This window comes from Enterococcus gallinarum NBRC 100675 (assembly GCF_001544275.1).
Lineage (GTDB): Bacteria > Bacillota > Bacilli > Lactobacillales > Enterococcaceae > Enterococcus_D > Enterococcus_D gallinarum.
On sequence record NZ_BCQE01000004.1, the window covers coordinates 57,672 to 173,014 of the forward strand.

Genomic DNA, 115,343 nt, shown 5'->3' on the forward strand with positions numbered 1-115,343 from the left:
GTTTTTGCATCTCACTGACGATAAAGCGAGCTTCATCTCGTTCACTGTCACCGCGATAGTAAGTGATTTTTTCACCGGTTCTATTTTCAGTCCACAAATTTTTGTCTGGACGGTTGCGGTTGTTTTTGATGACTTGATTCGCAGCATTCAAAATCGTCTGAGTTGAGCGGTAATTTTGTTCCAACAAAATTACTGCTGTATCGGGATAATCTTTTTCAAAGTCTAAAATATTTTGCATGTTGGCACCTCGCCAACCATAGATACTTTGATCTGCATCCCCTACGACACAAAGATTTTTGAAGCGAGCCGCTAATAAATTAACAAGAGTATATTGGGCGTGATTCGTATCTTGGTATTCATCCACATGGATATAGTGAAATTTTCGTTGATAGAACTGCAACGCATCTTCATTTTCCTTAAATAAGCGAATGGTATTCATGATCAAATCATCAAAATCCATGCACTGATTGTTTCGTAATTCCTTTTGATACAATGCATAACAACGGCCTACGATCTGTTCAAACAAGCTCCCTTGTTGATTTTCATAATCTGCCGGTGTCAACAATTCATTTTTGGCATTGGAGATCGCTCCTAAAATGGAACGTGGATCATATTTTTTTGGATCGATATTTAACTCTTTTAAGACTCGTTTCATCAAAGTGTTTTGTTCAGAAGTATCAATGATCGTAAAGTTTCTAGAGTAACCGATCTGATCAACATCTCTTCGTAAAATCCGGACACACATCGAGTGAAATGTAGAGACCCAAACATCTTCTCCCCCAGATCCAAGAAGCTGATTCACCCGTTCTTTCATTTCTCTAGCCGCCTTATTCGTAAAGGTAATGGCTAGAATATTCCAAGGATTGACATTTTTTTCTTCAATCAAATAAGCAATCCGATGGGTTAAGACCCGCGTTTTGCCACTACCGGCTCCGGCCATTAACAACAGAGGTCCTTCTGTATGCATCACGGCCTCTTTTTGCCGGGGATTCATATTCGCAAGTAATTCATTTTTGGATGACATGGTTTTAACCATCCTTTCTTTCTCAATCCATTCAATTATAGCATTATCCGATTGTAGGGAAAACCGAACGCCTTGAAAAGTTACTAAATTTTTCTTTTTTGTCCTTCAAAAAAATTCCTTGTTATCTATTCAAAAAAGGGCTAAATTAAATAAGGAAAGTGAGGAGTTTGATGAAGAAACATGAAATCCATTATTTAGATACAACCCGCCTGGCCTTTATAGGCAAAGGAATCTTGGTAGGAGCATTTGTGGGGATCGTGGTTAGTTTGTTTCGCCTGGCGATTGAATGGATAGGCGAAAAAGTTGCTGCTGTCTATCGACACCTTGCTGATCATCCAGATCAGATCATACTGTGGGTAATTCTCTCTATCATCACTGCAATTATTGTGATCCTTTTAGTAAAATCAGAACCTCAAATCAAAGGCAGCGGTATTCCTCAAGTTGAAGGGAAGTTAAGTGGCGAGATCGATTATAATTGGTTCTCTGTCCTTTGGAAAAAGTTTATCGGGGGCATTTTATCCGTCGGATCGGGTCTTTTTTTGGGGCGGGAAGGTCCTTCGATTCAACTAGGTGCTGCTGTCGGACAAGGTTTAAGTCAGTTCTTCAAGGCCCCAAAGTCAGAAGAAAAAATATTGATTTCCAGTGGTGCCAGTGCAGGATTGTCGGCGGCTTTCAATGCACCGATTGCCGGTTTGCTGTTCATTTTAGAAGAGATCCACCATTCCTTTTCACCTCTTGTATGGCTGACATCTTTTGCTTCAGTGATTACCGCTAACTTTGTCTCTTTAAATTTTTTTGGATTGAAACCTGTCCTTTACCAAGGAAAGATCAATGACTTGCCTTTGAAATATTACGGTGCTTTAGTCATCTTAGGGATCTTACTAGGGATCTTAGGACGATTTTACCAGTGGACATTGCTGTCTTTGCCTAAATGGTATGGAAAACTACCCATTTCCTCTGACTGGTATGGATTGATTCCTTTTGTGTTGATTATTCCAATTGGTCTATTTTTACCAGACTATTTAGGCGGCGGGAATCAAATTATCTTGACTTTAGGAGAAACCGGGGCTCCCCTGTTGTTTTTGGTCATGTTGCTGATTTTGCGTTACTGTTTTTCCATGATTTCATATGGAGCTGGACTGCCTGGGGGGATTTTCCTACCGATCTTAACATTAGGTGCGCTGATTGGTGCGATCTTTGGTACTTTCTTGGCACAGTCGATCGGTCTGGATCCTATTTATATCAAGAATTTCGTGATCGTAGCAATGGCTGGTTATTTTACAGCGATTGGTAAGGCTCCTTTAACTGCTATTATTTTAGTAACAGAGATGGTTGGATCAATCAATCACCTGATGCCGTTAGGACTAGTTAGTTTAGTAGCTTATATCGTGGTCGATGGTCTTGGTGGTCATCCTATTTATGAGTCTCTCCTTGAAAAGATGCATAAAGAACCCGCTGTGAATATCCGAGGAACTAAAACAGTGATCGAGTATCCGGTAACCGCAGAAAGTTCATTTGATGGGATGGCCGTTCGTGACTTTCCTTGGCCAGAAAACATGTTGCTGATTTCCATTCGTCGTGGCGAAAATGAAATTTTGACCCGTGGAGATACGATCATGAAAGTTGGTGATGCACTTTTGATCTTAACGGATTCGAATAGTGTTTCGGAAGTGAAGAAAAAAATCAGCTATTTAGCTGATGGCCCTCTGACTTAAACATTGGCTGCCAAATTGTCATCAACATCCTCCTGTCTCTATTTGTCGATCAGAAAAAAATCGAAGGAGCAAAGCTACAGACACATGTTCTGCAGCTTTGCTCCTTCTTTTATTGCCATACAATCGCTGTCGTATATTATTGCCAAACTGTTCTTTCTAAAATTAGCTTCTAGAATCAGCTATAGTATTTTTCCACCAAACGTTCATCCACATAAATGGAAACTTGACCGTCATTGACTGGGAAAATTCCTTTACCTGTTTCGTCTAAGACAACTTTTGCTTCATTATTTTTCAAAATATCTACGTAAGTTTCACCACCATGAATGGCGCTGATGGTCATTTCTTTCTCAGCACCTTGGGCATTCGTCATGACCACGGCCAAGCCAGACAGTTCGTGCTCATAATCTCCTGTCAGTACCCAACCGATACAATTTGGGTCATCGAAATAATCAACTTGATTGCCAAAGGAGATTTTCTCACGCAATTTCAGGAGATTTTCCAAATCTTCCCCAACTGGTTCAATACCTTGTTCAGGAATACCAAATAGATCCCCCCAGAAAACAACTGGTACTCCAGCTTTTCGCAACAAGATCAACGCATAGGCATGCACTTTGAACCAGCCATCTACCCATGACTGTAAACTCTGACCGACTTGCGTATCATGATTATCAACAAAAGTCACAGCGTAGTCTTCTCGAGAAGCAGTCAATGTACCTGCAAAGATTTGACTCATATCGTACGCACCATTCGAATGAGATGCTTCATAGAAATTGTAATGCAGTGGCACATCGAACAGATGGATCAGATTTCCGGAAGAATCTAAATACTCTTCTAGTTTCGGCAGATCACCCGACCAATATTCTCCCACCACAAATAAATCTTTGCCTTTTTCTTCCCGACGATTCAAAAGCCAATTAACATAATAATTAAATTCAATATGTTTGACAGCATCTAGACGATAGCCATCCACATTCGTTAACTCTTGATACCATTTGCCCCATTTATCCAGCTGTTCGATGGTTTCTGGATTCTCCATATCCAAATCACAGCCCATTAGATAATCATAGTTGCCCATCTCATCATCTACTTGATCTTCCCACCCTTTTTGGGCAAAGTTAAACAAGGCATGATCGTTGGTTCGGTCATCATAATCAACGCCAGAAAAATTTTTCCAAGTCCAGACATAGTCATTGTATTTCCCTTTTCTTCCAGGGAAAGTGAACTTCGTCCAAGCTTCGATCTCTTCTTCATCACTTATCGGCTTATTGCGATTGTCCCAACTGTATTTGACTGCTGGTGCCGTTTCTTTTTCATCGGCCCCTATCAAATGATTGAATACAATATCTGCGTAAACCTCCAACCCTTGATCTTGCAATGCTTTAATTGCTTCAAGATATTCATCTTTGGTTCCGTACTTGGTTGGTATTGATCCCTTTTGATCAAATTCTCCAAGATCGTAGTAGTCGTAGACACCATAGCCAACATCTTCGACACCCGCTGTACCTTTATATGCAGGAGGCAACCATACCGCCGTAAACCCATAATCTTTAAGCTCACTACTCATTTCTTTCAATCTATTCCAATGTTGACTGTCTGCAGGCAAGTCCCATTCGAAGCCTTGCAATATCACTTCATTCTTCATATAATTCCCCCCTTAAAATAATTAAGCCAAAGAATAGCCATTCTTGTCAAACATTAACCCATTTCGATCCTTTTTTGAATGATTTGCCGACCGTTTTTGACCGTTTAAGAATGTATTACCCTTACATTTTGACTGATTTTAACCGATTATGATTGATTATGACTGTTTTATGTGCTATCATAACAATTGAAGAGGTGATGTAAATGCTTACAGAAGAGCGTCATCAAAGGATTTTAGCCCTTTTAGAAGAAACGGATATCGTGAAAGTCAGCGAATTGATCCATCAATTACAAGCATCTGAGTCCACTATCCGTCGCGATTTACAAGAACTTGAAGCACAGGGAGTTTTGGTCCGAATCCATGGAGGAGCCAAAAAGATCCAGCACCTTGGATTTGAACCCAATATGAAAGAAAAAACGCAAAAGTTCCAAGTAGAGAAACAAAAAATTGCCCAATATGCCGTCTCATTGATCAAAAAGGATGAGGTCATTTACTTGGATGCTGGAACCACAACTTTAGAAATGATCCCTTTCTTGTCATCGATCTCAAATGTGAAGGTTGTAACCAACTCTGTCAAACATGCGGCATTACTGATCGATCAAGGAATCGAGACATTGATTTTGGGAGGAACGATCAAAATCAGTACGAACGCTGTCTTGGGGAGCGGTGCCAGTGAGCAATTGCGAAAACTGCGCTTCAATCGCTGTTTTATTGGAATGAATGGTGCCCATGTAGATGCAGGATTTACGACTCCAGATCCTGAAGAAGCAATGATCAAAAAAATCGCGCTTGAAAATAGTCAAAAAGCTTATGTATTACTGGATCATTCTAAATTTCAACAAACTACTTTTGCTCAAGTTGCTGCCATTGAAGACGCAGAGATTATCACAGACTTCTGTCCGAAAAACTATGCGGCTAAATTTCGAACACAAACAACTATTATGGAGGTATCCGAATGATTTATACTGTCACACTCAACCCATCAATTGACTATATTGTCCACGTCGAAGACTTGCAATTGGGCGAACTTAATCGAATGAAGCAAGACTTTAAACTTCCTGGCGGCAAAGGAATCAATGTTTCCCGTATTTTACAGCGGATCCAGATCCCTTCCACTGCACTTGGATTTATTGGCGGATTCACTGGACGTTTCATTGAAGACTGGCTAATCAACGAAAGAATCACGACCGATTTCACACAAGTCTCTGCCGATACAAGGATCAATATTAAATTAAAATCTGGCGAAGAAACTGAAATCAACGGATTAGGGCCTACAATCTCAAAGGATGAAAGTCAGCAATTGAAAGACAAACTGTCTTCTCTTACCAAGGAAGATATCGTCATTTTTTCTGGTAGCAAACCGAATGGACTGACGGCTGACTACTATCAAGAGTTGATCGCCATCATCAAAGAAGCTGGAGCCGAGTTCGTCATTGACACAACGGGTCCAGAGTTGTTCGCAGCATTACCCGACCAACCGTTGCTGATCAAACCCAACAATCATGAATTAGCGGAATTGTATCAAACAACATTCCACTCCTTCGAAGATATTTTACCTTATGGACAAAAATTAATCGCCGATGGCGCCAAGAATGTCATTGTCTCCCTTGGCGGCGACGGAGCCATTTTCTTTACTGGAAACGAAATCTACCGCTCGAATGTTCTGAAGCGTCCACTGAAAAACTCTGTTGGAGCTGGCGACTCAATGATTGCTGGTTTTATCGGACAATATACAGCAACAAAAAATGCACTGGAAGCCTTTAAATGGGGAGTTGCTTGCGGCAGCGCTACTGCTTTTTCAGATGATTTAGCCACATCAGCATTTATTCAAGAATTATTGCCAGAAGTTGTTATTGAAAAGATACTTTGACTTAACATAAGGAGGATAAACAATGAAAATCAACGATTTACTCTTAAAAGATGCCATGATCATGGACCTTCAAGCAACGGATAAAAAAGGTGCGATTGACGAAATGGTTGCCAAACTTTATGAAGTTGGCCGCATTTCAGATATTGCTGTCTACAAAGAAGGGATTCTGGCTCGCGAAGCCCAAACATCAACCGGTCTTGGCGACGGTATCGCAATGCCTCATGCGAAAAATCAAGCAGTCAATGAAGCGACTGTTTTATTTGCTAAAAGTAAAACCGGTGTGGATTATGAGGCACTGGATGGTCAACCTACTTACCTCTTCTTCATGATTGCTGCTCCTGAAGGGGCTAATGATACCCATTTACAAGCCTTAGCTGCTCTTTCCCGCTTGTTGATTGATCCAGAATTTGTTGAGAAATTAAAGAAAGCACCAACTGCGGATGCAGTCCAACAACTATTTGCTGAAGCAGAAGTACAAAAAGAAGAACAGACAGATGTCACAACTACAGAATCAGTGAGTGATCGCCCGTATATCGTTGCTGTTACAGCCTGTCCAACGGGAATTGCTCATACTTACATGGCTGAAGATGCACTAAAGAAAAAAGCCAAAGAATTAGGCGTAGAAATCAAAGTTGAAACGAATGGTTCGGAAGGCATCAAAAATCGATTAACAGAAGAGGATATTGCACGAGCAGCTGGCGTCATTGTCGCTGCTGATAAAAAAGTCGAGATGGATCGTTTCAACGGCAAACATCTAGTGAATCGTCCTGTTAGTGACGGGATTCGTAAGACGGAACAACTGATCAATGAAGCTTTAAGCGGTGATGCTTCTGTCTTTCACAGTAGCGGACAAACAGTTGCAGAAGAATCTTCTGCTGATGGTACGTTTGGTCAACGAATTTATAAAGATTTGATGAATGGTGTTTCCCATATGTTGCCATTCGTTATTGCGGGCGGAATCATGATCGCTATTTCCTTTATGGTCGATCAATTCATGGGTGTTCCGCAAGACGCTTTAAATCAATTAGGTAGTTATAATCAACAAGCTGCTTGGTTCAATCAAATCGGTAATGCCGCTTTCGGATTCATGTTACCTGTCTTGGCTGGATTCATTGCATCGAGTATCAGTGATCGCCCAGGTTTGATCGTTGGTTTTGCTGCTGGCGCATTGGCAAACAGTGGTGGTGCAGGATTCCTTGGTGCACTGATTGGTGGATTTTTAGCAGGATATGTCATCAAATTCTTGCGCAATCTCTTCAAAGGTTTACCTAAGTCATTAGACGGAATCAAAACGATTCTCTTTTACCCTGTTTTTGGTTTGTTGATTACTGGGTTCCTCATGCTAATGATCAATGTCCCAATGAAAGCGATCAATGACGGCTTAAACAGCTTTTTGACAGGATTGAGTGGAACAAATGCCGCTTTACTAGGTGCTCTGTTGGCAGCTATGATGGCAGCCGATCTAGGTGGTCCAATCAACAAAGCTGCCTATGTGTTCGGTACAGCAACACTTGCCACAACAGTTGCCGAAGGTGGTAGTGTCGTAATGGCCTCAGTCATGGCTGGTGGAATGGTGCCGCCATTGGCAATCTTTATCGCAACAGTTTTATTCAAAAATAAATTCACTAAAGATCAAAAAGAAGCAGGTTTGACGAATATCGTGATGGGCTTATCTTTTGTTACTGAAGGTGCGATTCCTTTTGCAGCAGCTGATCCTCTTCGGGCCATTCCAAGTTTCGTGATTGGTTCTGCTTTAACTGGTGCCCTAGTCGGTGCATTCAATATTCAATTGATGGCTCCTCACGGCGGGATCTTTGTAGTCCTTTTACTATCAAAACCATTATTATTCCTATTGTTCATATTAATTGGTGCGATCGTTTCAGGAATCATCTTCGGGTTGTTAAAAAAAGAAGTAACTACCGCTTAATACGTGTTGTGTGAAACAACTAGCGTCTCCTATGCAAAAAACTCCAGTGTGTTTGAAACACACTGGAGTTTTTTTGCGAGGATCATTCAACTTTCTTGTCTTCGCTATTTTATGCGCTATTTATTTCCGGAAATGGATTGGTGTTCAGCTAAGCGTTCCATATTCATAAAGTAGACCCGCAAGCGATGGGTTTCTTTTTTTAGATTGACCCAGGTATATTTTTTGCTGCGATGCAAAAAACCAAAGCGAACATCTGACATACGATCTTTCAATTCGTCGATAGGTATATCTGTCATCGCCTCTTGCGGTAAATAGAACTGCAAACAGACGGTGTATTCTTCAAAATGTTCCGTAGTGTAATCCGCCTCTAAATGACTGCGAATATAAAATTCATAAGCATCTAAGCCATTATCGAGCGTTAACTGGGGTTTTAAGACAATGTAATCCATCATCCGCATGCCTTCTTGGTCAATCCAAGGGAAATAAGCCTGTGCATTCAACAATCCCCTCACCCGACGTTCTTGGTAAATCTCACGAACTAAATCAAAGTTCCGAGTGATAAAATGGGTCGCTTTGCGTTTGACTGTGGGCTGTAAACGATCATTTTGATATTGGATCGTTTGGATCAACTGATGGCCAAACGCGTATTCAATAAACGGTTCTCGCAAAATCCCTACTCCGTTATCCCAAGTAAGTTGATCCACGCCGATTTGGTCCCGAAACAAACGTTGATAAGAAAGGTTGGCAGGATGATCCCATTGAAACGGATCACGGTAAAGCTCCACCATGACAACCCCTTCCTCCATCGTTTGGATTTGTTCTACTTGTTGGGCATCTTTGATAATCACTAACGGCAACACTCGCTCATAGTACTCTGAGAAATACATGCGCCAACAGGAAGTTAAACAAAATCCATTATAAAAAACATCATAGCCGGCAAATTGATTGCAATCGATCACGATTTCTTTGGCATGGTTTTTTCGCTTTGGTAATTCAGCGATTTCTTCTGGTTTCTGAAAGTTATAGCGTTTCTCTACACTTTCGACATTATGATTGAGGAATTCATCATAAGCTCGAATATAACTAAAGAGACCGCCTTGTTCCATTGTGGTCTTTATATAACTCAGTAATAGTTCTCGCGATCCCTGAAAAACATCAAATGTAAAAAGATGTCGTTGCAGTACGGCTTCTTGGACAACGTGTATACTGGATTCATTTTGTCCATCGGTTAAAATCAGTTCAAAATTGACCTCATCAATACTTCCCTCCAGCAATGAGCGTACTCCAGCGATATCATAGGAATGGATTTCCTTTTGATTTAAATAGTAGCTGGTGGGGGTAAAGGAAAGACGGACCAAAGCGAACCAGTTGGCTATTTGTTCACGCATCACGTTATCTGAGAGTTGTGCCGATTGAATAAAGGCATAGATTTTCTTCGTTTTGATCATCTTTCTCACCTCTTTATGTACTTCTTATTTTATTATAGTAAAGGGATTCATGATTGAACACTATTTCGCTTACTTTTCAGATGAAAAACTTTGGTTTTCATGGTAAACTAGAGGCGCTTGGAGGTGGGAATATGGGATTAAAATTCCAACGTGAAGATTCTCTTGATAAAATGTTCGATGAGTTTGCTATTCTTCCCGACAATGACAAAAAAGAAAACAAACCCGACATCGAACGCTTCTTGAATGCGCAAGAAGATAAAGAAGAAACTGAAAAAAATACGGATCTTAAAAAACAAACAAAAAAAACATCTTAATCGATGTTTTTTTGTTTGCACAGAATTTTTCTGATAAAAGATGTTCCGGAGCAAACTTTCTCCGTTTATTTTCTAGTCCTGAGAGATTGCCCCATTCATCTTACATCTTATCTATTATTGCTTGATGGCCGCTTCTATCGCTTGCCAAGCTTCTTCTTTCCCTTGTTTAGTGATGGAAGAAAAAAGAATGAAGGTGTCTGCTGGATCAAATTCCAGTGCTTTTTTGATCACACTTTCATGCTTGTTCCATTTTCCGCGAGGAATCTTGTCTGCTTTTGTGGCCACCACGATTACTGGAATCTCATAATATTTCAAAAACTGATACATTTGAATATCTTCCTGAGAAGGCGCATGGCGCAGATCCACTAGTGAAACCACTGCCCGCAGCTGCTGTCTCTCTGCAAGATACGTCTCGATCATCTTCCCCCACTTTGCCCGCTCCGTTTTTGAAACTTTTGCATAGCCATATCCTGGCACATCCACAAAATGCAAGGTATTTTCAATCAAGTAAAAATTCAATGTTTGGGTCTTACCAGGTTTTGAAGACGTTCGCGCTAAATTTTTTCGATTAATCAATGTATTGATAAAGGAAGACTTCCCAACATTGGAACGACCCGCTAACGCGATTTCCGGTAAATGCGTATCCGGATATTGTGCCGGTGAAACAGCACTGATCACAATTTCTGCATCATGTACTTTCATCTGCTCGCTCCCTTCTAATAAAATCTCATATGCTTTCAGAAAGAAAGTCGGATAGTTTGATGACTATCCGACTTACTAAAATCAAACTGCTTTTTTTGTTTCTTCATTATAAATGATTGTCGGCTCACCGATTTCTTTGGCTGCATCTTCGGTAATGATGACTTTCTCAATCGACTCATCAGAAGGAACATTGAACATCACGTCCATCATGATATTTTCGATAATCGAACGTAAACCACGAGCACCCGTATTGCGTTCGATCGCTTTATCCGCAATCGCGCGTAGCGCAGCTGGTTCAAACTCAAGCTCAGTATCGTCTAATGCTAACAGTTTTTGGTATTGTTTGACTAGCGCATTTTTCGGCTCTGTCAAAATACGGACCAAGTCATCGGTCGTCAATTTGTCTAAAGCTGCCATAACCGGCAAACGGCCAATAAATTCTGGGATCAAGCCGAATTTCAACAAGTCTTCAGGAATGATATGTTGCATGATGCTTTCATCTTCTGAGAACCGTTTGTTGTTCGTTCCAAAACCGATCGTTTTTTCACCCATCCGGTTTTTAACGATGGTATCAATCCCGTCAAATGCACCACCAACGATGAATAAAATATTCGTCGTATCGATTTGAATCATTTCTTGATGAGGATGCTTCCGTCCACCTTGAGGCGGTACACTTGCTTGTGTCCCTTCCAAGATCTTCAGCAACGCTTGTTGCACCCCTTCACCCGATACATCTCGCGTGATCGAAACATTTTCGCTTTTACGAGCGATTTTGTCGATTTCATCAATATAAATGATACCCTTTTCTGCCATTTCAACGTTATAGTCCGCTGCTTGCAGAAGTTTCAGCAAAATATTTTCTACATCTTCTCCGACATATCCAGCTTCCGTCAAGCTGGTGGCATCGGCGATAGCAAATGGCACATTCAATGAACGGGCCAATGTTTGAGCAAGGAACGTCTTCCCAGAACCAGTTGGTCCAATTAGACAAATATTGCTTTTTTGCAACTCAACGTCTTCTGCGGTCGGCTCAACGTTCACTCGTTTGTAATGATTGTAAACCGCTACAGCAAGTGTCTTTTTCGCACGATCTTGTCCGATGACGTAATCATTTAATATATGCAGCAATTCTTGTGGTTTAGGTACCTCGGTAAATTCACGAATTGCTTCTTCGTAGAACTCTTCGTCAATGATCTCCTTGCACAAGTCGATACATTCATTACATATGTATACACCAGGACCGGCAACGATCTTCTTTACTTCCTCTTGCGTCTTCCCGCAAAAAGAACAACGAACAGCGTCATTTCCATTTGTGTTGTCGTACATACTGTTCACCCCTTGATAAATTTCTAACCTGTAAAGGAGTGGAATTGGTTTTACTATCTTTACAGTCTTTAATCATCTTATCATAACTCATTTGAAAGAAAAAGCTATTTCTCATGGCCGTTACGTTTTCTTAGCAATTGACCACGTCCACAAAATAAGGCAAGATCCTCCTGCTCAAAAAGACAAAGTAAGCAAAAAACGATCCTATGAAATATACACACCATTGCTTTTTGATCAATCAAAAAGGGCAAACATCGGAAAAGACGTTTGCCGCTCTTTTGATGAAAATTAAGCTTCTTTCGCCGTACCAGTTACGATTTCAACGGCTTTCTTCATTGTGATGTCATGTTTCAACATATCTTCTGTCAAGACGCGTTTGATTTGATCAACAGGCATGTTGTAAGCTTCTGAAAGCTCTTGAATTTCTTTTTCGATGTCTTCTTCAGTTGCTTCCAAACCTTCTGCTTTTGCGATTGCTTCAATCACAAGGTTAGTTTTCACACGAGTTTCTGCTTCGCCTTCAAATTGTTGATGCAAGTCAGCTTCCGTTGAACCAGTCAATTGATAGTACATTTCTGGTGAAATTCCTTGACGTTGCATGTTGTTCAAGAACTCATCCATTGAGCGGTGAACTTCGTCATGGACCATTGAATGTGGTAATTCAACGATTTCCGCGTTTTCCACTGCTTGGCGAATCGCTGCTTCATCTTTTGCATCTTCAGCAGCTTTTTCTTTTGTTTCTGTCAATTCTTTGCGGTATTTTTCTTTTAGTTCAGCAAGTGTTTCAACGCTATCATCAACATCTTTCGCAAATTCATCATCTAATTCAGGCAATTCTTTTGCTTTGACTTCGTGAACAGTTACTTTAAAGACCGCATCTTTACCTGCTAGATCTTCTGCTTGATAATCTTCAGGGAAAGTGACGTTGACTTCTTTGCTTTCGCCAGCTTTCACTCCTACTAATTGATCTTCAAAACCTGGGATGAAAGAGTTAGAACCCAATTCTAATGAGTAGTTTTCGCCTTTGCCGCCTTCAAATGTTTCTTCACCTAAGAAACCTTCAAAGTCGATAACGACTGTATCGCCATTTTCAGCAGCTTCGTCTTCTTTGATGACTAACTCAGCTTGTGCTTCTTGTTCACGTTTGATGCGAGCATCTACGTCTTCTTCTGTTACTTCACGATCTTGTTTTTCAACAGTCAACTCTTTGTAATCACCAAGTTTAACTTCTGGTTTCACAGTCACTTCTGCTTTGATCACCCAGTCTTGACCTTTTTCCATACTGTCAACATCGATTTTTGGTTGTGATACTGGATCAATACCAGCTTCTTTAACTGCTGCTTCATAAGCTTCTGGCAAGACAGCATTCAATGCATCTTCATACAATGCTTCTTCTCCGTACATACGGTTAAACACTTGGCGAGATACTTTTCCTTTACGGAAGCCAGGTACGTTTAAGTTGCCTTTCACTTTATTAAATGCAGTCGTCAAGCCTTTTTGAATTTCAGCTTGCTCGATCGAAAATGTCAATACACCATCATTGGTGCCTGTTTTTTCCCATTTTGCAGTCATTTATTTCCCTCCGAATAACAATTATATTTTACATATGAAATAGTTTCATGCATACCTTTAAATAGTACACTAACGTTCTTTAATTGTAAACATTTTACCTAGAAACTTCTCGTTTTTTTCTTGAGTGATCTGCTTTCAGAATTAGAAAGAACCCAAAATCTTTCGTAATCTTGTTTTCTTACGTTGGATCTCCTCGTCGATTATTTGTGGTTCGCTTTTTGAAAAAAGATCTTGATACTCATCGATATAGCTTTGTACCCAGCGATCAATCTCTTGTGATTCTGGCAAGAACGGATAGCTTAAAGCAAAATGATCATTCAACTCTTCTAAAATGCCTTCCGCTAAGGTTGGATTTTCTTGCCCAATTCGTTCATTCACAGCTTGTCGCATTTGGCTGAGAACTGGCACTTCCCTCAATAAAGATAACTGATTGGGAATGATCTGCCGTTGATTCCCCATGTAGTCTTTCAATTCAAACTGCTGTGAACTTTCTAAACGGACAAGCTCTTCTACTAGTTTTGGTAACAAAAAAGGATTCGTTAACTGAGGAAGCAGCTCCGTCATCAACGATACAAACTGATTCTTTGTGAGTCCTTGGGAAAAAATATGCCATGTGTGCCCGCTAACTGGTTGGTTGCTACTGTCCATTGCAAGCAATGACTGTTTTTTTCCTAAAAAATCTTCCAAACCAAGTATTTGTTGAACTTCTTCTACTTTATCCAATTCTTTCACTAAATTTTCGCTTACCGCTTCAGAGATCACCGGAAATTCCTCTGCGAGTCTTATCCATTTTCTCGCTCGCAAGTATTGACCATCAAGAATCAACAAATGACCAATTTGAACAAAACCATTTGGATCTTGTAGGTATTCATCCAAGAAATCATCTGCCACTTCCAACGCTTTTGCAAAATCAGCCAGTTGCTGTAAGCACTTAACGAGAGATTGATTGATCTCAAAAGAAGAATGCTCAGTATAAATTTTCTGGTAATCATGGTAGGCCTTCAGATAATCTTTTGCCTGGTATGCTTTTTCTGCTGAATGACGCAAGCGATCTTCAGGTTTTGGAAACTGGATCGTGTCTCCCATATCTCATTCTCCTTTGTCTGTAATCGATCTGCAATCGCACTTCCGCTTGCATGGTGCAATCTTCTGGTAGCAAGACCGCTTTTCAACGGTCAGTCTTCCTTTGCCTCAAATAGAGACTGACCGCTCATTACGTTATTGTCTATTCTTGTTACATATTGGCATTTGCCTGTTTATTGAATGCTTTAATCAAATTGATAGTAACCACACTGGTCTCAGAAAAATAATCTCCGGCATGCTGCTTTTCTTTAGTAAAAATCACCGGCAAATAGCCGCAATAAAAGAAAGGATTGAATTGCAAAACGTAGCGCATACACAGTTCTCTTGTCAGAACTGTTTTCCAACTCAAATCAGCTTCTGTAAATGATACGACCCGAATACCGAAAATCATCTTACCTACCGTTTGCCCCTGATTGAACTTTGTTAATAAAACAAAATAGCCCAAGTAGATGGCCAACGAGAGTAACTGGTAGAGTCCAAAAGGATGCCCGCTACTTGACCAACCACCTAAGTGATAGATCGTATCCAGAGTAATTCCTGTAATAGCTCCGATACAAAGTACATCTACGAGATAAGCAAATAGCCGAATCCAAAACCCCGCAAAAAAGTAATCTGGAAAATCATTCACTCGTCTGCGTTCTTTCTGTTTGTCTTCTATCCCCTCATACCGTTGCCATTCTTTTTGACGCTGGCCAATCTCTTCCTCGCTAAATTCTTTTCTTTTAAACGAGCCCAATACTTGTTGATAGAAATCATCTGGATGATTCGTCGCAGCGGCCTCTTGATTTGGGGTATCCACACCTAGATGTGCTTCTTGATTCGCCTGCTCTGTAGAAATTCCAGAGGTTGACTCTAGATTTTCCAGAGTTACGTTTTCTGCTCCCTGTTCAACAGGTTGTTGTTCGATTCGTGGCTCTTTCGTTTCTTTTTCAGGCATAGTTATTCACCTCCATAATAATAAAGAGGTTTCGGCGCATCCATCGTACCTAGGCTTTCCACTACTTGCAAAAGACGACTAGACTCAGATGCCTTCAACCCTTGAAACTCTGCCAGTTTTGAACCCAGCCATGTAGAAGCGAACCCTGTGGAACCGACACCATATTCAAAAATTTCTGCATCCTCTAACCCTTGATCTGCTTCTAATGCAGCAAAGGCGTCCTCAGGAAACCCAATTTCGTCAACTAACCCGTTCTCCACTGCTTGTTGACCATCATAAATCCGTCCGTCAGCAATTTTTCTAACAGCTTCTTCTGACATGCCTCGTCCTTCAGCTACAATGGAAACAAAGCGTCCGTATGCATTATCCACGTAAGTTTGCAGAACTTTCTTGTCCTCATCGGTAGCGGCTCTTGTAGAGGAACCCATATCTTTCAAGGCACCACTTTTATAGGTGCTATCTTCGATCCCTAATTTATCCAATAAACCTGAATAATTCAATCCAGACATAATAACTCCGATAGAACCTGTCACGGTTTCATCTGTGGCAAAGATTTTGTCCGCTCCCGCTGAGACATAATAACCACCGCTAGCTGCGGTGTTCTTCATACTGACATAGACAGGAATTCCAATTTCTTTGATCTTTTTCATTTCACGAGCAATCTCTGCACTTTCGTAAACTCCGCCCCCAGGCGAATTCACTTCAAATAGAATCCCTTTGATCGTTGGGTCCTCTTGCGCGGCACGTAGTTCTTCAAGAAATAATTGATGATCATATCCTTCTGTTGAGAACAATCCACCACCTGAAGTATTCGCAATCGTCCCTTCCAAAGTCAAGCGAAGGATGCGGTTATTGGTATCTCCAGCCGCTATTTGATGTTCCTCCAATTCGTTGCTTCCATATAAAAGAGCATTCAATCCGTCCAGAGACGACTCTTCATTTTCTGGCGGAGCCATCAAAGCAAAAACACCTGAGCACACAAATAATCCAATTGCAATCGCAACAGCCACCCATCTTCTCTTATTCATTTTTCCACTCCTTTTTAATAGCGGTTCTCAATCACGATTACCGCTTCAACTAGTCCGCTTGCATCGAATTTTTCGCTTTTTTCTTTCAATGCGTAGCCGCCGAAATATTCTTTAGTTAATTCATCTTGCACTCGAAACGCTTGTGCTTCTTGAACAGAAATCGCACCCGGAAGAATTTCCTGCAGGCTGTCCCAACCAGTGTCTAACATGATTTTTGTATCATCATTGACATTTTCTTGTTTCTCTAATCTTTCCACTATTTCTTTTAACTCGGAAAACGTCATACATTGTACAGCTTCTGACATCTTCATCCCTCACTTTCTTCTGTCATTGTATCGAAATTAAAAAAAAAAGGATAGTCAAAAACGACAATTCCAATTTTACGAATTGGATCATCCGCAATTCTCCTTCTTTAAATCTCCATTACAGAACAAATATTGCCTCTAATAACATCTATACCAATTATTTTTTTTAGCTTTTTCTCTTGACTAACGTCCTTATAAATATTATGATAATGCATGTATTTCTACAAAATAATTTCAGGAGGATAGATAGACCAATAGGAATAGCGCCAGATCTGTTCAACAGATGACGAGGAAAGAGTTTATCGAAATTTTCGGCGGGTAACTCTAGGGACTGCACTCTATAAGCAAGAACAAAACCTCATCGTGAGATGAAAACAAACCTCTTGCTACGCAGGTAGAAATACATAATGAATCGTAAATAAGTAGTGGAAAGTAGGATTTGTCATTATGTGTGGAATCGTAGGAATTGTAGGAAAATCAAATGCTGAACAGGTCATTTTGAATGGTTTGGAACGTTTAGAATATCGTGGGTATGACTCAGCAGGTTTATATGTTGCTGATCGTACTTCTGGCCACTTAGTCAAAGCACAAGGACGTATCAAAAACTTGGAAGACAAAGTCACACCAGAAGTAACAGGAACGATCGGTATCGGACACACTCGCTGGGCAACTCATGGTAAACCATCAGAAAAAAATGCCCACCCTCATACTTCTTCCAACCAAGAATTAGTACTGGTTCATAACGGAGTAATTGAGAATTTTGAAGAATTGCATCAAAACTATTTAAGTGATCATCACTTCGAAGGACAGACAGATACAGAGATTGTCGTCCACTTGATCGAAGTATTGAAAAAAGACCGTTCGACCAAAGAAGCGTTCAAAAAGGCGCTCTCATTAATTCGTGGTTCATATGCCTTTGCATTAGTTGATAAAAATGACCCTGAAACCATCTATGTAGCAAAAAATAAAAGTCCGTTATTGATTGGGCTTGGAGATGGGTTTAACGTTATTTGTAGTGATGCATTGGCTATGTTGGATCAGACTACCCATTTCGTTGAAATTGAAGACGGTGAAATGGTAACTGTGACGGCAGAAACGATTAAAATCGAAGATCTAAAAGGAAATCTTGTTTATCGCGAGTCTTATGAAGCACAACTTGATTTAACAGACATCGAAAAAGGAACGTATCCTTACTATATGCTGAAAGAAATCGATGAGCAGCCAGCTGTGATGCGTCGTCTTGTTCAAGAGTATCAAGGCACAGGAGAAGTGACGATCGATGACGCATTAAAGGATCAAATGATTGCAAGCGACCGCATCTACATCGTTGCTTGTGGAACCAGTAATCACGCTGGTTGGGCCGCAAAAGCGATTCTAGAATCTCTGACACAGATTCCTGTTGAAGTACATTTATCAAGTGAATTCGGCTATAACATGCCTCTACTGTCTGCAAAACCTTTCTTTATTTTTCTATCGCAAAGTGGAGAAACAGCCGACAGCCGACAAGTCTTGGTAAAAATCAATCAAATGAATTTGCCTAGTCTGACTATTACAAACGTAGCGGGCTCGACTCTTTCTCGTGAGGCTGATCATACGTTGTTACTTCATGCCGGCCCTGAAATCGCCGTAGCTTCTACCAAGGCCTACACTGCTCAAATCGCTGTGTTAACCTTATTAGCAAAAGCAATTGGTGACGCTAAAGGTATTTCTGCGGCACAGGACTTCGATGTTTTTCATGAATTAAGTATCGTTGCTTCTGCTATGGAAACATTAGTCGACGAAAAAGCGGTCATCAGTCAATTAGCAGAAGAGTATTTGTCTGTCAGCCGCAATGCTTTTTATATTGGTCGAAGCAATGACTATTATGTTTCCATGGAAGCTGCATTAAAGCTGAAAGAAATTTCTTATGTCCAAGCAGAAGGATTTGCAGCTGGAGAATTGAAACATGGAACCATCGCACTGATCGAAGAAGGAACCCCAGTTATCGGAATCATCACTGAAGAAGTGACCGGCTCCCATACGAGAGGAAATTTGAAAGAAGTTGAGTCTCGCGGCGCCCATACTTTAGTCATCGTCAGCCAAGAACTAGCAAAAGCGACGGATCACATTGTTTTGCCTTCTGTCCATCCATTGGTTACTAGTTTAGTTGCCGTGATTCCTGCGCAACTGTTGGCTTACTTTGCAACATTGCAAAGAGGGTATGACGTGGATAAGCCTCGAAATTTAGCTAAATCAGTGACTGTCGAATAAAACTTTTAAAAGTTTTTAGGCAGAAAAACGAGCTGTGACAATTGTCTTGTCGCAGCTCGTTTTTTTCGTACAACCAATTAAAAGCAATTTTTTAAACAAGATGAAACTGCTTGGAACTGCCTTTTTGATCATCCTTTCTTTTCTCGTCCCACATTTTTTTAAAAGTCTTTTAAGTAATGCACAAAACAGCAAGCAGCATTCATCCCAGATTCAGTGCACCTCTGTTGATCAACATAGGGAAAATGGATCATTTCTTTACACACCACGTGCCATTTATGATGATTATCCCTACTATCGTCAGTAAAATAGTTGCAACGAATAAAATATTCCCCATTAATGACCAGCGATCACTAAAAAGTAATGAAAGCAGGATGAAAGCACCCAGAACCAACATACCGATGCCATTCGCTACATACAAACGATCTAAATCATACTGTGCTTTTTTTTCTTCAGAAGCCATATTGTATCCAGCAATCAATTGCCATCCATGTCTGCTTAAAAATAGGATGCCTGTAATAAAAAACAAACCTGCGACTACCCATCCTGTTGTATTTCCCATCACACATTCATCCTCTCTACACATCTGTCTAACGTTTAGATCCATTCAACCAATCGGTTTCTTGCGCTTTATACAGTGAGTATACCACATGAAAATCATTATTTGGATTATCATTATATTTTAACAACATAAAAAAACCAACGAAAGTCGTTTTCGTTGGTTTTTGATTTCATTTATTCCGCACCGATTTCTTCCCGTACGACAGCTGCGATTTTATCGACATAGTAATCTACTTTTTCTGTTGTTGGTGCCTCAGCCATCACGCGCAATAATGGTTCTGTTCCAGAAGGACGTACTAAGATTCTACCTTCCCCATTCATTTCTGCTTCTGTTTCTTCGACGATTTTTCGGATTGCCGGTACATCCATCGCGCCGTTTTTATCTGTCACACGAATATTAACTAATTTTTGCGGATAGATCGTAACTTCCCCTGCCAGCTCAGAAAGTTTTTTTCCAGTCTGCTTCATGATATTCAATAACTGGATACCAGACAGCATTCCATCCCCTGTCGTATTGAAGTCCAAGAAGATCATGTGTCCGGACTGTTCCCCGCCAAAGTTGTAGTCATTTTTGCGCATTTCTTCTACAACGTAGCGGTCACCCACTTGAGTAATCACATCTTTCAAACCAATGGCTTCAACAGCTTTATGAAACCCTAAATTGCTCATCACAGTTGTAACAATGGTATCTTGTTTCAAACGTTTTTGTTCAGCTAAGTATTTTGCACAAATGTACATGATCTTATCGCCGTCAACAATATTACCTTGTTCATCAATAGCGATCACCCGATCACCGTCTCCATCAAAGGCTAGTCCAACATCGGCCCCTTTTTCGACAACGAACTCTGCTAATTTCTCAGGATGAGTGGAACCAACTCCATCATTGATGTTCAAACCATTCGGCGAAGTCCCCATGGTATAAAAATCAGTTTCTAAGTCTGCAAACAACCGATTGACACTTGTAGCAGTCGCCCCATTGGCTGCATCTACACAGACGGTGATGCCCTCTAGATCACCCGGGATCGTTTGACGGAGAAATTGAGAATACTTCAAAAGACCTTCTGGAAATTCATCAACGGTTCCTAAACCTTCAGCTGACGGCCGTGGTAACGTATCTTCTGCAGCATCTAATAAAGCTTCGATCTCCGCTTCTTGTTCGTCTACCAATTTGAAGCCATCATTACCGAAGAATTTAATTCCGTTGTCTTGTGCTGGATTATGTGATGCTGAGATCATTACTCCAGCGCTAGCTTTTTGGACACGTGTCAGATAAGCCACACCTGGCGTTGAGATGACGCCTAGTTGAAATACTTCGATTCCCACAGATAGCAAACCAGCGATCAGTGCATTTTCTAATAACTGACCAGAGATTCGAGTGTCTCGCCCAACTAAGACGCGAGGTCGACGATCGTCTGTTTCGTGTTGACTCAATACATATCCGCCATAGCGGCCAAGTTTAAATGCTAATTCTGGTGTAAGTTCCTTATTTGCTTCTCCACGAACACCATCTGTACCAAAATATTTTCCCATAATGTATTACCCTCTCTTATTCTTTACTCTCATCTGAAGTTGTAACAGTTGTTTCGCTTTCTGAATCACGGTTTTCTTCACTAGATGGTCCACTAGTTTCATCTGATCGAGATTCGGCAGATGACTCGTTGCCAGTTTGACCATTCGTTTCCGTTGATTGGAAAACAGGTGTCACTTGGATCGTCACTACTTTAGGATCAATCGTCACACCATCTGGTGCTGGCACTTCAACAGTTCGCTCAACAGTTGAGGTGATTCTTGAAATATCGATTGGTACGCCAATTTGATCTAATGTATCTAAAATAGACTGGCTACCAGAAATCGTTCCGCTGATTGCACTCATTCTATAGATAAAATGGGAGATGCCGTTAGGAACTGTTCCTTGCTGGGTGACGAATAATTCCACTTGTTTCGTCGGGGCTTCTAATGTTACCGCCACGTTAACTGTTTCGGGATCTGGCAAAATTGCTAGTGCATTTTTAGCGGTATCCCACGCTTGTATCGTTCCTTTGACTGTTGAAGAGGTCGTTCCGATCTCATTAGGATCAATGACAGCCACCACACGATCGATATCATTTAAAGTGCGATCACCCGTTGTGATCACTACTTTCTGAGGATCTGCCTCTAGAGAAGCGATAGAATATCCTTCTTTTAGATCTGTGCCCGATATAACTGGTTCAACAGTAAATGTTTTTGTTACTTTCTTTTCAATAGTCACTGTGATGGTCTTTGGCTCGATTTCAGCCGTCACACCCGAACTCAAATTCTGAACTTCTAAAGGAACTTCATGCGTTCCTTCCCCTAATTCAGAGAGATCCGCCATCACGCGAAAGTTTCGCGTCTCATCATTTTTTTCTGCATTCAACTGGATACGATTTCGACTTTTCAAGGTGACATTCACGGTGGTTTCATACCCTTGGATAAAATAGCTATCTGTATCATACGTCGTTTGGATGGGAACATTGCTAAGATGTTCTTCATAACCACTAGTAGAGCCGGAAAGATTGACTTGCAGTGTGGAACCACTAGCAATAAAAAACAACACCAAACTAAAGAACAGCGCTAGTATACCATAAAAAATATTTCGTTGGCGTTCTTTCTTAATCATTTTCTTCCCCCTTTGTTCACACCGTCAAGGAAAGATTGCAGTAGATTACGTTTTGCTGTTTTTTCTTCAGGCACAAGCTCTCGATTCAAAATATCCAAGTATTGTTCTCGAGATAACCCAGATAACAATTGGTTGTTCATAGTGATACTGACATCCCCAGTTTCTTCCGACACAACGATCGTCAAAGCATCACTGACTTCTGACACACCCACTGCCGCCCGATGCCTAGTCCCGAATTCTTTAGGAATCAACAAGCTTTCTGAAAGGGGCAGATACGCACTCGAAACCGCAATTTTGCCGTCTCGTATAATGACCGCTCCGTCGTGCAAAGGTGTGTTGGGAATAAAAATATTGATCAATAATTCTCCGGTAATATCGGCATCCAATGCAATCCCAGTTTCGACATACTCTTCCAAACCGGTAGTTCGCTCAATTGTAATCAAGGCACCTATTTTGCGTTTCGCCATATACTGGATCGCTTTATCTAAAGATTGGACCATCACTTCGTCTTCGTGCTTTTCAGACTTAGAGGTCTTGAACAGCGAACTCCGACCTAAATGTTCCAAACCTCTCCGGATTTCTGGTTGAAAAATGACGATAGCAGCGATCACCCCATAGGTGATTACTTGATCCATCAGCCACGAGAGAGTTCTCAAGCCAATCAAACCAGCTAAAAAACGTAAAACGATAAATAGCCCGACCCCTTTGAATAGCTGGATCGCCTTGGTCCCTCTGACTAACTGAATCAATTTGTAGACCACATACCAGACAACTAAAACATCCAAAACATTGATTAAAAATGAAAGGGAAAATATATTAAATGAGAAAAGTTCTCTCCAATAATCAAAATTAAAAAAATCACTGAAATTCATCGACATAAACAGCCTTCCTTTATTCTTAAGACTTCAAATAATAGTATAACATAGGACTTCTTTTAACACGTTGAAAAAAGCAAATTTATCTCATTTTTTCCAGAAAAAATTCTCACTTTTTTCTGGACTCTCGATTATTGGATAACACGGTTGATCTTTACGTAATGGAGCTTCAAAAAAACAGCTCTGCCAGATACTGGCTAGAGCTGTGACACTTGCCTATTCTGATTTTTTTCTCCGCTCTGCTCTGGCAACTCTTCTTGCCGCGCGAGCTGCTTCGACTTCAGGATCAGAGACTGATCTACGCTGTTTAGTTCTAACAGATTCTCCTTGTTTTTCCACCAATTGAGGTTCTGCTTCAGACAATGGCTCTTTTTCTAATTTTGCTCGAATCTTTTCTTCTTGCCCAGCAAGACGCGCATAATTATAGAAACGGTTTTTCGCATCAAAGACTGTTTTTGTGAATAATGCACTTGCGGCACTTGGGTTAGCTGCATCTAAGGCTGAAAAACGAACCTGTGTTTTCATAAACGTTGGCATCAACGAAAAATCAGGTTTTTTATAGTCCAATGTCAGCGCTGGTTTGCCTTTATCAACCATTAATGGGTTGTAGCGGTACAGTGACCAATAACCGGAAGCGACTGCTTCTTTTGCTTCTTTGATGGATTGTCTCATGCCACCTGCTAATCCATGGGTGATACATGGTGTATAAGCAATGATCAGAGATGGTCCAGGGAATTTCTCCGCTTCTTCGAAAGCTTTGATCGTCTGCATTTGATTGGCTCCGGAAGCAATTTGCGCCACATATACATGACCATATGTCATAGCCATCATCCCTAAATCTTTTTTCGACACATATTTCCCACTAGCTGCAAACTTAGCAATCGCTGAAGTCGGTGTTGCTTTAGAGACTTGCCCGCCAGTATTTGAGTAGACTTCATTATCTAAAACTAGAATATTTACATCCGCGCCTGAGGCCAAGACATGATCGATTCCGCCAAATCCAATATCGTAAGCCCAACCATCGCCGCCAATCATCCATTGACTTGGCTTAACAAACAAGTCGCTGTCATCGAGAATTGCTTGCAAACTTGGCTGTTGATGAATTTCTTGTTGTAAAGCAGCCTGTAATTTTGCCGCCCGTTGTTGGCTTCCTGCACTTTCTTCCCGATGATCGATCCAGTCTTGCATAATCACTTGTAGATCTACCGGAACAGTGACTAAGGCTGCCTGCATTTTTGCTGCTAAGGCTGCTCTTCGTGTTTGATTTGCTAGAAACATCCCATAACCAAATTCGGCATTGTCTTCAAATAGTGAATTGGACCATGCCGGTCCTTGTCCTTGGTCGTTGGTCGTATAAGGAGACACCGGAGCAGCGCCGCCCCAAATCGATGAGCAGCCAGTGGCATTTGCAATCATCATGCGGTCCCCGAACATTTGAGTCAACAGTTTGACATACGGAGTTTCGCCACATCCTGCACAGGCTCCTGAAAATTCTAGAAGCGGTTTATTGAATTGGGTGCCCATTACGGTCCCCGGTTTTGCCGGGTTCTCTTTCTGACGTAGTGTCATAGCAAAGGCCCAATTCATTGCTTGCTCTTTTTGGCTTTCATAGGAGCGCATGACCAAAGCTTTGTCCTTTGCGGGACACGCTTCAACGCAAAGCCCGCAACCAGTACAATCTTCGATTGAAACTTGGATTCGATACTTCTGACCATCTTTTCCTCGCATTTCTCGAACAATAAACCCTTCTGGTGCCTCTGTCAGCTCATCTTCATCCACTAAGAAAGGTCGAATCGCTGCATGTGGACAAACAAATGCACATTCATTGCACATCGTACAACGGTCGGATAACCATTCTGGTACTTCTAAAGCAATCCCTCGTTTTTCCACTGCAGTGGTCCCTAGAGGCATCGCTCCTTCCGTCATTTGATTCCGAACGAGCGTCCCCACGGACAATTGATTTCCTTCTTGTCGATTGATTGGCTCAACGATCTCCCGAACATAACGGGATGTTGCAGTTGATTTCCGTTCAGGTACATCAATGAAGGCCCATTCAGCTGGCACTTGAATCTCGCAAAGCAATTCAATGGTCCGATCAATCGCTAAATAGTTTTTTTCGACAATTTCCATGGACTTATGTCCGTAATTCTTTAATACCTCCGCTTTTAAAATCGGCAGAACCTCATCGAAAGGCATAATATCAGACAAATAGAAAAAGGCAGTTTCCATTGCCGTGTTGATGCGTCTGCCCAGCCCAGTCTCCATTGCTAATTGCATGGCATTGATGGTATAAAAACGGATGTCATTTTCTGCAATGTAACGCTTGATGTGTTTGGGAAGACTAGTTGCAATTTGTTGCTCATTCCAGGTGGTATTTAGTAGGAAGGTACCGCCTTTTTTTAGCCCCTTCAGCAAATCATATGTATGCAGATACGCAGGGGTATGGCATGCGACAAAGTCAGCATGCTCGATCAAATAAGTCGAGCGGATCGGTGTGTCTCCGAAACGCAAATGGGAGACTGTTAATCCTCCTGATTTTTTGGAATCATAATAAAAATACCCTTGAACATACTTATCTGTGTGATCGCCAATAATTTTGATCGCTGATTTATTGGCACCCACGGTTCCATCGGAGCCAAATCCCCAAAATTTCGCCTGAAATGTATTGGGATTGGTCAAGTCCAAAGTAGCTTCCGTGTTCAACGAGAGATGGGTAACATCATCCATGATCCCAATCGTAAACCGTCTTTTTTGCTCGCTTTTTGGTTTCGTCAGTTCTTCGTATACAGCAACGATTTGATCTGGCGTTACATCTTTTGAACCCAATCCATAGCGACCACCAATGACAGCTGGCCGGATCGCTGCATCATAAAGGGCACTTTGGACATCTAAAAGCAGAGACTCGCCGTTTGCTCCCGGCTCCTTGCTACGGTCTAAAACGGCAATTGCTTTGACCGTTGATGGAAGTTTTTCCAAAAAGACTTCTAATGGAAATGGTCGATACAAATGAATCGTCAAGACCCCGACTTTTCTTCCTTGTTTGAGCAAATGATCCACCGTCTGTTGTACAGTCTGAGCAGAAGAACCCATTGTTACAATTACTTCTTCCGCATCAGCACAGCCATAATAATCGACCAAATCATAGTTGGTTCCGCGCAAATCATTAATGGCTTTCATGTATTTGCGAACTGTTGCCGGTAACGCATCGTAATGGGCATTGACCGTTTCTCGCTGTTGAAAATGAATATCAGGGTTTTGATTCGTTCCGCTAATCGTTGGATGGTTTGGATTCATTGCCTTTTCGCGAAAAGCTGCTAATTTTTCTTGATCGATCAATTGAGCCAATTCACTGTATTCAAGTACATCAATCTTCTGAATCTCATGGCTGGTTCGAAAACCATCAAAGAAATTCAGAAAGGGAATTCCACTTTCAATCGCCGCTAAATGAGCCACAGGTGCAAGATCCATAACTTCTTGAACACTGCTTTCCGCCAACATCGCAAAGCCTGTTTGGCGCGCCGCCATCACGTCTGTATGGTCACCAAAAATATTCAATGCATTCGTAGTGACTGCTCGGCTGGCAACGTGAAATACGCCAGGCAAACGTTCTCCCGCGATTTTGTACATATTTGGAATCATCAACAGCAATCCTTGCGAAGCTGTATAAGTCGTCGTTAAAGCCCCAGTCTTTAATGAACCATGTACTACACCAGCTGCTCCTGCTTCTGATTGCATTTCAACCACTTTAACTGGTTGTCCAAAAATATTTTTCTTTCCGCTGGCAGACCATTGATCTACCAATTCCGCCATTGTTGAACTAGGGGTAATAGGATAGATTGCGGCTAATTCTGTAAAAGCATAAGAAATATAGGCTGCCGCTGTATTTCCGTCCATTGTTTTTTTCTTGCGCATCTCTCTAACTTCCTTTATCTTCCATTTTGAGCATTCTCACACAATCCATTATAGCTGAAAAATCTACATGAATAAATACTGCAAATCAAAATAGCAGCGATTTAGTGAAAGAGCAAACGATACAGTTTCTATCGAATCTAAGTTTTTTTCACAAATTTCATTTGGTTGTTTCCCTTTTCTTTCTTGTTGAAATTCTGTTAAACTTAAAAAAAAAGGAGGATGAAACATGGATATTTCAATTATCAAAGCTGAAGAAACAAATACGACCACTGGAATCAAGATTGGTGATGAAAATGCTAAGCCGATCATTGAATTCATGAACCTTCGTTGTCCTTATTGCCGCAAATGGTTTGAAGAGTCATTGCCGATCCTAACCGAAGCTGTTGCTGCGGGAAAAATTCAACGAGTGATCAAATTATTCGATAAAGAAAAAGAGTCTCTTCAACGGGGAAATGTGATGCATCGGTTTGTAGCAACGGATAATCCTGCTCAAACGATCGCAGATATTACCAAAATCTATCAAACACAAGATCAATGGGGACATTTAACTTTAGAGGGGGTTGCAGAATTTGCGCAAAACCAACTAGGATTAACCGAACATAACCATTCCACGTATGCTGGTGAAATCGTGGAAGAAGCCCGAAAAGCAAATATTCAATTTGTGCCGACCGTTATCGTAGGCAGTCACATTTTTGATGAATCAATCTCAGCGGATGAGTTGACACAATTGATCAACGAATAAAAACCTGTGCCACAGTTCTAACAGCAACTCACTCTTGAAGGATTCTCGACTCGCACGAGCGGTCCAACGAAGCTAAAACTACTTGACACTTAGCCGTTTTAACTTCATTCTATCTCTTCAACTGTTGTCTTGTTATGACCTGTGGCACAGGTTAGTTTAACTGACTTTATCTCGTAAACGATCCGCAAATTCATTGATTTTACGGATTCGATGGTTGATGCCTGATTTGGAGATCGCTCCAGAAGGAATCATCTCTCCTAACTCCTTTAAGCTGACTTCAGGATGTTCCAATCGCAATTCTGCAATTTCCTGCAGCTTCTCTGGAAGAGCTCCCAGTCCCACCCGTTGTTGAATAAATTCAATATTGTCAATCTGTTTGGAAGCTGCATCGATGGTCTTGTTCATATTTGCTGTTTCACAGTTCACCAAACGATTGACTGAATTGCGCATATCGCGGACAATCCGAACATCTTCAAACTTGAGCATCGAATTGGTGGCGCCGATCAATGTGAGAAAATCGGCAATTTTTTCTGCTCCCTTTAAATAAGAAATAAAGCCATTTCGCCGTTCAAGGGATCGCGCATTCAATCCATAATAGTTCAACATATCGCAGATATCTTGATTGTGCTCTTCATAGATCGAATAGATTTCCAAATGATAGCGACTAGTCTCTGGATTGTTGACTGAACCTGATGCCATAAACGCCCCCCGTAAATAGGAACGCATTTTTTGGGCATTCCCCATAATTTCATCCGATACATGACTATGAAACATCAATCCATCCATAATATCCAAATCCAACAATACACGTTTGGTCTCTTGTTTTAAGCGAACGATGTAAACATTGTTCTTTTTCAACTTCATTTTTCTGCGAACCAACAGCTCGCTTCGGACATTGTAGTGATCTTTCAATAAGGAATAAATCCGCCGAGCAATGGCTGCATTTTCTGTTTGCACATTGAGAACGAACTGCTGGTTATTAATACTTAGCGATCCATTCATTCGTATCAAAGCAGCTAATTCCGCTTTTGCATGTTCCCGATGTACTTCTAGTGATGTCAGTTCCTTTTTGACTTCTGCTGCAAAGGACATGGCGTCGCCTCCTTTCTAGATTTTGGCACCGTAGACGATCCGCAGTAATTCATCGATTACTTTATCACCGTCATGAAAGACACCGCCATCACGTAACTCTAAGAAATCCGCTGAAACCACGCGACAACTTTCATTCCGCAGTCCTTGGAAATCATGTTTCACTTGGACAAGGTATTCATCGTAGATTTCTGGATCCATATAGCCTTCTGGGACCTTCTCTGTATTGACTAACACGGTATCAATAAAAGACTTCCCTAAATGTTGATGCAAAACCCGAACATGATCTGCATCAGTAAAGTGTTCTGTTTCCCCTTTTTGTGTCATGATATTGCAGATGTAAACAGTCTCCGCTGCCGTTTCTAGCAACGCCTGTCCGATCTCACTGATCATCAAATTCGGTAAGATACTCGTAAACAAGCTCCCCGGTCCCAATACGATCATATCAGCTTCCAATATCGACGTCACAACTTTACGGGCAGCTTTGGGTTCATTTTCGTCATCTTGATTCCGCACAAACACGTGATCGATGGTTTTACGATCCAAGGCAATTTTGGATTCTCCCACTGCTTCTGTCCCGTCTTTAAAAACAGCGTGCAAAATCAAAGGTTGGTCAGAAGAGGGATAGACATGGCCATCAATGTGCATGATTTTTGAAAGTATCTGGATTGCTTCATAGGTACTGTTGCGCATTTCCGCAATGGCGGCAATGATCAAATTACCTAAGGCATGGTTTGCAAGAAATTTGTCTTCTTTCTTGAACCGATACTGAAAAATATCATTATAGAGTTGCGGCATATCTGACAAAGCAGCCAACACATTGCGCAAATCACCTGGAGGCGAAATAGAGGAAACTAGGTTGCGGATTTCACCACTGCTGCCGCCATCATCTGCGACCGTCACAATTGCTGTGATATCAACACCTTGATTCCGCAAACTTTTTAAAATGACCGGCAGGCCAGTTCCGCCCCCAATGACAACGATCTTAGGTTTACGGATTCGATAGGTTTTCATTTTCATGATCGATTCACCGTCTCTTTGCGTTTGTCTTTGTCGCGATGGGTCACATTGACTTTGTAATTTTTTGCTAAAGCAGCGCTGATCCGTTCAGATAAAGCGACCGAACGATGTTGTCCGCCCGTACAACCAATTGCGACCGTCAAACTGCTTTTTCCTTCTTTGATATACCCAGGCATTATAGTTTCAAGCAATGTCTCAAATTGCTGATAAAACTCTTCAGTTTCTGGAAAAGACATGACATAGTCATATACGGTTTCATCTTTTCCCGTTAGCGGACGCAATTCAGGAATATAATGTGGGTTTGGTAAGAATCGCACGTCCATCACGATATCCGCATCGATAGGCAATCCGTATTTAAAGCCAAAAGAAACAACTTCCACCCGAAATCCATGTTCATGGGAAGAACGAAATTCTTGATTAATCTTTTCTCGCAGCTGTCTTGGTGTTAAAGTTGTCGTGTCAATCACGATATTCGCTTTTGTCTTCAAGTCTTCCAGGATCGCGCGCTCTTTACGGATCCCTTCCGTTATTAAGCCGTCCATCGCAAGGGGATGGGCTCTGCGTGTCTCTTTATAACGAGAAACCAACTCATTGTCTGTAGCATCTAAGAACAATATTTTCGTATCGATGAATCGAGTATTCTCGATATCGATCAGCATGCTTTGGATTTCTTCAAAAAAGGAACGCGAACGCAAATCGACGACCAATGCAATTTTGGTCACTTTCCCTGACTCTTTGATCAATTCCCAGAATTTAGGAATTAAACTGGGAGGCATGTTGTCAATACAAAAATAGCCCATGTCCTCAAAACTTTGAATAGCAACGGTTTTTCCTGCTCCACTCATACCAGTGATGATCACTAGTTCTAAATTATCTACTTCTGTCATCGTAAAACTCCTTCCTCACTCATTAACAGTATATCATGCCGGGCGTATCATTTAAACACTACCGCACAAAAAAAGCATCAACATGAGAGTTGACTCCCATGTCAATGCCTCGCTCAATTTCGATAAGTTAACGCTTTTTCAATTGTTCGATCGACTAAAATCGATTGCGCATCGACTACCGGATAAGGATTATTTTCCGTGAACTCTTCCATCAATGAAAGTTCGGTACAGCCTAGAACGGCTTTCTCACAACCAATTTTATGCGTTACTTCTTCTAAGATCTCAAAATAAAGATCTTGGTCTAATGTATCAGATTCTTTGATCCGATCATAAATCAATGTATTTACTTTTTGTTGTAATTGCGGCTCAGGCAAGTAGACATCAAAGCCACAAGCACGTAACTCAGCTTCATAAATCCCAGCCTTGATACTACCTTCTGTTCCTAAAAAGGCCACTTTCCCGGTAACACCTTCTTTTTTCAAAGATTTAGCAGCTTCCCGCGGCATGTGAAGCAGCGGAATCGGTGTGGCTTCTTGCAACTGATCAAAGAAATAATGCGCAGTATTACATGTCAGCACAATAAAATTTGGCTGTAATAAGTTCTGTTTAGCGATATCATCAAGCAAATAAGGAACAGGATCTTCTAAATCGTTGTTCAAGATATACGCAGTGCGATCTGGCACTGTCGCATGATTGAATAACACATAGTTCAAATAATCTTGGTCTTTATGAGCAACGGTTCGACGGTTCAAGATTCGTACAAAACTTTCAGTCGCCATCGTTCCCATTCCACCTAAGATACTGAAGAAGTTTTCCATAGACTAGCCTTCTTTCGAATGGAAATGCAGTTTAAATCGTTTGTTGTAAAGATAGAACATTCTTTTTAGTAGAATCCAACGTTTGATGGAGAGATCTTTGTCATAAAAAACGGTAGTCCCCCAGCGATTTTCGGCTAACAGTTTTTTAGCCCGTTCTTTTTCTTCATTTTCATTGGCATAATCCAAAAAGATGTTTTTCGGTACACCCAACCAAAGCTTCGCTGTTGGAGCGTCTGCTTTCCCATAAACAGTTTCTTGGAAAGGCACATCAAATACTAAGTCCTCTGTCAGAAATTTAGCAAGATTCAATCCACTCAATGTGATGAAAAAGCTACTTCTCCCCTGACGAAGATTGATTTCAAATAATTTGTATTGCCCATCTCGGCTATCATATTTCAAATCAAAATTGGCAAAGCCAACATATTGAATTTGTTTTAAGAACGTCGAAATCATTTGATAGATTTGTTGGTTTTCATCCGGCAGAATAACCACGTAATTGCCGACTGCTCCAGGAGTTGGATCTTCTAAAAGTGGATGACCCAATGCCATCACTCGTACATTATGGTCTTTGTCAACATAGGCATTCAGCACACGCATATTGCTGTCATCCCCTGGAATAAAATCTTGCACGATCATCTCGTAATTATAGCCAGCTTGATAAATCCGCTCAACAATCTTATCGAACTCGGCACGATCTTCAATAATAAATGCTTTTTTCCGTCCCTCGAAATCAACGGATAACCAAGCGACACTATTTGCCGGTTTCAATGCCACGGGAAACTCAAATGGCAGTTCTTGAGTAAAGCGGCCATCCTCTAATAGATCTGGTGTCAAAATAAAAGTTTTTGGATAAGGTAAGCCGAACTCTTCACACACTTCATAGAAACTCACTTTATTGATCAATCGTTTCAACAAAGAATAATCATTCGCAATAAATGTGTAATATGACGCTAAATCTGCTTTATGTTTTGCTAACAATTCAGCATAACCGTCCCCGCAAGGAATCAACAAATAAGTCATAGAGGGATCGTTATAAGTGGTTTTTGCCAAATCAATCAATGTATCTAAAAAACCAGGATCATGATCAAATCCTGCTACTTGATTGACCTTGACGATTTTGCTATAGCGGGTGGGGGCAAGCTGTGTCCCAGCATAAGCAATTGACTGGATGCCATATGCTTCGTGAAAGGCTCTTGCCATACCATAGACATTCATATCGCTTCCTAACAAAATAGGAACGAATTTTTCCGGATTCATAAAACCACTCTCTCTTTTGCATATATAAATTTAGATTTTTACCTATTTACTTTGTTACAACAGACCTATAATACCATAAAGAAAAAAGCAATCAAAGTATGTACCTCTGATTGCCTTCCTCTTCTTTGAACGGATAGAACTTATAGGTCGTTTATTCTGTTACGAATAGACATTTACCTATTGCTATTTTAACAAATAAACGGTGCATTACAAGAGTTATTTGAGAATTTGCAGAATTATTACAGTAAATATTAAATTTTGCTAAAATCCCCTTTATCTCCGCCTTTATCCTACCTCTCTCATAAGACTTTCTTGAGGTATTTTCCAGTATAGCTTTCAGGAACTGCTGCAATCTCTTCAGGTGTACCAGTTGCAAGGATCGTTCCTCCGCCCTCGCCGCCTTCTGGACCTAAATCAATCACATGATCTGCTGATTTGATCACATCAAGATTATGCTCGATCACTAGAACTGTATTCCCTGCATCAACAAAACGCTCCAAGACTTTCAATAAACGAGCAATATCATCCGTATGCAAACCAGTTGTAGGTTCATCTAGTATATAGAAGCTTTTTCCGTGAGAATTTTTGTGGAGTTCACTGGCAAGTTTCATTCGCTGTGCTTCCCCACCTGATAAAGTAGTTGCCGGTTGCCCCATTGTGACATACCCTAAACCTACATCAACAATCGTTTGTAATTTTCGATGGATCTTAGGAATATGTTTGAAGAATTCGACAGCATCTTCGACTGTCATGTCAAGGATCTCTGCTATATTCTTCCCTTTGTAATGCACTTCGAGGGTTTCTGAATTGTATCGTTTGCCATGACAAACTTCACAAGGAACATACACATCGGGCAAGAAATGCATCTCGATCTTAATGATTCCATCCCCTTTACATGCCTCACAACGTCCGCCGCGGACATTAAAACTAAAGCGTCCTTTTTTATAACCACGCACTTTTGCTTCATTGGTTTTTGCAAACAAGTCACGAATGTCGTCAAAAACACTTGTATAAGTTGCCGGATTACTTCGAGGGGTTCGCCCGATGGGACTTTGGTCAATGTCGATTAGCTTTTCGATTGCTTCATATCCGGTTAGTTTCTTATATTTTCCCGGTTTGTTCGAATTGCGGTTGATTTTTTGTGCTAAAGCTTTTTTCAAAATTTCATTCACCAATGTTGATTTTCCCGAACCAGATACCCCAGTCACAGCAATAAACTTTCCAAGAGGGAAATCAACGCTGACATTTTTCAAGTTGTTCTCAGCTGCTCCAGTCAAGCGAATGGACTGTCCATTTCCCGCTCGACGTTCTGCCGGCGTTGGAATCTCCCGTTTTCCTGAAAGATATTGTCCAGTCAGCGAATGTTCATTAGCCGCAACTTCCTCTGGGGTCCCTGCTGCAACAATCTCACCGCCAGCATGGCCAGCTCCCGGACCCACATCAATCAAATAATCGGCAGAACGCATGGTGTCTTCATCATGTTCGACCACAATCAATGTATTGCCAAGATCTCTCATTTTACGCAATGAATCCAATAAGCGGTCATTGTCTCTCTGATGGAGACCGATCGAAGGTTCATCCAAGATATAAAGCACACCAGAAAGATTGGAACCAATTTGTGTCGCTAAGCGAATACGTTGAGCTTCGCCCCCAGACAAAGTGCCAGACGCACGGCTTAAGGTCAAGTAATCCAATCCCACATTGCGCAAAAAACTTAACCGGTCATCGACTTCTTTGACGATCGGTTTTGCAATCATCTTTTCTTGTTCGGAAAGAGTTAGTTTTTCGACAAATGATAACGCATGATTGATTGCCATCTCACTAAGTTCACCAATATGCTTGCCATTCACTTTGACGGATAATGCTTGCGGGTTTAGCCGGTAGCCATGACAGGTTTTACAGGTCAATTCTGTCATGTACAGACGCATTTGTTCCCGGGTGAAATCACTATTGGTTTCATGATAGCGACGTTTGATATTAGGAAGAATTCCTTCAAAGGGTACTTCAACGTCCCGTACACCGCCAAAATCATTTTCATAATGAAAATGGAACATTTCGCCATTGGAACCATTCAAAATAATTGCTTGGTGTTCTTCTGGCAAATCTTCAAAAGGCGTGTCCATGTCAATATTGAATTCCAAGCAAGCTTGTTCCAGCATTTGTGGATAATATTGTGAACTGATGGGATTCCAAGGAACGATCGCACCTTCACGCAACGTTTTGCTAGTATCAGGAATCACTAGATCAGTATCAACTTCTAATTTTACCCCTAATCCATCACAATCCGGACAAGCCCCAAAAGGTGCATTGAAAGAAAACAAACGTGGTTCTAACTCGCCTACTGTGAATCCGCAATAAGGACAAGAATAATGTTCACTAAACAACATTTCTTCTTGACCAATCACATCTACTACAGCATAGCCATCTGCCAAACGCAATGCGGCTTCAAAAGAATCAAACAATCGTGAACGAATCCCCTCTTTCACAACGATCCGGTCAATCACGATGGCGATGTCGTGTTTTTTATTTTTTTCCAGTTCAGGTGCTTCAGAAACATCATAGATTTCACCGTCTACTCGAATCCTCACATACCCTTCTCGTTGAATCATTTCGAAAACTTTTTTGTGCTGCCCTTTCTTTTGATAAACGATCGGCGCCAACAACTGGATCTTTGTCCGATCTGGCAATGCCAGCACTTCGTCGACCATTTGTTCCACTGATTGACTAGTGATCTCAATATGATCATTCGGGCAGATAGGGTGTCCAATACGGGCATACAACAGACGCAAGTAGTCATTGATCTCAGTCACCGTACCGACCGTTGAGCGAGGATTCTTACTCGTCGTTTTCTGATCAATGGAGATCGCTGGACTCAGTCCATCGATACTATCCACATCTGGCTTGTCCATTTGTCCTAGAAATTGTCGTGCATATGCAGACAAGCTTTCCACATACCGCCGCTGTCCTTCTGCATAAAGGGTATCAAACGCCAAGGAGCTCTTTCCTGAACCAGATAAACCGGTCACAACAACCAGTTTATCTCTAGGAATCGTCACATCAATGTTCTTTAAATTGTGTGCGCGAGCGCCATGGATTACGATTTTATCATTTGCCATTCTCTTGTCTCCTTTTACTCAGCTGCTTTCAATTCCAAGATCGTGTCTCGTAAAGTAGCTGCAGTTTCAAAGTCTAATGCTTTTGCGGCATCTTTCATTTCTTTTTCCAGTTTCAATAAGAGGGTTGCTTTCTCTTCACGAGTCATGTCTTCATACGAAGTGGTTGTATAATCGCCTGACTCTTCCGCGACTTTCGTAATAGCGATCAAATCGCGAATTTCCTTAATGATCGTTTTTGGTTCGATGCCATGCTCTTTATTATACGCCTCTTGGATACTGCGGCGGCGACTTGTTTCATCAATCGCTCGCTGCATAGAGTCAGTCATTTTATCCGCATACATGATCACTTTACCATCAGAATTCCGAGCAGCTCGACCAATTGTTTGGACCAAAGAACGCTCACTCCGTAAGAATCCTTCTTTGTCTGCATCTAAGATCGCTACAAGAGAAACTTCAGGAACGTCGATCCCTTCTCGAAGCAGATTGATACCGACTAATACATCAAATTCACCAAGCCGCAAATCGCGAATGATTTCTGTCCGCTCAAGTGTCTTGATATCACTGTGAAGATACTTGACTTTGATCCCCAATTCTTTGAAATAATCGGTGAGATCCTCCGCCATTTTTTTCGTCAATGTGGTGACAAAGACCCGCTGATCTTTTTCTACCCGTTCATTGATTTCTCCTACTAGGTCATCGATTTGCCCCATGATTGGGCGAACCTCTACTACTGGATCCAATAATCCTGTTGGACGAATGATCTGTTGGATAACGGTATCTGTTTGTTCATGTTCGTAAGGTCCCGGCGTTGCTGAGACATAAACGATTTGATTCACATGTTTTTCAAATTCTTCTAAACGTAACGGTCGGTTATCTAAAGCAGAAGGCAAACGGAAGCCATAATCCACTAACATTTGTTTGCGGGCACGGTCGCCGTTATACATCCCACGAATCTGGGGCATCGTTACGTGAGACTCGTCGATCACAATCAGGAAATCATCAGGAAAGAAGTCCAGCAACGTATAAGGTGGTTCGCCTTCTTTACGCCCATCCATGTGTCGTGAATAGTTTTCGATCCCGGATGTATAGCCCATTTCCCGCAACATTTCAATATCATAATTGGTGCGTTGCTCTAAACGTTGTGCTTCCAATAATTTGTTCTCACTTCGAAGAACAGCTAATCGATCTTCGAGTTCTTTTTGTATCGAAGCGATAGCATGTTCCATATGGTCTTCGTTGGTCACGAAGTGAGTAGCTGGGAAAATAGAAACGTGTTCTGTTTCCCCTAAAATCTCCCCAGTCAACGCATCCACTTCTCGAATCCGATCGATCTCATCGCCAAAAAACTCAATGCGTAATGCCCGCTCGTCCCGCGATGCCGGAAAAATTTCTACCACATCTCCTCGAACACGAAAGCGGCCCCGTTGGAAATCGATATCATTGCGTTCAAATTGTATGTCGATCATTTCTTTCAATAGTTGATCTCGCGGTTTTTCCATTCCTACTCGTAAAGAAACCACTTGCTTGGCATATTCGATTGGTGAACCCAAACCAAAAATACAAGAGACTGAAGCAACCACGATCACATCGTTGCGTTCCAGTAATGAACTGGTCGCCGAGTGCCGCAGCTTGTCGATCTCATCATTGATACTTGAATCTTTCTCAATGTACGTATCACTGGAAGGTACATATGCTTCTGGTTGATAATAGTCATAATAGCTGACAAAATATTCTACTGCATTATTAGGAAAGAATTCCTTGAACTCACCGTATAATTGACCCGCCAATGTTTTGTTGTGTGCGATAATCAGTGTTGGCTTATTGACCTCTTTGATCAAGTTTGAAACAGTATAGGTTTTCCCTGTTCCAGTTGCCCCCAACAAAATCTGCGCCTTCTTGCCCCCAACGACGCCATCGACCAGTTGATGGATGGCTTCTGGCTGATCCCCTGCCGGCTGATATTTTGAGATTAATTCAAATTCATGGGAAGTCGTTCTTTCGATCATCTTCATTCCCCCTGTATTTATATTTGCGAAGCGTCCATGAAACAAAAAGAAAGCTGACGCTTTTCCATAGAATAGTATACCATAGCGAACATACTTTCGCCATCTTTTGTACTTTTTATTCTGCTAGTTTAACTTTACTTAAGATGTCAGTTTTTCTAACACTCCATGTCAGAAATAGCGCTGTTTTTTGCAAATATTGACCGAAAGACTTGTGTGTTTTTACAAAAATACCTATAATCTAAAAATACGTTAAAATCAAAAGGGGGAATTTTCTTGAAAAGAAAATATATGTTTTATGCACTGTTTTCAGTGATTTTCTGCTTTTTCGCTTTTGCGAACAAGCCAGTCAGTGCAGCAGAAACAACGTATAAAATCGGAACAGACCTGACATTTGCTCCTTTCGAATTTCAAAACGAAAAAAATGAGTATGTAGGGATCGACATTGATCTGTTAAATGCTATTGCTGAACATCAAGGCTTTGCTGTTGATTTGCGCCCATTAGGCTTTGATTCCTCGTTACAGGGCGTCCAATCGAATCAACTTGATGGGATGATCGCTGGGATGAGTATTACAGACGAGCGGAAAGAAACCTTTGATTTTTCAGATCCTTACTTCGACAGTGGGATTCAGATGGCTGTCGCAAAAGACAACCAAGATATCAAATCTTACGCTGATTTGAAAGATAAAACAGTTGGCGCTAAAGTTGGTACCGAGAGTGCTCGTTTTCTAGAGACCAATCAAAAAAAATATGGCTACTCTATCAAAAACTATGATGATGCTAGCGGGCTTTATGGTGCCGTTCGCAATGGAACAGTTGCTGCCATCTTTGATGATTATCCAGTCTTAGGTTATGCGATCAGTAATGGTGAAGCTATGAAACTTGTGGGTGAGCCTGAAAAAGGGGCATCTTACGGGTTCGCAGTCAAAAAAGGCCAAAATCCTGAATTACTGGCTAAATTCAATGCTGGTCTAAAAGAGTTGAAATCCAGTGGTAAATACGACGAAATCGTCGCTACTTATATTGCTTCATCAGAAAGCACTTCTGATTCTCCAAGTGAAATGGTTAAAGTTGAGCCGAAAAAAGACGTCTATCGAATCTCAAGTGACTCTGCATTCGCTCCTTTCGAGTTTCAAAATGAAGACAATGAATATGTCGGAATCGATGTTGATCTCTTAACTAGAGCGGCGGAAATGCAAGGATTCAACATTGAGTTTAATTTCATTGGTTTCTCAGGAGCGCTACAAGCGTTAGATGGGAATCAAGCGGATGGTATGATTGCTGGGATGAGTATCAATGATGAACGCAAAAAAGCGTATGACTTCTCAGACTCCTACTTTGAAAGTGGTATTCAAATTGCGGTCAAAGAAGGAAACGATAGTATCAAGTCTTATGAAGATTTAGAAGGAAAAACAGTTGGTGCTAAAGTTGGTACCGAGAGTGCAGACTTCTTGATTGAAAATGAAGACAAATACGGCTATACCATTAAGTATTATGACGCAGCTGATCAACTTTATGCTGCAGTCAGTGGCGGTCAGATCGACGCCATGATGGATGATTACCCAGTCATTGGCTACGCCATCAGTCAAGGACAAAAATTAAGTACGCCGATTGAAAAAGAAGTGGGCGGACAATACGGGTTTGCCGTCAAAAAAGGCCAAAATCCTGAATTGATCCAAATGTTCAATGAAGCGTTAAAAGAAATGAAACGAACTGGCGAATACGATGAAATCGTCGGCCGTTATATCAAAGACGGTTCGGCTACCGAAAAGAAAGCCGATGAATCAACAATTGCTGGTTTAATCAAAAACAATTACAAAGTTTTGCTAAAAGGTTTATGGAATACCCTGCTGCTTGCATTGATCTCCTTTGCTTTAGCGTTGATCATTGGGATCATCTTGGGACTCTTCAGCGTGTCCCCAATCCGGGCTTTACGTATCTTCGCCGGTATCTATGTCGATATTATTCGCGGGATACCAATGATGGTGTTAGCTTTCTTCATTTTCTTTGGACTTTCGGATGCAATTGGGATTACAATCCCCGACTTTGCTGCAGGAGTCATCACTTTGACACTGAACGCTAGTGCGTATATCGCAGAAATCGTTCGCGGAGGGATCAAGGCTGTTCCTGTAGGCCAAATGGAAGCTTCCCGCAGTTTGGGATTGACCTATACCCGAACCATGCAAAAAATCATTTTGCCGCAAGCCATCAAGATCATGATCCCATCTTTCGTCAATCAATTCGTTATCTCGCTGAAAGATACGACAATCATTTCGGTTATTGGTGTTGTGGAGCTGTTGCAAACTGGTAAGATCATTGTTGCAAGAACCACACAAAGTACCTATGTTTATCTAATCGTTGCTGTCATGTATCTAATTGTTATCACAGCCTTAACAAAACTTGCTAAAGTTTTAGAAAAGAAGGTGAAATAAATGAAGGAAAAAATCTTAGTCGAAAATCTTGTGAAAAAATATGGGGATAACACTGTTTTAAATGATATCAATGTCTCGATCCAAGAAGGCGAAGTCGTTTGTGTCATCGGTCCTTCTGGCTCAGGAAAATCTACTTTCCTACGTTGCTTAAATCGTTTAGAAGAACCTACTAGTGGTGATATCATTATCGATGGTGCTCATCTAATGGATAAAAACACCAATATCAATGCCGTCCGTCAACACATTGGCATGGTTTTTCAACATTTCAATCTGTTTCCTCATCTTTCTGTACTAGAGAATATTATCTTAGCACCGATGGATTTAAAAAAGATGTCCCGTAAGGAAGCTGAATCAAAAGCCATTCAATTGTTAGATACAGTGGGTTTGGCTGACAAAAAAGACATGTATCCAGACAATCTATCTGGTGGTCAAAAACAACGGGTAGCCATCGCCCGTGCATTAGCTATGAATCCTGATGTTATGTTGTTTGATGAACCAACATCTGCGTTGGACCCTGAAATGGTCGGCGACGTTTTGAATGTTATGAAAAAATTGGCAAAACAAGGCATGACGATGGTTATCGTTACCCATGAGATGGGTTTTGCTAAAGAAGTAGCCAATCGCGTGATGTTTATCGATGGTGGAAATTTCCTCGAAGACGGAACACCAGAACAAATTTTCACCAGTCCGAAAAACGAACGGACCAAAGACTTTTTAGACAAAGTCTTGAATATCTAAACAAAATCCGCAGAAAACTTGGACGTTTTCTGCGGATTTTGTTATTTATCTGACATTTTAGTTTCTCGTTGCTGCTTTTTGTGCTGTGTTTCTGAAGCGATTCGTTTCTGCTTTTCACCAAAATAAACTTTTGTATCGATTGGATTGGCTTTGTTGAATCCCCCAGCACCAGTATTCATCATTTGCCCCCAGCCTTTCAGCGGATCTTTTCCTTGTTTCCGCAATTCAGCGTTCTTTTTACGCAATTCTTGCTTCTTCGCTTCTTTCTTTTGCTGCCGCTGCTCCTTTATTTCCTTAAAAAAACTCATCCCATACCCTCCTTTGATCAATAAAGAATTGTTCCAATGACTAGTAATAACAAAACAACAACTGGATACATCAATTCTCTGATCCAGTGTTTTTCTTTCCAAGCTAGATACAGCAAACCACCAATGATCAGCAATAAAATGGTCGGTTCAAACATTAAGCCAATCAAATTACCTGAATAGGTTCTGGTTGTCAGTTGATCACTCCCTGTGCTTAACCTAAAAGAACTGAAACGAAAAAGAATGAAACGACTGAAAACATAACAAGACAAAAACACCAACGAATACCCTTTTGCAAACCAACGAAATAGTTTGCTAAATGGAATTTTTTTCAACAATACTCATTCTCCTTCCGTGATTACATCTTGGACCATGATATCTGAGAGCTGCTGCAGCTGGACTCTCATGACAAGCGACCGATTCTCCGTTAACCATCGGGCTAATTCAGTGCAAGAGGCCGATACATGAACGGCACTTACTTTCACACCATTGTCTTTGACATAATCTAGAATGTCGCCGAAATCATAGAAATTGATTTGATTGGTTAGATCATTGGTAAAATGGAGATTGTCAGGACTATCCCAGCCTAGATTCCCAAAAGTCGGATAATATTTTTCCAAAAAGACCAGTCCTTGCGTGACGCTTTCCGTTACTTGCCGATCATAATCATTTCCTGTTGTCTGACGAACCATTTCATCTGAATAACCAAAAATATTGCCTGAATGATAATCAATACTATAATGTTGAACAGACAAATCAGCCAGTTTTTCCCTTAACTCACTAGGAATTTGAGCATTTTTTAAAGTAATAGAAATTTCAGCCTGCTTGTACTCGCCGAGTGAACGTAAATAGGCGAGAAAGGATTCATAGGTCGAAACCGCATTGCCTGGCTCATAAAGTGTTGCAGAGGGAGCAAATGCGGTCAGCGTATCACTGGAAACAATTGTCTGAACTGCCTGATCAAAAATATAGCGATTTTCGACTGTGTACGCGACAGTTTTCTGATTTCCTAAACGAGAAATGACCGGATAAACGTCCTCTTTCCCCAAAAATGCAAGCAGAGATTGCCGATTGATAGGATCGTAATGGAGGTTTCGCTGTCCCATCTCATACCAATAGTAGCGGTACTTCTCTAACGTATCATTCTTGAGTGCATCTTCCGAATAAGGAGCATTCATCGCCGAAGGAATCGATTGATAATCCTCGCGGTCATTCCCCGTTGCACGATAATAGGCTAATGGTAAAAAGTAGCATAAAACAAGTACCACCATCCCCCAAAACAACACGCTATAGATCATTTGGAGTACCATGCTTTTCTTTGTACGATCCACTGATTTTTGTAATCGCTGGTACTGTTTTTTATCCATGTGACCACCTGCTTTTCACTTGTTTTCTCGCTTGAAAAACACGAGATTTCACTGTACTTAACGTTAGATTTAATATTTCTGCTATTTCTTGATAGCTATAACCGCGAATCGCCAATATCAAAGGATGTCTTAATTTGTTAGGTAATTGATTCACATGACGGAGCGCTTCTTCTTTTTCAAGACTATCTTGGTCTTCGATAGGAATCTCCTGCATCAAAGTATCGACTTCTTCCGCTACCAAAAGATACCGCTTACGACGGTAAAAATCATATAGTGTAAACTTAGCAATCGTAAAGAGCCATCTCTCAAAGTCATCTGGCTTTGTCTTTGGCAAAGCCAAAAAAACTTTAATAAATACATCTTGCGTTAAATCCTCTGCTTGGTACTCATCACCCACTCTTTTTTGAAAGTAGTGCTGAATTTTCTCGTAATAGATCTGATAAATCTCCTCCAACACTACCCCTCCTTACTTATATAGACGAGTGAACAACAAAAAAGTTGCAAAAAAATATTATAGTAAGAATAGTATATCACTGTTACTTACGTATCCAGAAGGTTCTTTCTACGTAACAAAACAAAAAAAGCTGTAAACCACACTGAAATGTTTCGTGTGGCTTACAGCTTTTTTAGAATGGATTTAAGCAAAGACTGTTGACCAGTTCTCCCGTTCGGCTAAAAACTCCCTTGCCAATTGTTGGGCGCCTTCTAAGGTATGGTTGGCTGCCCAGCCGCATTGGACTTCGTTACTAGCTGGAACTTCTGTCGCTTTCAACACATCTTCCATCGTTTTTTCTAACACAGTTAAAATTTCATCATAATCTTCATGATTTAAAACCGTTAGATAAAATCCCGTTTGACAGCCCATCGGAGACCAGTCAACAATGTAATCGGCATGATTACGAATCAATTCTGCGGTCAAGTGCTCTAATGAGTGGAGGCTAGCCATCTCCATATGTGCTTGATTCGGTTGTTTCAATCGAACATCATATTTGATAATCGTATCCTCTGTTCCTTGTTTTTTGTCAGCGACCCGTACATAAGGTGCCTTGACTTTCGTATGATCTAGATTAAAGCTTTCCACGTTCATTTTCATTCTTTTTCTCCTCTCGCTTCGACGAGCCAAACAAAAGCATTGATTTGTTTAAAGCGACTGGTAAAACCATTGGCTCGAAAATAGGTTTCAATATCTGGTATCAAGGGGTAGTATTCTCGTTGCAGATCCGCTGCTAGTCGTAAGTGATTGGCTTTTATTGCCTCCCTTAGGATACTTTCTTTATGGTCAAGGGATAAGAACATCGTATCCCCTAGAATGACTTTTCCGCCTTCAGAAAGCAGCGCTTTATATCTTTTGATCACTCGCTGTTTCTCTGTTTCATTCAAGTGATGAAAGACATAACTAGAAACGATCGTATCGATTGAAAAATCGATCTGAGGAAATCGTTCCATATCTCCATCAATGAAAGTTACCTGTGACAACTCCGGCTTTGCCTCAGCTACTTGACGCATCGCAGCCGATGGCTCGATCGCGAACACTGTTTTCTTTCTGCGGATCAACTCCAACGTCAAATTTCCCGTACCACTACCAAATTCTATCACAGAATCTCCTGCTTTTTCAGCAATATCTGCTAACAATTCTGAATAATGAAGAAAAACCTCCCGATATTCTTCATCCTTCCCTTTAACGGTCTCGTCATATTGCTTGGCCCACTCAGAAAAAATCGGAATGAATTCACGCCCCATCTTCCAGCACCCTTTCTAATCCTTGCTTTAAGTCCGTCCATAAATCGGCAGCGTCTTCAATACCGATAGACAAACGGATCAAGCCATCTTTGATTCCCGCTTTTTCTCTGATTGAAGGTGGAATTGAAGCATGCGTCATGACCGCAGGAACTTCAACTAAACTTTCAACGCCACCTAAACTTTCAGCTAGTGTAAAAATAGTTAGCGATTCAACAAACGCAGCTACTCGGTTTTCGGCTTTTAATTCAAATGAAATCATCCCGCTAAAACCAGACATTTGTTTTTTGGCGATCTCATGTCCTTTATGGCTTGATAACCCCGGATAATAGACGTTAGCTACAGCCGCATGTTCTTGAAGCAACGTGGCGATTTTTTGTGCATTGGCTTGATGGGCTTCCATCCTCAAAGCCAATGTTTTGATGCTCCGCTGAACTAGCCAGCTGTCATGAGGCCCTAATACACCACCTATAGCATTTTGGAGAAATCCGATTTGCTCAGCCAGTTCCGCTTGATTGGTTACGACTAACCCAGCAACGACATCACTATGGCCCCCCAGATATTTCGTTGCACTATGAATGACAATATCAGCACCTAATGCCAGTGGACGCTGAAAATAAGGTGTCGCAAATGTATTATCAACGATGGTCAAGAGATCCTTTTTCTTAGCAATCGTGGCAACTTGTTGAATATCTGTGATTTTCAACAAAGGATTAGTAGGCGTCTCCAGAAAGATTCCTCTTGTTTCTGGCCGAATCGCTGCGGCAATCCGCTGAATCGCTTGGGGATCATCAGTCTTGACCAATGTATACGTCAGTCCATTTTTTTTGAAGATTTTCTGAAGCAGTCGAAAGGTGCCTCCATAGACATCATCTCCCAACAAAATATGGTCTCCGGACTGAAATAAAGAAAAAATAGTATGGGTTGCTGCTAAACCTGAAGCAAAAGCAAACCCACGTATGCCTTCTTCCAGTTCAGCAATCAGTTCTTCTAATGCAAACCGTGTAGGATTGCCCGAACGAGAGTACTCATATTGTTTTGGCTGTCCCACAGCTACTTGCTTGTAGGTAGACGTTTGATAGATAGGTACACTGACAGCACCCGTTTCTTGATCTTGACTGATCCCAGCGTGAATCAATTTTGTGCGAAATTCCATGTTTATGCCTCCTCTAGTTGACCATAAATATTTTTTGACAAGTAGCGATCTCCACTATCAGGAAAGATAGTGACGATCGTGCTTCCCTTTGGCAGTCGCTTGCTTTCTCGGATAGCGGCTGCAAATGCTGCACCACTGGAACTGCCTACCAATAGACCATGACGAGCTGCCAGCAACCGGGTATAATAAAATCCCTCTGGATCACTGATAGTCTCAATGCTGTCTGGCATAAGATTCTTAAAAAAGAGCGGCCTCTCTTCAACGCCTATCCCTTCGATCGCATGTTCGTGAGCAGGTCCACCATTCAAGATAGAACCCTCTGGTTCCACAGCAATCAAACGTATAGTAGAATCTATCGACTTTAAGTACGCGCCTGTCCCGGCGAAAGTCCCACCACTCCCCACTCCTGCTATAAAACTGTCAATTTTCCCAGGAATTTCTTGAACGATTTCCGGACCTAGTGTTCGATAATAAGCAGCCGGATTTTGTTCATTTTCAAACTGTAGCGACAAAAAAGAGTTTGGCAATTGATCAGCAAGAAATTTGGCTTTCCTGATTGCTCCTTGCATGCCTTCTTGACTAGGTGAGTGAATGATTCGTGCTCCTAAGGCTTTAATTAGTTGTTGCTTTTCTTGACTGAATGTATCTGGAATCACAAAAAGCATGTCTAATCCATATGCCAAACCGGCTAAAGCTAAGCCAATCCCAGTATTGCCAGCGGTGGGTTCAATCACGGTTGTGTCTTTCGTTATTCTTCCAGCAGCAACAGCTTCCGAGATCAAATAACTGCCTAATCGGTCTTTGATACTACCTCCTGGGTTTAAGTATTCTAATTTCGCATAGATTCGGCTTTGGCTTTCTCCGCCGTAGTCAGTGGCTAAAAACTGAAAAATCGGTGTCTTACCAATTAATTCTTTAATATCTGATACGATCATGGGCAACCTTCTTTTCAATGAAATTTTTGTTGTCAGTCCGCTAAAGTGCTGCAGCAAATCAGAGGCACTGCGTTTTACAATTGGTCATTCCTAGGTGATCACCTGCTTAAAAAGGCATGATCTGTCTTTGTTTACAGATCTTTGCAAGGTAAATCAAAGCAAACAAAAAGAGGCACTGACTATTCAATCAGTACCTCTTAGAGAATGACTCTGGGACTCTTTCACAACGAAAGAGACTCTTAGAGTGATTTATCCAGATGAGAGAACGATTAATAGGCATGACAAATCAGTATGCTGCTTTTTAGCACCATACAACAACAACATACCAATGCAAAGTTGTTGTTTGTCATGTCTACGTCCCCTCCTTTTTAAGCTTGTAAACAAAATAGCATGGGAAAAAATAGAAGTCAATCTTTTTTTCTTTGTGAAAATTTTTTGGTGACATATGCATCGACAGCCTTAAACGCATTTGCTACCTCTTCTGCCGTGATCTTAAAGGGCATTCGATGGATCGTTTCATTAGGGATAGTGGCTTGAATACCGATCGCCAGTAATTCCTGATCGTTAAGTGAGTCCATCTGCATTTCTGCTAGCTTTGTTGGTAACCCCAGTGCTTGATATAACCAAATATAACGATCCAACTCGTTTGTATCTTGTTCCAACAGCAATTGCATCAACGTCGTATAAGCAATTTTTTCTCCGTGAGAAAGTTGGTGGAACTTCCCAGTAACGGCTGTCAACCCATTATGGATCGCATGAGCTGCTGCTAGTCCGCCACTTTCAAATCCTAGTCCGCTCAAAAGTGTATTCGCCTCCACTACTTGATCAAAAGCGGCTGTTACCTGTTGCTGTTGATTGGCCTTATAGGCAGCCACCCCATTGGCAAACAGCACTGCTTCACATTTCTCAGCAATTGCCAGAGCTGCTAAAGTCGGTCGGCCTCCTACGAGATTCTGAGCGCCGCTTTTAGCTACTGCTCTGGCTTCAACATACGTCGCCAATCCATCAGCGATGCCGAAAGTTAATAATTTTGCAGGTGCCTTGGCTAACAGAGTTGTATCAACCAAGACCAGTTCTGGATTCTTCGGATAATAACCATACTGTTCAAACTTTCCTTCTTCCGAATAAAGAACCGAGATGGAGGAGGTAGGGGCATCTGTTGAGGCAACTGTTGGTACGACAGCAACCGCTTTCTTCAATTGATGGGCCACTGCTTTTCCGGTATCGATCACCTTTCCCCCACCAAGAGCAACAACTGCTGTCACTTCTGCTCTTTCTGCTTCTTTTGCAATACGTCTGATTTCTGCATTGGAGGATTCACCGCTGAAATTTGCTAAGGTTACTTCGATTCCTTGATGGGCTAAATCTTTTGCCAGTTCTTCGCCAGCAATCCTCCAAACAAATGGATCGGTTATTAGTAATAGTTTATCTCCTAATGAGCTAATATAGTGCAAGCCTTTTTTTAATACGTTTTCTCCTTGAATGTAGCGCTGCGGACTAACAAATATTTTTTCCATGGACTCTCCTTCTTTCAGTATTTAAACTAACTCCCAATATTGTTAAAAAATTCACAAATACTAGTAAAAGCGCAGCCTGAAAAAGTGTTTTCTTCAGGCTCCGCTTATTATTTTTTCTTGCCACCAAAGGCATCTTTCATTTTATCAAAAAATCCTTCAGGTTGTTGCTCATTGGTTACATGGCCGCTTGCTTTTGCATAGGCCCGTAACGCTTCTTTTTGTTCTTCATTCAAATTCTTTGGTGTGATCAACTTAACTTTGACTTGTTGGTCGCCATTGCCATTGCCGCGTAATTTTGGTGCTCCTTTGCCTCTTAGACGGAAATTCGTGCCCGTCTGGGTACCAGCAGGAATCTTCAATTTGACATTTCCGTGAACAGTCGGAACGTTGACCTCGTCACCTAAAGCTGCTTGAACAAAGTTCAATGGTAATTCGTAATAAATTTCGGATCCATCACGATCAAAGATATCACTTTCCTCAACACGGAAAACGACATACAGGTCTCCATAAGGTCCACCATTGCTGCCAGCTTCTCCTTGACCGGATAGGCGCATTTGTTGGCCATCTTCCACGCCAGCGGGTACATTGACTTTGACGCTATGTTTTTTCTTTTCGTGTCCTGTTCCATGACAAGTCGTACAAGGCTCTTTGATTTCTTTCCCTGTACCGTGACATACATCACAGGTTTGACGACTCATGACACGACCAAGAGGTGTTTGACGTTCCACATTGATCGTACCTGAGCCATGACATTTATGACAGGTCTCAGGTTGTGTTCCTGGTTTTGCACCATTACCGCCACAAGTATGACAGGTTTCTTCGCGGTTATACTGGATATTTTTTTCCACACCAAAAATCGCTTCTTCGAAAGAAAGATCGACAGCATATTGCAAATCAGCTCCTTGTCGCGGAGCATTTGGATTTGCCGTTCTGCCACCGCCGCCAAAGAATGATTCAAAGATGTCTTCAAATCCACCAAAGCCGCCACCGGAGAATCCCCCACCGTTAAAGCCGCCAAAGCCGCCGCCATAACCACCACCGTAGTTCGGATCAGTTCCCGCGTGACCATATTGATCATAGGCAGCTCGTTTTTGAGGATCGCTCAGTATTTCGTATGCTTCAGAAATTTCTTTGAATTTTGCTTCTGCATCAGGTTCTTTATTGATGTCTGGATGATACTTTTTGGAAAGCTTCCGATATGCTTTTTTTATTTCGTCATCCGAAGCCCCTTTTTGTAGACCTAAGACCTCATAATAATCTCTTTTGTCTGCCATTGGCTTCCCTCCACTATTTTCTTGCGTCCCTCGTATTTTAGCATATAATTTGCTTCAGAAAAATACGTTTCAGAAATTCATAAGAAAAAGCCAAAGTGGTGACTTTGGCTTTTTCACAAACAGCGATTATTTATCGTCGCCGTCTACTTCTTCAAAATCGGCGTCTACCACATCGTCTGCGCCGCCTTGTGCAGCTTCTGGATTTTCTTGTGCTTGTTGTTGTGCAGCTTGCTCATACAACTTCACTGTCAAGTTTTGTACGATTTCGTTTAATGCATCGCGTTTTGTTTTCATTTCTTCGATATTGTTTGCATCGACAGCAGCTTTCAACTCATCACGAGCTTCTTCCGCTTTCTTCACTTCATCGGCATCTACTTTGCCTTCAAGTTCTTTCAATGTTTTGTCAACAGTGAAGAGTAATGCGTCAACATCATTACGTAAATCAACTTCTTCTTTACGTTGTTTGTCTGCTTCCGCATTTGCTTCCGCATCTTTAACCATCCGTTCAATTTCTTCATCGGTTAGACCTGAAGAAGATTTGATCGTGATTTTTTGTTCTTTTTGAGTTCCTAAATCTTTTGCAGATACATTTACGATACCATTTTTATCAATATCAAATGTTACTTCGATTTGTGGAATTCCTCGAGGTGCTGGTGGAATTTCCGTTAATTGGAATCTTCCTAATGTCTTGTTGTCAGCAGCCATTGGACGTTCACCTTGTAGGACATGGATGTCTACAGCAGGTTGATTGTCTGCAGCTGTTGAGAAAACTTGTGATTTGCTTGTTGGGATCGTTGTATTGCGATCGATCAACTTCGTAAAGACGCCGCCCATTGTTTCGATACCCAATGATAATGGTGTGACATCAAGTAAAACGACATCTTTCACATCACCAGTGATCACGCCACCTTGAATCGCAGCACCCATTGCCACTACTTCATCTGGGTTCACTGATTTGTTTGGTTCTTTATTGGTTTCTTTGCGAACTGCTTCGACAACTGCAGGAATCCGAGTTGATCCACCGACTAAGATCACTTCATCGATTTCAGATTGTGAAAGACCAGCATCTTTTAGCGCTTGACGTACAGGAACTTTTGTCCGTTCGACTAAATCAGCGGTTAATTCATCAAATTTTGCCCGTGTCAATGTCATTTCTAAGTGCAATGGACCAGCATCGCCAGCTGTAATAAATGGCAAGCTGATTTGTGTGCTTGTCACACCTGAAAGGTCTTTTTTCGCTTTTTCAGCAGCGTCTTTCAGACGTTGCAATGCCATTTTGTCTTTACCTAAATCAATTCCATTTTCTTTTTTGAATTCTGCAACCATGTGATCGATGATCTTGTTATCAAAGTCATCTCCACCTAGATTGTTGTCCCCAGCAGTAGACAACACATCGAATACGCCATCCCCTAATTCAAGGATCGATACGTCAAATGTACCCCCACCAAGGTCGAAGACTAAGATTTTTTCGTCTTTGTCTGTTTTGTCTAATCCATAAGCTAAAGCTGCTGCCGTTGGTTCGTTGACGATTCGTTCTACTTCTAATCCGGCAATTTTACCAGCATCTTTTGTTGCTTGACGTTGTGCATCATTGAAGTAAGCAGGAACAGTGATAACTGCTTTGTCTACTTTTTCTCCTAGATAATCTTCAGCAAATCCTTTGATATATTGTAGGACCATTGCAGAGATTTCTTGAGGAGTGTATGATTTCCCTTCAACTTCTACTTTATAGCCAGCTTCACCCATATGACGTTTGATTGATGAAATCGTGTTAGGGTTCGTAACTGCTTGACGTTTAGCAACTTCCCCTACTTGGATCTCGCCGTTTTTAAATGAAACAACAGATGGTGTTGTACGATTTCCTTCTGGATTGGTGATGATTTTTGCTTCGCCGCCTTCTAGGACAGCAACAGCTGAATTAGTTGTACCTAAGTCAATACCGATAATTTTACTCATAAGTAATACGCTCCTTTTCATTCATCGTTCTTTTTTATTTATTGTGCTACGATAACCATACTTGCACGCAAGACACGATCATGCAGCTTATAGCCTTTTTGCAATACTGTGACGATCGTATCCGCAGGCACATCTTCTGTCGCGGGCACGGTTTGTACCGCTTGATGAAGATTTGGATCAAAAGTTTCTCCTTCAGCAGGAATTTCTTCGATTCCTTCTTCTTTCAACGCTTGACGCAAACTTTCCAGCACCATTTCGACCCCTTTTTTCAAGTTAGCCGCTTGGTCTTCTTCAACATTTGCTGCCATTGCCCGTTCCAAATTATCGATCGCTGGCAATAATTTTTTGCCCAAATCTTGCGAACGATATTTTTGTAGCAATTCGCGTTCATTGCGGTTTCTTGCTGTAATATTGGCGATTTCGGCCCGCGCTCGCAAAAATTGATCTTCCAGTTCATTGTTCTTTTCTTTTAAACTGTCGATCTCGCTTTTTTCTACTTCTGTTTCTGATAGACCAGCTGCATCGATCGCTTCTTCTGACGGTTCTGTCAGAGGCTCCTCAGTCGTTTCAAGATCTTTTTCTAACTGTTCTTCTTTTTCTGACACTTGCTACCATCCCTTCTATAATTCACTTATTTGATCATTCACTGTTTGCATCTAGTGTGCGATAGTAATCAGCCAATGTCATTGCTAATTCTCGACGAAAGACATCCATCAGTCCAAACATTCGCGAATAAGGCATACTAGAAGGACCTAATAAAGCAATCGTCCCTTGGCCATGACCTTCGATGTCATAGCTTGCTTGAATCAAACTCATATTTTGGAGTAATTCATTTCCTAGTTCCTGACCAATGCGGATCTGAATAGCAGAATCTCTCGGTGCCAATAATTGTGTAAGTTCCTCTGCGTTTTTCATGAAAGAGTACATCGACTTGAACTGACGAACATCTTGACTTGGTTCAAAATCTAATAGATTCATCCGTCCGCCAACGTAGATTTTCTCTTCAAAGAGGTGACTCAGCATATCATCGAATAAATCAATGATTCCTTCTGTCGTTTGAAAGTACTTGTGCAAAATCATCGGAATCTCTGTTCGCAATCGATGATAGACCGTCATTAGCGGTTCACCCACTAATTTTTCATTGATGATCCGAACCATCTTTTCTAAATCGCTACTATCCATTGATGAAGGTAATGAGAAAATTTGATTTTCAACATTGCCTTTATCCGTAACAATGATAGCAATGATTTGCCGAGCATTCAACGGAACGATCCGAAAGCCAGTCAATTTCCGCTCTTTTACATCCGGTCCTAACGATAAGGCTGTATAACTCGTAAGATTGGATAAGATCGTAGCCGATTGCTGAATGATTTCATTGATTTCATGAAATTCTTTTCCAAAAGAATGGCGAATCGCTTTGATCTCATTTTGATTGACTTTTGATGGTTTTAATAAGTGATCAACGTAATAGCGGTAGCCGGCCATTGAAGGAACACGTCCAGAAGAGGAATGTGTCTTCAACAAGAGACCCGCTTCTTCTAAGGCCTTCATCTCATTGCGGATGGTAGCCGAACTTGCTTCAACCCCATCCTCCATCAATCGTTTGGAGCCCGTAGGCTGACCAGTATCCGTATAATTTTGGATGATGAGGTGTAAAATAGTTTGTTGTCGTTGTGTCAACATCTTATCCACTCCTCCGTTAGCACTCTTTCACATTAAGTGCTAACACGATTATAAATATACCATATTCCCTACGAATGTCAAGAATTTGATACAGATTTTTAGCACTCTTATAGTTAAAGTGCTAACTCGCTTCATTGCCCATTTACCAAAAAAAGAAGACCGAAAACAGCTCGATCTTCTTGGTTATTCTTAACTTAATAAAAATTTTTCAAATACATCATTGCCGATAAACATCCCAGACTTTGTTAAATAAACGCGGTCTTCTTCTGAGACTAGCCAACCCTTTTTAGAAAGTTCTTCAACGACATTGCCATAGATCGAATCAAAAGAACAGGCAAATTTATCTGCAAAGGCTGTTTTCGATACACCTTGTTTCTTCCGTAATCCAAGAAACATTTCTTCTTCCATTTGATTGCTGGTCGTTAACGATTCTGTTTCATGGATCGGCAGTTGGTCTTCCCTCAATGGACGCAGATAGTGCTGGATCGGTCCAAAGTTTTTGTATCTCGTCTGTCCGATATAACCACTCGCTCCGGCGCCAAATCCGTAATAGTGTTCATTATTCCAATAAACAAGATTGTGCTTAGACTCATATCCTGGCCGGGCAAAATTACTGATCTCATATTGTGATAAGCCAGCTTTAGCCATTGCAGCGATGGCTTCTTCAAACATTTGCGTCTCAGATTCCTGAGAAGGCAACTCCATTTTTCCTTGCCTTACCCAATTCATGAACATCGTTTTGTTCTCTAAAATCAGTGAATACATAGCATAGTGAGGCAAACCTAAATCAATCGCTCGTGTTAGCGTATCTCGAAAACTTTCCATCGTTTGTCCAGGTAAAGCATAAATCAGATCGATCGTAATATTTTGAAAATCGTGTTTATCTAACAACTGAATCGTTTGGTAGACATCGTCTGCCGTGTGCTTGCGGCCAATTTTCTTTAACAAGCGGTTGTCAAAAGTCTGCACCCCCATCGACAACCGATCAATGCCCAGATTTTTCAAAACTAGCAATTTATCTTCCGTTAAATCCCCAGGATTGGCCTCTACCGTAAATTCTTTGGTCGTTTGCGTGGGCAGTAATTCATGTACGCCCGTAATCAGACGGTCTAGTTGCGCAGCCGAAAGGGAAGTCGGCGTTCCGCCGCCAATATAAATCGTCTCACAAGTAGTGATTGGTTGTTTGCTCACCGTTAGAGCGATTTCTTTCAGCAAACAGTCGATGTATTCATCAACCGGTTGCCCTTCTAAAAAAACTTTATTAAAGTCACAGTAATAGCAAATATGTTCACAGAATGGGATGTGAATATAGGCAGAAAGCTTGCTTCCTGTGTATTTGGTTGAATCTTTCATTTGTTTTCGTTCTCCTTACGTCGAAAAGTCGTACCGATTTTCGACCACTCTTTACACGGTGATCACAAAGCTGACCTTCAGCATTAAGTCTGAATCTGCAAAAATATTAAAACTATTTCACAGATTCCTCCTTAATTGCTCAGGTCATAACGCTTTGCTTACAACCTCTCTTATACGCATACTAAACGTATTTAGCAAACAAATCCACTAAAAAATCCAAAAAAGGTGAACATAAAACTAATGATCTTCCACGAGAACACCGAGCAAATGTTGGTGCCAGTATTCTCATGGCAAATAATCAAGCGCTTCCTTACGCATTAAAAAAAGGCAGAAATTTTGACGAAGTAGCCAACTACTTTTTCATTAGTAAAGCAGCCCTACGAAAAAGAATCCTCCAGTACTTAGAATTGACTGGAGGGTATACTTCTGAAGAAGCGTATAGGTTATTTAAAAAATAATTCTATAGAAACAAACTACCGATACTTCATTGTTAACATAAAAATTAGCTCTATAGATTATATTTCAAAGATTTTTAACACTTGCCGTTGTAGAATTAAACTTTCAAATAAATAGCCTTTATTTATTTTTTCTGCTAGTTAGCTATCAATTAACTAGAAAAAATTATAATGGAAATTTATTTTGTAAGTAATCATAATCACTTATTGGTAGATAGGGTTTGAGTACAATAAAAAATTTTTCCATATCTTCAATTAATTCTTTATTGCTCAATTCACTAAAGATTCTAACCATGCCTTCTATAAAACTAGGATTTATAATAATATAGCTTTTTTTTAGTAAAATTCGAATCATTTCTATTAATGATTTAAACTGCCATTCTACGTACTCATTTAATTGATAGATATAAGCAAATTCATATTCTTTCATCTTAACCTTTTTACTAATAGAGGCTTCCTGAAGCAAGTTAGTAAATTTTGAGGCAATAGTTTTCTTACTCTCCCCTAACTTTAATAAGAAAAAGGAGGCAGTTTGTTCTACAAATACTTCATTTTTTAAAAAGTACTCAATCCAATCTATTACCACTCTTTCTTTGTCAAAATGTTCATTTTCAAATAGTATTCTTAAAAATGAATGATTTATTTGTTTTTTATAGTTTATATTTTTATCAAATGTAATTTGGTTATTAGTTGGACAGATTTTATATAACATTATGGATATAATATTATTCATACAAAAATTATCCGAAAACTCTTCATTTTCTAATAACGAAACAGCAGTCTCAGCAAACAAATCCATTATTTCTTCTTCCCTTGAAACATATCTATGGCAATATCCAATAAACATATTTTGTGTCGGAAATACAGTAGAATTTTTCATATAATAATTGATATTTCTTCCTATTAAATATTCTCTATATGGCATCTGTAACAAATTTATTTCATTTAAAAATGTTTTCACATAATATTCTAATATATCTTCATTAATTTCTTCAATAATACTATAATACTTTCCTAAATCTGTATTTATAAAATCATTCAATTCTATAAACTTTGACTTATCTTTATTTAGAAAAATACTTTTTGTGCTTAATAAATGTGGCTTAATATCTTCAAATAATACACGAAAAATCATATTGTCTTTATCTGATATTCTTTTTACTAAAGCTTGTAAAATTTGTTTCTCTTCATAAGAAATTTTTTTTGTGTCTTTGAGTTCCAGTTTCTCAACAAATAATTCTGCAATTCTTGTATCAATATACTTATTTTCCATAGCAGTATCAATCATAGACACAATAGATGGTGTTAATTTGGAAAGTAGCACTGGTTTATTTATTAATTTTTCTAGAAATTTTTCGTTATAACTTGCATTCTCTTTCCAATTTTCTAATGTATTTAAATTTCTAATTATTTCTTTGTTCTGACCTTCTATGCTTTGTTCCTTCAAAAAGTTTCCCTCAACTTTATTATTGCTCCAGTCAGGAATCTTATCTAATAAGTCTACTAATATTTCAACCTGATAATCATTTGTTAGTGGCGAAACAGGAACAAATGGAAAAGTTTGTACCCATCCTCCATTAATAGGTCCTATCCCATCGATATATTTTTCTTTCGTTTTTAATCCATGTTTTTTTACATATCTGTTCATTTCTTCCCCATAAAGCTTATACTTAAGATCTATGAATCCATTCAATCTATCTATTAATTCTTCAGAAAGACTTTCTTCATCTAAATCCACGTTTACGAATATTCTCTGAATAATTTTGATTTCAAGAAATCCATCGGGATACTCATTACTCCCTTCAATTCGTAAAGTACCATCATTAATAATTTTTGTTAGTAATTTCACTGGGGTATATTCTAATAAAAATGAAAAATCATGGACCATCCAATTATCACTTTGTTCTTTAACAGCCTCAACTAGAATGTTAAAACTTTCTCTTGTAAAATCAAAAATCAAATTATCTTCTTCTACAAAAAAAAGAGATTTTTCTTCCCTAATAGATTCAACTAAGTGAGCACATCTGAAAAAGTCATCCTTTATTCTGTGGTTTAAAAACTCTAAGGATATAAAAGGTTTTAAATAGGTAAGGTACTGCTGAATTCTTTCGCGGTCATTCATTTTCACTGTCATTTTATCTACTATTGAAATAACATCTTTCTCTACAGAATAATTCCAAGTTTTAATATTCTTAATCTTTTCATAAATAATGACTTTAGTTTCTTCTTCTATATCTTCAAATCTTGTATTTATTACATTCCACAAATTACCAAAAACAGCTGAATTACAAATATAATCTTCCAAAAATAAATTAGATTTTGATAAATATTTAAGTACTATATTTAACTGCGTAGAATCATATTTTTTATATTCAAGAAATATTGAATCTAAAATATAGAAATTACCTATTTTTAAAGTCCCATTCACTCTTTTAATAAATACCTTTTCATCAATCATTAAAAAGTCAGTTCCTTTCTTAACTCCTCTGGATCGGCAGGAGCACTCTCTCTTAGCTCATGAAATCTTTCACCAATTTTCTTTATAAAAACTGGGAGGTCACTAAATTCAGTTCCAAACCAAATAATCTCAACATTATGTTCAATTTTGTAGTATTTTTCAATAATGTTCTTCTTTCTCTGGTTAACTGGATCACTAGGATTTAATTGATCTAATTTCATAAGAGCGTATGAAGTTAAATTACTAAACTCCTCTAAGTTTTTAAGTAAAGATAAAATCTCATCTTCCTCCATGCTACAACCTATAAAAAGAAAGACCGGAGAATTTTTATCTTTTAATAATTGCGAAATTTTATTATAATTTTCTCCTAAGAAATAGGCATTAGAGTAGGATTTTGCTGAACTTACAAAAAATTCCGGGTTACAATCAATATCCGGTACACCATGAATATGAATTATACTGTTTTGTTCAACAGCTCCATTGATTTCAGTAATATTTCGAATTTTAATTGGAGTTTTTGAAATAGAACGTTCATAGCTTTTTTCAATCTGATCATCATAGTTAGTTGTTATAAAAATAGGCTCAAATTTAACTAATTCATCTAAAATCTCATTTTTTGCAATAGTAGGTTCGATTTCAGTAAAAAGTTTTCTCTCAAAGTCAAGCACATGTCTGTTGTAGAGCTCCAATGTTTTTTTACTGTCATGTGCCTCACAATAATCTTTTAATATAAAGTTTACTAAATCAACTTTACGCTTGTTAGATACAGGCATATGATGCAACGACTCTAAAAAAAGAGTATCATTCATATCGACAGTATTTCTATTTGTTTCTGGTTCCGCAACTAATTCATCTAAGTGATATCTCCAATAATCTATAAGTTGTTTTACATACTGATTCCAATCAGGATAACCCTGAGCGATTGAAACTCCTGCCCCGATGAAGCACACAAATGAAAGTTCATTTTTTGCCTCAACTAACCTAGATACTAGGACTTCTTCCTTTTGCTTACTATTATAACTAGTTATATTTGTATCTTCGTCCATAATACCCTCCCGAACAAATCTATTCATTTTTTCTTCTTCATTATATATCAAATCTTCTAATATTTATTCTTAAAATCAAAAAGTTTAAATCTATAATTTCTAACCTATACTAATTAACAGAAAACACAACTTTGGACTATAAAAACAAAGATACTAGCTTATAACTACTAGCATCCTCGTACATTCATTACTATTTTTCAGTTTACATAATGCACATTTTGCTAAGTACTAATTGTATTCAAAGAGAGAAACAATATCTTTAGTTACTAATGAAAACGTATTAGTAATAAGGTGAATGCAAGTGTAAAAAAATCCTAGATACACATAAAACTTAAATCCCATTAAATAACATTCTGTTTTCAGATAGTCAGATCTTGATATACTTTTCCCAATGTTTTGTCGTACTATTTTTTTATTCTCCATAAAAAGCTAATACCTAAACTAAAATATAACATACTTAAGAAACATAAACTTATTCAAACCGCTAAATATATCAAATTATCCTTCCTTCATCCTTCTCAATATGTACTGTCAAAGGTTTATGTCCATTTGTCGTTTTTTCCATCCCCCCTATCCAAACCTTCTGCAATAATTCCACCAGCTGATGTCCTTACTAGCGCTAGTGCAATTTCAATTGCAGCTAAAGCTTTACCTCGTACTGTCGTTATACCAATTTAAGCAACAATGACATTTTCTGCGACTCGAGCTATGTTTCGTTTATTGTTTCTAATTATTGCCTTAACAGTAATAGCACTAGCATTCGCAAGACCCAAACCCAGTACGATTAAACCAGCGTCTATTACTCCGGCAACAAAACCAGTTGCATTCCACCAATTCTTTCCTACACCACGCAATCTTGGGCTAAAACCAGTTAATGTCAGATAGTCATTTACTGCTTGTGCAATTCTCAACTCATCGTCATGAGTCACAATCAACTCGCCGTTCTCATCAAAGATTGGTTGCACATCTTTATATTCATCTTTGATTTTTTCAAGTGCTAGTTGAGATTTTTGCTGTTCTTCTAGATACAAAAATGACGGATCTATAGCACCCAAATTTTCTGTGGAAGTTGTATCATTTTTCTGCAGTTCAAGTGCTGAAGCCACCATACTTCCCTAGAAAGAAAAACAGATGAAACACTTAGTACAGCTACTGCATAAACACCAATCTTCATTTTAGAACTTTTCTTTGTCATTATATATCCTCCAAAACTTTATGATTTGTCTTTAAAAGACAAATTCAATGTAATCTAATAACATAGTTATTATTCATAATTGTCATAAAAAGTTGTTTTGGATTCATAAACGTCAAATCTTCTTACAGAAAAAGAATTGATGAATACAGACAAATATTTGGAGATTATTTCCATCAACAAAATAAAAAAAGTCATATACATATTTCCGATATGACTTCAGCAACCAATTATTTTTTATCCAACTCTACTAACTTTCGCTGCTTACGATTCGCTTAGTCCGCTACATATTTCATCACCGTTTTAAACTCTTTAGCGGTAGCGTTTTCGGATAAGTCAGCAATACTTTTATGATATTTTTTTACGATTTGCTGTACTTGTTCTTTTTCAGTCATATAAATTCTCCCCCGATTCCTCTGAAGTATATCGTACTGGTAGTACTAAACGAATATTATCTGCCGCATAATACACTTCAGAAACATTATTTTGGTAGTCTTTGATCATGATATGAAGAACGACTTCAGGGTGTCTTTCCTTTATTTTTTCAATATTTTCTCTAGACTTGAAGAATGCGTTGATAAAAATTTTCTTTGGTACATGAAGTCCCTCAGCGACTTCACGTTTTCGAGTAAAATCCCAAGCAGTTTGTGGATCTTGATAAACATAAAAAATCGTCACACGAAAATTATTTTTCAACGCTCTAAGGATATTTTTTTCAGCATTAAGAATAGCAAAAGTATATTTATTATACGATATTTTTAAAAAAGAGATAGTGATAAATCTAATTCTTATAGTAGAGTCACAGTAATAGCAAATATGTTCACAGAATGGGATGTGAATATAGGCAGAAGTACTGGTGGGAAGTGTATTGATTGGAATCTTATTCATGGTTTGCATTTTTTTATTCCTTTCATAGATCAAATCGACATTCAACTGCATAAATACGACTCACTGCAAATGAACCTGATCCGAGGTATATCCGCTCCCCATTCTATCATAAGTAAGAATATCTCGAAATGACTCTGTTTAAAAAGCAGTAAGAGACAGATCTCACTGCTATCTGTTAATAAGAATACAATCGCATGCGCAAAATTTTAAAATCTTCACCGATAAATGGGAAATAGGCTTCATCCCCATTCAGGCGAAGATTTGTCAGCCATTGCCCATCTTGTAGAATCCCCTCTTCTAAAGAAAGGATACCTACCGGATTAGAACCCTGCTGCGCTTGCAGATCCAATGCGAAATTAGCACCGGTGAGATAGTAATATTCTTTGTGTTTAATGATCAGACCTGCGGAATTGATCATTTTGTCTCGAGAAAATAATTTGATTGCCCAACGATCCTGTCCATTTTCATACACAACTTGGTTCTGAGCCCCTTCTTTTTTAAATGAGAAGATATGAGCTTCCTGATCTTGCAACAGAGGCTCAAGGGCGGCAATGATTCGATACCCTTGGTTTAAATGAGGCAGTGTATCGGAAGAATCAAAGGCGTCTTTCGCTAAACCTAACTGGGATAAAAAGCGGTAATCCTGACTAGTATCATCCGTTAGAAGATCTTCGATACCAAAAGGCGAATAGCCGATTGCTCCTTGACCAAAAGCATAAAATAGATTCGAAATATATCTTTTGTCAATTCGAGTTTCCGGAATTAACAACGGCTGATCATTCCCATATTCCGCGATGATCGGTTTGATTTCTTCTTCGTAAATATCTGGTGCAATAAAATCCAACTGCGAGGCAATATCTTTCCAAACTTGCCAAGTGGTGGATACAGCGCCACCACTGGGATATTCTCCCGGCCGCTTGCCTGGCTTTTTGAGCCATACATTCGTAAATAACGGCAACGCTAAACGTTTTCTTGCAATCTTTGCATAGTCTTGGATTGCTGCGGCATAATGATATGCCATAAACACTTCATCCCCAAAGGGTACTTCTGACCATTGTTTAGCTCCGGGATAGAGGTTTCTGATTTCTTGCGGCAACGCCATCTGATAGACTTTTTCTGCTGCTAACGAATGATCACGACTAGTGCCAAGACTACCAATCTCATTTTCAATCTGCACCATTCTGATGAAGGCCCGCAAAGGATGGCTTCCCAAATAGTCGCAGATGGCGGCAAAGGCTGATTGAGCCTGTGCTATCACATCTTTACATAGCGGACTATAACTATTCATCTTGTTTCCGGCGCTATCCTCTATGCGAAAATATTTGGGATCCGTTTTGATCCATTCAGGAACATACGTGGATAAGCCATTCTTCCAAAGGCCAAACCACAAAAAAATCACATCGATTTTCTTCTCAGCGGCATTTTCCAAATGGGAATCAATTAATGAAAAATCAAACTGATTAGGCTGTGGTTCAATCAGCTCCCAATAAATAGGTATCAAAAGGGTATTGATCGCAACTTTGTCAATCTTATCCCATACTTTTTCCTCCATGTAAGCGATAGATGAAGCAGTGGAGTTATGGACTTCTCCTCCTAGTATCAATTTTTGAGAATGCTGTCGTTGTTTCATCATTGTCCTCCTTTTTTTCTCAGACAGATAGTCAAGTGTCGATCGACTATCCCTCCCATGTAGTTGCAAGCGTTTTTAGTCGTAATTCCATTATAGGAATCTTCTAAAATAAGTTATACTAAAAAAAGAGAATTCATACTAAAAAACAGAAATGAGGTTTTTGATGAATCGAGCAGCACTAGAATCAATTGTGAAAAAACTCTACGATAAATATTTGATTCCTTTATTTATCTTCGATGAAAAACAGCAAGTGGTGATTCCTCGTAATTCCTTCATAACTGATAAACAAGTAGCGGAACATTTTTTCCTTACCAGCCAATCGAATGAATTGGATGTGGTGACGTTTTTTGAAGAAGGTGACTTTTTTTTCAGCAGCTTTACTTGTGTTCTACCAGATTCTTCAATTGGCAATGTGCTGATTGGACCTTGCGGGATATTAGGTACTAATAAAAGAGCATTTCCTTTTCAGGGATATGATTACATTGCTGGGGTGCATTACTCGAAAGAAAGTCGAGAATCTTTTGTCGCTTTCGTTGAATTGTTTTACACGATTCTAAAAGGAGCCATCCCTGATGCCAACAAGTTTCGTTGGAGCGTTCCAGAGAAACAAGCAAATTCCAATACGTCCACCCTATTAGAAGAAAATCTTTATCAACGACGGTTAGAGGACCCGTATTTGGACTCCTTTGAATTTGAGAAACGTTACGTAGAGGCTGTACGCCGAAATCAACCTGAAAAAATTCTTTGGCTATTCCATAAAATGAGCAGCACCTACAGCGTCGAACTAGCAAACAACAAGCTAGAAAGTTTGAAATACAAGTATTCAGGCTTGATTACCATTCTAACTCGGGTCAGTATCAATGAAGGCGTTCCGGTGAGTCAAGCCTATGGGTTATCCGATACACTACTCCAAAAACTACAAAATATTTATGACGTTCAGGAATGTTTGACCCATATTCAGGAAAGTACTTATCATTTCATGAGATTGATCCATGCATTTCCTACCCAGAAAAGTTTTTTGATCAGAAGTCTCATCAATTACATCGATACGCATATTTACGATAAAATTACCTTAAACGATTTGGCTGAATTTACTGAAAAACACCCTACCCATCTGAGCACAGAATTCAAAAAACATGTAGGGCAAACGATCCACACCTATATCAATCAGCAAAAGATAGCGGAAGCAAAGCATTTGTTATTGTTTACTGATTATAGCTATAAAGAAATAGCCGCATTGCTTCATTTTTCGAATCAAAGCCACTTTATCCAAGTATTCAAGCAATTTGAGATCATTTCTCCTAAAGAATATCGAAAAAACTATTTCTCAAGTGTCTTTTGCTCAACTGATAGTTGATGGATCAACTTATAAACTCTCTCTAAATAAGATTTTTAACCGTTTTTTTTCTGCCCTCGATAAAAAAGGAGTGGATTTCTCCACTCCTTAAAAGACTCATGTTTTGGGGGAACTACTGCTCACAGTAATTTTTTTGCTAACAACGACTTATTTAACTAGGTCTGACCTTAGCATGCTATAGTTAGAAAAAAAGCTCTTCAGGCTTACGTATCCTATCATTGAATAAACATCCGCAAGAGCGAAATCAGATAACGAATCAATCGATAGATCAAAAACAAGAAAAACAGATTACCTAAAATAAAGCGGAAGCCATTTCCAATGGAGGCACGAAACGAGCGGAAACTAAAGTAACGGGACCATTTGCTAAAAGCAGTTTGTCCATTTCTTCTAATACGATAGGCTTCATCATAAGTGTTCTCCAACATATCATAGTAAAAGATAAAAAGAGGTTGTTTAGGGAAAAATGCTTTTTTGAATCCTGCCATCAACGTATACTTTTTATTAGCAGACGGAAAATTCCGATTGCCGTTTTTCTTGATTCGCACTTGCTGCCCGTTTTTATTTTTGGCAGCATAATAATCTTCAAATTCTACAATTTGATAAATGATCGGTTCGCTATTTTCTTGTTCAAATTCAGCAATTATTTGATCGACTTCTTGCCAACGTAGATAAAGCCAAACAAACAATACGAGCAAAACAGCAATCAAAAACAAATTTAGTAGAAATCCCTCTTGGATCAGCGCTAGATAGGCACAAATAATCAAAAGAGCGATTCCAACAACAATCATTCTTCGTTGGAAATAACTGCGATACATTTGTTCAAAAGATCGCCGATAATAGGCAAAGTCATCTTTTACAAAATTCATCATCGTCCCACTTTCTGAAAGGATCATTTTGTTCAATTTATCAATATCTCTTGAAAATGTCAATTTATCTCTAGAGTGATCGTTTTTTATTTAAATAGAATCATTTCTCTTGACTTCCTATAGGCTACTCGGGTTAAATTAATAGATAGGAAAACGCTTTTAAAAAAATAGAAAGTTGGGAAACTATGAGTCTACTGAATGAAACATTCACACTGAAGAATCAAATTAAAATACCTAAGATCGGATTGGGTACTTGGCAGTCCTCTCCAGAAGATGCTTATCATGCAACAAAATTTGCTCTTGAAAACGGCTATCGTCATGTGGATACTGCTGCTGCCTATAAAAACGAAGCGGCTGTGGGCAAAGCCCTCCGCGATTCTGGTGTTCCTCGAGAAGAGATATTCGTTACGACAAAAATTCCTGCTGAACTGAAGTCTTATCAAGAAGCTGTCGATAGCATCAAACGCTCAATGGCAGAGCTTGACACTGAGTATATCGATCTTGTTTTGATCCATGCTCCACGACCTTGGAAAATCATGAGGGATAATCCGGAGCAAAAAAAATATTTCGAAGAAAATATTGATGTCTGGAAAGCACTGGAAGAAGCGTATCAAAGTGGTTTGATCAAAACGATTGGTGTTTCCAATTTTGACCAAGATGACCTACAAAATATTTTTGACCATTGCGATGTGAAACCAATGGTCAATCAAATCATTTATCACATTGGAAAAACAAATGAAGAGTTGTTGCAATTCTGTAAAGACAACGACATTTTAGTGGAAGGTTATTCACCAATCGCGACTGGTCGCTTGCTAGATAATGCCGACATCAAGAAAATTGCCGAGAACTATCAACGCTCGATTCCTCAATTATCTATTCGTTATCTATTGCAAAAGGACATTTTACCATTGCCAAAATCCGTTCATGAAGAATATATTTTGGATAATGCAAAAGTTGATTTTACCATTTCCGATGAAGATATGGCCTTTTTGGATCAACTCTAAACGCCCCTAACGCAAAAAATCGCTCACCTGCAAAATTATCAACTTGCAGGTGAGCATTTTTATGGTTGTTTTAGACTAATTGTTCAAAGGTTCCCCAGACTTTTACGTCTTTTTTATCGACCATCACTTTTCCTTTAGCGATCACCGTTTCAACATCTAGCGTATCCTTATTCAATAGACAAAGGTCGGCATCCATTCCAGGAGCGATGCGGCCTTTTTGAGCCAACTTCAAAATCTTTGCTGGATTAGAAGTAATTGCTCGCAGTGCGATCTCCAAAGGAATGTCTTCTACTTGGACAGCTTCTTTGATTCCTACCATTAAAGCTCGGGAACTGCCTACCCCAAGTCCAATGAATTGATTGTTTTCATCAAAGTAAGGCAGGCTTCCTTGACCATCCGATGTCATGGTGAATTGATCCAATCCGATACCTTCATCTAACAAACGTTTTAGCCCTTTACTAAAGCGAACTTCATCATCTTCTCTTTCCCAAAAATCTGGATCTTCACTGGCAGTAAAATCGATGGTGCCCCCCATTTTCGCAAAAGCGATACTTGCTTCAAACAACTCACTTGTCCGATTTGCATGAGTCGGTAAAAATTGACTAATAGGGATCTCAGTCTCCTCCACTGTTCGTAGCAAGAGTTCGTATTGTCGCTTGCCACCACCTAAGTGCACATTGATGATCCCCGCTTTTCCTGAGAGCATGCCCCCTACTCGAGCATCTGCTACAGCACGAGTAAATTCTTCAAAACTAGGTTGTGACGAACGGTGATCTGAGACCGCAATTTCACCAATGCCAATCACTTTGTCGATCGTCAAAAAGTCCTTGATCAATGAATCCGTCACTGGATCAAGAGGCAATCGATACGAACCATCATAGACATAAGTCGAGATTCCTTCCGCTTCTAAACCTTTGGCTTTACTGATCAATGCCACCATGTCACGCCCAACACCATCGGTTCCTAAACAGCCGACAACCGTTGTGACTCCAGCAGTTGTCAGCTGGCTAAGGGTTACTTCAGGCGTTCGGTTCTGGTAGCCCCCTTCCCCGCCACCACCTAAGATATGGAAATGGCAATCGATGAATCCGGGTGTCGCAATCAATGAAGAACCATCGATTTCTTCAATAGTTAGTTGATCAAAGCCGCCACTGATTTGATCTTCGATGGCAACAATTTTGTCATTGATCACTAAAATATCTTTTTTTCCTAAATATTCTGGTGCATAAACTTCCGCTTGACGAATAAGCTTCATTCTCGCAGCTCCTCTCTTATTGCAGACCAATCGCTACAGCGATAAAGATAAAGATCGTACCTAACACAAACAGAAATCCTTGCATTTTAATTTGGAACTTCGCCCATTTTGCCCATTCGATTCGGGCAACGCCAAGCACACCGATCAAGCTGGCAGATACTGGAGTGAATGCATCCATGAATCCGGAACCTAATTGATAAGCTAAAACGGCGATCTGTCTGGAGACACCCACAAGATCAGCTAATGGCGCCATGATCGGCATTGTCAATGCTGCTTGACCTGAGTTCGAAGTAACAACTAAATTGAATAAGCTTTGGAAAATATACATGAACCAAGCACCGATAAAGGCTGGCACACCGCTTAGCAATCCGCCGATGCTGTGTAGGATCGTATTCAACGCTGAAGGCACATTGGCATCGGAACCACCTAGAACAAGCAGGATTCCTTTTGCCATCCCAACAACAATCGCTGTTCCGGCCAAATCAGCTGCACCTGATTGAAAAGCACTTGCTACATCGTTCAAGCCCATGTCTTCTAACTTGAAGATCACAGCAATCAGACCTGCACCTAAGCCCATCACAAAGAATTGTGAAGCAATTTCTGGAATATAGTACCCTTTTTGTGTCACTCCCCAGACGATCCAAATCAAAACTGCCAGCATTTCAAGCAAAATCAGTTTATGCCCCAAAAGAAACGGCTTGTTTTCATCAGATGTCTTCTGGATATGGTCGCGGAAGTAGGCATCCGATTTGTAAGTCAATGATTTCTCTGGATTCTTACGAATACGTTCTGCATACACCATCAAATATGCAGCTGATAAGCCAGTAATGACTACCCACATGATAATTCGGAAAGTTGCCCCTGAAAGAACTGGGATGCCCGCGATCCCTTGCGCAACCGCCACACTAAACGGACTCATCCAAGAAGTTGCATTCCCGATTTGCGAGGCCACATAGGTGACCGTTACCGCCACGATCGAATCATACCCAAGTGCGATCACAAATGGCACCATGACCATAGAAAAAGGAATTACTTCTTCCGCCATCCCAAAAGTTGCTCCTCCAAATGAAAAAGCAAAGAATAAAAGCGGTAAAGCCAATCGTTCTAATCCTCGTGTCTTACTGATAAAGGCAAAAATCCCAGCATCAATCGCTCCGGTCTTCATAATGATCCCAAATGCGCCACCGACTACTAAGATCAACGCAGCGATCCCCACAGCGGAACCATACTTATCTCCCGAAACCAATCCTTCAAACACAAAGTTCAAGAAACCAAAACCGCCAAAATCGTCTGTTCCCCAAACCTTTGCAGTCTTATGAAGTTTTTCTGATGTATCGTAGATTTTATCTCCATATAACTCATAAAGAACATCATCCGTTAGGGAGAGCTCATCGAGCTTTTCTTGATCAAGTTTCGACTCCCCATCATCTAGCACACTTTGTAGTGCTGCTTGATCGACACCCAATTCTTCTAGCTCTGCTGGATTTTCTTCTAAATTCTCTAACTGCTCGAAGACAAAATCGGTATTAAGCGGATACGCATAACGGAATGAATCTTGTTTCAAAACCGTTCGCGTGCTCACCTCACCATTTGCATCAACATATTCAATCTCTTCCGTACTGAATTTTCCGGCAGGAATCAGAAACGTCAATACCCATGCTACCAGCACTACGCCAAAAATGATCACATACGTGTGTGGCGTTTTCATTTTTGTTAAATCTTTTTTCTTTTTCACCAATTCTCTCCCTTTCACTTTATACATTGACTGCATAAATTATCATTTTCCATCTTTTTTAGTATAGCTGAATTTTGCCCTTTACTCATTGGGAAACCATTAGAATTTGTTGTAAATTCCAGCGAAATAATCTAGGAGAATACTGATGTACCAAACAAGTAATAGACAATAAAAAGTCTTCAAGACAGTAAAATATCTTGAAGACTTTTAGCTGATGCATCTTCTATTTATTCACACGTTTTGCGATCATTGGTAAAATCAGTCCAATCAAGATAAAGATGATCGGTGTGATGATATTCAATGACAATTGGAACAACCAAGCTTTTGGATCAGCAGCATAATCTAATTTTGGTACCATCCCTAAGATACAAGCAAATGCTGTAAATAAGAAACACCATAAACCAATACCAAAACCTAGTTTTGTATTTTTAACAAACTTATAATCTGATGAGAATCGATGTGCTTGTTTATTGATCAGCATGAAGGCTACAAACACCCATAAGTAACGTAATGGCATCACAACTGAATTCAAGTTCAACAACCAGCGATACAATTCAGTCATATTTCCGATACCTAACGCAGGAATGATGATCAAGATGCTGACTAAGATCCCTGTCATGATATATCCATTGATTGGTGTACCTTTTTTGTTTAATTTTGCCAAACCATTTGGTACAAATTCTGGATCTGCATCAGAAAGCAAAATTTTCAACGGCGCATCAATAGAAAATGCTAATGCTGAAATTTGCGCTAATGCATTGGCGATCGAATAAAGAATCACAAATGTATTGCCAATCCCATAGAAATTGCCAAGACGTTGGAATGCTTCATAAGCGCCATTTACCATCAAATCTTCAGGAATATTGTTTGCATCGAACAGCATCCCCATTGCGATTGATCCTAGTAACGCACATAAAGCGACCATTCCAGCTAAAAAGATCATTCCTTTAGGAAATTCTTTGGCAGGGTTTTTCGTGTTGTTGACGTAAGGCGAAATTTTTTCACAGCCACCTACCGCAAACACCAGCATCGAAATCGTCGTTAAGTAAGTAAAATCGAATTTAGGAATATAAGTTGAAACAGTTGTCATATTTGGTGTTGCTACTTGAGCCCCAGTCATCGCTGGTGCTGTTACTGCTAAAATAATAAATAAGATCGACATGACAAACATCGCTGTTCCGGCAATATTACCGATCATCTTCAATGTAGTCAATCCTTTAGATGCGATCCATAAAAAGAAAAGAAAAATAGCTAAACAAATTAATGAGACTTCCATTGATCCGACAGTCGATACGAAAGAGCCGTTCCCTTTAAATAACCAACTCAATGACACCAGGATCCCTTGTGGTTTTTGTGCGAGATAAGGGACGTGAACGACCCAGTAAGTCCAAGCAGCGAAAAAGGCCAAGCGTTTGGTTGAAGTTTCTTTGATCCAAGAGGATACCCCACCGCTTGATTCCTTGAACGTTGATCCTAGTTGACCTACACTCAATGCGTAGGGAACAAAGTATAATGCCATGATCAAGATCCAAGATACAACAACAGTCAATCCCTGTTGTGCATAGTTGTTCACTACATTTCCGAGTCCCCAAACAGAGACAAACGCCATTAGCGCAATATTATACCAGCGCAATTGTTTCTCGTTCATTACTTTCTCCTTTAAACATATAATTTCAGTGATCGAACCGAATTCTCGAATGATCATGATTTCCATGTATCGAGCAAAGTTTATTTGTAAGTCGAATGAGCTGTCCACAACGCTTTTTCACTTCTAACGAACTTCTCGATAACGGTCATTAACATTGACCAGAAATTGAATAGAATATCGCTTTTTTTGACCATCCATTTTGTTTCAGTCATCACCTCATTTTAGAATAAACCCCAAAATTATTTTGGTCAAGAGAAAATAATAACAATTTTCATCGTTTTTTAACAATGAGTTAAGCGATATATAAATAACGAGATAAAAACCCTTATTCAGATTAAAAATAACTTCTATTGCGTTCCGTTCGCTTACTGGAAATTAGCAACTAAACAAATGTTTTTAGAAAAAAAGATAAAACAGAATTTTGGGATTTTTCAGACTTTTCACTATTAATAATTAGAAAAATAATTTTATTCAAGCAAGATATCCCCTTACACTACTCTTCCCGCTAAACAAAGCGAACAGTAATAGAAAAAAACTAACTTATATTTTGTCTAAACTCCAATAAAAACGATAACATTCGTCATAAAACTATTTTAACTATCATTTAAAATAACAAAAAATCTTAATTAGATCAGTTTGATTGACACTTTCCGATCCTCTTAAGATTTTTTACGAGTACTAAAGGTAGCTCTTATTTATTCGAAGTATTTCCTGGTATCAATCTCGTCTTGTTGCAGTTGTTCAATCAAGGCTTCTGCGCCACTAAAAGCAACTTGATCTCTCAAAAAGTGGTGCCAGCGAATCGCAACAGTCTCTCCATAGATATCTTGATGGAAATCTAAAATATAGATCTCCACTGTTAATTGTCGGCCTTGGCCAAAGGTATCATTATGACCAATCGATCCCATAGACGGATACCAGCGATCACCTACTTTAAGCTCGGTAACATAGACGCCTTCTTTTGGCAGGCGCACTGTACTCTTGACTTTAATATTCGCTGTCGGAAAGCCAAGTTCGCGTCCTCTGGCATCGCCATGTACGACAGTTCCTTCAAACTCATAAGGATACCCTAACAGTCGATTGGCTTCCGTCATTTCTCCGTTCTGTAAAGCGGCGCGGATTCTTGTTGAGCTGACTTTCTCACCTGTCAAAGTTTCCTTGGGAACGGTAATCACTTCAAAACGGCCTTGGGCATAAGAAGGTAAAAGAGCCATGTTTGCTGTCTCTTTCTTACCATAGGTATAATCGAATCCAGCCACGACCACTTCCGCATGTAAACCTACCATGTATTGATCGACAAAGACTTGCGGCGCTAAATTTGCAAAAGCTGAAGTGAAATCAACTTCGTAAAGATAGTCGACTCCTAAATCAGCCATATGGGCTTCTTTTTGTGATAAGCTGGTTAGATATTGCATTGCCTCAGGATCCACTTTTTGAAAGACAATGGATGGATGCTGGTTGAATGTCATCAATGCCAGTTTCAATCCTTTTTCTTTTGCTGCTGCTTTTCCTGTTTCAATAACTTTTTGATGACCTAGATGCACACCGTCAAAAAAGCCTAGAACCAAAACGACAGATTCTGATGGAATGACATCTTTATTATATGGATGACGTAACTCGATAATTTCCATTCTTACTCTCCTATTTCTGTACGAATAACTTTCGCAGGTTTTAATAGCCCCTGTTTCCTTTGATGCGGCATATAGATACTAACGACTTTATCTTGATAAAACAATGCCACAGGTGATGCAGGAGGTTCTTGAAGACCAAAACTATGATATGGCAAGGGCATGCCATTCTTGACATTCTGCCACAACTTCTCATCAATCGCAATTTTGGGAAACCCGCTTACCCCATATTCAATGGGCTGCAGCAACTCATTGATTCGCCCTGACTCCATTGCTTCACGAACTTCTGCAAGCGTAACAGATTGATCTTTGGTAAAGCCGCCGCTTGCTAAACGAGTCAAGTCAGACATATGAGAAGCTACTCCCAAAGCAGCACCCGTATCGACGGCTAACGTACGGATATACGTTCCTTTCCCACAGCTTACTTGAAACCGCCATGATTGGGTGCCACTTGTCTCATCAAAGATTGGATCGCTGATCCGCTCAAATGAATGAATCAAAGCTTGCCGTTTTGGACGCTGGACTTCTTCATTTGCCCGGGCATATTCATACAAACGTTTCCCATTGACTTTAACTGCGGAATACATTGGCGGAATTTGGGTAATTTCACCAGTCAAACTTGCCATTGCACGATCGACTTCTGCTGTAGTAAAAGGTTTTGTTAAAGGCGTCCTTTCAACGACTTCACCCGAACGGTCTTCGGTCGTTGTGGAAAAGCCTAGCGTGATCTCTCCTGTATATATCTTTCCGGAATCCACCAAGTATTCCACGACTTTGGTTCCTTTGCCAATGCAGATCGGCAATACACCGTCTACATCAGGATCTAGGGTTCCACTGTGTCCGACTTTTTTTGTATGTAAAATTTTTCGTAGTTTAAAGACACAGTCGTGACTGGTTTGACCACGTTCTTTCCATAATGGCAAAATTCCATCCATAGTATCCCTCCGCTTCTTTTTCAACTTGACCATTATACCATATTCTAAAAAAACTTAGTATGGTCTTAAAGTCTTTCAGAATGATATTCGTTCATGATACACTTATAATATAAGGAGGTGCCACATGATTGTATTCGTTTGTTCATTGATTGGTTTCATACTTTTTTTATATTTGGTTCAACGTGGTACGCTGCAACAACAAGAGGAGGCACTGGCTTTATTTGTTATCAAGAGCCGAACACCTGCTTTAACACGGATGATGCTCTTTTTTACAAATTTCGGTAAAGCATTGCCCACGATCATCTTATTGTTATTGCTTTATGTTTTTCCAGCTACACAAACTATCCTAGCGCCAAAAACAGCAGCGAGTGTCTTACTTGTCTCTGCATTTGCTTATCTGATTAAACGGATCGTCCGCAGAGAACGACCAAACGATCATCGGTTAGTCGAAGAAAAAGACCACAGCTTCCCTAGTGCCCATGCTGCTACTTCTGCCGCACTTTATGGAACTGTAGCGATGAATATGGCTTTTCTTTTGCCACCTGCTGTTCTGCCCATGAGCATTCTTGCGGTCCTACTCAGTTTTATGATTGGGTTCAGTCGCGTTTATTTAGGGATCCATTTTTTGACAGATGTTATCGGTGGGTGGTTTTTAGGATTAGCAGTTGCTGCATTGATCACCATTTTGTTATGATTTTTGGCCTTGCGCAGTATCTGCTTGATCATTGTAGAATAGCCTCACCTCTCAGTAATAAAAAAAGGCCGCATATACGCGGCCTTTTTTTATGTGATTCTTTATTCGCCTTTATGCAAATCGCGAATCATTTCATCGATTTTATTTCCATGTTGAACAGATTCATCTAGTTCAAATTGCAACTCCGGAACTTTATATAATGACAGTGCCTGTCCCAATTCACGACGGACTAACCCTGTTGCTTTCTCTAATCCGGCTTGTGCTTTTTGCTTTTCAGATGCAAGATCACTCAAAGTGCTGTAGAAAATCGTTGCTTGCTGCAAGTCCCCTGTCACGCGAACATCTGTGATGGTAACCTCTTGAACACGAGGATCACGGACTTTCTTACGAAGTATTTGATTCACTTCTTTTAAGATTTCTTGGGCAACTCTACGGTCACGATAATTAGCCATTCAAAAAACCTCCCTGATAACTAGTGTCTTAATTCATTGGTACTTCTTCCATTACGTAGCCTTCAATCACATCGTCTACTTTGACATCATTGAATTTCTCGATCATGGCACCACATTCAAAGCCTAGTTTTACTTCTTTCACGTCATCTTTGAAACGTTTCAAACTAGCTAATTTTCCTTCATAGATCACGATGCCGTCACGGATTACCCGCACACCGCTGTCACGGCGAATGCTGCCTTCCGTTACATAACAACCGGCGATCGTACCAACTTTAGAAACTTTGTAAGTTTCACGAACGATCATTTGACCAGTGATTTTTTCCTCAAATTCAGGATCAAGCATCCCTTTCATCGCTGTTTCGATTTCTTCGATAGCTTTGTAAATGATTCGGTGTAAACGAATATCGACTTCTTCGGCTTCGGCTTGTTGTTTAGCTTGCGGAGTTGGCCGCACATTGAAACCAATAATGATTGCGTTACTTGCTGCTGCAAGTGTCACGTCACTTTCATTGACTGCTCCAACTGCTGAATGGACAATATTGACCCGAACGCCTTCTACATCGATTTTCTTCAATGAAGCACCCAACGCTTCAGCAGAACCTTGAACATCCGCTTTAATGATTACATTGACTTCTTTTAATTCGCCTTCTTTTAGGCTTTCAAACAGATTGTCAAGCGTTACCCGGCTGCTGGAAGCGCGTTGTTCCATCACGGCGCGTTTCGCGCGTTCTTCCCCTGCTGCACGAGCTGTCTTTTCGTCTTCAAATGTAACGAAACGATCACCAGCTTGCGGCACATCATTCAATCCGGTAATTTCAACCGGTGTAGCTGGTCCCGCTGTTTTGTCCCGACGGCCTAAATCGTTGGTCATCACACGAACTCGACCGAATGTGTTCCCGACAACGATAGGATCACCTACATGTAACGTTCCTTGCTGTACCAATAAGGTAGCAACCGGACCTTTTCCTTTATCCAGACGAGCTTCGATCACTGTACCGATCGCCCGTTGTGTTGGATCTGCTTTCAAGTCTTCTACTTCAGCAACAAGTAAAATCATTTCCAGCAATTCTTCAATATTTTGACCAAATTTAGCAGAGATTTCTACAAAGATGGTATCGCCACCCCATGCTTCTGGAATCAATTCATATTCACTTAATTCTTGCATTACATGTTGCGGGTTCGCACCTGGTTTATCGATTTTGTTAACCGCAACGATGATTGGTACTTTTGCTGCTTTAGCATGGTTGATTGCTTCGACAGTTTGTGGCATTACACCGTCATCTGCTGCTACAACTAAAATCGTAATATCAGTGATACTTGCTCCCCGTGCCCGCATACTTGTAAAGGCCGCGTGTCCAGGAGTATCCAAGAAAGTAATTGGTTTGCCATCGATATCGATTTGATAAGCACCGATATGCTGCGTGATCCCACCAGCTTCTCCGCTTGTCACGCGAGAATGGCGCAATGTGTCTAATAACGTTGTTTTCCCGTGGTCAACGTGTCCCATGATGGTAACTACCGGCGGACGAGAAACAAGATTTTCTTGGTTTTGTTCTTCTGGTTCAAAGAATTTATCGATATCCGCGATGTCGATTTGAACTTTTTCTTGTGGTTCAATGCCGTAATCAGTTGCTAACAATTCGATCGTATCTTTATCCAATGGTTGGTTCTGATTGACCATAACTCCCATCATGAACAATTTCTTGATGATCTCAGCTGGCTCACGATAGATTTTTTTCGCGATATCCGCTACATTCATGCCTTCTGTATATTCCAACACTTCTGGTAATTCACGGAATTTACGTGCAGGAACTGGCGGTTTTTGTGATTGTTGCTGACGGCCTTTTTTCCCTTTTTTGTTAAATTTGTTGCGGTTGTTGTTATTGAAATTATTGTTGCGTCCGTTGTAGTTTGACTTACCACGGTTTTGATTTCCACCGCGATTTTGGTTATCACCAGCTGGACGGTTTTGTGTTCCTTGACTGCTAGTCCCTTGGTTTGGACGACTTTGTTGTCCTTGGGCTGGGCGATTTTGACTTTGATTTCCTTGGTTCGGACGATTTTGCTGTCCCTGAGCTGGGCGATTTTGTTGCCCTTGACCGCTAGGACGGTTTTGTTGTCCGGGTTTGTTGCTTGATTGATTCGTTGGACGGTTTTGCTGTCCTTGCCGATTGTTTGTGGTTTGATTATTTGGACGATTTTGTTGTCCTTGTGTTCTATTTTGGTTCGTTGGACGATTTTGTTGTCCTTGATTGTTGCGATTTTCTTGGTTATTCACTCGATTTTGACTTCCTTGGTTATTTGGTCGATTACTTCCTTGATTTGTTGATCCGTTGTTTTGACTTGTTGGGCGGTTGGGTTGTCCTTGACCATTAGGACGAGAATTCGTCGTATTCCGCTGCCCTTGATTATTGTGTCGGTTCTGGAAGTTAGGATTATTTCTCTGCGTTTTAAATTTCTTTTGCTCTTGTTTTTCCGGCTGGTTGGCTGGTTTCTGATTTGCGGGAGTTGGTTTTGCTGATGATCGATCATTTGGATTGCCGCCTAATGACTGCCGCAATTTTTGCGCCTCTCCATCTGAGATCGCGCCCATGTGATTTTTCACATCAAAGCCTAAAGATTGTGCTTTTTCAACAACCTCTTTGCTCGATTTGTTCCATTCTTTTGCAAGTTCATAAATTCTTTTTTTTCCCATGCAATCACCTTCCTAACCTAATATTAATTCCTGCACCTTCTTTGCAAATCCTGCATCTAGAATGCCCACCACCATTCGCGGTTTGCCAATGGCTGAACTGATTTCATCGGCAGAAAATGTATCTAGGAGCGGAATTTCATAATAAGAACTTTTGTCCTTTATTTTCTTTTGTGTATTTTTACCAGCGTCACTAGCGACAAGTACGAGAGCTGCTCGTTGTTGACGAATCTCTTTTAACGTCATCTCTTCGCCAGTGATCAATTTCCCAGCACGCATGGCTAGTCCTAACATATTCAATGCTTTTTGTTTATTCATTTGCAAATAACTCTCTTCGGGCTTTTTGATGCGTCACATAGTCTAAGAGTTCTTGATAAAATTCATCTGACAATTTCGTCTCTAATACTCTATCCAAGATCCGCTTATCCCAAGCTAATTGCGCTTCCTCTGGTTCGATAGCGATGTACGCTCCTCGACCCGGCATCTTGCCGGATGGATCGATCGCAACGGTTCCTTCTTTCGAACGGGTGATGCGCAGCATTTCTTTTTTGGGAATCATTTCCCCTGAAACAACAGATTTTCGTAAAGGAATTTTTCGTTTTTTCATCGCGATCTCTCCTTGACTTATTTTTCGTCAAAATCCATGTTTTCGTAATCGTCTGCCGTCATATCTGAAGCAATGATCATTTCGTCGTGAGACTCATTGTCTTCGACATTGCTTTCTTGACTTTCAACAGCCTCGCCTTCATCGATATAGGCGCCTTCTTCTAATTTTGCATAAAATTCTTCCATGTCTGACTCCGATTTGATATCGATCTTAAAGCCAGTCAATTTCGCAGCCAAACGGGCATTTTGTCCGCGTTTACCAATGGCAAGCGATAGCTGATAATCAGGTACGACTACCGTACAAGCTTTCGGATTATCCACATCAAAAATAACATCAGTCACTTCTGCTGGATTCAATGCATTTGCAATAAATACCGCTGGATCATCATTCCACTCAACGATATCCATGTTCTCACCTTTTAATTCATTAACGATTGCTTGAACCCGTTGTCCTTTTGGACCAACACAAGTTCCGACAGGATCGACATTGGCATCAAATGAGCGCACAGCTACTTTAGAACGGTCTCCTGCTTCTCTGGCAATGCTGACGATTTCAACTGTACCATCATAAACTTCCGGTACTTCTTGTTCAAATAAACGGCGTAATAAATCAGGATGACTACGGCTTACAAAAACTTGAGGCCCTTTCGAAGTATTTTCGACCCGAGAAACAAATACTTTGATCCGATCGTGAGGTTGATAGAATTCATTTGGCATTTGATCTTGTTTTGATAATACTGCTTCGATTTTTCCAAGGTTCACATAGATATAGCGATTGTCTTGACGTTCAACGATCCCTTGCAGGATATCTTTTTCATAGGCACTGAATTCATTGTAGATGATTGTCCGTTCTGCCTCGCGCACCCGTTGCAAAATGACCTGTTTTGCTGTTTGAGCAGCTATCCGGCCAAAATCTTTCGGGGTCACTTCGAAACGGATCTTATCGCCAATCTCGTAAGCAGGATTGATCGTCATGGCTTCTTTCAAAGACACTTCCAATTGAGAGTCCATTACTTCTTCGGTCACTTCTTTGACTGCATAAACGTGAATATTGCCTTTTTTCTGGTCAAATTCAACTTCTACATTTTGCGCTTGACCATAATGACGTTTGTACGCTGACACTAACGCGGCTTCCAATGCGTCAATGACGATCTCTTTTGAAATGCCTTTTTCTGCTTCCAATGCATCAAGTGCATTTAACATTTCTTTACTCATGATTCTTCCATTCCTCCGTGTTTAAAATTGGATTGCTAAACGAGCTTTGGCAATATTTTTCCGTTCGATCGTTAGTTCTTTTTCTCTTGTTTTGATTCGAATCTTAATGACTAGTTGTTCTTCATCAAAGGACTGCAAAAAGCCTTCAAATTGCTTTTCGCCTTCCACCGGCTGATACAAGGAAAGATGGATATACTCTCCAACTGCACGGTGATAGTCCTCTTCTTTTTTGAGGGGGCGTTCAGCACCAGGCGAGGATACCTCTAAGAAATAGGCTTGTGGGATCGGATCTGGATCACAGGCATCCAATTTATCACTCAGTTGTTCACTGACAAAGGCACATTCTTCAATATCGATTCCGCCCTCTTTGTCAATAAACACCCTTAGAAACCAGCTTTTTCCTTCCTTAACAAATTCTACCTCAACTAATTCAAAATTTTGCGCTTCCAGAATGGGGGTCACAATTGTTGTGACAGTTTCCACCACTGTACTCACACGACATCGCCTCCTTTATTTCTCAACGAAACGAACTTCATTCCATTAAAAAGAGTGAGCGAAAAAACCGCTCACTCACTCTAAGTATCATTACTATGTAAATATAACATAGTTTACTAACAAATTCAAGTATCCTAGCATTTTGTGGCTTTTTCTGAAAATTTTCCATCTAATTTCTTAAAATTTCTGCCCCCAGAATACTTCCTTGTTCCCTATATCTCAAAATGGACAGCTGTCTTTCTAGATTCAAGCAATGAAGGCGACAAGCTTCGCGATGACTTGTGGAAGCAAAGCCTTCGGATCAAAATCCATCGGCGCTTGATCAGGAAAAAAGTGCCACATGCGGTAGCCATAAACGCCCAGAACAGCAATCATCAGTCCAAGCCAAAAGTAGCGATTTTGATTGATACGCTGAACCATGGGCTTTTTCCAGAAAATGACAAGTAACACTAGCAAAGGAGCGAGCCAAAAAAGTGGATGAAAATAAAAAGCGCCTGGTATGTCACCTTCAAAAAGATGCAAATAGGCGCGAGTCATTCCACATCCAGGGCAAGGAACCCCCGTCAGCAGTTTAAACGGACACATTAATAATCGGTCCAATCATCAGTGTCTTGAGTAACTGATTGGCTTGCAGAATCTGCAGACTCCCACACTTGATTCATATCCGATTGTAAAATGGCCATATTGATAATGTCCAAACCAAAAATCGCTAAGACAACAAACAACACTTTATTATCATTTATACGTGGAAATTTCGTTTTTTCCTGTGCAGTGATAAAAATGTCCGCGATTCGATACCACCAATAAATTTGGTACAACCCGCAAGTAATGATCGTCAACAACACAGACATGCCTGGGGTAAGGCGATAATCTTCACTATATTCTGTCAAATCTTGCGTGGTTTGGTATAACCAGAAAAGTGAATAGATGCCGCAAGTAATAATAGTTAGTAAAATCACCATTAAAATGGACTTTTTCTTGGATTGATAATTTTGATACATCGGTTACTCCTTCTAAAAGATTGAATCTTTTTACTTTTCTTCCAATTATACACCAATCCAAAAAAGTGGAAAGTCCTTTTAAAGGAAATTTATTTCAATAATAATGAAAAAAAAGGATGTAATCTAAGCTTTTTAATAAACGAAACCTCTGAGGGACATTGGGGATGCTGTTAATCTCCAACTAGTCTCCAGTAATAACGCCAGCTGGAGAAACACCTTTTTTCCACTGTCATTCGGATAGTCTCATTTTTTGCTTCTATTACAATCCTTTTATTACAACCCTTTTAATTCATTTATACGCGACTATAATTTTTTACTTCTGCTGCCATTGCATCAACAAAGATATTTAGTTCTTCAACGTTCGTTTCTTTGCTGCCATAACGACGAATATTGACAGTTGCATCTTTGACTTCTTGATCTCCGACAACTAACTGATAAGGAATTTTTTGCATTTGTGATGCGCGAATTTTGTAGCCCATTTTTTCATTGCGATCGTCCACTTCCACACGTAAACCTTGTGATTGAAGACGTTCTTTGATCTCATAAGCATAATCGCTGTGTGCATCGACTGAAACAGGAATGATCGTTGCTTGGATCGGTGCCAACCAAGTTGGAAATGCACCTTTGTAAACTTCTGTTAAGTAGGCAACGAAACGTTCCATTGTTGAAACGATCCCGCGATGGATCACGACTGGACGATGTGTATTTTCGCCATCTTCACCAACATAAGTTAAGTCGAAACGTTCTGGTAATAAGAAATCTAATTGGATCGTGGAAAGCGTTTCTTCCATACCCAAAGCAGTTTTTACTTGAACGTCTAATTTTGGACCATAGAACGCTGCTTCCCCTTCTGCTTCGAAATAATCCAAATTCAATTCATCCATCGCTGCTTTCAGCATGGTTTGGGCATTTTCCCACATCGCATCATCATCGAAGTATTTATCTTTGTTTTCTGGATCACGATAGCTCAAACGGAAGCGGTAATCTGTTACATTGAAATCTTTATAGACTTCAACCATCAAATCCAAAGTACGTTTGAATTCATCTTTGATTTGATCAGGACGAACAAATGTATGTCCATCATTTAGAGTCATTTCCCGAACCCGTTGCAACCCAGAAAGAGCGCCAGATTTTTCGTAACGGTGCATCATCCCTAATTCAGCGATACGAATCGGCAATTCACGATAAGAGTGAATATCATTTTTGTAGACCATCATATGATGCGGACAATTCATCGGACGAAGAACAAGCATTTCGCCATCTCCCATGTCCATTGGCGGAAACATATCTTCATGATAATGATCCCAGTGTCCAGAAGTCTTGTAAAGATCAACATTTGCCATGATTGGTGTATAAACGTGTTGGTAACCTAAACTTACTTCTTTGTCCACGATGTAACGTTCAATTGTACGACGAATGGTTGCACCTTTTGGCAACCAAAATGGTAGCCCGGCACCAACTTCTGGAGAGAGCATGAATAAGTCTAACTCTTTCCCTAGCTTGCGGTGATCCCGCTCTTTGGCTTCTTCTCGTAAACGAATAAATTCTTTCAAATCTTTTTTGTCAAAGAACGCTGTTCCATAGACCCGTTGCATCATTTGGTTATTTGAATTTCCACGCCAGTAAGCTCCTGCCACAGATAAAAGTTTGAACACTTGAATCCGTCCTGTTGATGGCACGTGAGGCCCGCGGCATAGATCAACAAACTCTCCTTGTTGATAGGCAGTAATCGTTTCATCTTCTGGTAGTTCACTGATCAATTCTACTTTATATGGATCTTCAGCAAATAGTTCTAAAGCTTCTTTTTTCGATAATACACGACGTTCGATCGGTAGATTTTCTTTAACGATTTTCATCATTTCTGCTTCAATTGCTGGTAAATCTTCGGCAGTTACAGGGTTTTCTCCATTATCTGTATCATAATAGAATCCTGTATCGATAGCTGGTCCCACTCCAAAATGAATGTTTGGATAAAGGCGACGCATCGCCTGAGCCATTAAGTGAGCTGCTGAATGGCGAACCAAACCTAAAGCATCCTCATGATCCGGTGTGACGATTTCGATTTGTGCATCCTCTTCAATCCCTCGATCAAGATCAATCAACTGACCATTGACCTTTCCTGCTAAGGCTTTTTTCGCTAAACTTTTAGAGATTCCTTCAGCAATTTCTTTTGTTGTGATGCCAACTGCAAATTCTTTTTTCGCCCCATCTGGGAATGTAATTGTTAGTGTCATTTGTTTTCCCCCTACTGATTTATTTGATCAATGAATGATTTGAACCAAAAAAAGTCCTAGTATCAGATAACGATACTAGGACGAAGATTTCGTGGTTCCACCTAATTTCAAATACAACAACGCTGTATTTCTTTGACGGGATAACGGTACGACCGCCTTTGTTTCAACAAAGGTTTGAAAAAGTGGTCATCCATTGGTTTTCTTCCAGGAAATTTTCAGCCGTGATTTCCCTCTCTTATCGAAGACTCTCAAATTCAGGTGTCTTTTTCATCAATCAATTATGGCTTCATTTAACCACTATCTGCTTAAAAAATCAAGTAAATTATTTCCAATCACCATTAACTGCATACTGACCTTTTTTCATTTCGTTGATAATGACATGAATATGTTCTTTTGGTGCCCCAGTATTTTTGTGGACTGCTTCAGTAATTTCTTTCATCATATTGGTCAATTGTTCTTGCGATCGGCCTTCTACTAATTCTACATGAATAAATGGCATAGTCATCACTCCTCTGTTCATTAGTATACGCTTCTTAATTATGCTCTGCAATAATCCGCTCTATTATCGAACGACTGTTCCTTATCAAGAATAAGCGTTACTGACAATCTAAAGATTCTTCCATTTCATTTGGCTGGCTCTTCACGCCATTTTCTCGAATGCCATTTTTGAACATACTTCATCACCTTACTGGCTTCATCTTCATGGTACAAAAAATGGTGTTGTCTGCTTACATAACGAGCAATCTCATCAAATAGTTGAACGATTTTCCATAATGATTCGCCGCAAGCCTCAACAGATGAAAAACAAAGCGCCGTCAACCGCTCATACTCTTCTTCTGATAAATAACTTTGAAGATATTTATGGTTCTTTCCGGTACTGAGACGATAGTCTGCTTGATGCGCTAGATACCAGTCATATTGCCGAAGCAACTCTTGCCAGCAAATTTGGTACAAATGGTCGGCGGCATAGAAAAGCTGATTTCTGACAAGCCCTTTGACGACATAAGTCGCTACCCACCAAAATTCGTTACAACTGTCATGAAACGCTTTTTCTGTCGGTGGTTTAATAAAAAAGATAGAGGCATCAGGAACTGTCATTCCCTCTAGAAGTTCTTTTGGATCATAGAGACGCTCAAGAAAGGGTTCAGCTTGCAACAAATGGATCAATTCAACTGGACAAAGCATCAAGTCTATGCGATTGCCATCTTCAAAATGCATCAAAAATGTAAAACGACCTCCCAAAGAGGGTTGCGAAAGCACAGAACTTTCTGGAGTCTGCATGATCATGATCTGTCCGAATTCTTCCAGCCAGCTAGGTTCTGCTATTAGTTCTTGCATATTGTCAACAATATAAACGATATCATAATCTTGAAACCGATCGCTTATTGCATTAGGTTCTCGCCGGGACCCAGAGATTGCGATTGCTTGGACACCAATTTTTTGACCAACTCGTAAAATCACTGCTATCATTTCAGCTTCATTCCGCACAGCTATCCCCCCTTTCTTTGAACCCATTGATCTCAAAAGCATACTTAAATTTTACCATAGAACGATTTTTCAGACGACATTCGTAAAGATTGTATGCTATAATTTTATGTCGCAATTTTTTTAAGGAGGATTCCTTGTGAACGAACGTCAAAAAGAACAACTACATGTCGATGATACAATCGCATTGATTCGAAGAGAACAAATGGTCTTAGCGCAGCAAAAAGCGGACTTGGCTACAAAAATGGAGGATCAGTTAAAAGAGATTTCCGAAAAGAAGATTCGTGGTGGTGATAGCGAAGCTTTTTACGAATCTGTTGTTGAATATCAGCAACACGAGCAAGAATTGCTGCTAAAATATCGAACAGCGGAATCTCAAGAGAAAAGAGTCAAAACATTGGAAACAATGGCTAGCAATCCTTATTTTGCCAGAATTGATTTTCAAGAAGAACAAGAAAAAGAAACACTTTATCTAGGGATCGCCTCATTAAGGGATCAGCAAGAAGAAACAATTGTCATCGATTGGCGGGCACCTATCGCAAATTTATATTACGAAGGAGAATTAGGCGAAACGTTTTATGAAACAGAAACCGATCGCTTTACAGTTGAGTTGTTGCTGAAGCGTCAATTTAAAATTCAAGAAGGTCAGATTTTGTCTATGGTGGACACTTCAGAAATCATCAATGATGAGTTTTTGCTGGAGATTTTAGACGAAGCCTCTTCTTCTCAAATGAAAAATATTGTCTCAACGATCCAAAAAGCACAAAATCAGATCATTCGTGATACTACTAGCAAGTTCATGCTGATTGAAGGAATTGCCGGCAGTGGTAAAACATCGGCACTGTTGCAACGGGTGGCGTTCTTGCTTTATCGCAACCGCAAATGGCTGGATGAAGAACAAGTCTTGCTTTTCTCTCCCAATCATTTATTTTCTGATTATATTTCAATGGTCTTGCCTTCTCTTGGGGAAAGTGAAGTGCCAACACGTACGTTCCACCATTTCATCCAAAGAGCTCTGCCCAATTTCCAAATCACAAAAGAAACACAGCTAGAAGAAACTTTCTTATCAGGAGCAGACGATCGGATTGAAAAGATCAAAAGCAGTCTAAAACTTGTCAAATTGATTCAACGATACGTACAGAAGATTTCTGCGATCGGTCCGTTATTTCGTGATTTAAAAATTCAAGGACAGACATACATTACGAAAGAACAAATCCGTCGTTGGTATCAAGAAACCAATCAAGAGCTTCCTTTGTATCAACGGAGTCAATTATTACAAACAAAATTACTGAAAAAAATCGGTGGTCTTGAAAAAGATGAGGCCAAAAAAGATTGGGTCAAAGAAGCAACCGAAGAGCAGTTGCAGCAACATTTTGCCAAAGATCCTTATCAAGAGTACACAGAAGAAAATGAACGCCGATTGCGTAAGCAAATCCGCCAGCAAATCGTTAAGAAAAAATTCCGCTCACTAACTCGTGGTGTCAAACAATACCAGTTTATCAACCAAACCAAGCAGTATTTACATTTCTTACAGGCAGTTCCTAAGACGTTGTTAGACGATCAAGCGATCCGTGACGAAGATTGGCAACAACATCTCCGACTTCTGAGGGAAGGTCTGCGGCAACGCCAATTGACCCAAGAAGATGCCGTGCTATTCTTTTTGCTGATCAAACAACTTTACCCAATCTATGTGGATGAAAAAGCACGGTTTATTTTCATTGATGAGATGCAGGATTTCCCGCCTGCTCAAGTGGCTCTCTTACGTCAATTATATCCTAAAGCCGGAATTACTTTATGTGGTGATCTAAATCAGAAGGTCTACGGTAATGAAACGATCGTTGGTTCGTTGGAAGAGTTGTTTCCTGCTGACAGCGTGACTCGGTATCAACTAAAAACCAGCTATCGTTCAACGAAAGAAATCACGGATTTTGCCAACCAATTCTTAACTGGTTCTGATCAAGTTGAATTGACAGCACGCGAAGGGTCTCTCCCTCAAGTCATTCAAACCGAGAACGAAACAGTTGGTCTGGACTACTTGCAGCAAGCATTAACCAAATCACAGTCACACTGGCGCACAGCTATCATCTGTAAAACAGCTGCCGACTGCCGAGCGCTTTATGCTCAGCTCTCTGAAGAGATGCAGGATCAAGTTCAATTAATTACTTCAGAGGAAGATTTTATGAAACGTAAAATCATGATTTTTCCAGCCTTTTTAGCTAAAGGGTTGGAATTTGATCAAGTATTCTTATGGACGTATGGGACTTCTTTTGTGACTGAGCAAGATCAATTGATCTTCTATACCATGGCGACCCGTGCCATGCACCAATTGATTGTTTTGCAAAATAACACCAATCAATTGCTAGAGAAAGCTGATCCCGCAACCTACGCATTACAATTGCTTTAAGGAAAGTGATTGATACATCAAAAAACGAGAGCAAACGGACACTCCGTTGCTCTCGTTTTTGCTTAGCGATAAATGATCAATCAAACAATATTCTTCTCGACAAAAGCCTTGTTTGATTGGTATTTGTTTGGTCATTTTTTTACAGGGTTCGATCACCCCTTCAATTCACCGATAAAGAGTCTCGTTTCTGGATATTTCATCGCGACAATCGTCAAAATCATCTGAAGTTCTGAAACATTTTCTTCATTGTCAGGATCAAAGATTTTACTATGTTTTCCAATACTGCCATTGTCGATCAATCGATAGATCCGGTTCCATTCCATAAATTGTTCGACATCTGTAAAGTGACTGAGGGGAAAACCGGAACCATCTAGAATTTCTGTTAAACGAAAAGCAATATAAGAACTGTCGATCACATATTCCTTTTCAGGATCAATTTGACTACTTTTCTGAAAATCAATGATTGCTTTTTCTGGACGATGATGCAGCAGCCACTCTAACAACAAGAAAAAGCCTTCCATCCGATAATTGTCCAAAAATAAGCGTTGGGACGCTTCCGATACTCGGAAAACCAGCGGGATCAAAAAATTCCGTTTATAAATCAGTAAAGGCGCACGATCTACCGTCACATTCAAGTAGCGATTCAAATAGGTGGCTCCACGAAAACCGCCCAAACGGTATCCCTCTACACCGTATTTTTTATATTTGCGGCACAGTGCAGAACAATCAGAAACTGAGACAGATACTTCTGCTAATTTATCGTATCCGCTTAAAATCCGATCAAAAGGCTCTAAAACGATTTTTTCTTCCAACTCTGCCGCTCCCTTCTTGCTCATACTGCTAATTACTTAAATAATAACATAAAAAAAGCGATTAAACCAAAAGAAATACCCCTTTGTTTTTTGAAAACAATAAAAATGAAAGTAAAAAAACACCCCAGAAAGCACAGATAAACTTTCAAGGATGTCTTACTTTTATTCTTCTTCGCTGTCTGCTACATTATGATAAACGTTTTGGACATCTTCTAAATCTTCTAGTGCATCGATCATTTTTTCAAATTTTTCAAGATCTTCTCCAGTCAAAGTGACTTCATTTTGAGGAATCATTTGCATCTCAGCAATTGAAAACTCAGTAATTCCTTTTTCTTTTAAAGCTTCTTGAATCACATGGAAATCACTAGGTTCTCCATGGACGATGATTTGACCATCTTCTTCAAGAACATCGCGCACGTCGATGTCTTTTTCCATCAAATATTCTAAGATGTCATCTGCATCCGTACCAGAAAAACCAAATAATGCCGTATTATCAAACATGTAAGCAACTGCGCCAGAAACACCCATGTTTCCGCCATTTTTACCAAAAGCTGCTCGTACGTCTGCTGCAGTACGGTTAACATTATTCGTCAATGTATCGACGATTACCATTGAACCATTTGGTCCGAACCCTTCATAACGCAATTCGGAGTATTGTTCGTCCCCTGAACCTTTTGCTTTCTCAATTGCTCGGTCAATGATGTGTTTTGGTACATTGTATGTTTTTGCACGTTCAATAACAAAGCGCAATTTTTGGTTCGCATGAGGATCAGGATCACCTGATTTTGCTGCCGCGTAGATTTCGATTCCAAATTTTGCATAAACTCGGCTATTGTTTGCATCCTTAGCAGTTTTCTTTGCTACGATATTTGCCCATTTACGACCCATAATTTCACTTCGCTTTCTTTATAATCAAAATTCCTTAATCATTATACTTGTGATTTCCTGTTCTGTGAAGTAATTTCAGTTCAATTCTTTAGAAAAATAGGGGAACGACCAAAATTTTGTTCTACAATCTGTGGTGATGCCAACTGATAGATTTGATCTACCCGTAAAGAATACCCAAAACGTTCACTTTCCTTTTTGCCAAATTTAGAAATGAGCGGCAGGTCTGTTTTCTTTTTAACTTGCTTTAAATAATTTTGTCCTGCTGTTGTAAACCCCAAAATACGAATCCCGGTATTCTTTTGTGCTTGTTGGACTTCTTCACTGGTTGCTTGAAACAATAGATAACACATCAACCGCTGAAGTCTAGTTCTAGTATACCGTTTTGTTTTCAGAAGTGCCATAAATTCCGCAAAAGAAGTGGCGTGTAAACAATCTTTGATCCGATATTCTAATCCTTCGGTCACTTGATACCGGGTTCGCAATTGTTCAAGAGGGGTGGCGATAAGTTGGTACTGCAACAATGGCCAAAAAAACTCCCAATCAATCGCTTGGTCTAATAAATCATTTCTTACACTTTCAGGAACGTACCCTTTAATCTCTTGACCTGCCTTCACAGCTTTGCGAATAGCCGTCGCACTGGCAATCATCCCACCAGACAATTCTTGCGAGTGATAGGCCGCTTGTTTCCTTGGAATCGGCAACAGTTTCATTGGTGATGGATACTGACACGTTTCACGAGCATAACGCATACCCAATATGTGATTAGGCAAATGAGCCTCTGCCAAAAAGTCTGGATAGACTGCTGCAAAAGCCGCATGCATTTTTTGTGTATAGGTTTGGTTCTCAGAAGCATTTTCACGGAAAAACTGGTTGATGACTTCTTGATTGTTTTGCTCAAAATGCGCAAATGCTTCATAATCAAACGGTTCGGGAGCGTCCGTTCCAAAACATAAAAATGAGCAATCCAATGATTGCAGAATTCTAATTGCTCCTTTTGCAAAGAAATCAGCTGATTGAACTGACCAAGCCGGCGGTAATTCTACAATTAGATCTACGCCATTTTCGAGTGCAGCTCGAGCACGCTGCCATTTGTCAACGATTGCCGGTTCTCCTCGCTGCAAAAAATTGCCACTCATCACCGCCACAACAACATCCGCTCCGGATGCTTTTCTAGCTTGCTGGACATGAAATTCATGGCCGTTATGAAAAGGGTTATACTCTACAACAATACCGCATGCTTGCATTTCTCCACTCCTTTCTCCCATCAGCAAAAAAACTTAAGTTCTTTTTAATCTAAAAAAACCGCAAACAATCACAGCTTGCGGCAGACAAAGAACCAGCGACGGCTCTTTTCATTTGGCGGACTATCAATAAAGTCTGCATACATTTCGATTTCAGAGAAGCCGGCATTTTCCAACATCCGCTGATAACTTTCAAGCGAATAGGTGCGTTCTCGGTGTAGTTCATCCATTCGTTGGAAAGTACCATCCTCATTTTGCACAAAAAAAGTCAAAAAATGTTCGATGCTGTGAGGAACTTCTCCTTGGTAACTTTCCCAGAGAAAGGCAAACTCATCTGTTTGATAGTGGTAGCTGTAATCAGGGAATACTTCATCGATCTGGTATGTTGAGTGTACATCGAACATAAATACCCCGTCGTCACGCAAGCTGTTATAAACCCCATCGAAAACTTGCTGGACACTTTGCTCATCTTCCATATAACAGATTGAGTCAGAGTAACAAGTGATCGCTTCGTAAGTTCCCACATCTGTCAGATCCAACATGTCCCCTTCTACAAATTGGATGGGCGTGTCCTCTTGTTCCGCCCGCTGACTGGCGATCATCAACATTTCTTCTGAAAGGTCTAAGCCGGTTACATCAAAACCCGCTTTAGCGAATTCTACTGCTAATGCACCTGTTCCGCAGGCTAGTTCCATGATTTGTTTTTTTTCACCTAAATGACGGCAAGAAAAATCCAGCCACTTTTGATAGAGACTGGAATCCATTACTTCGTCATAGACAAAAGCAAATGTTTCGTAGGCCATTATTAAGCCACGACCCATTCATTTAGATCAACAAGCGGTGCATCTGACCATAATTTTTCTAAATTATAAAACGCACGTTCTGAAGCGTTGAAAACATGAACGATGACATCACCAAGATCAATCAAGACCCATTTACCACCATCTTTTCCTTCAACACGGCGAACCTCCACTTGGTTTTCTTCTTCTTTGTCAAGAACTTCATCAATGATGGCATTGATTTGTCTTTCGCTGTTCCCTGAACAAATCACAAAGTAATCGGCTAATAATGAAATTTCACGAACGTCTAATGCCATAATATCTTCGGCATGTTTTGAATCTGCTGCTTTAACAGCAATTTCTAAAATTCTCTGGCTATCTATGGTAATTCCCTCCTAATGGTTTGCGACCCAATGATTGTATGTTTCAATCGTCTTGGGATAAATTGGTGCTTCCTTTTCAATCAAATAAAGCAATGTATGTTTCGTTTCATAAGCTACTGCAGCGTCAAGATCAATCATAGCTAATTCACGGGCTTCTTTCACACCGGGAAATGATCGGCCAGGTTCGATATAATCGGCAACATAAATGATCTTATCCAACAAACTCATTTCTGCAGCACCAGTCGTATGGACACGAATGGCTTGTAGGATCTCTTCGTCATCGATGCCTAACTCTCGCTGAACAAAATCGGCTCCCACAATACCATGCCAAATAGCATTGCTCCAATTGAGCAATTCCAAATCAAAACCGTCTCGCCGAATGACAAGTTGGAATTCTTCATCTGGACGCTCTTTGGCATAATCATGAGTCAGCGCAGCGATACTGGCTTTTTCCGGTGAAGCACCGAATTTTTCAGCCAATGCGACTGCCGTTTTTTCCACACCTAGTACGTGCTGAAATCGTTTTTGACTCATATGCATTTGTACTTCCTGCATCAATAATTCGCGTTCAGCAGGCGTATACTGTTGGCTATTCATCCAGATACAGCCCCTTTTCTTGAATATAGTTTAACACATTTTCCGGCAATAAGTAGCGAATCGAGCATCCTTGTTGCACTTTCTTACGAATTATTGTGGAGCTGATATCCATCAAAGGCACATCGATCCAAATGATCGGATAGGGTGTTTCAACGGGATAGCTAGGACGACGAACCCCGACGAAAGTGACCAACTCCATCAACTCATCAATCCGATGCCACTTCGGCAAGTATTGTACCATGTCGCCGCCAATAATAAAGTAATAACTTGTATCAGGGTTCTTTTCAGTCAGTTCCTTCATTGTATCAAAAGTATAGCTTTTCCCTTTGCGTTTCAATTCAATGTCTTCAATCGCAAATCGGGGATTATCCGCGATCGCTAACTGTAACATTGCCAGTCGGTGAGCAGCCGGGATCGTCTTTTTTTCATCGACATGCGGCGGAAGATACTCAGGCATAAAATAGACTTTATCCAAGCCCAAAGCTTGCCCAACTTCTTCACCCATGACCAAGTGGGTATAGTGAACGGGGTTGAAATTCCCCCCCAGTATGCCCACTTGTTTTTTAGGCGCTTGATAAGCCGCTTCTGTTGTATATAAGGTCTGAACTTTGCCAAACGAATTTCCTTGCATGTCAAATCACTCCTATAATGAACGTACGTTTACAGAGATTTTTTGATATTTTTCTTTTGTAGATGGTTTGAATAACACAATCACGCGTCCAATGATTTGAACAACCTCGCATTGAATCGCTTCACTGATTGCTGCTGCAGCGTCCTCCGCCACTTCGTCGGTATTTTGCAATAAAGATACCTTGATCAATTCTCTTTTTTCTAGCGCTTCTTCGATTTGATTGATCATTGCCTCATTCAATCCGCCTTTGCCAATCTGAAAAATCGGTGTTAAATGATGCGCTTCACTGCGTAAAAACCGCTTTTGTTTTCCTCGTAATTCCATGTTCTGCCTTCTTCCTTTAAATTAATGCTTTCCGTTTGATCACATCAACGCCTTTAGGTGCCCAACCAGCAACAACTCCTGGTTTTGTGACTGTGATCCATCCTAAACCTGCAAAAACAATATCTGTTTTTTCTTTGATCGAAAATTCAAAGCGAACTAACTCCGGAAAATCAGCTAACTCATCAGGACGAGGCGGTTGTAAAAGACCGCCAACATGTTTTTGATAAAAGACATCGGCTTTTTCTAACTTCGTGCGATGCAGCACCACATCATTTGCTACATAAGCAATGAATGAGCTACGCTCTCCTTGAATAAAGTCAAAACGTGCCAACCCTCCAAAAAAGAGTGTTTGGCCAGCATTCAATTGGTAGCTTTTCGGTTTGATTTCCTTATTCGGCGCCACGATTTTTAAATCTTTCTTTCCAAGGTAATGAGCCATCTGATGTCGGTGGATGATCCCTGGAGTGTCGATCAGAAAGTGACCGTCGTCGAGAGGAATTTCGATTTTATCAAGGGTTGTCCCAGGAAAACGAGAAGTAGTAATCAATTCTTGGACTCCAGCCGTCTGTTTGATGATTTGATTGATCAATGTCGATTTACCGACATTCGTAACACCTACCACATAGACATCTCGACCTTCTCGATAATGATCGATCGCCTGTAACAATTCAGTCATTTCGGCGGCTTTTTTTGCACTTGTCAATAAAACATCGATTGGACGCAGCCCTGCTTCATGGGCACGCTCTCTCATCCATTGGGTCATTTTTGATTTCTTCAATGACTTTGGCAAGATATCCACTTTATTGCCCACTAGCAACACAGGATTGTCTCCCACAAAACGATGAAGTCCTGGAATCAACGAACCGTTAAAATCAAAGATATCCACTACATTTACGATTAATGCATCTTTTTGACCGAGTTCGTTCAGTAAACGCAGAAAATCATCGTCTGTCAGCGAGACATCTTGGATTTCATTGTAATGTCGCAAGCGGAAACAGCGTTGGCAATAGACTTCTCCGGTTTCTAGCCCTTTCTCTAATGCAGAGAGCGGTGTATAACCAAGCTCTGTTGGATTTTCTGTCTGGATCAGCGCGCCACAGCCAATACAATGAATCATTTCTTCATTCATTATCAAATTCCACCTCGCCATTTCATTTCTGGATTGTGTTTCAATAAATACTTCATAATTCTTCGCTCCAGCAAACGGTTGAATTGTGTTTTCCATGAATCCGTATTAATGATCGGCTTTACTAGGATACTACGGACCCCTGCTCGATTAGCACCTTGAATGTCGGTCATGATTTGGTCACCGATCATCACAACATCTTCTTTTTGCAAGCCAAGTTGGCGGTATCCTTGCTTGATGCCACGAGAAAAAGGTTTCAATGCTCGATGGACGTATTGCAAACCAAAGGGCGCCACGGCCCGTGCGACCCGTTCACTATTATTGTTTGAAACGACAATCACCGGAATTCCCGCATTCTTCATTTCTAACAACCAATTTTTTAGCTCTTCACTACCGTCAGGATCATTCCAAGCAATCAGGGTATTATCAAGGTCAGTTAGAACAGCTTTGATGCCTTGCTTCTTAAGTTGATGGGGAGTGATCTGATAGATGGCATCGACCATCCAAGTCGGTTTAAATTTTGAAAACATAGATTCTCCTTGATTCTTTTATTCATGTGACAAAAATAGTCAATCTGTTGACACGTCTAGATAAAAACAGCTTGTCAGCTGACAAGTCGTCAATCAGTCCCCACAGGGTCACTGATGATTATTTAAAGGCATCCTACTTATAATGCTACTTTCAACCTGTAATTATACAATAGAATCGTGTGAAATACTAGACTGAGCTACAACTCTCAGCAACAGATTTTCATCTAGTTGAAAAAAGCAACGAATCAGCCACTGCTACTTTAAAAAATAAAAAAGCCGAACGATCAGAGGAGTGAGCAATCAATGCAGATTACTTCTGCAGCTTCCTTCCTCAAGAATCGTTCAGACAATTCATTGTTTTTCATCTTGGCCGATATGAACGCACATCACACTAACCAACTTCATGGTCTAAAAAAGATTATAAGACTTTTGCCAGAAAATCGATCGTCCGCGGATTTTGCGGTGCATCAAATATTTGAGCAGGTGTCCCCTCTTCCATAATGACCCCTTGGTCCATGAAAAGAACGCGGTCGCCAACCTCTTTGGCAAATCCCATTTCATGGGTGACGATCACCATCGTCATCCCTTCTTGAGCCAAACGCTGCATGACACTCAATACCTCACCGACCATTTCCGGGTCTAACGCCGATGTCGGTTCGTCAAACAGCATCACTTCCGGCTGCATCGCCAATGCGCGGGCAATAGCGATCCGTTGCATTTGTCCACCGGATAAGCTTTGGGGATAAGCTTTTGCTTTATCTGGTAACCCTACGTCAGTCAACAGTTTCTCTCCGATTTTCCGAGCGTCTTCTTTAGACATTTTTTTTACTTTGATTGGCGACAATGTAATATTATCCATTACTGTCAGATTGGGGAAGAGGTTAAAGTTTTGAAAAACCATGCCTAATTTTTCCCGCATTTGATAAATATCATTTTTTTTGTCAGTAATGTCCGTCCCTTTAAAGTAAATATTGCCGCTTGTTGGTTCTTCTAACAAATTCAAGCAGCGTAAAAAAGTACTCTTTCCTGATCCGGAAGGTCCAATCACAACAACGACCTCGCCTTTTTTGATTTCGGTATTGATACCTTTAAGCACCTGATTTGTTCCAAATGTTTTGTGTAAATCCTTTACTTTGATCATTGTATCCATCTTTTTCCTCCTATCGCCGGTAACCTTTGCCGAGTTTTTTCTCCCATAGATTCAACAAGCGGGAGGTGGTAAACGTTAAAATAAAGTAAATCACAGCGGCAACATATAAAGGAGTTAATGGCTGATACGAACTTGTCACAACAATTTGTGCGCTATTCATCAATTCGTAGATACCGATAGTAGATAACAAAGAAGAGTCTTTGATCAAAACAATGAACTCGTTACCTAGAGGAGGCAAAATATTACGCAAAGCTTGAGGTAAAATAACATACCGCATCGCTTGTGCAGGACGCAATCCTAACGAACCAGCTGCTTCTGATTGACCAAAATCGACCGCATTGATACCACCACGAACGATTTCAGCAACGTAAGCCCCTGAGTTCAATGAAAGGGCGATAATCCCTGGAAATAGTCGTCCAAAGTCAAGATTCAACACACCAAACGAAATCGTCGGCAGTGAGAATAGCCCCTGCAATAACCCAAATGCAATCAATATCTGAACCAGCATCGGTGTTCCCCGTAACACTTCGATATACGTATTAGCGATCCAGCGTAATGGCTTTACTTTTGATAACTTCATCAATGCAAAGGTGATTCCGAGGATGGTTCCTAGGATCACTGTAATAATGGAGATGACAATCGTAATCAATACCCCTGAGATAAAGTAAGGATAATAAGTCGACAAGAAGGAAAAATCCATAAATTTACTACTCCGATCTATTCAGCCGCATTTTCGTTGGCTAAGTCTGTATTCTTTTGAACGTATTCATTGATTGTCCCTTTATCATTCAATTCTTTCAAAATACGGTTCAATTCATCTTTTAATTCTGTGCTGCCTTTTGGTAGAGCGATAGCATAAGAATCATCTGGTGAAGCTTCTAAAGCAATGTCAGCCACTGCCAAATCATCATTTTGAGCAACATATGAGTCTGCAACGGCACTTTCAAGTACTAGCCCATCGATCGATCCTTGTTTCAATTCATTGATCAAGTTAGGCACTTTCGCAATCGAAACCAATTGTGAGTCAGCTAATTGGTTTTGAACCACAGCCTCTTGGATCGATCCTTTTTGGGCGCCTACCTTCTTTCCTGAAAAGTCATCGACTGCAGACAATGCATCCGTATTGTCCTTTTTGATCACGATTTTTTGTTCAGGTGTAAAGTAGTTGTCAGTAAAATCAAATGTTTGTTTTCTTTCATCTGTTGCTGAGATCCCAGAAACTGCAATATCCGCTTTCCCTTGGCTCAATGCAGTTAGAACAGCATTGAACTCCAAGTCCATTACATTGACTTTGACGCCTAATTCTTTGGCGATTTCATTTACCAGATCAATGTCCGCACCGACGATTTGGTCTTTACCATCAATCAGAGCATGGAACTCAAAAGGTGCAAAGTCAGCTGATGTCGCTACATTTAATACATCGGCAGACTTGATGGCTTCTAGCTGATTTTGATCTCCTTTTTTTGACGAATCAGTGTTTGAAGATCCACCATTCCCACATGCAGCTAAAGTTAATAAAGCAGCAACTGTTATAAATCCACTCATCAATTTCTTCATTTGTTTTCTCCCCTTATAAAATAAATAATTATGCATATATTCCCATCTTTATTCAGAATATATACATAATACCACAATGTTATTGAATTTCAAACAACTATCTGCTGATGTTTATTATATTAGAGAAATTCACAAGGACAAATAAAAAAGCTTGAAATCAATGACCGATCAAAAATCGACATTGATATCAAACTTATGATTAAAATTTGCGAAAACGTTGATAACGCTCAGCAAGGAGTTGGTCGATATTCTTTTGTGCTAGAGCAGCGATCTTTTTGGTAATTGCCGATCGCATTTCCGCGATCACTGTCTCTTTCGACAACAGTTCACCGTCGATGGTCTCAGGGATCACTTTTTCGATCACTCCTAGCTTGTGCAACTCTTGCGCTGTTATTTTCATGAGTCCGGCAGCTTCTTTCGCACGGCTTCCATCTTTCCAGAGGATCGATGCGAAGCCTTCCGGGGATAAAATCGCATAGATAGAATGTTCCATCATCCATACTTCATCCCCTAAAGCCAATGCCAAAGCTCCACCACTGCCGCCTTCGCCAATAATAATTGCCAAGATTGGTACTTTTAAATCTGACATTTCTAAGAGATTGCGCGCAATCGCTTCTCCTTCGCCACGCTCTTCAGCGCCGACGCCGCAATAGGCACCTGCTGTATTGATCAATGTGATAACAGGCCGTTGAAACTTCTCCGCTTGTTTCATTAGCCGCAACGCTTTTCGGTAACCTTCTGGATGAGGAGCACCAAAATTTCGTCGAAGGTTTTCTGGCAGGTTCCGCCCTTTTTGGATACCGATCACTGTCACAGGTTTCCCATCTAAGGAAGCGACCCCGCCCACAACAGCTTCATCATCGGCATAGAGACGATCCCCATGGAATTCCTGAAAATCGCTAAAAACATGTTCAAAGTAATCAAGTGCCGTCAAACGATCTTTGCTGCGGGCTAACTCAACGATTTCATGTGCCGCTTCAATCATTTGTCATCCACCCCTTTGTCGTATGCAATTTAAGCAATTGGGAAATTCGTTCCCTTAATTGTGTCCGTGGAACGATTTGATCGACAAAACCATGTTCCAACAAGAACTCTGCTTTTTGGAAGTCTTCTGGCAGTTCTTGTCGAATCGTTTGTTCGATCACTCGTCTCCCCGCAAACCCAATCAATGCCTGCGGTTCAGCGAGAATCACATCTCCTTCCATTGCAAAACTTGCTGTTACGCCTCCGGTAGTTGGATCTGTCAAGACTGTCAAATAAAATAAACCGGCTTCACTATGACGCTTCACTGCTGCAGAGATCTTAGCCATCTGCATCAATGAGAAAATCCCTTCTTGCATCCGTGCACCACCAGAAGCAGTAAATAATACAACGGGTAAGTTCTTTGCGAGCGCTCGCTCAAACAATCGAGTGATTTTTTCACCTACGACAGTTCCCATACTTCCCATAATAAAGTTGGAATCCATGATTCCTATTGCCACAGGTTGCTGATTGATTGTCGCTTCTCCAGTTAACACAGCTTCATGGAGACCAGTTTTTTCCTGTACGGAAGCTATTTTTTCGAGATAATCAGGAAAGTCGAGAGGATCTTCTGTTTTCACATCTGTATCCCATTCTTCCAAGCTTTTTTCGTCGATCGTTAATGCGATTCTTTCCCAGGCACTGATACGGAAATTATAGCCGCAATGAGGACAGACTTTTTCTGCGCCCATTTCTTTTGTATATAAGGTCCGTTTACAGCTGGGACATTTCGCCCAAAGATTGTCGGGCACTGTTGGTTCGTTGGCAGGTGCCTGGCCGCGATTAGGATTGATGCGAATGTAATTCTTCTTTTTAAATAAAGCCATTCTCTTCCCTCCTATTGTTCAGGCGTCCAGTTTGGCAAGAATTCCTCTTGTAAAAAGGCTGTGTTGTAGTCTCCGGCAATCACTTTTGGATGACCGATCAGATCCATTTGGAATTCTGCATTCGTCACTACACCCTCAGTCACTAATTCAGCCAAAGCTCGTTGCATTTTCATCAATGCTTCAAATCGATTTTCTCCATGAACAATGACCTTTGCAATCATCGAATCATAGTAAGGAGGAATCGTATATCCAGAGTACATAGCACTATCCACACGAACCCCCAGACCTCCTCCAGGTAAAAACAAATTATGAATTTTTCCAGGGGAAGGAGCAAAATTAAAGGCTGGATTTTCGGCATTGATACGACACTCGATGGCAGCACCTTGCATTTTGACATCTTCTTGTTTGATATCCAGCGGTTCGCCGCTAGCAATCTCAATTTGTTTTTTTACAAGATCGATATTGGTCACCATTTCTGTGATCGGATGTTCGACCTGGATTCGAGTATTCATTTCCATGAAATAGAATTCGCCAGCTTCATCCATCAGAAATTCGATTGTACCAGCATTGCGATAGCCAACAGCCTGAGCGGCGCGCACTGCTGCAGCTCCTAGTTCTTGACGTTTACTAGCTGATATTACGACCGATGGCGATTCTTCCAAAACTTTTTGATTGTTCCGTTGTAAAGAACAATCCCGCTCGCCTAAGTGAATGATATTCCCAAAAGAATCTCCTAAAACTTGGACTTCAATATGTCGTGCGGGATAAACGATTTTCTCAATATACATTTCATCATTACCAAAAGCGGCTTTTGCTTCTTGCTGAGCGGAAGAAAAATGCTGCGGCAATTCTTCTTTTGTCAATACTTTACGTATGCCTTTCCCACCACCGCCTGCTGCTGCTTTAAGCATCACTGGATAGCCAATTTCTTCAGCGATCGTCAATGCTTCTTTCACATCAGAAATCGCTCCTTGACTGCCGGGGATCACTGGCACTTGTGCTTCGATCATCAACCGTCGGGCATTGATTTTGTTCCCCATTGCATCGATTGTTTCACTCTTAGGACCAATAAAGACAATATTGCATTCTTCACACATAGATGCAAAACGGCTATTTTCTGATAAGAAACCAAATCCAGGATGGATGGCTTCAGCTTTGGTAACGATCGCGGCGCTTAATATTTGTTGCACATTCAAATAAGAGTCTGCTGCTTTCGCCGGGCCAATACAAATGGCTTCATCGGCAAGTTCTGCATGTAACGCTTCTTTATCTGCTTCTGAATAAACTGCGACCGTTTGGATCCCAAGTTCGCGGCAAGCACGTATAATGCGAACAGCGATCTCACCACGGTTAGCTATCAATACTTTAGAAAACATTTTTCACCTATCCAATCATGAAGGTAAGTTCTGCTTCTGCAACTTTTTTGCCATCAACATAAGCAATCCCTTTGCCGATTCCTGCTGCAGATTTTACCTTGAGTATTTCTACTTCTAAGATCAATGTATCTCCTGGTGTTACTTTTTTGCGGAATTTTGCTTTATCAAGTCCGCCGAAATAAGCTGTTTTACCTCGAAAATCCGGTAAAGATAAGAGTGCAACTGCACCCGCTTGGGCCATTGCTTCAACGATCAATACACCAGGCATGACTGGTTCATGCGGAAAATGACCTTGAAAAAAAGGTTCGTTGATGGTCACGTTCTTCTTTGCTACCACACGTTTTCCTTCTTCTAGTTCTTCAATGCGATCCACTAAGAGCATAGGATAGCGATGGGGAATGATTTCTTTGATTTCTTGAATTGACATAACTGACATAGCTTACCCTTCTTTCACACGGAATAATGGTTGATCGTACTCAACGATCTGCTCATTTTCAACTAAGATTTCAACTAATTCGCCATCAACATCGCTAACAATTTCATTCATTACTTTCATGGCTTCAACGATACAAAGGACATCCCCTTTTTTGACAGAATCGCCGATTTGTTTGAATTGACTTTGTTCAGGACTGGGTTTTAAGTAAACCACACCCACTAAAGGTGAAACGATCTCCGTTCCTGCCATAATTGGCTCTGAACTAACCTCGACGGTTCCAGCTGTTGGTTGTACGCTTGGTACCGGTGCAGCTGAAGGGATGCTTTCAACTTTGACATCTGAACTCTCGGATGACACTTGACGGCCACTGAACGAATTTTTATTAAAATAAAGTTCGATGTTTTCTTTTTTGAGCTGCAATTCAGTCAAAGAGGACTGATCAAATTGGGAAAGCAGATCCTTGATTTCATTTGTTTCCAATTAAGCTTCCTCCCAACGTTTCAATAAGATGACTGCATTGTGTCCGCCAAAACCTAGTGAGTTACTCATTGCATACGTAATTTCTGCTGGCTGGCTTTGGTTTTTCACAATATTTAAGTCGATTTCAGGATCTTGTTCACGAACATTGATGGTCGGCGGAATAAATTGATGTTGCAAGGCCAAAAGAGAGGCAATTGCTTCGATTCCTCCTGCCGCCCCCAATAGATGTCCTGTCATAGATTTTGTACTGCTGACGTAAGGTTTGCGATAGTCGTCACCTAAACCATATTGGATCGATGTAGCTTCAGCTACATCATTAGCTGGTGTGCTTGTTCCGTGAGCATTGATATAGCCAACTTCGGCTGGAGTGATCGCTGCTTCAGACATCGCGAGTTTCATTGCTTTTCCAGCGCCTGAACCGTCAGGATTCGGTGCAGTCATATGGTAGGCATCACAATTGGCACCATAGCCAACAACTTCCCCGAGAATCTTCGCTCCGCGCTTTTGGGCATGTTCAAATGATTCTAAAATCAAGACCCCAGCACCTTCTCCCATCACAAACCCGCTGCGGTTCTTGTCAAATGGTGTGGATGCTTTGTCTGGATCAGATTCCGTTGTTAATGCCGTTAAAGAAGCAAAACCAGCGATACCAATCTCACAAATCGTTGATTCAGATCCGCCAGCAATCATCACGTCTGCATATCCATGTTTGATATTGCGGAAAGCTTCACCAATCGAATGAGTACCGGATGCACAAGCAGAGACCGTCGTTGTACAAATACCTTTTGCCCCCACACGCAATGCAATGTTTCCTGCCACCATGTTGACGATCGACATGGGCACAAACATTGGAGACACACGATTTGCGCCTTTTTCATGCATTCGAATCACTTGGTCTTGAATAGTTGGCAAACCTCCAATACCTGATCCGACCATGACACCGAATCGATCGGCATCTAACGCTTCAGAATTCAAACCCGCCATTTCCATTGCTTCAAGGGCAGCATAGATCCCATAAATCGAAAAAAGATCCATCCGTTTCGTATCTTTTTTGACAAAGTATTTTTCTAGTGGAAACTCTTTGACTTCAGCTGCTACTGAAATCCCTGTTCCACTGGCGTCAAATTTGGTGATGGGGCCAATCCCATTGGTTCCATTTTGCAAACTAGCTAAAAATGTTTCTGGATCATTCCCAATCGGGGAAGTCACACCGTATCCTGTAATAACTACTCGATTCATAAGTATCTCCTTTCTATCCTTGCATGGCCATTCCGCCATCTACGCTGACGACTTGACCTGTGATATAAGCACTTTGGGCCAAAAAGACCGCAGCTTTTGCGACATCTTCTACAGCACCAAATCGCTGCAACGGAATATTATTGATCGATTGTTCTTTTACCTTATCAGAAAGAACTGCGGTCATCTCCGTTTCAATAAATCCTGGTGCGATCGCATTACAGGTAATGCCTCTAGCCGCTCCTTCGCGGGCAACTGATTTGGTAAAACCAATCACGCCAGCTTTGCTTGCTGCATAATTTGCTTGACCAATGTTGCCAGTCAATCCTACGACACTAGTCAAATTAATGATACGTCCTTCGCGTAGTTTCATCATCTTTTTGAGAGCTAATTGCGTCATGTTGAAGGTTCCAGTCAAATTGATCTTCAATACACTTTCAAATTCTTCTGGTTTCATGCGCAACAATAACTTGTCATTGGTGATCCCTGCGTTGTTGACTAAAATGTGGATCGGTCCTAATTCAGCTTCCGCTTGTGCAAGCATCGAAACAGCTTGATCGTAATCGGATATATCACCGTTGACTGCGATGCATTTCACACCAAAACGGGTAATCGTCTCTATAAGGGTTTGAGGTATCTCTTTCCGCCCGTTCAATACGATATTGGCTCCTTCTTTGGCAAATGCTTCTGCAATGCCAAAGCCGATCCCTCTTGAACTACCAGTAATAAAGACATTTTTATTTGTCAGTTCCATAAATTCCTCCTAATCAAACCTTGAAAGTGTGTCAAAAAGTGTTTGAGCATCTTCCACTCTCGAAGCAGCAATGGTTTTGTCGATTTTTTTCAAAAAACCGGTCAATACTTTTCCTGGACCGATCTCAATCATCTGCTCAATTCCCATTTGTTTCAACTGCTCGATGCTTTCATAAAAACGCACTGGTGATTTGACTTGCTTCTCTAATAAGTCTTTGACTTGTTCTTGTTTCATAGGTTTCGCAGTCGTGTTACTGATCACCGGCACCTGTAAATCTTTGATCTCAATTTTCGCCAGCTCTTGAGCAAGTTGTTGAGAAGCGGGTTCTAAAAGTTTCGTATGGAAAGGGCCGCTGACATTTAATGGAATCATTCGTTTGGCTCCTGCCGCTTGCAATAACTGAACGGCTTGGTCAACAGCCGCTACTTCACCACCGATGACAATTTGCTGCGGCGTATTGTAATTAGCTGGCGAAACGATTCCTACTTGGCTAGCTTCTTTACAAATCGCCTCAATGGTTTCAGCCGGAGTATTCATCACAGCGACCATTTTACCCACACCCTGCGGTGCGGCATTTGCCATAAACTTGCCGCGTTTTTGCACGAGGACTACAGCAGTTTGAAAGTCTAATGCGCCGCTTGCTACTAATGCGGAATATTCACCTAAGCTCAAACCGGCTAAAGCATCGGCTTGGAGACCTTTTTCTTTTAACAAACGCCAAAAAGCCACACTGACGGTTAAAATGGCTGGCTGCGTATATTCAGTTTGATTCAAACGGTCATTTTCAGTAAAACATAGTTCAGTCATATCATAGCCGAGCATCTCACTTGCTTCCGCAAAGGTTTGTTGAACACTTGATTCTTGCTGATATAACTCCTGACCCATTCCTACATATTGGGCTCCTTGACCGCTGAATAAAAATGCTGTTTTCATTTTAAACTCCTTTTTTGAACTGAAAGATTTTGGAGAAAATGGCATCTTCACTCGCAGATCTCAGCGAGTGAAACACACTCTTTCTATTACAAGGAAAGGCTAGGCTGTTTGCCTAGCCTCGTTTTTTATGCTTGTTGTTTTTCAACGTATTTAACTAGATCTTCAACAGTTTTGATGCCGTCTTCAGTTTCGATTTTTACATCGAATTCATCTTCGATCTCGTTAATGATTTGGAAAAGGTCTAAGCTGTCTGCTTCAAGATCCTCTTGAATGTTTGTGTTTAATTTGATTTCTTCTTTTTCTTTTCCTAATTCTTCTGCTACGATTTCTTGAATTTTTTCGAATACCATGTGTATATTCCTCCAATGTGTTTTCTTCAATATTGATTGTGAACAGGCTATAAAGCTGCCAGCATGGTCCCCCATGCTAATCCGCCGCCAAAACCTGAGAACACCACTTTTTGTCCGCTGCCTAAAGACAGCGTGCCGCGTTTCACTTCTTCATCTAACAAAATCGGAATTGAAGCGGCTGAAGTATTGCCATAAAATTGCATATTTTGCAAAAACTTATGTCGCGGGACCTTCAATTTCCGAGCCACTTTATCTAAGATTCGGGAATTGGCCTGATGCAACAAGTAATAATCTACCGTTTCATGCTCACTGATTGCTTTAATAGATTGAACGACATCGCGTGTCGCAAAATCGAAAATTTCACGGCCAACCATCTGCATACAAGCACTGTATTGGGTTGACGAACTTCCGTAAGGATTTTTATTTTCAACAAAACCTGATGTCAGAGAGAGTCCTCTGGTTCCATCAGACTGCAGTGATTCCTTCAAGAGGTGCTGATGGTTGGTTGCTTCTAAAAGCACCCCGCCTGCCCCGTCTCCAAATAAAACTGCGGTTGAACGATCTTCCCAATCCAAGACCTTTGACAGGACTTCACCGCCAATGACGAGCCCTTTTTTAGAACCGGTCCGAATCAATTTTTCTGCTAAAGACAATGCATAAACAAATCCGGCACAAGCTGCGCTGATATCAAAAGCAAAAGCTTGATGGGCGCCAATATTCCCTTGAACTTGGCAGGCAACTGCCGGTGTATTGAAATCCGGGGTGATGGTCGCTACTAGGATAAAGTCCAATTCATCTGGAGCAAGTCCCCCTGATGCCAAAAGCTTCTTAGCAACATTCGTACATAAATCGGAAGTATTTTCTCCATTACTGATTCGACGTTCTTTGATTCCTGTACGTGAAAAAATCCAGTCATCTGATGTATCCATAATTTCTGAAAGTTGCTGGTTCGTCACGATTTGTTCAGGAACATAGCTTGCGGTTGCGGTAATCTTTCCAAACATATTCATCCGTTACACTCACTTATAATCTTGTAAAAAGTCATGCAGATTTTTTAAGGCTTTAAGTAAAGCTTGTTCTTCATCCGTAGACATCTGGCTTAGAACGCCTTTGACCATCTCACGGTGAAAATGTTGATGTACCCGATAAAGCAATTTGCCTTTTTTTGTCAACGCAAGTTTGACTACGCGTCGATCGTCTTCACTGCGAATGCGTTCTACATATTCTTTTTTAACCAAACGATTGATTGCAATGGTGAGGGTCCCAACAGTAATAGAAAGCTCTTTAGCGACTTCTGAAGTTGTTTTCTTCTTGTACATGCCGATTGCTTCAATCGTATGCATTTCTGTGATTGAAAGATCTTTAAATTGTGATTTCTTTAATTCTGATTCTTCGATCACGAGAATGTCATTGAAGACACTGACTAAGTAGTCGTTGACCGTTTCTAAATTTGGTTCCATATCTTTCACCATCCGAATAGTTTGATAATCAAATCATTTGATAGTCAAACTATAAAGTAACTTTTAGAGAATTGCAAGAAAATTTTTTGATTTTTATTTTTTTTAAGCGCATTTTTATTTTCAGTATACTTTTCTAACCTTCACAAGTTTTTAAGTTGACAATTACCAGAGAATCGAGTAGTTAAAAATTGTTTTGATTATCAAAGATTTCTTACCTCATTTCACGAAAATGATTATCGTGTCAGATCATCACTTGTTCTGCACCTTAAATTTTGGTATCGTTGCAGTGTAGAAATGAGGTGATGGACATCAACGCGCGTATCGAATACTTAAAACAAAAAGCAAATGCGTTACCCCAAAAGCCTGGGATTTATTTAATGAAAGATTCCCATAGCGGAATTCTGTATGTTGGAAAAGCCAAACAATTGAAACAACGAGTTTCTTCTTATTTTCGCAAAAACACACAGCATACAAACAAAATTCTGCGTTTAGTTCACAATGTCGTAGATTTCGAAACAATTTTCGTAGACACAGAACTCGATGCGCTATTGTTGGAATGTCAGTTGATTCAGCAACATCGTCCCATTTACAACCGTCAAATGACCAACTTTCTTAATTACCAATACATCCGCTTTGATGCAGGAAACATCGTTCGAACAAATGAGGCAGCAGAGGATGCATTAGGACCTTTTCGCCGATCCAAGCAATTACCGGAAATCATTGAGATATTGACAGAAACGTATCAATTACCTTCTGTGAATCCTTATAAACTTCTCTCGTTATCCAAACAGTTGCCGTTGATGCAAACTATTCCTTTGGAAGAAAAACTGAATGAGCTGAAACTTTTCTTTCGTGCAGAAAGCAAGACAATATTTCACTATCTCGACCAACGATTGCATTATTTTGCGGAACATTTACTTTTTGAACAGGCAGATCACCTACTGTACCAAAAAAAATTGCTTCAATCCTTTTATCGAGAAATTCTCGAGGTGAATACTCTGATCGCTCTTCCAGAACTTCGCTTTGAGATTCCTCTTGAAGCTTCTCTTGCTGCCGATTCATCACAAGTAAAAGTCTATCAACTCTCTTTTGGACAAATCATTCATAGCGAAGTTGTATCAACCTCTGATGCTTTTGCTCCAGCGCCTTTAACAACAGCTAAACGATTGCTGCCAACAGACCTTGACCCTCTACATATAATTTTGCGTCAATTAAGACAATTAAACTTTGTGCTCTCAAATACCTAGACGCTCAAATGATTACAACAAAAAACCAGCGCTCCTTAAAAAGGAACGCTGGCAATGCGTATGGCATTTTTCATCTGAACGCTGATACGTTTATTGGATCAAATCATAAATTTCCATGGCTACAATATCAATATTATCAAATTGATAAGGCTGACTTGACTCTGCTTCCGTTAACTCAAACGTTTCTGTGGTGTTATCGTAGGTCACGGTGCATTTTTCTACGCCTTCTTTTTCGAAACGGCGAACTTGAACCTCATTGTCTTGCGCTTCGACCATCGCTTCTAAACGTTTGATGATAGCGACTAATTGCGAACTTTTCATTCGTAAGCCTCCTTTTTCTGTCCGTTATATTGTATCAAATCATATTCTATCTTGCATTGATTTTTTACAATTTATTTTGTCATTTTAAGATTTTTTTCCATCTTGCCACCAAAGCTTAATCAGGGCTTGAGTCCCATCACTTTCATAGCCTGCTTCCGCTAAGCGATCGTACATTTTTTTTGCCAAAGCCGTACTTGGCAAATCCAGTCCCATTTTCGCTGCTTCATCAAGCGCGATACCTAAATCTTTGATAAAATGTTTGACAAAAAAGCCAGGTGAAAAATCTTCTTTCAAAATACGGGGGCTGTAGTTGGCCAATGACCAGTTTGCGGCGCTGCCACCAGATAATGTCTCAATGACTTGCGGAAGTTCTAAGCCTGCTTTATCGGCATAGACGAGCATCTCAGTCATTCCAGTCATCGTGCCGGCAATCATGATCTGATTGGCCATTTTTGTGTGCTGGCCTTTGCCGGCAGAGCCATGAAGATGACACGTTTTTCCGACAATCTCAAATAGAGGTTCAACTTTTTGATAAGCTTCCTCGTCACCACCCGCCATTATCGTCAACGTTCCATTTTTTGCTCCAAGGTCACCACCAGAAACCGGCGCATCAATACTTGCCGCACCATGCTCTTTTGCCGTTTGATAGATTTGTTCTGCTAATTTTGGCGTACTAGTTGTAAAGTCAACTAAATATTTTGCCGCAACATCGGTTTGAAAAATTCCCTTTTCTCCATAGTAAACTTCCTCAACATCTGCAGGATAGCCGACCATTGTGAAAACAACTTCACTTTCAGCAGCAACTAATTCAGGCGTATCACACCAAACCGCTCCCTTAGCAACTAATTTGTCTGTTTTGCTTTTTGTACGATTATACACATTTACATGATGTCCGCTTGCTAAAAAGTGACCGACCATTGATTGGCCCATGACACCCGTTCCAATAAAACCTAGCTTCATAGTCATACCTCCAAAAATAAAAAAATTCACGTCTTTAGTATACGCTAAAAACGTGAACTTGACTGCAATAATGTTTAATCAATTGTTCGTTTAAATGATTTCAATTTGACTTTGAATTTTTTTAATGTTTCTTCGGTTTCCTTGTCTAGGCGTTCTGTCTCATAGTAAGCGATCATATCATGGTAAAAAGAAAGCATCGATTCACCAAAGTGTGCTGCAGAGATTTCATACATTTTTCGCGCTAAGACACTTTCATCCCTAGGAATCTGCTGTTGATAATAATGAATAAATGCTGAAGCAAAATCTTGATCGGTGTCAAAAGTCACACCAAGAGATGGATCATCGATCAATGTATTTAAATAATCATTGCCTTCAACCACTAAAGGCGTACCTGCTGCCATTGCTTCTGTATACGTCAGTCCTTGTGTCTCTGAAGTAGAAGCACTGACGAAGAAATCTGCTGCATGATAATAGATGGCTACTTCATCATTTGCAACCTCTCCAACAAAATGAACATGGTCAGACAAGTTCATTTCTTGAACTTTTTCTTCCAATTTTTCTTTGTAAGGCCCTTTGCCCACGATCACTAATTTGGCTGAAGGAATTTCTGCTAGAATATCAGGCAGTCCATCAACGATCGCTTGGATATTTTTCTCATAAGAAATACGACTCAATGATAATAACATTGGCTGGTCTTCTTCAATCGCCAATTCTTGACGCAAGGCTCGTTTCATTTCCAAAGTGATATCCGGACGGCGAAATTTCTCTACCTCGATGCCAGTGGGAATGATGCGCATCGGCGACACAACGCCATAACTGCGTAGTGTATCGATGACCCGTTCACTCGGGCAGACAACCCCAGTAGAATGATTGGCAAACAGACGAGAGAAATACTTTACGTGTGTCGGTCGCAAAACTTTTCCTTTCGCAATATAATGCAGATAATCTTCATACATTGTATGATAGGTATGAATCACAGGAATCTGTAGTTTTCGACCCACCATTTTTCCCAGTAGTCCCGCACCAAACTCAGTATGGGTATGAATCAGTTCTAGTTCCAACTCTTTCGCAATCAAATAGGCATACCACATGCCCCGCACCACGATTCTACGGTCTTTGAAAGACACGAAAGGCACACTAGGCATACGAATGATATCTTCCTCATCCATTTCTGCATTTGGATCTGTAGTCGTAAAGATATAGACCTTATGGCCCTTCTTTTCCAACTCTTCTTTTAATGTTTTGATCGATGTCGCTACACCGCTCACTTGTGGAAAATATGTGTCTGTAAAAAATCCGATTTTCACAACGGTACCTCCAAACTTGCCGTCAATCAACGGGTTTTTCTTCTAAAACGCCTTGATAAACTTTCTTTAACTCTTTTCCAATTTCTTCAATACTCCGTTCTGCAGCTGCCTGATAGCCAGCAGCTGACAGATCTGGCACACGACCTTCTACGATGTTAGCAACTTGTTCAACGAACTCATCAACTGTCCGTCCCATATAAGAATTTTGATTTTCTTGCAACCAACCATGGTAAACAGGAATGTCACGCACTAAAACTTTCTGCTTACTAGCAAGCGCCTCTAACACAACGATCCCTTCTGTTTCTTCATAGGAAGGAAAGAAAAACAGATCTGCTCCAGAATAGGCCCCCTCAATGACATCTCCTTTGATATAGCCAGGGAAAATAACATTTTCAGGATGGTTTTCTTTCACGAGATCTCGAACCGCTTTAGGGATCGTATACATAGGTGTATGTCCAAACCAAATAAAAGTATACTCTGGCATGCGGCGAGCAATCTCAACAAAATCGACAATTCCTTTTCTCTCAAAATACAAGCCAACAGAAATAATCACTTTTTGATCCGCCGCCAATTGGAAATAGTCACGAAAAGCCTGTTCTTTTTTTGGTTCCGGACGATATTTGTCCAAATCAATCCCATTAGAAATCGCACAGATCGGTACCCTGATGCCATACCCTTCCAATAGTTCTTTTGCGTAGGGCGTTGGGGTTATCAATTGATCGGCTCGGGAATATAAATTGATCAAATATTTTTTGTATAATGGCGATAACTGGTTTGAGCCGATAAATGAATTTCGAAAATCTTCTTCGGTCGAATGCGCATGGTAAATTACCTTTTTGCCTTGTTTCCTTGCTTTATTGATTTGATTCAACGAATTGATCCCATAGGTATTAATATGAAGTATATCATAATCCTCAGCTTGTTTGTCTAATGTATATTCAACACCGATACTGCTCAGTGCACGTTGCTGATGCGCAAGTGCTCTGCCGATACCAGATTTCTCTAAAAGCTTTTCACTTTCAAAATAGAGAAGTACTTTCAAACGAGATTCCTCCTTCTAAACTGTTACATCTAGTATAACATAGCTAGACGAGAACACCCTCCAACTCAAGGCCTAGTTTTTGTATTGATTTCTATCATACGTCAAAAAGCCGGTTTATCAAAGGTCATCAAAACAATATGACAAAACTGTTCGTCCCAGACCACAAAAAAAGCAGCAAGCGAATTCGCTTGCTGCTAACTTTGGACTACTTTACATATTGATTGATCAATTCGACTACTTCTTCCATCGTATCGCAATCTTCCAAAGCACGTTTTGCTAATTCTTGCATGTCAGTTGTCGACAAGCGTTTCATTAAGCTCCGTGTTTTAAGTACAGAAGTTGCGCTCATAGAGAATTCATCTAAGCCCATACCCACTAGAAGTGGCACAGCAGTTTGATCGCCGGCCATTTCTCCACACATACCAGCCCATTTACCTTCAGCATGTGCTGAATCGATTACGTTTTTGATCAAACGTAGAATAGATGGGTTATATGGTTGGTAAAGATATGAAACTTGTTCATTCATACGGTCTGCAGCCATTGTGTATTGGATCAAGTCATTGGTACCAATACTGAAGAAGTCTACTTCCTTGGCAAATTTGTCAGCTAAGACAGCTGCTGCAGGAATTTCGATCATGATACCTACTTGAATATCTTCAGAGACGGTTACGCCTTCATCGATCAATTTTTGACGTTCTTCTTCGTACATTTTTTTCGCAGCACGGAACTCTTTCAATGTTGCCACCATTGGGAACATAATCCGCAAGTTTCCGTGAGCAGAAGCACGTAACAGCGCACGAAGTTGTGTACGGAACATGCCGTCACCCAACTCAGACAAACTGATACGCAATGCACGATAGCCTAAGAATGGATTCATTTCGTGTGGTAATTTCAAGTAAGGAAGTTCTTTGTCCCCACCGATGTCCATTGTACGAACAACGACTGGTTTACCAGCCATTCCTTCAAGAACTGCTTTGTATGCTTCATATTGGTCATCTTCTGTAGGAAAATCAGGAGAATCCATGTACAAGAATTCTGTCCGGTATAAACCGACAGCTTCTGCACCATTGTTATGAACACCTTCAAGATCTTTAGGCGTTCCGATATTTGCAGCTAATTCAAAGTGCTTGCCGTCAGCTGTAACGGTTTGAGCATCTTTCAATTTTTCCCATTCTGCTTTTTGTTCTGCGTAAGCTTTCCCTGCTTCAATAAATTCAGCAGCTTGGTCTTCAGTAGGATTGATGATAACATCACCTAAGATTCCGTTAACTGCCAGAATATCGCCAGCATTCACTTTAGCTGTGATTTCTTTTGATCCTACGATTGCAGGAATTTCAAGAGATCGAGCCATGATTGCTGAGTGAGAAGTACGTCCCCCGATATCAGTTACAAAAGCTTTAACGAAGTTGCGGTCTAATTGCGCAGTATCACTTGGTGTCAAATCGTGAGCAACGATAACAACTTCTTCGTTGATCATTGAAGGATTTGGCAACGTCACATTTAGCAAATGTGCCAAGATACGTTTCGCAACGTCTTTGATGTCCGCTGCACGTTCTTGCATGTATGCATTATCATCCATTGCTTCAAACATGCCGATATACATGTCAGTGACTTCTTTCAATGCAGCTTCTGCATTGACTTTGTTATCTGCCATGTTTTGTTTGATTTGTCCGATCATTTCAGGATCTGACAGAACCATTAAATGAGCATCAAATACTTGTGCTTCTGCCTCGCCTAAAGATTGCGCTGCTTTGTCACGGATTTGTTGCAATTCCGCTGTTGACTTTGCTAGTGCTTCATCTAAACGAGCTTCTTCTGCTGCCGTATCTTCAACATTTACTTTTGAAAAAGATAAATCAGGTTGTACTAACAGGTAGGCTTTGGCAACGGCTACACCATCACTAGCAGCAATTCCTTTTAGCATCTCAACCATTATTCAGACAAACCTTCTTTTTTCATTGTTTCAACGATTGCAGCGATTGCATCTGCTTCGTCAGCACCTTCAGCAGTGATTGTAACGTCAGAACCTTGACCAACACCTAGAGACATAACGCCCATGATTGATTTAAGGTTTACTGATTTACCTTTGTACTCCAAGTTGATATCAGAGTTGAATTTGCTTGCTGTTTGTACTAATAAAGTAGCTGGACGTGCGTGAATCCCTGTCTCAGCAACTACGTGAAAATCTTTCTTTTCCATATTGATCAATCTCCTTTATGATACGGTTTTTTTGTGGTGAAGGCTTTTTTTGACTCAGTCAATTGTCAGACTCAAAAAAACGCCCTTTCAACTGTTAAGATTACCATTTTTTTCTCTGATAGACAACCGTTTTCTCTTAAGAAAACGACTGAAATGAACCTATATTTGTTTTTATGGTTGGTACCGATAGATGATCTTGCCATTCAAGCCAGCCTCACCGACAAATTTCATGCGGTCTTCCAATTTTAGCCATGCTTCTCGAAATAGCAGAAATTCGGATTGTTCTACCAGCAATTCGTTGATTTCTCCAGAGCGCAACTGTTCAATTTGTTCAACAAATCGATTTTCATTCATCTCTATCACCTCTTCATCTTCTCCATTATAAACGATTCTTTTTTCAGGGAAAAGTTGTTTCCGCCATCAAAGCTGAAATCCTTGCAGTCTGAAAAAAAAATTGTATAATAAAGTTATGGTCAGTAAAGGTCAATGAAACTTTTGACGATGCTGACAATTATTCACCGAATCTGCAAGTGTATCTTTTTACCATGAGTAAAAATCGCGGTAGAATGATAGACGAGCAAATGATAAGAAAGGTCGTGAACATATGCTTTGTCAAAACTGCGGTAAAAATGAAGCTTCTATTCATCTTTATGCCAATGTCAATGGTCAAAGAAAACAACTCGATTATTGTCAAAGTTGTTACCAAAAATTAAAAGCACAATCTGGAAATCCAACAAATATGATGGCTCAGGATCCCTTTGGCTTCGGAAATCTTGATGACCTTTTTCGACAAATGTCCCGCCAAATGCAACAAGGAAATTCACCTTATGAACAAACGCCTCCAACTCAAACTGGAGGAAATGGCGTAATCGGCGGACAACCTCCGCGCAATGGCCAAGCACCTTCGGGTCTTTTAGGCGAATACGGCATCAATATCACACAACAAGCTCGAGACGGCGGGATCGATCCAGTCGTAGGACGTGATGATGAAATTCGTCGGGTGATCGAGATCTTGAATCGCCGAACGAAAAACAATCCGGTATTGATTGGTGAGCCTGGTGTAGGTAAAACCGCTGTCGTGGAAGGTCTGGCACAAAAAATCGTCGACGGTGACGTTCCTCAAAAATTAATGGATAAAGAAGTGATTCGCTTGGATGTTGCGTCACTGGTTCAAGGAACGGGCATTCGTGGACAATTCGAAGAGCGGATCCAAAAATTGATCGAAGAAATCAAACAAGCCGAAAATGTCATCTTATTCATTGACGAAGTCCATGAGATCGTGGGCGCAGGGGCTGCTGGTGATGGCAACATGGACGCTGGAAACATTCTGAAACCAGCATTGGCTCGCGGCGAATTACAAATGGTCGGCGCAACGACATTGAACGAATATCGCATCATTGAAAAAGATGCAGCATTGGAACGTCGTTTGCAACCTGTCCGAGTCGATGAACCTTCTGTAGAAGAAACCATCAGTATTTTGAAAGGATTACAGCCTCGATATGAAGATTACCATCATGTAAGATATACGGATGAGGCAATCAAAGCTGCTGCTACCCTTTCCAATCGCTACATCCAAGACCGTTTCTTGCCTGATAAAGCAATCGATCTTCTGGATGAGACCGGCTCGAAAAAAAATCTGACTATTCAAATTGTCGATCCAAAAACAATCGACAAGAAATTGCAAGAAGCAGAAGAACAAAAACAAGCTGCTTCTAGAGAAGAGGACTTTGAAAAGGCCGCTTACTACCGAGATCAAATCAATAAGCTGCAAAAAATGAAAGAACGTCAAATCAGTGAAGAAGAAACACCCGTCATCACCGAAAAGGATATGGAGCAAATCGTTGAAGAACGAACGGGCATTCCGGTTGGCGAACTCAAAGAAAAAGAACAAACTCAGTTGAAAAACTTAGCTCAAGATCTGAAATCGCATGTAATCGGACAAGATGAAGCAATCGATAAAGTTGCTAAAGCGATCCGTCGTAATCGTGTGGGATTAGGAAAACAAAGCCGTCCGATCGGTTCATTCCTTTTTGTCGGACCAACTGGTGTTGGTAAAACAGAACTTGCTAAACAACTTGCCTATGAAATGTTTGGCTCTGAAGAATCAATGATTCGTTTTGACATGTCAGAATACATGGAAAAACACAGTGTTTCTAAACTGATTGGTTCTCCTCCTGGTTATGTTGGTTATGAAGAAGCTGGACAGTTAACGGAAAAAGTCCGTCGTAACCCTTATAGCTTAATTCTTTTAGATGAAATCGAAAAAGCTCATCCTGATGTTCTGCATATGTTTTTGCAAATCTTGGATGACGGTCGTTTAACTGATGCTCAAGGACGCACGGTCAGCTTCAAAGACACGTTGATCATCATGACAAGTAATGCCGGCACTGGAAAAGTAGAAGCTAATGTTGGTTTTGGAGCAGCTCGGGAAGGTGTCACACGCTCTGTCTTGAATCAGTTAAATAACTACTTCACACCAGAATTTCTGAATCGCTTTGATGGCATCATTGAATTCAAAGCATTAAGCAAAGAAAATCTGTTATCCATCGTTTCTTTGATGCTCGCAGATGTCAATCAAACCTTAGCCAATCAAAAATTGCATATTGAAGTTCCAGAAAATGTCCAAGAAAAATTGGTAGAGCTTGGTTATAGTGCTACGATGGGGGCTCGCCCATTACGCCGAACGATTCAAGATCATATCGAAGATGGTATCGCAGAATTTTATCTTGATCATCCTCAAGTCCATGATCTGCAAGCAACTTTGGACTCTGAAGACAAAATCATTGTGACAGCAAAAACAGTTGACACACCAGAAGAGCCCAAAGAACAAGGAGAACAGCCATCTGATGATGAGTAAAATCCTCGCTACAGCCAGACATCGCACCTTATTTGTCTAGATTTCTATGCCAGACGCCTGAATAACCTCAAAAAAACCAAGGTTTTCAAGCTGTCTGGCTTTTCTTTTTAAAAAAAACGCCCTATAATATTAATAAAAATACATAGAATGTGAGGTGAGTATGGTGAAATTGATCAATGTGACAAACAGCCATTCTCGATTAGTTATGAATCAGCTTGAAAATACCGATGCTGAATTGGTAAAAGTATATACTGCCGGAGACATCACAGTCATCTTTACTTCTGCCCCAAATCACAACGAAATATTGCTGATCAACAAAAAACGCGCAATCAAACCTACCGAAATTGAAGAAATCAAACATTACTTCTTGAAAAAATTACCGCCTGGTTCTTATGAACCTGATACAATCTCAGTTATTGAAATGCCCGATATCGTAGAAATTTCTATCCAAAAATCACTTTCTTCGCAAACCTAATACCAATGAACTCGCTAAAAAAATATCTATAAAAGATGACTGTCACAGCCCTCTTTTATAGATATATTTTTTTGACTTATTTATCGTTGCCCCTGCGAAACAAACAATCTTTAAGTAAAAGCATCTGTGCCATGACTCAATCAACAGATCGATCCTAG

Annotated in this window: 106 protein-coding genes and 1 pseudogene (2 of these 107 cut by a window edge); 17 read left to right on the forward strand and 90 right to left on the reverse strand. The window is 40.4% G+C overall.

All coding sequences use genetic code 11. The features are described 5' to 3' along the window. On the reverse strand, positions 1-1,024 hold the 5' portion of the coding sequence (pcrA, locus tag EG2_RS18740; protein ID WP_060813318.1) for a DNA helicase PcrA. 1,217 nt of this gene lie to the left of the window's left edge; the window shows 1,024 of its 2,241 coding nt (coding positions 1-1,024); the start codon lies at positions 1,022-1,024; the stop codon falls past the left edge of the window. Positions 1,025-1,191: 167 nt separating this feature from the next. Between pcrA and EG2_RS02500 the strand changes: the two genes are divergently transcribed. Then, entirely contained in the window at positions 1,192-2,739 is a 1,548-nt protein-coding gene (locus EG2_RS02500; protein ID WP_060813319.1) for a ClC family H(+)/Cl(-) exchange transporter, read from the forward strand. 175 nt (positions 2,740-2,914) lie between these two features. Here the strand turns inward: EG2_RS02500 and EG2_RS02505 are convergent, their stop codons facing one another. Next, complete coding sequence (locus EG2_RS02505) at positions 2,915-4,381, reverse strand: alpha-amylase (RefSeq protein ID WP_060813320.1); 1,467 nt, start codon at positions 4,379-4,381, stop codon at positions 2,915-2,917. A gap of 203 nt (positions 4,382-4,584) precedes the next feature. On the opposite strand from EG2_RS02505, the gene EG2_RS02510 reads away from it, so the two are divergent. The 3 genes from EG2_RS02510 to EG2_RS02520 are packed head-to-tail and all read left to right on the forward strand — an operon-like array spanning position 4,585 to position 8,178. Continuing rightward, positions 4,585-5,340 carry a DeoR/GlpR family DNA-binding transcription regulator gene (locus EG2_RS02510; protein ID WP_060813321.1) on the forward strand — a complete coding sequence of 252 codons (756 nt, stop codon included), beginning with the start codon at positions 4,585-4,587 and terminating at the stop codon, positions 5,338-5,340. Continuing rightward, a complete protein-coding gene (gene pfkB, locus EG2_RS02515) occupies positions 5,337-6,251 on the forward strand; it encodes a 1-phosphofructokinase (RefSeq protein ID WP_060813322.1) in 915 nt (304 codons plus the stop codon). Before EG2_RS02510 ends, pfkB begins: the two co-directional genes overlap by 4 nt. A 22-nt stretch (positions 6,252-6,273) precedes the next feature. Next, positions 6,274-8,178, forward strand: coding sequence for a PTS fructose transporter subunit IIABC (locus EG2_RS02520; RefSeq protein WP_060813323.1), 1,905 nt, complete (start codon positions 6,274-6,276; stop codon positions 8,176-8,178). A 116-nt stretch (positions 8,179-8,294) separates the two neighbouring features. On the opposite strand, the gene EG2_RS02525 is transcribed toward EG2_RS02520, so the two are convergent. Beyond that, positions 8,295-9,626, reverse strand: coding sequence for a hypothetical protein (locus EG2_RS02525; RefSeq protein ID WP_060813324.1), 1,332 nt, complete (start codon positions 9,624-9,626; stop codon positions 8,295-8,297). A 131-nt stretch (positions 9,627-9,757) separates the two neighbouring features. Between EG2_RS02525 and EG2_RS02530 the strand changes: the two genes are divergently transcribed. Continuing rightward, positions 9,758-9,940, forward strand: coding sequence for an SPJ_0845 family protein (locus tag EG2_RS02530; protein ID WP_060813325.1), 183 nt, complete (start codon positions 9,758-9,760; stop codon positions 9,938-9,940). Positions 9,941-10,054: 114 nt separating this feature from the next. On the opposite strand, the gene yihA is transcribed toward EG2_RS02530, so the two are convergent. The 7 genes from yihA to EG2_RS02565 form a co-directional block, all read right to left on the reverse strand. Beyond that, the gene (gene yihA / locus EG2_RS02535) at positions 10,055-10,642 is read right to left on the reverse strand and encodes a ribosome biogenesis GTP-binding protein YihA/YsxC (protein WP_003126435.1); all 588 of its coding nucleotides are present in this window, start codon (positions 10,640-10,642) and stop codon (positions 10,055-10,057) included. An 81-nt stretch (positions 10,643-10,723) separates the two neighbouring features. Continuing rightward, positions 10,724-11,968, reverse strand: a complete 1,245-nt coding sequence (gene clpX, locus EG2_RS02540) for an ATP-dependent Clp protease ATP-binding subunit ClpX (protein WP_005471356.1) — start codon at positions 11,966-11,968, stop codon at positions 10,724-10,726. 288 nt (positions 11,969-12,256) lie between these two features. After that, on the reverse strand, positions 12,257-13,540 hold the full coding sequence (gene tig, locus EG2_RS02545; protein WP_003126431.1) for a trigger factor: 1,284 nt from the start codon (positions 13,538-13,540) through the stop codon (positions 12,257-12,259). A 141-nt stretch (positions 13,541-13,681) separates the two neighbouring features. Further along, positions 13,682-14,626 (reverse strand): tetratricopeptide repeat protein, encoded by a 945-nt coding sequence (locus tag EG2_RS02550; protein WP_060813326.1) that lies wholly within the window; start codon positions 14,624-14,626, stop codon positions 13,682-13,684. A 148-nt stretch (positions 14,627-14,774) separates the two neighbouring features. Further along, positions 14,775-15,560 carry an RDD family protein gene (locus EG2_RS02555; protein ID WP_082709500.1) on the reverse strand — a complete coding sequence of 262 codons (786 nt, stop codon included), beginning with the start codon at positions 15,558-15,560 and terminating at the stop codon, positions 14,775-14,777. 2 nt (positions 15,561-15,562) lie between these two features. Continuing rightward, positions 15,563-16,588, reverse strand: a complete 1,026-nt coding sequence (gene sppA / locus EG2_RS02560; protein ID WP_060813327.1) for a signal peptide peptidase SppA — start codon at positions 16,586-16,588, stop codon at positions 15,563-15,565. A 14-nt stretch (positions 16,589-16,602) separates the two neighbouring features. Continuing rightward, on the reverse strand, positions 16,603-16,893 hold the full coding sequence (locus tag EG2_RS02565; RefSeq protein ID WP_060813438.1) for a hypothetical protein: 291 nt from the start codon (positions 16,891-16,893) through the stop codon (positions 16,603-16,605). A gap of 447 nt (positions 16,894-17,340) precedes the next feature. On the opposite strand from EG2_RS02565, the gene glmS reads away from it, so the two are divergent. Beyond that, positions 17,341-19,143: a glutamine--fructose-6-phosphate transaminase (isomerizing) gene (gene glmS, locus EG2_RS02570; RefSeq protein WP_060813328.1), complete on the forward strand. Its 1,803-nt coding sequence runs from the start codon at positions 17,341-17,343 to the stop codon at positions 19,141-19,143. A 247-nt stretch (positions 19,144-19,390) separates the two neighbouring features. On the opposite strand, the gene EG2_RS02575 is transcribed toward glmS, so the two are convergent. The 5 genes from EG2_RS02575 to nifJ form a co-directional block, all read right to left on the reverse strand. Next, positions 19,391-19,702 carry a DUF3784 domain-containing protein gene (locus tag EG2_RS02575; protein ID WP_060813329.1) on the reverse strand — a complete coding sequence of 104 codons (312 nt, stop codon included), beginning with the start codon at positions 19,700-19,702 and terminating at the stop codon, positions 19,391-19,393. Positions 19,703-19,875: 173 nt separating this feature from the next. Next, entirely contained in the window at positions 19,876-21,231 is a 1,356-nt protein-coding gene (gene glmM / locus EG2_RS02580; RefSeq protein WP_003126423.1) for a phosphoglucosamine mutase, read from the reverse strand. A 16-nt stretch (positions 21,232-21,247) separates the two neighbouring features. Continuing rightward, positions 21,248-22,339, reverse strand: a complete 1,092-nt coding sequence (locus tag EG2_RS02585; protein ID WP_060813330.1) for a CdaR family protein — start codon at positions 22,337-22,339, stop codon at positions 21,248-21,250. Then, a complete protein-coding gene (cdaA, locus tag EG2_RS02590; RefSeq protein WP_060813331.1) occupies positions 22,336-23,217 on the reverse strand; it encodes a diadenylate cyclase CdaA in 882 nt (293 codons plus the stop codon). Before cdaA ends, EG2_RS02585 begins: the two co-directional genes overlap by 4 nt. Positions 23,218-23,430: 213 nt before the next feature. Then, a complete protein-coding gene (nifJ, locus tag EG2_RS02595) occupies positions 23,431-27,126 on the reverse strand; it encodes a pyruvate:ferredoxin (flavodoxin) oxidoreductase (protein WP_060813332.1) in 3,696 nt (1,231 codons plus the stop codon). Positions 27,127-27,352: 226 nt separating this feature from the next. Here nifJ and EG2_RS02600 point away from each other — a divergent pair, with 226 nt between their 5' ends. Beyond that, entirely contained in the window at positions 27,353-27,868 is a 516-nt protein-coding gene (locus tag EG2_RS02600) for a DsbA family protein (RefSeq protein ID WP_060813333.1), read from the forward strand. A 156-nt stretch (positions 27,869-28,024) separates the two neighbouring features. On the opposite strand, the gene whiA is transcribed toward EG2_RS02600, so the two are convergent. The 7 genes from whiA to uvrB all read right to left on the reverse strand — a co-directional run bounded on the left by whiA (position 28,025) and on the right by uvrB (position 38,061). Then, a complete protein-coding gene (gene whiA / locus EG2_RS02605; RefSeq protein ID WP_060813334.1) occupies positions 28,025-28,960 on the reverse strand; it encodes a DNA-binding protein WhiA in 936 nt (311 codons plus the stop codon). Positions 28,961-28,975: 15 nt separating this feature from the next. Further along, positions 28,976-29,977, reverse strand: a complete 1,002-nt coding sequence (locus tag EG2_RS02610) for a gluconeogenesis factor YvcK family protein (protein ID WP_005471344.1) — start codon at positions 29,975-29,977, stop codon at positions 28,976-28,978. Next, positions 29,974-30,864 carry an RNase adapter RapZ gene (rapZ, locus tag EG2_RS02615; protein WP_003126416.1) on the reverse strand — a complete coding sequence of 297 codons (891 nt, stop codon included), beginning with the start codon at positions 30,862-30,864 and terminating at the stop codon, positions 29,974-29,976. Before rapZ ends, EG2_RS02610 begins: the two co-directional genes overlap by 4 nt. A gap of 113 nt (positions 30,865-30,977) precedes the next feature. Then, positions 30,978-31,682, reverse strand: coding sequence for an amino acid racemase (locus EG2_RS02620; RefSeq protein WP_060813335.1), 705 nt, complete (start codon positions 31,680-31,682; stop codon positions 30,978-30,980). Positions 31,683-31,685: 3 nt separating this feature from the next. Further along, positions 31,686-32,939 carry a carboxylate--amine ligase gene (locus EG2_RS02625; RefSeq protein WP_060813336.1) on the reverse strand — a complete coding sequence of 418 codons (1,254 nt, stop codon included), beginning with the start codon at positions 32,937-32,939 and terminating at the stop codon, positions 31,686-31,688. Positions 32,940-33,238: 299 nt separating this feature from the next. Continuing rightward, positions 33,239-36,055, reverse strand: coding sequence for an excinuclease ABC subunit UvrA (gene uvrA / locus EG2_RS02630; RefSeq protein WP_060813337.1), 2,817 nt, complete (start codon positions 36,053-36,055; stop codon positions 33,239-33,241). A gap of 14 nt (positions 36,056-36,069) precedes the next feature. Then, positions 36,070-38,061: an excinuclease ABC subunit UvrB gene (gene uvrB / locus EG2_RS02635; protein WP_060813338.1), complete on the reverse strand. Its 1,992-nt coding sequence runs from the start codon at positions 38,059-38,061 to the stop codon at positions 36,070-36,072. 273 nt (positions 38,062-38,334) lie between these two features. Here uvrB and EG2_RS02640 point away from each other — a divergent pair, with 273 nt between their 5' ends. Both EG2_RS02640 and EG2_RS02645 read left to right on the forward strand, forming a co-directional pair. Further along, positions 38,335-40,491 (forward strand): amino acid ABC transporter substrate-binding protein/permease, encoded by a 2,157-nt coding sequence (locus EG2_RS02640; RefSeq protein WP_060813339.1) that lies wholly within the window; start codon positions 38,335-38,337, stop codon positions 40,489-40,491. Beyond that, a complete protein-coding gene (locus tag EG2_RS02645) occupies positions 40,492-41,229 on the forward strand; it encodes an amino acid ABC transporter ATP-binding protein (RefSeq protein ID WP_060813340.1) in 738 nt (245 codons plus the stop codon). It begins immediately after the preceding gene. A gap of 41 nt (positions 41,230-41,270) precedes the next feature. Here the strand turns inward: EG2_RS02645 and EG2_RS02650 are convergent, their stop codons facing one another. From EG2_RS02650 to hemW, 14 genes are all read right to left on the reverse strand, one after another. Next, positions 41,271-41,537, reverse strand: coding sequence for a hypothetical protein (locus tag EG2_RS02650; protein ID WP_060813341.1), 267 nt, complete (start codon positions 41,535-41,537; stop codon positions 41,271-41,273). Between the two features lie 17 nt (positions 41,538-41,554). Continuing rightward, positions 41,555-41,872, reverse strand: a complete 318-nt coding sequence (locus EG2_RS02655; RefSeq protein WP_060813342.1) for a hypothetical protein — start codon at positions 41,870-41,872, stop codon at positions 41,555-41,557. Between the two features lie 3 nt (positions 41,873-41,875). Next, positions 41,876-42,901, reverse strand: coding sequence for a hypothetical protein (locus EG2_RS02660; protein WP_060813343.1), 1,026 nt, complete (start codon positions 42,899-42,901; stop codon positions 41,876-41,878). Then, positions 42,894-43,358, reverse strand: coding sequence for an RNA polymerase sigma factor (locus EG2_RS02665; RefSeq protein ID WP_060813344.1), 465 nt, complete (start codon positions 43,356-43,358; stop codon positions 42,894-42,896). Before EG2_RS02665 ends, EG2_RS02660 begins: the two co-directional genes overlap by 8 nt. A 180-nt stretch (positions 43,359-43,538) precedes the next feature. After that, positions 43,539-43,994, reverse strand: coding sequence for an S-ribosylhomocysteine lyase (locus EG2_RS02670; RefSeq protein ID WP_060813345.1), 456 nt, complete (start codon positions 43,992-43,994; stop codon positions 43,539-43,541). Beyond that, positions 43,991-44,641: a class I SAM-dependent methyltransferase gene (locus EG2_RS02675; protein WP_060813346.1), complete on the reverse strand. Its 651-nt coding sequence runs from the start codon at positions 44,639-44,641 to the stop codon at positions 43,991-43,993. Before EG2_RS02675 ends, EG2_RS02670 begins: the two co-directional genes overlap by 4 nt. Continuing rightward, positions 44,631-45,794, reverse strand: a complete 1,164-nt coding sequence (locus EG2_RS02680) for a cystathionine gamma-synthase (RefSeq protein WP_060813347.1) — start codon at positions 45,792-45,794, stop codon at positions 44,631-44,633. Before EG2_RS02680 ends, EG2_RS02675 begins: the two co-directional genes overlap by 11 nt. A 2-nt stretch (positions 45,795-45,796) precedes the next feature. Continuing rightward, the gene (locus EG2_RS02685) at positions 45,797-46,729 is read right to left on the reverse strand and encodes a PLP-dependent cysteine synthase family protein (protein WP_060813348.1); all 933 of its coding nucleotides are present in this window, start codon (positions 46,727-46,729) and stop codon (positions 45,797-45,799) included. Between the two features lie 407 nt (positions 46,730-47,136). Next, a complete protein-coding gene (locus EG2_RS02690) occupies positions 47,137-48,246 on the reverse strand; it encodes a glycerol dehydrogenase (protein ID WP_060813349.1) in 1,110 nt (369 codons plus the stop codon). A 107-nt stretch (positions 48,247-48,353) separates the two neighbouring features. Beyond that, positions 48,354-49,520, reverse strand: coding sequence for a molecular chaperone DnaJ (gene dnaJ / locus EG2_RS02695; RefSeq protein ID WP_060813350.1), 1,167 nt, complete (start codon positions 49,518-49,520; stop codon positions 48,354-48,356). A gap of 126 nt (positions 49,521-49,646) precedes the next feature. Then, positions 49,647-51,476, reverse strand: a complete 1,830-nt coding sequence (dnaK, locus tag EG2_RS02700; RefSeq protein WP_003126397.1) for a molecular chaperone DnaK — start codon at positions 51,474-51,476, stop codon at positions 49,647-49,649. Positions 51,477-51,514: 38 nt separating this feature from the next. Beyond that, the gene (gene grpE, locus EG2_RS02705) at positions 51,515-52,081 is read right to left on the reverse strand and encodes a nucleotide exchange factor GrpE (RefSeq protein WP_060813351.1); all 567 of its coding nucleotides are present in this window, start codon (positions 52,079-52,081) and stop codon (positions 51,515-51,517) included. 34 nt (positions 52,082-52,115) lie between these two features. Next, the gene (gene hrcA / locus EG2_RS02710) at positions 52,116-53,159 is read right to left on the reverse strand and encodes a heat-inducible transcriptional repressor HrcA (RefSeq protein ID WP_060813352.1); all 1,044 of its coding nucleotides are present in this window, start codon (positions 53,157-53,159) and stop codon (positions 52,116-52,118) included. Between the two features lie 189 nt (positions 53,160-53,348). After that, on the reverse strand, positions 53,349-54,512 hold the full coding sequence (hemW, locus tag EG2_RS02715) for a radical SAM family heme chaperone HemW (protein WP_060813353.1): 1,164 nt from the start codon (positions 54,510-54,512) through the stop codon (positions 53,349-53,351). Positions 54,513-54,799: 287 nt separating this feature from the next. Between hemW and EG2_RS02720 the strand changes: the two genes are divergently transcribed. Beyond that, a complete protein-coding gene (locus tag EG2_RS02720; protein WP_060813354.1) occupies positions 54,800-54,970 on the forward strand; it encodes a hypothetical protein in 171 nt (56 codons plus the stop codon). 163 nt (positions 54,971-55,133) lie between these two features. Here EG2_RS02720 and EG2_RS02725 read toward each other — a convergent pair whose 3' ends face one another. The 5 genes and pseudogenes from EG2_RS02725 to EG2_RS02750 form a co-directional block, all read right to left on the reverse strand. Further along, a complete protein-coding gene (locus EG2_RS02725) occupies positions 55,134-57,425 on the reverse strand; it encodes a hypothetical protein (RefSeq protein WP_060813355.1) in 2,292 nt (763 codons plus the stop codon). Then, positions 57,425-58,471, reverse strand: coding sequence for an SIR2 family protein (locus EG2_RS02730; RefSeq protein ID WP_082709502.1), 1,047 nt, complete (start codon positions 58,469-58,471; stop codon positions 57,425-57,427). The genes EG2_RS02725 and EG2_RS02730 overlap by 1 nt, the downstream gene beginning before the upstream one ends. A gap of 674 nt (positions 58,472-59,145) precedes the next feature. Next, positions 59,146-59,580, reverse strand: a complete 435-nt coding sequence (locus tag EG2_RS19485) for a hypothetical protein (RefSeq protein ID WP_249024326.1) — start codon at positions 59,578-59,580, stop codon at positions 59,146-59,148. Positions 59,581-60,050: 470 nt separating this feature from the next. After that, a pseudogene (locus tag EG2_RS02745) lies at positions 60,051-60,401 on the reverse strand (zeta toxin family protein); the annotation flags it as partial. Between the two features lie 325 nt (positions 60,402-60,726). Further along, positions 60,727-62,181, reverse strand: a complete 1,455-nt coding sequence (locus EG2_RS02750) for a DUF5597 domain-containing protein (RefSeq protein WP_060813356.1) — start codon at positions 62,179-62,181, stop codon at positions 60,727-60,729. Between the two features lie 163 nt (positions 62,182-62,344). Here EG2_RS02750 and EG2_RS02755 point away from each other — a divergent pair, with 163 nt between their 5' ends. Beyond that, positions 62,345-63,538 (forward strand): AraC family transcriptional regulator, encoded by a 1,194-nt coding sequence (locus EG2_RS02755; protein ID WP_060813357.1) that lies wholly within the window; start codon positions 62,345-62,347, stop codon positions 63,536-63,538. Between the two features lie 215 nt (positions 63,539-63,753). On the opposite strand, the gene EG2_RS02760 is transcribed toward EG2_RS02755, so the two are convergent. Next, positions 63,754-64,431, reverse strand: a complete 678-nt coding sequence (locus EG2_RS02760) for a hypothetical protein (RefSeq protein WP_255210066.1) — start codon at positions 64,429-64,431, stop codon at positions 63,754-63,756. Between the two features lie 158 nt (positions 64,432-64,589). Between EG2_RS02760 and EG2_RS02765 the strand changes: the two genes are divergently transcribed. Beyond that, positions 64,590-65,408 carry an aldo/keto reductase gene (locus tag EG2_RS02765; RefSeq protein WP_060813358.1) on the forward strand — a complete coding sequence of 273 codons (819 nt, stop codon included), beginning with the start codon at positions 64,590-64,592 and terminating at the stop codon, positions 65,406-65,408. A 70-nt stretch (positions 65,409-65,478) separates the two neighbouring features. Here the strand turns inward: EG2_RS02765 and iadA are convergent, their stop codons facing one another. The 5 genes from iadA to truB form a co-directional block, all read right to left on the reverse strand. After that, positions 65,479-66,663 (reverse strand): beta-aspartyl-peptidase, encoded by a 1,185-nt coding sequence (gene iadA / locus EG2_RS02770; RefSeq protein WP_060813359.1) that lies wholly within the window; start codon positions 66,661-66,663, stop codon positions 65,479-65,481. Positions 66,664-66,679: 16 nt separating this feature from the next. Next, a complete protein-coding gene (gene yfcC / locus EG2_RS02775) occupies positions 66,680-68,371 on the reverse strand; it encodes a putative basic amino acid antiporter YfcC (protein WP_249024284.1) in 1,692 nt (563 codons plus the stop codon). Between the two features lie 250 nt (positions 68,372-68,621). Beyond that, on the reverse strand, positions 68,622-70,046 hold the full coding sequence (locus EG2_RS02780; protein WP_060813360.1) for an APC family permease: 1,425 nt from the start codon (positions 70,044-70,046) through the stop codon (positions 68,622-68,624). 695 nt (positions 70,047-70,741) lie between these two features. Then, positions 70,742-71,677, reverse strand: coding sequence for a riboflavin biosynthesis protein RibF (gene ribF / locus EG2_RS02785; RefSeq protein WP_060813361.1), 936 nt, complete (start codon positions 71,675-71,677; stop codon positions 70,742-70,744). 2 nt (positions 71,678-71,679) lie between these two features. Beyond that, positions 71,680-72,609 carry a tRNA pseudouridine(55) synthase TruB gene (gene truB / locus EG2_RS02790; protein ID WP_060813362.1) on the reverse strand — a complete coding sequence of 310 codons (930 nt, stop codon included), beginning with the start codon at positions 72,607-72,609 and terminating at the stop codon, positions 71,680-71,682. Positions 72,610-72,733: 124 nt separating this feature from the next. Between truB and EG2_RS02795 the strand changes: the two genes are divergently transcribed. Further along, positions 72,734-73,303, forward strand: coding sequence for a phosphatase PAP2 family protein (locus tag EG2_RS02795; protein ID WP_060813363.1), 570 nt, complete (start codon positions 72,734-72,736; stop codon positions 73,301-73,303). A gap of 101 nt (positions 73,304-73,404) precedes the next feature. On the opposite strand, the gene rbfA is transcribed toward EG2_RS02795, so the two are convergent. From rbfA to EG2_RS02850, 11 genes are all read right to left on the reverse strand, one after another. After that, a complete protein-coding gene (gene rbfA, locus EG2_RS02800; RefSeq protein ID WP_060813364.1) occupies positions 73,405-73,755 on the reverse strand; it encodes a 30S ribosome-binding factor RbfA in 351 nt (116 codons plus the stop codon). Positions 73,756-73,783: 28 nt separating this feature from the next. Further along, complete coding sequence (gene infB, locus EG2_RS02805) at positions 73,784-76,450, reverse strand: translation initiation factor IF-2 (RefSeq protein ID WP_060813365.1); 2,667 nt, start codon at positions 76,448-76,450, stop codon at positions 73,784-73,786. A gap of 12 nt (positions 76,451-76,462) precedes the next feature. Continuing rightward, on the reverse strand, positions 76,463-76,765 hold the full coding sequence (locus tag EG2_RS02810) for a YlxQ-related RNA-binding protein (RefSeq protein WP_005471295.1): 303 nt from the start codon (positions 76,763-76,765) through the stop codon (positions 76,463-76,465). Next, positions 76,758-77,054, reverse strand: a complete 297-nt coding sequence (rnpM, locus tag EG2_RS02815) for an RNase P modulator RnpM (protein ID WP_003126378.1) — start codon at positions 77,052-77,054, stop codon at positions 76,758-76,760. Before rnpM ends, EG2_RS02810 begins: the two co-directional genes overlap by 8 nt. Before the next feature lie 17 nt (positions 77,055-77,071). Beyond that, on the reverse strand, positions 77,072-78,268 hold the full coding sequence (gene nusA / locus EG2_RS02820) for a transcription termination factor NusA (protein ID WP_060813366.1): 1,197 nt from the start codon (positions 78,266-78,268) through the stop codon (positions 77,072-77,074). Between the two features lie 21 nt (positions 78,269-78,289). Beyond that, positions 78,290-78,763: a ribosome maturation factor RimP gene (gene rimP / locus EG2_RS02825; protein WP_003126376.1), complete on the reverse strand. Its 474-nt coding sequence runs from the start codon at positions 78,761-78,763 to the stop codon at positions 78,290-78,292. Between the two features lie 246 nt (positions 78,764-79,009). Further along, entirely contained in the window at positions 79,010-79,348 is a 339-nt protein-coding gene (locus tag EG2_RS02830; RefSeq protein WP_060813367.1) for a DUF2752 domain-containing protein, read from the reverse strand. Continuing rightward, entirely contained in the window at positions 79,348-79,764 is a 417-nt protein-coding gene (locus EG2_RS02835; protein WP_003126374.1) for a DUF4234 domain-containing protein, read from the reverse strand. Before EG2_RS02835 ends, EG2_RS02830 begins: the two co-directional genes overlap by 1 nt. Positions 79,765-80,057: 293 nt before the next feature. After that, positions 80,058-81,998, reverse strand: a complete 1,941-nt coding sequence (gene thrS, locus EG2_RS02840) for a threonine--tRNA ligase (protein ID WP_060813368.1) — start codon at positions 81,996-81,998, stop codon at positions 80,058-80,060. Between the two features lie 322 nt (positions 81,999-82,320). After that, a complete protein-coding gene (locus EG2_RS02845) occupies positions 82,321-82,497 on the reverse strand; it encodes a 2-hydroxymuconate tautomerase (RefSeq protein WP_005471289.1) in 177 nt (58 codons plus the stop codon). A 125-nt stretch (positions 82,498-82,622) separates the two neighbouring features. Beyond that, positions 82,623-83,486, reverse strand: coding sequence for an aminoglycoside 6-adenylyltransferase (locus EG2_RS02850; protein WP_060813369.1), 864 nt, complete (start codon positions 83,484-83,486; stop codon positions 82,623-82,625). Positions 83,487-83,622: 136 nt separating this feature from the next. Here EG2_RS02850 and helD point away from each other — a divergent pair, with 136 nt between their 5' ends. After that, a complete protein-coding gene (helD, locus tag EG2_RS02855) occupies positions 83,623-85,887 on the forward strand; it encodes an RNA polymerase recycling motor HelD (RefSeq protein WP_060813370.1) in 2,265 nt (754 codons plus the stop codon). Positions 85,888-86,039: 152 nt separating this feature from the next. Here helD and EG2_RS02860 read toward each other — a convergent pair whose 3' ends face one another. The 24 genes from EG2_RS02860 to fabT all read right to left on the reverse strand — a co-directional run bounded on the left by EG2_RS02860 (position 86,040) and on the right by fabT (position 104,777). After that, the gene (locus EG2_RS02860) at positions 86,040-86,699 is read right to left on the reverse strand and encodes a hypothetical protein (protein ID WP_060813371.1); all 660 of its coding nucleotides are present in this window, start codon (positions 86,697-86,699) and stop codon (positions 86,040-86,042) included. A 162-nt stretch (positions 86,700-86,861) separates the two neighbouring features. After that, positions 86,862-87,587, reverse strand: coding sequence for a YebC/PmpR family DNA-binding transcriptional regulator (locus tag EG2_RS02865; protein WP_003126366.1), 726 nt, complete (start codon positions 87,585-87,587; stop codon positions 86,862-86,864). 80 nt (positions 87,588-87,667) lie between these two features. Next, complete coding sequence (locus tag EG2_RS02870; protein ID WP_060813372.1) at positions 87,668-88,831, reverse strand: nucleotidyltransferase; 1,164 nt, start codon at positions 88,829-88,831, stop codon at positions 87,668-87,670. A 68-nt stretch (positions 88,832-88,899) separates the two neighbouring features. Next, the gene (locus EG2_RS02875; RefSeq protein ID WP_060813373.1) at positions 88,900-89,631 is read right to left on the reverse strand and encodes a class I SAM-dependent DNA methyltransferase; all 732 of its coding nucleotides are present in this window, start codon (positions 89,629-89,631) and stop codon (positions 88,900-88,902) included. A gap of 2 nt (positions 89,632-89,633) precedes the next feature. Next, entirely contained in the window at positions 89,634-89,975 is a 342-nt protein-coding gene (gene rsfS / locus EG2_RS02880) for a ribosome silencing factor (protein ID WP_071870132.1), read from the reverse strand. 27 nt (positions 89,976-90,002) lie between these two features. Then, on the reverse strand, positions 90,003-90,587 hold the full coding sequence (yqeK, locus tag EG2_RS02885) for a bis(5'-nucleosyl)-tetraphosphatase (symmetrical) YqeK (protein ID WP_060813375.1): 585 nt from the start codon (positions 90,585-90,587) through the stop codon (positions 90,003-90,005). Then, on the reverse strand, positions 90,580-91,218 hold the full coding sequence (locus tag EG2_RS02890) for a nicotinate-nucleotide adenylyltransferase (protein ID WP_003126360.1): 639 nt from the start codon (positions 91,216-91,218) through the stop codon (positions 90,580-90,582). Before EG2_RS02890 ends, yqeK begins: the two co-directional genes overlap by 8 nt. 12 nt (positions 91,219-91,230) lie before the next feature. Beyond that, positions 91,231-91,542 (reverse strand): ribosome assembly RNA-binding protein YhbY, encoded by a 312-nt coding sequence (gene yhbY, locus EG2_RS02895; protein WP_060813376.1) that lies wholly within the window; start codon positions 91,540-91,542, stop codon positions 91,231-91,233. 16 nt (positions 91,543-91,558) lie between these two features. Next, positions 91,559-92,671: a ribosome biogenesis GTPase YqeH gene (gene yqeH, locus EG2_RS02900; protein ID WP_060813377.1), complete on the reverse strand. Its 1,113-nt coding sequence runs from the start codon at positions 92,669-92,671 to the stop codon at positions 91,559-91,561. A gap of 2 nt (positions 92,672-92,673) precedes the next feature. Then, on the reverse strand, positions 92,674-93,198 hold the full coding sequence (locus tag EG2_RS02905) for a YqeG family HAD IIIA-type phosphatase (protein ID WP_003126357.1): 525 nt from the start codon (positions 93,196-93,198) through the stop codon (positions 92,674-92,676). Between the two features lie 418 nt (positions 93,199-93,616). Next, a complete protein-coding gene (locus tag EG2_RS02910) occupies positions 93,617-94,348 on the reverse strand; it encodes an amino acid ABC transporter ATP-binding protein (RefSeq protein ID WP_060813378.1) in 732 nt (243 codons plus the stop codon). 10 nt (positions 94,349-94,358) lie between these two features. Then, positions 94,359-95,048, reverse strand: a complete 690-nt coding sequence (locus EG2_RS02915; protein ID WP_005471270.1) for an amino acid ABC transporter permease — start codon at positions 95,046-95,048, stop codon at positions 94,359-94,361. A 17-nt stretch (positions 95,049-95,065) separates the two neighbouring features. After that, positions 95,066-95,905 carry a transporter substrate-binding domain-containing protein gene (locus EG2_RS02920; protein WP_060813379.1) on the reverse strand — a complete coding sequence of 280 codons (840 nt, stop codon included), beginning with the start codon at positions 95,903-95,905 and terminating at the stop codon, positions 95,066-95,068. A 199-nt stretch (positions 95,906-96,104) separates the two neighbouring features. Then, on the reverse strand, positions 96,105-96,890 hold the full coding sequence (locus EG2_RS02925; protein ID WP_060813380.1) for an acetyl-CoA carboxylase carboxyl transferase subunit alpha: 786 nt from the start codon (positions 96,888-96,890) through the stop codon (positions 96,105-96,107). Further along, on the reverse strand, positions 96,883-97,752 hold the full coding sequence (accD, locus tag EG2_RS02930; protein ID WP_060813381.1) for an acetyl-CoA carboxylase, carboxyltransferase subunit beta: 870 nt from the start codon (positions 97,750-97,752) through the stop codon (positions 96,883-96,885). The genes EG2_RS02925 and accD overlap by 8 nt, the downstream gene beginning before the upstream one ends. 11 nt (positions 97,753-97,763) lie before the next feature. Continuing rightward, positions 97,764-99,128, reverse strand: a complete 1,365-nt coding sequence (locus EG2_RS02935; protein ID WP_003126352.1) for an acetyl-CoA carboxylase biotin carboxylase subunit — start codon at positions 99,126-99,128, stop codon at positions 97,764-97,766. A gap of 7 nt (positions 99,129-99,135) precedes the next feature. Then, on the reverse strand, positions 99,136-99,555 hold the full coding sequence (gene fabZ / locus EG2_RS02940) for a 3-hydroxyacyl-ACP dehydratase FabZ (RefSeq protein ID WP_029486743.1): 420 nt from the start codon (positions 99,553-99,555) through the stop codon (positions 99,136-99,138). A 12-nt stretch (positions 99,556-99,567) separates the two neighbouring features. Then, complete coding sequence (accB, locus tag EG2_RS02945) at positions 99,568-100,044, reverse strand: acetyl-CoA carboxylase biotin carboxyl carrier protein (protein ID WP_060813382.1); 477 nt, start codon at positions 100,042-100,044, stop codon at positions 99,568-99,570. Beyond that, positions 100,045-101,283 carry a beta-ketoacyl-ACP synthase II gene (gene fabF / locus EG2_RS02950; RefSeq protein ID WP_060813383.1) on the reverse strand — a complete coding sequence of 413 codons (1,239 nt, stop codon included), beginning with the start codon at positions 101,281-101,283 and terminating at the stop codon, positions 100,045-100,047. A gap of 13 nt (positions 101,284-101,296) precedes the next feature. Then, entirely contained in the window at positions 101,297-102,034 is a 738-nt protein-coding gene (fabG, locus tag EG2_RS02955) for a 3-oxoacyl-[acyl-carrier-protein] reductase (RefSeq protein WP_060813384.1), read from the reverse strand. Positions 102,035-102,043: 9 nt separating this feature from the next. Then, complete coding sequence (fabD, locus tag EG2_RS02960) at positions 102,044-102,967, reverse strand: ACP S-malonyltransferase (protein WP_060813385.1); 924 nt, start codon at positions 102,965-102,967, stop codon at positions 102,044-102,046. Positions 102,968-103,092: 125 nt separating this feature from the next. After that, positions 103,093-103,317 carry an acyl carrier protein gene (locus tag EG2_RS02965; RefSeq protein ID WP_003126345.1) on the reverse strand — a complete coding sequence of 75 codons (225 nt, stop codon included), beginning with the start codon at positions 103,315-103,317 and terminating at the stop codon, positions 103,093-103,095. Between the two features lie 47 nt (positions 103,318-103,364). Next, positions 103,365-104,327 (reverse strand): beta-ketoacyl-ACP synthase III, encoded by a 963-nt coding sequence (locus tag EG2_RS02970; RefSeq protein WP_060813386.1) that lies wholly within the window; start codon positions 104,325-104,327, stop codon positions 103,365-103,367. Positions 104,328-104,336: 9 nt separating this feature from the next. Further along, on the reverse strand, positions 104,337-104,777 hold the full coding sequence (gene fabT, locus EG2_RS02975; protein ID WP_005471259.1) for a fatty acid biosynthesis transcriptional regulator FabT: 441 nt from the start codon (positions 104,775-104,777) through the stop codon (positions 104,337-104,339). A gap of 302 nt (positions 104,778-105,079) precedes the next feature. Here fabT and EG2_RS02980 point away from each other — a divergent pair, with 302 nt between their 5' ends. Next, positions 105,080-106,024 (forward strand): GIY-YIG nuclease family protein, encoded by a 945-nt coding sequence (locus EG2_RS02980; RefSeq protein ID WP_082709505.1) that lies wholly within the window; start codon positions 105,080-105,082, stop codon positions 106,022-106,024. A gap of 90 nt (positions 106,025-106,114) precedes the next feature. Here the strand turns inward: EG2_RS02980 and EG2_RS02985 are convergent, their stop codons facing one another. The 7 genes from EG2_RS02985 to EG2_RS03015 form a co-directional block, all read right to left on the reverse strand. Continuing rightward, positions 106,115-106,345 carry a YkuJ family protein gene (locus EG2_RS02985; RefSeq protein WP_003126341.1) on the reverse strand — a complete coding sequence of 77 codons (231 nt, stop codon included), beginning with the start codon at positions 106,343-106,345 and terminating at the stop codon, positions 106,115-106,117. 84 nt (positions 106,346-106,429) lie between these two features. Further along, entirely contained in the window at positions 106,430-107,305 is an 876-nt protein-coding gene (locus tag EG2_RS02990) for an NAD(P)-dependent oxidoreductase (RefSeq protein ID WP_060813387.1), read from the reverse strand. Between the two features lie 74 nt (positions 107,306-107,379). Beyond that, positions 107,380-108,612 carry a glycosyltransferase family 4 protein gene (locus tag EG2_RS02995; protein WP_021149858.1) on the reverse strand — a complete coding sequence of 411 codons (1,233 nt, stop codon included), beginning with the start codon at positions 108,610-108,612 and terminating at the stop codon, positions 107,380-107,382. Positions 108,613-108,634: 22 nt separating this feature from the next. Beyond that, a complete protein-coding gene (locus tag EG2_RS03000; protein WP_060813388.1) occupies positions 108,635-109,654 on the reverse strand; it encodes a glycosyltransferase family 4 protein in 1,020 nt (339 codons plus the stop codon). Between the two features lie 205 nt (positions 109,655-109,859). After that, positions 109,860-111,587, reverse strand: coding sequence for a phosphoenolpyruvate--protein phosphotransferase (gene ptsP / locus EG2_RS03005; RefSeq protein WP_060813389.1), 1,728 nt, complete (start codon positions 111,585-111,587; stop codon positions 109,860-109,862). Then, the gene (locus tag EG2_RS03010; protein WP_003126335.1) at positions 111,587-111,853 is read right to left on the reverse strand and encodes a phosphocarrier protein HPr; all 267 of its coding nucleotides are present in this window, start codon (positions 111,851-111,853) and stop codon (positions 111,587-111,589) included. The genes ptsP and EG2_RS03010 overlap by 1 nt, the downstream gene beginning before the upstream one ends. A gap of 171 nt (positions 111,854-112,024) precedes the next feature. Then, positions 112,025-112,207, reverse strand: coding sequence for a hypothetical protein (locus EG2_RS03015; protein WP_060813390.1), 183 nt, complete (start codon positions 112,205-112,207; stop codon positions 112,025-112,027). 250 nt (positions 112,208-112,457) lie between these two features. On the opposite strand from EG2_RS03015, the gene EG2_RS03020 reads away from it, so the two are divergent. Both EG2_RS03020 and EG2_RS03025 read left to right on the forward strand, forming a co-directional pair. Beyond that, positions 112,458-114,710, forward strand: coding sequence for an ATP-dependent Clp protease ATP-binding subunit (locus EG2_RS03020; RefSeq protein WP_060813391.1), 2,253 nt, complete (start codon positions 112,458-112,460; stop codon positions 114,708-114,710). A gap of 163 nt (positions 114,711-114,873) precedes the next feature. Further along, positions 114,874-115,185 (forward strand): DUF1827 family protein, encoded by a 312-nt coding sequence (locus EG2_RS03025; protein ID WP_060813448.1) that lies wholly within the window; start codon positions 114,874-114,876, stop codon positions 115,183-115,185. A 154-nt stretch (positions 115,186-115,339) separates the two neighbouring features. Here the strand turns inward: EG2_RS03025 and EG2_RS03030 are convergent, their stop codons facing one another. Continuing rightward, a protein-coding gene (locus tag EG2_RS03030; protein WP_060813392.1) for a helix-turn-helix domain-containing protein crosses the window boundary here: on the reverse strand, positions 115,340-115,343 show its end. Its footprint extends 1,466 nt past the window's final position; only the last 4 of its 1,470 coding nucleotides appear in the window; its start codon lies beyond the right edge, outside the window; it ends in the stop codon at positions 115,340-115,342.

What these genes read in the sequence shown, in the direction of transcription:
- EG2_RS02505 (WP_060813320.1), bottom strand. Translation starts at nt 4,381, where the DNA reads ATGAAGAATGAAGTGATATTGCAAGGCTTCGAATGGGACTTGCCTGCA.
- EG2_RS02510 (WP_060813321.1), top strand. Translation starts at nt 4,585, where the DNA reads ATGCTTACAGAAGAGCGTCATCAAAGGATTTTAGCCCTTTTAGAAGAA.
- pfkB (WP_060813322.1), top strand. Translation starts at nt 5,337, where the DNA reads ATGATTTATACTGTCACACTCAACCCATCAATTGACTATATTGTCCAC.
- EG2_RS02520 (WP_060813323.1), top strand. Translation starts at nt 6,274, where the DNA reads ATGAAAATCAACGATTTACTCTTAAAAGATGCCATGATCATGGACCTT.
- EG2_RS02525 (WP_060813324.1), bottom strand. Translation starts at nt 9,626, where the DNA reads ATGATCAAAACGAAGAAAATCTATGCCTTTATTCAATCGGCACAACTC.
- EG2_RS02530 (WP_060813325.1), top strand. Translation starts at nt 9,758, where the DNA reads ATGGGATTAAAATTCCAACGTGAAGATTCTCTTGATAAAATGTTCGAT.
- yihA (WP_003126435.1), bottom strand. Translation starts at nt 10,642, where the DNA reads ATGAAAGTACATGATGCAGAAATTGTGATCAGTGCTGTTTCACCGGCA.
- clpX (WP_005471356.1), bottom strand. Translation starts at nt 11,968, where the DNA reads ATGTACGACAACACAAATGGAAATGACGCTGTTCGTTGTTCTTTTTGC.
- tig (WP_003126431.1), bottom strand. Translation starts at nt 13,540, where the DNA reads ATGACTGCAAAATGGGAAAAAACAGGCACCAATGATGGTGTATTGACA.
- EG2_RS02550 (WP_060813326.1), bottom strand. Translation starts at nt 14,626, where the DNA reads ATGGGAGACACGATCCAGTTTCCAAAACCTGAAGATCGCTTGCGTCAT.
- EG2_RS02555 (WP_082709500.1), bottom strand. Translation starts at nt 15,560, where the DNA reads ATGCCTGAAAAAGAAACGAAAGAGCCACGAATCGAACAACAACCTGTT.
- sppA (WP_060813327.1), bottom strand. Translation starts at nt 16,588, where the DNA reads ATGAATAAGAGAAGATGGGTGGCTGTTGCGATTGCAATTGGATTATTT.
- EG2_RS02565 (WP_060813438.1), bottom strand. Translation starts at nt 16,893, where the DNA reads ATGTCAGAAGCTGTACAATGTATGACGTTTTCCGAGTTAAAAGAAATA.
- glmS (WP_060813328.1), top strand. Translation starts at nt 17,341, where the DNA reads ATGTGTGGAATCGTAGGAATTGTAGGAAAATCAAATGCTGAACAGGTC.
- EG2_RS02575 (WP_060813329.1), bottom strand. Translation starts at nt 19,702, where the DNA reads ATGGGAAATACAACAGGATGGGTAGTCGCAGGTTTGTTTTTTATTACA.
- glmM (WP_003126423.1), bottom strand. Translation starts at nt 21,231, where the DNA reads ATGGGAAAATATTTTGGTACAGATGGTGTTCGTGGAGAAGCAAATAAG.
- EG2_RS02585 (WP_060813330.1), bottom strand. Translation starts at nt 22,339, where the DNA reads ATGATTAAGAAAGAACGCCAACGAAATATTTTTTATGGTATACTAGCG.
- cdaA (WP_060813331.1), bottom strand. Translation starts at nt 23,217, where the DNA reads ATGTCGATGAATTTCAGTGATTTTTTTAATTTTGATTATTGGAGAGAA.
- nifJ (WP_060813332.1), bottom strand. Translation starts at nt 27,126, where the DNA reads ATGCGCAAGAAAAAAACAATGGACGGAAATACAGCGGCAGCCTATATT.
- EG2_RS02600 (WP_060813333.1), top strand. Translation starts at nt 27,353, where the DNA reads ATGGATATTTCAATTATCAAAGCTGAAGAAACAAATACGACCACTGGA.
- whiA (WP_060813334.1), bottom strand. Translation starts at nt 28,960, where the DNA reads ATGTCCTTTGCAGCAGAAGTCAAAAAGGAACTGACATCACTAGAAGTA.
- EG2_RS02610 (WP_005471344.1), bottom strand. Translation starts at nt 29,977, where the DNA reads ATGAAAATGAAAACCTATCGAATCCGTAAACCTAAGATCGTTGTCATT.
- rapZ (WP_003126416.1), bottom strand. Translation starts at nt 30,864, where the DNA reads ATGACAGAAGTAGATAATTTAGAACTAGTGATCATCACTGGTATGAGT.
- EG2_RS02620 (WP_060813335.1), bottom strand. Translation starts at nt 31,682, where the DNA reads ATGGAAAACTTCTTCAGTATCTTAGGTGGAATGGGAACGATGGCGACT.
- EG2_RS02625 (WP_060813336.1), bottom strand. Translation starts at nt 32,939, where the DNA reads ATGAATCCGGAAAAATTCGTTCCTATTTTGTTAGGAAGCGATATGAAT.
- uvrA (WP_060813337.1), bottom strand. Translation starts at nt 36,055, where the DNA reads ATGGCAAATGATAAAATCGTAATCCATGGCGCTCGCGCACACAATTTA.
- uvrB (WP_060813338.1), bottom strand. Translation starts at nt 38,061, where the DNA reads ATGATCGAAAGAACGACTTCCCATGAATTTGAATTAATCTCAAAATAT.
- EG2_RS02645 (WP_060813340.1), top strand. Translation starts at nt 40,492, where the DNA reads ATGAAGGAAAAAATCTTAGTCGAAAATCTTGTGAAAAAATATGGGGAT.
- EG2_RS02650 (WP_060813341.1), bottom strand. Translation starts at nt 41,537, where the DNA reads ATGAGTTTTTTTAAGGAAATAAAGGAGCAGCGGCAGCAAAAGAAAGAA.
- EG2_RS02660 (WP_060813343.1), bottom strand. Translation starts at nt 42,901, where the DNA reads ATGGATAAAAAACAGTACCAGCGATTACAAAAATCAGTGGATCGTACA.
- EG2_RS02670 (WP_060813345.1), bottom strand. Translation starts at nt 43,994, where the DNA reads ATGAAAATGAACGTGGAAAGCTTTAATCTAGATCATACGAAAGTCAAG.
- EG2_RS02675 (WP_060813346.1), bottom strand. Translation starts at nt 44,641, where the DNA reads ATGGGGCGTGAATTCATTCCGATTTTTTCTGAGTGGGCCAAGCAATAT.
- EG2_RS02680 (WP_060813347.1), bottom strand. Translation starts at nt 45,794, where the DNA reads ATGGAATTTCGCACAAAATTGATTCACGCTGGGATCAGTCAAGATCAA.
- EG2_RS02685 (WP_060813348.1), bottom strand. Translation starts at nt 46,729, where the DNA reads ATGATCGTATCAGATATTAAAGAATTAATTGGTAAGACACCGATTTTT.
- EG2_RS02690 (WP_060813349.1), bottom strand. Translation starts at nt 48,246, where the DNA reads ATGGAAAAAATATTTGTTAGTCCGCAGCGCTACATTCAAGGAGAAAAC.
- dnaJ (WP_060813350.1), bottom strand. Translation starts at nt 49,520, where the DNA reads ATGGCAGACAAAAGAGATTATTATGAGGTCTTAGGTCTACAAAAAGGG.
- dnaK (WP_003126397.1), bottom strand. Translation starts at nt 51,476, where the DNA reads ATGAGTAAAATTATCGGTATTGACTTAGGTACAACTAATTCAGCTGTT.
- hrcA (WP_060813352.1), bottom strand. Translation starts at nt 53,159, where the DNA reads ATGTTGACACAACGACAACAAACTATTTTACACCTCATCATCCAAAAT.
- hemW (WP_060813353.1), bottom strand. Translation starts at nt 54,512, where the DNA reads ATGAAAGATTCAACCAAATACACAGGAAGCAAGCTTTCTGCCTATATT.
- EG2_RS02720 (WP_060813354.1), top strand. Translation starts at nt 54,800, where the DNA reads ATGGCAAATAATCAAGCGCTTCCTTACGCATTAAAAAAAGGCAGAAAT.
- EG2_RS02725 (WP_060813355.1), bottom strand. Translation starts at nt 57,425, where the DNA reads ATGATTGATGAAAAGGTATTTATTAAAAGAGTGAATGGGACTTTAAAA.
- EG2_RS02730 (WP_082709502.1), bottom strand. Translation starts at nt 58,471, where the DNA reads ATGGACGAAGATACAAATATAACTAGTTATAATAGTAAGCAAAAGGAA.
- EG2_RS19485 (WP_249024326.1), bottom strand. Translation starts at nt 59,580, where the DNA reads ATGGTGGCTTCAGCACTTGAACTGCAGAAAAATGATACAACTTCCACA.
- EG2_RS02750 (WP_060813356.1), bottom strand. Translation starts at nt 62,181, where the DNA reads ATGAAACAACGACAGCATTCTCAAAAATTGATACTAGGAGGAGAAGTC.
- EG2_RS02755 (WP_060813357.1), top strand. Translation starts at nt 62,345, where the DNA reads ATGAATCGAGCAGCACTAGAATCAATTGTGAAAAAACTCTACGATAAA.
- EG2_RS02760 (WP_255210066.1), bottom strand. Translation starts at nt 64,431, where the DNA reads ATGATCCTTTCAGAAAGTGGGACGATGATGAATTTTGTAAAAGATGAC.
- EG2_RS02765 (WP_060813358.1), top strand. Translation starts at nt 64,590, where the DNA reads ATGAGTCTACTGAATGAAACATTCACACTGAAGAATCAAATTAAAATA.
- iadA (WP_060813359.1), bottom strand. Translation starts at nt 66,663, where the DNA reads ATGAAGCTTATTCGTCAAGCGGAAGTTTATGCACCAGAATATTTAGGA.
- yfcC (WP_249024284.1), bottom strand. Translation starts at nt 68,371, where the DNA reads ATGAAAACGCCACACACGTATGTGATCATTTTTGGCGTAGTGCTGGTA.
- EG2_RS02780 (WP_060813360.1), bottom strand. Translation starts at nt 70,046, where the DNA reads ATGAACGAGAAACAATTGCGCTGGTATAATATTGCGCTAATGGCGTTT.
- ribF (WP_060813361.1), bottom strand. Translation starts at nt 71,677, where the DNA reads ATGGAAATTATCGAGTTACGTCATCCATATAATAAAGATGTCATTCCA.
- truB (WP_060813362.1), bottom strand. Translation starts at nt 72,609, where the DNA reads ATGGATGGAATTTTGCCATTATGGAAAGAACGTGGTCAAACCAGTCAC.
- EG2_RS02795 (WP_060813363.1), top strand. Translation starts at nt 72,734, where the DNA reads ATGATTGTATTCGTTTGTTCATTGATTGGTTTCATACTTTTTTTATAT.
- rbfA (WP_060813364.1), bottom strand. Translation starts at nt 73,755, where the DNA reads ATGGCTAATTATCGTGACCGTAGAGTTGCCCAAGAAATCTTAAAAGAA.
- infB (WP_060813365.1), bottom strand. Translation starts at nt 76,450, where the DNA reads ATGGGAAAAAAAAGAATTTATGAACTTGCAAAAGAATGGAACAAATCG.
- EG2_RS02810 (WP_005471295.1), bottom strand. Translation starts at nt 76,765, where the DNA reads ATGAATAAACAAAAAGCATTGAATATGTTAGGACTAGCCATGCGTGCT.
- rnpM (WP_003126378.1), bottom strand. Translation starts at nt 77,054, where the DNA reads ATGAAAAAACGAAAAATTCCTTTACGAAAATCTGTTGTTTCAGGGGAA.
- nusA (WP_060813366.1), bottom strand. Translation starts at nt 78,268, where the DNA reads ATGAGTAAAGAAATGTTAAATGCACTTGATGCATTGGAAGCAGAAAAA.
- EG2_RS02830 (WP_060813367.1), bottom strand. Translation starts at nt 79,348, where the DNA reads ATGTGTCCGTTTAAACTGCTGACGGGGGTTCCTTGCCCTGGATGTGGA.
- EG2_RS02835 (WP_003126374.1), bottom strand. Translation starts at nt 79,764, where the DNA reads ATGTATCAAAATTATCAATCCAAGAAAAAGTCCATTTTAATGGTGATT.
- thrS (WP_060813368.1), bottom strand. Translation starts at nt 81,998, where the DNA reads ATGACACTAACAATTACATTCCCAGATGGGGCGAAAAAAGAATTTGCA.
- EG2_RS02845 (WP_005471289.1), bottom strand. Translation starts at nt 82,497, where the DNA reads ATGCCATTTATTCATGTAGAATTAGTAGAAGGCCGATCGCAAGAACAA.
- EG2_RS02865 (WP_003126366.1), bottom strand. Translation starts at nt 87,587, where the DNA reads ATGGGTCGTAAATGGGCAAATATCGTAGCAAAGAAAACTGCTAAGGAT.
- EG2_RS02870 (WP_060813372.1), bottom strand. Translation starts at nt 88,831, where the DNA reads ATGCAAGCATGCGGTATTGTTGTAGAGTATAACCCTTTTCATAACGGC.
- EG2_RS02875 (WP_060813373.1), bottom strand. Translation starts at nt 89,631, where the DNA reads ATGGCCTACGAAACATTTGCTTTTGTCTATGACGAAGTAATGGATTCC.
- yqeK (WP_060813375.1), bottom strand. Translation starts at nt 90,587, where the DNA reads ATGAATAGCCAACAGTATACGCCTGCTGAACGCGAATTATTGATGCAG.
- EG2_RS02890 (WP_003126360.1), bottom strand. Translation starts at nt 91,218, where the DNA reads ATGCAAGGAAATTCGTTTGGCAAAGTTCAGACCTTATATACAACAGAA.
- yhbY (WP_060813376.1), bottom strand. Translation starts at nt 91,542, where the DNA reads ATGGAATTACGAGGAAAACAAAAGCGGTTTTTACGCAGTGAAGCGCAT.
- yqeH (WP_060813377.1), bottom strand. Translation starts at nt 92,671, where the DNA reads ATGAATGAAGAAATGATTCATTGTATTGGCTGTGGCGCGCTGATCCAG.
- EG2_RS02905 (WP_003126357.1), bottom strand. Translation starts at nt 93,198, where the DNA reads ATGTTTTCAAAATTTAAACCGACTTGGATGGTCGATGCCATCTATCAG.
- EG2_RS02910 (WP_060813378.1), bottom strand. Translation starts at nt 94,348, where the DNA reads ATGGATACAATGATCAAAGTAAAGGATTTACACAAAACATTTGGAACA.
- EG2_RS02915 (WP_005471270.1), bottom strand. Translation starts at nt 95,048, where the DNA reads ATGGATTTTTCCTTCTTGTCGACTTATTATCCTTACTTTATCTCAGGG.
- EG2_RS02920 (WP_060813379.1), bottom strand. Translation starts at nt 95,905, where the DNA reads ATGAAGAAATTGATGAGTGGATTTATAACAGTTGCTGCTTTATTAACT.
- EG2_RS02925 (WP_060813380.1), bottom strand. Translation starts at nt 96,890, where the DNA reads ATGATTGAAGCGGCACATGAAATCGTTGAGTTAGCCCGCAGCAAAGAT.
- accD (WP_060813381.1), bottom strand. Translation starts at nt 97,752, where the DNA reads ATGGCTTTATTTAAAAAGAAGAATTACATTCGCATCAATCCTAATCGC.
- EG2_RS02935 (WP_003126352.1), bottom strand. Translation starts at nt 99,128, where the DNA reads ATGTTTTCTAAAGTATTGATAGCTAACCGTGGTGAGATCGCTGTTCGC.
- fabZ (WP_029486743.1), bottom strand. Translation starts at nt 99,555, where the DNA reads ATGTCAATTCAAGAAATCAAAGAAATCATTCCCCATCGCTATCCTATG.
- fabF (WP_060813383.1), bottom strand. Translation starts at nt 101,283, where the DNA reads ATGAATCGAGTAGTTATTACAGGATACGGTGTGACTTCCCCGATTGGG.
- fabG (WP_060813384.1), bottom strand. Translation starts at nt 102,034, where the DNA reads ATGGAACTGACAAATAAAAATGTCTTTATTACTGGTAGTTCAAGAGGG.
- fabD (WP_060813385.1), bottom strand. Translation starts at nt 102,967, where the DNA reads ATGAAAACAGCATTTTTATTCAGCGGTCAAGGAGCCCAATATGTAGGA.
- EG2_RS02965 (WP_003126345.1), bottom strand. Translation starts at nt 103,317, where the DNA reads ATGGTATTCGAAAAAATTCAAGAAATCGTAGCAGAAGAATTAGGAAAA.
- EG2_RS02970 (WP_060813386.1), bottom strand. Translation starts at nt 104,327, where the DNA reads ATGAATATGTTTGGAAAGATTACCGCAACCGCAAGCTATGTTCCTGAA.
- fabT (WP_005471259.1), bottom strand. Translation starts at nt 104,777, where the DNA reads ATGGAACCAAATTTAGAAACGGTCAACGACTACTTAGTCAGTGTCTTC.
- EG2_RS02980 (WP_082709505.1), top strand. Translation starts at nt 105,080, where the DNA reads ATGGACATCAACGCGCGTATCGAATACTTAAAACAAAAAGCAAATGCG.
- EG2_RS02985 (WP_003126341.1), bottom strand. Translation starts at nt 106,345, where the DNA reads ATGAAAAGTTCGCAATTAGTCGCTATCATCAAACGTTTAGAAGCGATG.
- EG2_RS02990 (WP_060813387.1), bottom strand. Translation starts at nt 107,305, where the DNA reads ATGAAGCTAGGTTTTATTGGAACGGGTGTCATGGGCCAATCAATGGTC.
- ptsP (WP_060813389.1), bottom strand. Translation starts at nt 111,587, where the DNA reads ATGGTTGAGATGCTAAAAGGAATTGCTGCTAGTGATGGTGTAGCCGTT.
- EG2_RS03010 (WP_003126335.1), bottom strand. Translation starts at nt 111,853, where the DNA reads ATGGAAAAGAAAGATTTTCACGTAGTTGCTGAGACAGGGATTCACGCA.
- EG2_RS03015 (WP_060813390.1), bottom strand. Translation starts at nt 112,207, where the DNA reads ATGAATGAAAATCGATTTGTTGAACAAATTGAACAGTTGCGCTCTGGA.
- EG2_RS03020 (WP_060813391.1), top strand. Translation starts at nt 112,458, where the DNA reads ATGCTTTGTCAAAACTGCGGTAAAAATGAAGCTTCTATTCATCTTTAT.